At 60.2% G+C, this 115,343-nt stretch carries 95 protein-coding genes and 1 tRNA gene (2 of these 96 cut by a window edge); 43 read left to right on the top strand and 53 right to left on the bottom strand.

From position 1 onward, the window contains the following. The 3 genes from HDF16_RS06665 to HDF16_RS06655 all read left to right on the top strand — a co-directional run. A protein-coding gene (locus tag HDF16_RS06665) for an alpha-L-arabinofuranosidase C-terminal domain-containing protein (RefSeq protein WP_184214765.1) crosses the window boundary here: on the top strand, positions 1 to 924 show its 3' end. It extends 1,056 nt beyond the left edge of the window; only the last 924 of its 1,980 coding nucleotides appear in the window; the start codon falls outside the window, past its left edge; it ends in the stop codon at positions 922 to 924. A gap of 163 nt (positions 925 to 1,087) precedes the next feature. Then, on the top strand, positions 1,088 to 1,669 hold the full coding sequence (locus HDF16_RS06660; protein WP_184214763.1) for a TetR/AcrR family transcriptional regulator: 582 nt from the start codon (positions 1,088 to 1,090) through the stop codon (positions 1,667 to 1,669). Positions 1,670 to 1,739: 70 nt separating this feature from the next. Further along, positions 1,740 to 2,336, top strand: a complete 597-nt coding sequence (locus tag HDF16_RS06655) for a hypothetical protein (RefSeq protein ID WP_184214761.1) — start codon at positions 1,740 to 1,742, stop codon at positions 2,334 to 2,336. Between the two features lie 83 nt (positions 2,337 to 2,419). On the opposite strand, the gene HDF16_RS06650 is transcribed toward HDF16_RS06655, so the two are convergent. Then, on the bottom strand, positions 2,420 to 3,478 hold the full coding sequence (locus HDF16_RS06650) for a 3-deoxy-7-phosphoheptulonate synthase (protein WP_184214759.1): 1,059 nt from the start codon (positions 3,476 to 3,478) through the stop codon (positions 2,420 to 2,422). 91 nt (positions 3,479 to 3,569) lie between these two features. Between HDF16_RS06650 and HDF16_RS06645 the strand changes: the two genes are divergently transcribed. Beyond that, entirely contained in the window at positions 3,570 to 4,466 is an 897-nt protein-coding gene (locus HDF16_RS06645; protein ID WP_184214757.1) for a Dyp-type peroxidase, read from the top strand. A 130-nt stretch (positions 4,467 to 4,596) separates the two neighbouring features. On the opposite strand, the gene HDF16_RS30185 is transcribed toward HDF16_RS06645, so the two are convergent. Continuing rightward, on the bottom strand, positions 4,597 to 4,764 hold the full coding sequence (locus HDF16_RS30185) for a hypothetical protein (RefSeq protein WP_221312577.1): 168 nt from the start codon (positions 4,762 to 4,764) through the stop codon (positions 4,597 to 4,599). A 6-nt stretch (positions 4,765 to 4,770) separates the two neighbouring features. Further along, positions 4,771 to 5,946, bottom strand: coding sequence for a M24 family metallopeptidase (locus tag HDF16_RS06640; protein WP_221312576.1), 1,176 nt, complete (start codon positions 5,944 to 5,946; stop codon positions 4,771 to 4,773). A 547-nt stretch (positions 5,947 to 6,493) separates the two neighbouring features. On the opposite strand from HDF16_RS06640, the gene HDF16_RS06635 reads away from it, so the two are divergent. The 3 genes from HDF16_RS06635 (at position 6,494) to HDF16_RS06625 (ending at position 10,122) form a co-directional block, all read left to right on the top strand. Then, the gene (locus HDF16_RS06635) at positions 6,494 to 8,698 is read left to right on the top strand and encodes a hypothetical protein (protein WP_184214755.1); all 2,205 of its coding nucleotides are present in this window, start codon (positions 6,494 to 6,496) and stop codon (positions 8,696 to 8,698) included. A 150-nt stretch (positions 8,699 to 8,848) separates the two neighbouring features. Next, entirely contained in the window at positions 8,849 to 9,586 is a 738-nt protein-coding gene (cmk, locus tag HDF16_RS06630) for a (d)CMP kinase (RefSeq protein ID WP_184214753.1), read from the top strand. A 335-nt stretch (positions 9,587 to 9,921) separates the two neighbouring features. Continuing rightward, positions 9,922 to 10,122 (top strand): cold-shock protein, encoded by a 201-nt coding sequence (locus tag HDF16_RS06625; RefSeq protein ID WP_013581125.1) that lies wholly within the window; start codon positions 9,922 to 9,924, stop codon positions 10,120 to 10,122. Between the two features lie 374 nt (positions 10,123 to 10,496). Here HDF16_RS06625 and HDF16_RS06620 read toward each other — a convergent pair whose 3' ends face one another. Both HDF16_RS06620 and HDF16_RS06615 read right to left on the bottom strand, forming a co-directional pair. Next, positions 10,497 to 11,354 carry a hypothetical protein gene (locus HDF16_RS06620; protein WP_221312574.1) on the bottom strand — a complete coding sequence of 286 codons (858 nt, stop codon included), beginning with the start codon at positions 11,352 to 11,354 and terminating at the stop codon, positions 10,497 to 10,499. A gap of 39 nt (positions 11,355 to 11,393) precedes the next feature. Continuing rightward, positions 11,394 to 12,350 carry an MBL fold metallo-hydrolase gene (locus HDF16_RS06615; RefSeq protein ID WP_184214749.1) on the bottom strand — a complete coding sequence of 319 codons (957 nt, stop codon included), beginning with the start codon at positions 12,348 to 12,350 and terminating at the stop codon, positions 11,394 to 11,396. A gap of 384 nt (positions 12,351 to 12,734) precedes the next feature. Here HDF16_RS06615 and HDF16_RS06610 point away from each other — a divergent pair, with 384 nt between their 5' ends. From HDF16_RS06610 to HDF16_RS06595, 4 genes are all read left to right on the top strand, one after another. After that, positions 12,735 to 15,266, top strand: a complete 2,532-nt coding sequence (locus tag HDF16_RS06610) for a 2-oxoglutarate dehydrogenase E1 component (RefSeq protein ID WP_184214747.1) — start codon at positions 12,735 to 12,737, stop codon at positions 15,264 to 15,266. 490 nt (positions 15,267 to 15,756) lie between these two features. Further along, positions 15,757 to 17,115: an OmpP1/FadL family transporter gene (locus HDF16_RS06605; RefSeq protein WP_184214745.1), complete on the top strand. Its 1,359-nt coding sequence runs from the start codon at positions 15,757 to 15,759 to the stop codon at positions 17,113 to 17,115. 511 nt (positions 17,116 to 17,626) lie between these two features. After that, positions 17,627 to 18,073, top strand: coding sequence for a hypothetical protein (locus HDF16_RS06600; RefSeq protein ID WP_184214743.1), 447 nt, complete (start codon positions 17,627 to 17,629; stop codon positions 18,071 to 18,073). Between the two features lie 14 nt (positions 18,074 to 18,087). Continuing rightward, a complete protein-coding gene (locus HDF16_RS06595; RefSeq protein WP_184214741.1) occupies positions 18,088 to 18,567 on the top strand; it encodes a hypothetical protein in 480 nt (159 codons plus the stop codon). A 210-nt stretch (positions 18,568 to 18,777) separates the two neighbouring features. Here HDF16_RS06595 and HDF16_RS06590 read toward each other — a convergent pair whose 3' ends face one another. From HDF16_RS06590 to HDF16_RS06565, 6 genes are all read right to left on the bottom strand, one after another. Next, the gene (locus tag HDF16_RS06590) at positions 18,778 to 19,821 is read right to left on the bottom strand and encodes a DNA topoisomerase IB (RefSeq protein WP_184214739.1); all 1,044 of its coding nucleotides are present in this window, start codon (positions 19,819 to 19,821) and stop codon (positions 18,778 to 18,780) included. 259 nt (positions 19,822 to 20,080) lie between these two features. Next, on the bottom strand, positions 20,081 to 21,124 hold the full coding sequence (locus HDF16_RS06585; RefSeq protein ID WP_184214737.1) for an NAD(P)-dependent alcohol dehydrogenase: 1,044 nt from the start codon (positions 21,122 to 21,124) through the stop codon (positions 20,081 to 20,083). Between the two features lie 60 nt (positions 21,125 to 21,184). Next, positions 21,185 to 22,210, bottom strand: coding sequence for an energy transducer TonB (locus HDF16_RS06580; RefSeq protein WP_184214735.1), 1,026 nt, complete (start codon positions 22,208 to 22,210; stop codon positions 21,185 to 21,187). Positions 22,211 to 22,237: 27 nt separating this feature from the next. Then, a complete protein-coding gene (locus HDF16_RS06575) occupies positions 22,238 to 23,284 on the bottom strand; it encodes an energy transducer TonB (protein ID WP_184214733.1) in 1,047 nt (348 codons plus the stop codon). Between the two features lie 101 nt (positions 23,285 to 23,385). Further along, on the bottom strand, positions 23,386 to 23,931 hold the full coding sequence (locus HDF16_RS06570; RefSeq protein ID WP_184214731.1) for an adenine phosphoribosyltransferase: 546 nt from the start codon (positions 23,929 to 23,931) through the stop codon (positions 23,386 to 23,388). After that, entirely contained in the window at positions 23,932 to 24,213 is a 282-nt protein-coding gene (locus HDF16_RS06565) for an acylphosphatase (protein WP_184214729.1), read from the bottom strand. A gap of 156 nt (positions 24,214 to 24,369) precedes the next feature. On the opposite strand from HDF16_RS06565, the gene HDF16_RS06560 reads away from it, so the two are divergent. Then, positions 24,370 to 25,113 (top strand): SDR family NAD(P)-dependent oxidoreductase, encoded by a 744-nt coding sequence (locus tag HDF16_RS06560; protein ID WP_184214727.1) that lies wholly within the window; start codon positions 24,370 to 24,372, stop codon positions 25,111 to 25,113. A 61-nt stretch (positions 25,114 to 25,174) separates the two neighbouring features. On the opposite strand, the gene efp is transcribed toward HDF16_RS06560, so the two are convergent. The 4 genes from efp to HDF16_RS06540 form a co-directional block, all read right to left on the bottom strand. Beyond that, positions 25,175 to 25,732, bottom strand: a complete 558-nt coding sequence (gene efp, locus HDF16_RS06555) for an elongation factor P (protein WP_184214725.1) — start codon at positions 25,730 to 25,732, stop codon at positions 25,175 to 25,177. Positions 25,733 to 25,893: 161 nt separating this feature from the next. Further along, complete coding sequence (locus HDF16_RS06550; protein ID WP_184214724.1) at positions 25,894 to 26,892, bottom strand: hypothetical protein; 999 nt, start codon at positions 26,890 to 26,892, stop codon at positions 25,894 to 25,896. Between the two features lie 38 nt (positions 26,893 to 26,930). Next, positions 26,931 to 27,530, bottom strand: a complete 600-nt coding sequence (locus HDF16_RS06545; RefSeq protein ID WP_184214722.1) for an anthranilate synthase component II — start codon at positions 27,528 to 27,530, stop codon at positions 26,931 to 26,933. A 110-nt stretch (positions 27,531 to 27,640) separates the two neighbouring features. Further along, positions 27,641 to 27,958: a hypothetical protein gene (locus tag HDF16_RS06540; RefSeq protein ID WP_184214720.1), complete on the bottom strand. Its 318-nt coding sequence runs from the start codon at positions 27,956 to 27,958 to the stop codon at positions 27,641 to 27,643. A gap of 234 nt (positions 27,959 to 28,192) precedes the next feature. Between HDF16_RS06540 and HDF16_RS06535 the strand changes: the two genes are divergently transcribed. Continuing rightward, positions 28,193 to 28,606 carry a YybH family protein gene (locus tag HDF16_RS06535; protein WP_184214718.1) on the top strand — a complete coding sequence of 138 codons (414 nt, stop codon included), beginning with the start codon at positions 28,193 to 28,195 and terminating at the stop codon, positions 28,604 to 28,606. A gap of 32 nt (positions 28,607 to 28,638) precedes the next feature. Here the strand turns inward: HDF16_RS06535 and trpE are convergent, their stop codons facing one another. Next, positions 28,639 to 30,156, bottom strand: a complete 1,518-nt coding sequence (gene trpE, locus HDF16_RS06530) for an anthranilate synthase component I (protein WP_184214716.1) — start codon at positions 30,154 to 30,156, stop codon at positions 28,639 to 28,641. Between the two features lie 232 nt (positions 30,157 to 30,388). On the opposite strand from trpE, the gene HDF16_RS06525 reads away from it, so the two are divergent. Beyond that, positions 30,389 to 31,705, top strand: a complete 1,317-nt coding sequence (locus HDF16_RS06525) for a Glu/Leu/Phe/Val family dehydrogenase (protein WP_246408816.1) — start codon at positions 30,389 to 30,391, stop codon at positions 31,703 to 31,705. A 62-nt stretch (positions 31,706 to 31,767) separates the two neighbouring features. Here HDF16_RS06525 and HDF16_RS06520 read toward each other — a convergent pair whose 3' ends face one another. After that, on the bottom strand, positions 31,768 to 34,191 hold the full coding sequence (locus tag HDF16_RS06520; RefSeq protein ID WP_184214712.1) for an ABC transporter permease: 2,424 nt from the start codon (positions 34,189 to 34,191) through the stop codon (positions 31,768 to 31,770). Between the two features lie 303 nt (positions 34,192 to 34,494). Between HDF16_RS06520 and HDF16_RS06515 the strand changes: the two genes are divergently transcribed. Next, positions 34,495 to 35,901, top strand: coding sequence for an alginate export family protein (locus HDF16_RS06515; RefSeq protein ID WP_184214710.1), 1,407 nt, complete (start codon positions 34,495 to 34,497; stop codon positions 35,899 to 35,901). Between the two features lie 82 nt (positions 35,902 to 35,983). Here the strand turns inward: HDF16_RS06515 and HDF16_RS06510 are convergent, their stop codons facing one another. Then, positions 35,984 to 37,699: an Ig-like domain-containing protein gene (locus HDF16_RS06510; protein WP_184214707.1), complete on the bottom strand. Its 1,716-nt coding sequence runs from the start codon at positions 37,697 to 37,699 to the stop codon at positions 35,984 to 35,986. 218 nt (positions 37,700 to 37,917) lie between these two features. Here HDF16_RS06510 and pgsA point away from each other — a divergent pair, with 218 nt between their 5' ends. Together pgsA and HDF16_RS06500 are read left to right on the top strand one after the other, a co-directional pair. Beyond that, the gene (gene pgsA / locus HDF16_RS06505) at positions 37,918 to 38,637 is read left to right on the top strand and encodes a CDP-diacylglycerol--glycerol-3-phosphate 3-phosphatidyltransferase (protein ID WP_184214705.1); all 720 of its coding nucleotides are present in this window, start codon (positions 37,918 to 37,920) and stop codon (positions 38,635 to 38,637) included. Positions 38,638 to 38,721: 84 nt separating this feature from the next. Beyond that, entirely contained in the window at positions 38,722 to 38,895 is a 174-nt protein-coding gene (locus tag HDF16_RS06500) for a hypothetical protein (protein ID WP_184214703.1), read from the top strand. Here the strand turns inward: HDF16_RS06500 and HDF16_RS06495 are convergent. The 4 genes from HDF16_RS06495 to HDF16_RS06480 are packed head-to-tail and all read right to left on the bottom strand — an operon-like array spanning position 38,892 to position 42,143. Continuing rightward, positions 38,892 to 39,239 carry a hypothetical protein gene (locus HDF16_RS06495; protein ID WP_184214701.1) on the bottom strand — a complete coding sequence of 116 codons (348 nt, stop codon included), beginning with the start codon at positions 39,237 to 39,239 and terminating at the stop codon, positions 38,892 to 38,894. The genes HDF16_RS06500 and HDF16_RS06495 overlap by 4 nt on opposite strands. A gap of 21 nt (positions 39,240 to 39,260) precedes the next feature. Continuing rightward, positions 39,261 to 40,814: a fumarate hydratase gene (locus HDF16_RS06490; protein ID WP_184214699.1), complete on the bottom strand. Its 1,554-nt coding sequence runs from the start codon at positions 40,812 to 40,814 to the stop codon at positions 39,261 to 39,263. Positions 40,815 to 40,831: 17 nt separating this feature from the next. Beyond that, on the bottom strand, positions 40,832 to 41,368 hold the full coding sequence (locus HDF16_RS06485) for a Uma2 family endonuclease (RefSeq protein ID WP_184214697.1): 537 nt from the start codon (positions 41,366 to 41,368) through the stop codon (positions 40,832 to 40,834). Positions 41,369 to 41,405: 37 nt separating this feature from the next. Continuing rightward, a complete protein-coding gene (locus HDF16_RS06480; protein WP_184214695.1) occupies positions 41,406 to 42,143 on the bottom strand; it encodes a hypothetical protein in 738 nt (245 codons plus the stop codon). A 160-nt stretch (positions 42,144 to 42,303) separates the two neighbouring features. Here HDF16_RS06480 and HDF16_RS06475 point away from each other — a divergent pair, with 160 nt between their 5' ends. After that, on the top strand, positions 42,304 to 42,849 hold the full coding sequence (locus tag HDF16_RS06475; protein ID WP_184214693.1) for a c-type cytochrome: 546 nt from the start codon (positions 42,304 to 42,306) through the stop codon (positions 42,847 to 42,849). A gap of 68 nt (positions 42,850 to 42,917) precedes the next feature. Here HDF16_RS06475 and HDF16_RS06470 read toward each other — a convergent pair whose 3' ends face one another. Then, positions 42,918 to 44,123 carry a DUF481 domain-containing protein gene (locus HDF16_RS06470; RefSeq protein ID WP_184214691.1) on the bottom strand — a complete coding sequence of 402 codons (1,206 nt, stop codon included), beginning with the start codon at positions 44,121 to 44,123 and terminating at the stop codon, positions 42,918 to 42,920. An 88-nt stretch (positions 44,124 to 44,211) separates the two neighbouring features. Here HDF16_RS06470 and HDF16_RS30180 point away from each other — a divergent pair, with 88 nt between their 5' ends. Next, the gene (locus HDF16_RS30180) at positions 44,212 to 44,364 is read left to right on the top strand and encodes a hypothetical protein (protein WP_221312572.1); all 153 of its coding nucleotides are present in this window, start codon (positions 44,212 to 44,214) and stop codon (positions 44,362 to 44,364) included. Positions 44,365 to 44,373: 9 nt separating this feature from the next. Here HDF16_RS30180 and HDF16_RS06465 read toward each other — a convergent pair whose 3' ends face one another. From HDF16_RS06465 to HDF16_RS06450, 4 genes are all read right to left on the bottom strand, one after another. Further along, a complete protein-coding gene (locus tag HDF16_RS06465) occupies positions 44,374 to 45,012 on the bottom strand; it encodes a cupin domain-containing protein (RefSeq protein ID WP_184214689.1) in 639 nt (212 codons plus the stop codon). Between the two features lie 27 nt (positions 45,013 to 45,039). Beyond that, positions 45,040 to 46,794: a malto-oligosyltrehalose trehalohydrolase gene (gene treZ / locus HDF16_RS06460; protein ID WP_184214687.1), complete on the bottom strand. Its 1,755-nt coding sequence runs from the start codon at positions 46,792 to 46,794 to the stop codon at positions 45,040 to 45,042. A gap of 2 nt (positions 46,795 to 46,796) precedes the next feature. After that, positions 46,797 to 49,445, bottom strand: a complete 2,649-nt coding sequence (gene treY / locus HDF16_RS06455) for a malto-oligosyltrehalose synthase (RefSeq protein WP_184214685.1) — start codon at positions 49,443 to 49,445, stop codon at positions 46,797 to 46,799. Positions 49,446 to 49,614: 169 nt separating this feature from the next. Then, positions 49,615 to 51,489 (bottom strand): glycoside hydrolase family 15 protein, encoded by a 1,875-nt coding sequence (locus HDF16_RS06450; RefSeq protein WP_246408814.1) that lies wholly within the window; start codon positions 51,487 to 51,489, stop codon positions 49,615 to 49,617. A 148-nt stretch (positions 51,490 to 51,637) separates the two neighbouring features. On the opposite strand from HDF16_RS06450, the gene HDF16_RS06445 reads away from it, so the two are divergent. The 4 genes from HDF16_RS06445 (at position 51,638) to HDF16_RS06430 (ending at position 59,412) form a co-directional block, all read left to right on the top strand. Beyond that, positions 51,638 to 53,788, top strand: a complete 2,151-nt coding sequence (locus tag HDF16_RS06445) for an alpha-1,4-glucan--maltose-1-phosphate maltosyltransferase (RefSeq protein WP_246408812.1) — start codon at positions 51,638 to 51,640, stop codon at positions 53,786 to 53,788. Continuing rightward, a complete protein-coding gene (gene treS / locus HDF16_RS06440; protein ID WP_184214681.1) occupies positions 53,785 to 57,177 on the top strand; it encodes a maltose alpha-D-glucosyltransferase in 3,393 nt (1,130 codons plus the stop codon). Before HDF16_RS06445 ends, treS begins: the two co-directional genes overlap by 4 nt. 118 nt (positions 57,178 to 57,295) lie before the next feature. Then, positions 57,296 to 58,510, top strand: coding sequence for a hypothetical protein (locus HDF16_RS06435; protein WP_184214679.1), 1,215 nt, complete (start codon positions 57,296 to 57,298; stop codon positions 58,508 to 58,510). A gap of 71 nt (positions 58,511 to 58,581) precedes the next feature. Next, positions 58,582 to 59,412, top strand: a complete 831-nt coding sequence (locus HDF16_RS06430; protein WP_246408810.1) for a hypothetical protein — start codon at positions 58,582 to 58,584, stop codon at positions 59,410 to 59,412. A gap of 12 nt (positions 59,413 to 59,424) precedes the next feature. Here the strand turns inward: HDF16_RS06430 and HDF16_RS06425 are convergent, their stop codons facing one another. Next, positions 59,425 to 59,967: a GNAT family N-acetyltransferase gene (locus HDF16_RS06425; protein ID WP_221312570.1), complete on the bottom strand. Its 543-nt coding sequence runs from the start codon at positions 59,965 to 59,967 to the stop codon at positions 59,425 to 59,427. 145 nt (positions 59,968 to 60,112) lie between these two features. Between HDF16_RS06425 and HDF16_RS06420 the strand changes: the two genes are divergently transcribed. From HDF16_RS06420 to HDF16_RS06400, 5 genes are all read left to right on the top strand, one after another. Next, complete coding sequence (locus HDF16_RS06420) at positions 60,113 to 61,831, top strand: S53 family peptidase (RefSeq protein WP_184214677.1); 1,719 nt, start codon at positions 60,113 to 60,115, stop codon at positions 61,829 to 61,831. Between the two features lie 80 nt (positions 61,832 to 61,911). After that, a complete protein-coding gene (locus tag HDF16_RS06415; protein ID WP_184214675.1) occupies positions 61,912 to 64,218 on the top strand; it encodes a xanthine dehydrogenase family protein molybdopterin-binding subunit in 2,307 nt (768 codons plus the stop codon). Then, positions 64,215 to 64,682 carry a (2Fe-2S)-binding protein gene (locus HDF16_RS06410; RefSeq protein ID WP_184214673.1) on the top strand — a complete coding sequence of 156 codons (468 nt, stop codon included), beginning with the start codon at positions 64,215 to 64,217 and terminating at the stop codon, positions 64,680 to 64,682. Before HDF16_RS06415 ends, HDF16_RS06410 begins: the two co-directional genes overlap by 4 nt. Positions 64,683 to 64,693: 11 nt before the next feature. Beyond that, positions 64,694 to 64,891: a hypothetical protein gene (locus HDF16_RS06405; RefSeq protein ID WP_184214671.1), complete on the top strand. Its 198-nt coding sequence runs from the start codon at positions 64,694 to 64,696 to the stop codon at positions 64,889 to 64,891. A gap of 9 nt (positions 64,892 to 64,900) precedes the next feature. Beyond that, positions 64,901 to 65,767 carry an FAD binding domain-containing protein gene (locus HDF16_RS06400; RefSeq protein WP_184214669.1) on the top strand — a complete coding sequence of 289 codons (867 nt, stop codon included), beginning with the start codon at positions 64,901 to 64,903 and terminating at the stop codon, positions 65,765 to 65,767. A gap of 19 nt (positions 65,768 to 65,786) precedes the next feature. On the opposite strand, the gene HDF16_RS06395 is transcribed toward HDF16_RS06400, so the two are convergent. Further along, positions 65,787 to 66,356 carry a nucleotidyltransferase family protein gene (locus HDF16_RS06395; protein WP_184214667.1) on the bottom strand — a complete coding sequence of 190 codons (570 nt, stop codon included), beginning with the start codon at positions 66,354 to 66,356 and terminating at the stop codon, positions 65,787 to 65,789. Beyond that, on the bottom strand, positions 66,353 to 67,498 hold the full coding sequence (locus HDF16_RS06390; RefSeq protein WP_246408808.1) for an XdhC family protein: 1,146 nt from the start codon (positions 67,496 to 67,498) through the stop codon (positions 66,353 to 66,355). The genes HDF16_RS06395 and HDF16_RS06390 overlap by 4 nt, the downstream gene beginning before the upstream one ends. A 228-nt stretch (positions 67,499 to 67,726) precedes the next feature. Between HDF16_RS06390 and HDF16_RS06385 the strand changes: the two genes are divergently transcribed. From HDF16_RS06385 to HDF16_RS06365, 5 genes are all read left to right on the top strand, one after another. Then, positions 67,727 to 67,803 (top strand) — tRNA-Pro (locus HDF16_RS06385). Between the two features lie 1,014 nt (positions 67,804 to 68,817). Then, positions 68,818 to 70,533, top strand: coding sequence for a serine/threonine protein kinase (locus HDF16_RS06380; RefSeq protein ID WP_184214665.1), 1,716 nt, complete (start codon positions 68,818 to 68,820; stop codon positions 70,531 to 70,533). Between the two features lie 36 nt (positions 70,534 to 70,569). Further along, positions 70,570 to 71,598: a CsgG/HfaB family protein gene (locus HDF16_RS06375; RefSeq protein ID WP_184214663.1), complete on the top strand. Its 1,029-nt coding sequence runs from the start codon at positions 70,570 to 70,572 to the stop codon at positions 71,596 to 71,598. A gap of 80 nt (positions 71,599 to 71,678) precedes the next feature. Continuing rightward, positions 71,679 to 74,129 carry an ATP-binding cassette domain-containing protein gene (locus tag HDF16_RS06370; protein WP_184214661.1) on the top strand — a complete coding sequence of 817 codons (2,451 nt, stop codon included), beginning with the start codon at positions 71,679 to 71,681 and terminating at the stop codon, positions 74,127 to 74,129. A gap of 124 nt (positions 74,130 to 74,253) precedes the next feature. Next, positions 74,254 to 75,099, top strand: coding sequence for a protein phosphatase 2C domain-containing protein (locus HDF16_RS06365; RefSeq protein WP_184214659.1), 846 nt, complete (start codon positions 74,254 to 74,256; stop codon positions 75,097 to 75,099). Positions 75,100 to 75,102: 3 nt separating this feature from the next. On the opposite strand, the gene HDF16_RS06360 is transcribed toward HDF16_RS06365, so the two are convergent. The 8 genes from HDF16_RS06360 to HDF16_RS06325 form a co-directional block, all read right to left on the bottom strand. Beyond that, on the bottom strand, positions 75,103 to 76,866 hold the full coding sequence (locus HDF16_RS06360; protein ID WP_184214657.1) for an adenylate/guanylate cyclase domain-containing protein: 1,764 nt from the start codon (positions 76,864 to 76,866) through the stop codon (positions 75,103 to 75,105). Positions 76,867 to 78,048: 1,182 nt separating this feature from the next. Next, complete coding sequence (locus HDF16_RS06355; protein WP_246408804.1) at positions 78,049 to 79,887, bottom strand: ABC transporter ATP-binding protein; 1,839 nt, start codon at positions 79,885 to 79,887, stop codon at positions 78,049 to 78,051. A 295-nt stretch (positions 79,888 to 80,182) separates the two neighbouring features. Further along, on the bottom strand, positions 80,183 to 82,441 hold the full coding sequence (locus HDF16_RS06350) for a TonB-dependent receptor (protein WP_184214655.1): 2,259 nt from the start codon (positions 82,439 to 82,441) through the stop codon (positions 80,183 to 80,185). Positions 82,442 to 82,638: 197 nt separating this feature from the next. Then, positions 82,639 to 83,034 (bottom strand): hypothetical protein, encoded by a 396-nt coding sequence (locus HDF16_RS06345; protein WP_184214653.1) that lies wholly within the window; start codon positions 83,032 to 83,034, stop codon positions 82,639 to 82,641. Positions 83,035 to 83,057: 23 nt separating this feature from the next. Then, on the bottom strand, positions 83,058 to 84,083 hold the full coding sequence (locus HDF16_RS06340) for a flagellar motor protein MotB (RefSeq protein WP_184214651.1): 1,026 nt from the start codon (positions 84,081 to 84,083) through the stop codon (positions 83,058 to 83,060). A gap of 43 nt (positions 84,084 to 84,126) precedes the next feature. Then, positions 84,127 to 85,011: a flagellar motor stator protein MotA gene (motA, locus tag HDF16_RS06335; RefSeq protein ID WP_184214649.1), complete on the bottom strand. Its 885-nt coding sequence runs from the start codon at positions 85,009 to 85,011 to the stop codon at positions 84,127 to 84,129. Continuing rightward, positions 84,999 to 86,003, bottom strand: coding sequence for a diguanylate cyclase domain-containing protein (locus HDF16_RS06330; protein WP_184214647.1), 1,005 nt, complete (start codon positions 86,001 to 86,003; stop codon positions 84,999 to 85,001). Before HDF16_RS06330 ends, motA begins: the two co-directional genes overlap by 13 nt. A 110-nt stretch (positions 86,004 to 86,113) precedes the next feature. Further along, positions 86,114 to 88,093 carry a DUF2339 domain-containing protein gene (locus HDF16_RS06325; protein ID WP_184214639.1) on the bottom strand — a complete coding sequence of 660 codons (1,980 nt, stop codon included), beginning with the start codon at positions 88,091 to 88,093 and terminating at the stop codon, positions 86,114 to 86,116. Between the two features lie 120 nt (positions 88,094 to 88,213). On the opposite strand from HDF16_RS06325, the gene HDF16_RS06320 reads away from it, so the two are divergent. The 3 genes from HDF16_RS06320 (at position 88,214) to HDF16_RS06310 (ending at position 90,814) form a co-directional block, all read left to right on the top strand. After that, positions 88,214 to 88,984: a response regulator gene (locus tag HDF16_RS06320; protein WP_184214637.1), complete on the top strand. Its 771-nt coding sequence runs from the start codon at positions 88,214 to 88,216 to the stop codon at positions 88,982 to 88,984. A 69-nt stretch (positions 88,985 to 89,053) separates the two neighbouring features. After that, positions 89,054 to 89,752 (top strand): response regulator transcription factor, encoded by a 699-nt coding sequence (locus tag HDF16_RS06315; RefSeq protein WP_184214635.1) that lies wholly within the window; start codon positions 89,054 to 89,056, stop codon positions 89,750 to 89,752. Positions 89,753 to 89,785: 33 nt separating this feature from the next. After that, positions 89,786 to 90,814, top strand: a complete 1,029-nt coding sequence (locus HDF16_RS06310; RefSeq protein ID WP_184214633.1) for a YpdA family putative bacillithiol disulfide reductase — start codon at positions 89,786 to 89,788, stop codon at positions 90,812 to 90,814. Positions 90,815 to 90,818: 4 nt separating this feature from the next. On the opposite strand, the gene HDF16_RS06305 is transcribed toward HDF16_RS06310, so the two are convergent. Continuing rightward, positions 90,819 to 91,685: an ABC transporter permease gene (locus tag HDF16_RS06305; protein WP_184214631.1), complete on the bottom strand. Its 867-nt coding sequence runs from the start codon at positions 91,683 to 91,685 to the stop codon at positions 90,819 to 90,821. Between the two features lie 93 nt (positions 91,686 to 91,778). Next, positions 91,779 to 92,720 carry an ATP-binding cassette domain-containing protein gene (locus HDF16_RS06300; protein WP_184214629.1) on the bottom strand — a complete coding sequence of 314 codons (942 nt, stop codon included), beginning with the start codon at positions 92,718 to 92,720 and terminating at the stop codon, positions 91,779 to 91,781. A gap of 154 nt (positions 92,721 to 92,874) precedes the next feature. On the opposite strand from HDF16_RS06300, the gene HDF16_RS06295 reads away from it, so the two are divergent. Then, a complete protein-coding gene (locus tag HDF16_RS06295; protein WP_246408802.1) occupies positions 92,875 to 93,123 on the top strand; it encodes a hypothetical protein in 249 nt (82 codons plus the stop codon). An 8-nt stretch (positions 93,124 to 93,131) separates the two neighbouring features. On the opposite strand, the gene HDF16_RS06290 is transcribed toward HDF16_RS06295, so the two are convergent. The 3 genes from HDF16_RS06290 to HDF16_RS06280 form a co-directional block, all read right to left on the bottom strand. Then, the gene (locus HDF16_RS06290) at positions 93,132 to 93,905 is read right to left on the bottom strand and encodes an SDR family NAD(P)-dependent oxidoreductase (RefSeq protein WP_184214627.1); all 774 of its coding nucleotides are present in this window, start codon (positions 93,903 to 93,905) and stop codon (positions 93,132 to 93,134) included. 101 nt (positions 93,906 to 94,006) lie between these two features. Then, the gene (locus HDF16_RS06285; RefSeq protein WP_246408800.1) at positions 94,007 to 95,641 is read right to left on the bottom strand and encodes an OmpA family protein; all 1,635 of its coding nucleotides are present in this window, start codon (positions 95,639 to 95,641) and stop codon (positions 94,007 to 94,009) included. Between the two features lie 232 nt (positions 95,642 to 95,873). Continuing rightward, the gene (locus HDF16_RS06280; RefSeq protein WP_184214623.1) at positions 95,874 to 96,611 is read right to left on the bottom strand and encodes a GvpL/GvpF family gas vesicle protein; all 738 of its coding nucleotides are present in this window, start codon (positions 96,609 to 96,611) and stop codon (positions 95,874 to 95,876) included. A 445-nt stretch (positions 96,612 to 97,056) separates the two neighbouring features. On the opposite strand from HDF16_RS06280, the gene HDF16_RS06275 reads away from it, so the two are divergent. Both HDF16_RS06275 and HDF16_RS06270 read left to right on the top strand, forming a co-directional pair. Next, positions 97,057 to 98,343, top strand: coding sequence for a hypothetical protein (locus HDF16_RS06275; protein WP_246408798.1), 1,287 nt, complete (start codon positions 97,057 to 97,059; stop codon positions 98,341 to 98,343). 190 nt (positions 98,344 to 98,533) lie between these two features. Continuing rightward, positions 98,534 to 101,506 (top strand): TonB-dependent receptor, encoded by a 2,973-nt coding sequence (locus HDF16_RS06270; protein ID WP_184214621.1) that lies wholly within the window; start codon positions 98,534 to 98,536, stop codon positions 101,504 to 101,506. Positions 101,507 to 101,529: 23 nt separating this feature from the next. On the opposite strand, the gene HDF16_RS06265 is transcribed toward HDF16_RS06270, so the two are convergent. Genes HDF16_RS06265 through allB form a run of 8 tightly spaced genes read right to left on the bottom strand, consistent with a single transcriptional unit; the run spans position 101,530 to position 109,341 of the window. Next, the gene (locus HDF16_RS06265; protein WP_184214619.1) at positions 101,530 to 102,894 is read right to left on the bottom strand and encodes an NAD-dependent succinate-semialdehyde dehydrogenase; all 1,365 of its coding nucleotides are present in this window, start codon (positions 102,892 to 102,894) and stop codon (positions 101,530 to 101,532) included. A 2-nt stretch (positions 102,895 to 102,896) separates the two neighbouring features. Next, on the bottom strand, positions 102,897 to 104,174 hold the full coding sequence (locus HDF16_RS06260) for a M20 family metallo-hydrolase (RefSeq protein ID WP_184214617.1): 1,278 nt from the start codon (positions 104,172 to 104,174) through the stop codon (positions 102,897 to 102,899). A gap of 7 nt (positions 104,175 to 104,181) precedes the next feature. Further along, on the bottom strand, positions 104,182 to 104,916 hold the full coding sequence (allE, locus tag HDF16_RS06255; protein ID WP_184214615.1) for a (S)-ureidoglycine aminohydrolase: 735 nt from the start codon (positions 104,914 to 104,916) through the stop codon (positions 104,182 to 104,184). Continuing rightward, entirely contained in the window at positions 104,909 to 106,180 is a 1,272-nt protein-coding gene (locus tag HDF16_RS06250) for an allantoate amidohydrolase (RefSeq protein WP_184214613.1), read from the bottom strand. Before HDF16_RS06250 ends, allE begins: the two co-directional genes overlap by 8 nt. A 9-nt stretch (positions 106,181 to 106,189) precedes the next feature. After that, a complete protein-coding gene (gene pucL / locus HDF16_RS06245) occupies positions 106,190 to 107,047 on the bottom strand; it encodes a factor-independent urate hydroxylase (RefSeq protein WP_184214611.1) in 858 nt (285 codons plus the stop codon). Between the two features lie 48 nt (positions 107,048 to 107,095). Then, positions 107,096 to 107,434 carry a hydroxyisourate hydrolase gene (gene uraH / locus HDF16_RS06240; protein WP_184214609.1) on the bottom strand — a complete coding sequence of 113 codons (339 nt, stop codon included), beginning with the start codon at positions 107,432 to 107,434 and terminating at the stop codon, positions 107,096 to 107,098. After that, positions 107,435 to 107,947 (bottom strand): 2-oxo-4-hydroxy-4-carboxy-5-ureidoimidazoline decarboxylase, encoded by a 513-nt coding sequence (gene uraD / locus HDF16_RS06235; RefSeq protein ID WP_184214607.1) that lies wholly within the window; start codon positions 107,945 to 107,947, stop codon positions 107,435 to 107,437. It abuts the gene before it with no gap. A gap of 8 nt (positions 107,948 to 107,955) precedes the next feature. After that, positions 107,956 to 109,341 (bottom strand): allantoinase AllB, encoded by a 1,386-nt coding sequence (gene allB, locus HDF16_RS06230; protein WP_184214605.1) that lies wholly within the window; start codon positions 109,339 to 109,341, stop codon positions 107,956 to 107,958. A gap of 61 nt (positions 109,342 to 109,402) precedes the next feature. Between allB and HDF16_RS06225 the strand changes: the two genes are divergently transcribed. From HDF16_RS06225 to HDF16_RS06215, 3 genes are read left to right on the top strand one after another with little or no spacing between them, the layout of a single operon-like run. Beyond that, positions 109,403 to 109,876 (top strand): nucleoside deaminase, encoded by a 474-nt coding sequence (locus HDF16_RS06225; RefSeq protein WP_184214603.1) that lies wholly within the window; start codon positions 109,403 to 109,405, stop codon positions 109,874 to 109,876. Between the two features lies 1 nt (position 109,877). After that, positions 109,878 to 111,203, top strand: a complete 1,326-nt coding sequence (locus tag HDF16_RS06220; protein WP_184214601.1) for a homoserine dehydrogenase — start codon at positions 109,878 to 109,880, stop codon at positions 111,201 to 111,203. Positions 111,204 to 111,241: 38 nt separating this feature from the next. Beyond that, entirely contained in the window at positions 111,242 to 112,513 is a 1,272-nt protein-coding gene (locus HDF16_RS06215; RefSeq protein ID WP_184214599.1) for an ectonucleotide pyrophosphatase/phosphodiesterase, read from the top strand. Between the two features lie 2 nt (positions 112,514 to 112,515). On the opposite strand, the gene HDF16_RS06210 is transcribed toward HDF16_RS06215, so the two are convergent. Then, positions 112,516 to 113,553 (bottom strand): 6-phosphofructokinase, encoded by a 1,038-nt coding sequence (locus tag HDF16_RS06210; protein ID WP_184214597.1) that lies wholly within the window; start codon positions 113,551 to 113,553, stop codon positions 112,516 to 112,518. A 95-nt stretch (positions 113,554 to 113,648) separates the two neighbouring features. Between HDF16_RS06210 and HDF16_RS06205 the strand changes: the two genes are divergently transcribed. Further along, positions 113,649 to 114,701 (top strand): hypothetical protein, encoded by a 1,053-nt coding sequence (locus HDF16_RS06205; protein ID WP_246408796.1) that lies wholly within the window; start codon positions 113,649 to 113,651, stop codon positions 114,699 to 114,701. Between the two features lie 5 nt (positions 114,702 to 114,706). On the opposite strand, the gene HDF16_RS06200 is transcribed toward HDF16_RS06205, so the two are convergent. Then, a protein-coding gene (locus tag HDF16_RS06200) for a hypothetical protein (RefSeq protein ID WP_184214595.1) crosses the window boundary here: on the bottom strand, positions 114,707 to 115,343 show its 3' portion. Its footprint extends 1,169 nt past the window's final position; 637 of the gene's 1,806 nt are visible here — the last part of the coding sequence; its start codon lies off the right edge, out of view — the gene reads right to left on this strand; it ends in the stop codon at positions 114,707 to 114,709.

Below are 115,343 nucleotides of genomic sequence, written 5' to 3'. Positions count from 1 at the left end.
AACGGCCCCGTCACTTCGCCCTGGGGCAAGCTCCGCGCCCAGATGGGCCACCCCGCACCCTTCCACCTCGAGATGCTCGGCGTCGGCAACGAGCAGTGGGGCCCACGCTACGTCGAGCGCTACAAGATCTTCGCCGCCGCCCTCAAGTCTAAGCACCCCGAGATCAAGCTCGTCGTCGCCGCCGGCCCAGCACCTTCCGGTGAACCCTTCGAGAGCATGTGGAAGACCTGGCGAGAGCAGCACGCCGACCTCGTCGACGAGCACTACTACATGAGCCCCGACTGGTTCCTCACCAACACTCAACGCTACGACCACTACGACCGCAACGGCCCCAAGGTCTTCGCCGGCGAGTACGCCGCCCAAAGCGCCGGCCAGGCCAACCAGGACAATCACAACAACTGGCAGACAGCCATCGCCGAAGCCGCCTTCATGACCGGCCTCGAACGCAACGGCGACGTCGTCCGCATGGCCTCTTACGCGCCGCTGCTGGCGAACAAAAACGCCTGGCAATGGAAGCCCGACGCCATCTGGTTCGACAACCTCCACGCCTACGGAACGCCCGACTACTACGTCCAGAAGGTCTTCGCCAACAACACCGGCACGCGCGTCGTGCCCATCACCCCACTAGCATCCGACGGCCTCTTTACCAGCGCCGTCCTCGACGAACGCACCCACGAGTTGATCGTGAAGGCCATCAACAATACGGCCTCCGAAAGACCTGCGGAGATTCGCCTGCAGGGAATCGCGCCGTCGGGCAATGCCACCGTCACCACCCTCGCAAGCCCCGATCTAAAGCTCGAAAATACCTTCGAGCAACCGACTGCCCTAGCCCCTGAATCGTCCACACTCGACGTGAAGTCATCAACCGTAGAGGTGCATCTGCGCCCCTACTCTCTCACCGTCTACCGCATTGCCGTTCGATAAAACACCCGGAATTCTGGGTGCCCCACCCATGGCTAGCCTTTGGCCATGGGTGGGATCGTATGACGCCCGAAACTCCACCTTGGAATAGATCCTGCCTATCGCCGCCCGTCCCCCACCAAAACATTCTTTGCATCGTTATCTACTAGTAGGTAGTCTCATTACCATGCAAGGCGAAACCGCAGACCGCATCCTCCAAACCGCCAAGTCCCTGATCTCCGATCGCGGCTACTCCGCCTTCAGCTACGCCGATATCTCGGAAGCCGTCCACATCAGCAAGGCCAGCATCCATCATCACTTTCCCACGAAGGCGATCCTGGTCGTCTCAGTCCTCAAGGCCCATCGAGACGGGTTGGTGCAGGCCACACAATCGTTGACCCAGCAAGTCAAAGATCCTCTCTCGCGCCTCGAGGCCTACGTCAACCACTGGGAAGGCTGCATTCGCAACAATAACGAACCCTTCTGCATCGCCGCATTGCTCGCAGCCGAACTCCCAAGCCTTCCCGAAGAAGTCCGCCACGAAGTCCAACAACACTTCCTGGAGCTAAGCGGATGGATTCGCAGCACCCTCGAGGAGGGCGTCAGCAAAAAAAAGTTGAAGCTCCAGGGCACTCCTGAAGACGAGGCACAGACCTTCATGGCCTTAGTCCACGGCGCAATGTTATCTGCCCGAGCCCTCGGAAGCTGCGAGGTATTTCAAGCCGTCACCAACACCGCCCTGCAACGTATCTCCACGCGCAAATCCTAGCCCCTCAAGCGAAAGAGTTTTCGCTTACCCATTCAATCTACCAACTAGAAGATAGCTTCAAGGAGTTAACATGTCGACCACGGCCTCAAACGAACAGCTACAGACCCTTTCCTTACGCAACCTCTACTTCACCCGCACCGTAGTCCAGTTACTCTGGGCTGGCACCGTCCTCGCGGTAGCCGTCAGCAACCCCGCCCTGGCCGCCGGTCTTCTGATCCTCTATCCGCTCTGGGACGTCGCCTGCACCCTCTACGACCTGAGATCTTCCACTCGCACCATCGCCGGGCCGCCGACTGCCCAATACGTCAATCTGGCCCTGGGAGTTCTAGCCGCATTAGGAATCGCCCTGACGGTCTTCAAATCTCCGCAACAGGCAGTCGTAACCTTCGGAGCCTGGGCCGCCGCCGCCGGCCTCGCGCAACTCGCAGTCGGCATCTCTCGCAGGAAACAGCTAGGCGGTCAGTGGGCAATGATCCTGAGCGGCCTGCAATCCACCGCCGCAGGCGCGGCCTTCATCCTCGGCGGCCTCCACGACAAGACCCACATCAAAGATCTCGGCGGCTACGCAATCTTTGGCGGAGTCTACTTCCTCATCGCCGGCTTCTTCCTACACCGCAAGCTATCAAACGCCTCTCAAACTGGCGCAGCCGTGCCTACCGAACGCTAAGCGGGTGCCCCACATCTCGATTCTGAGATGTGGGACGTAGGCAGTCCACGACGCGATCAGTTCCCTCCGTGCGAAGTACGAGTTTACTCCCCGCGCCGAGCTCTGACCGCCCCCGCCAACTCCTTCAACAACTCCCCCGTCTCCGCCCAGTCGATACAAGCATCCGTAATGCTCTGCCCATAAACCAGCGACTTCCCATCCCCTAGCGCCTGGGCTCCCGCCACCAGGTTGCTCTCGATCATCACGCCCATAATCCGCTTGTCGCCACCCGCAATCTGCCCCGCGACATCCCTGCAAACCGGACCCTGCCTGCGATAGTCCTTCCCGCTGTTCGCATGGCTCGCGTCGATCATGATCCGAGGCTTCACCCCTGCCTTCACCATCTGTACGGCTGTAGCCTCAACGGATGTGGCATCGAAGTTCGTCGTCTGCCGTCCGCCCCGCAGAATCACATGGCAATCCGGATTCCCCGAGGTCAGCAGGATCGAAGCCTGGCCCGTCTCCGAAGTCCCCAGGAACGTATGCGGATGCTCCGCCGACAGGATCGCTTCCACCGCGATCTGCGTATTCCCCGAAGTCCCATTCTTGAAACCCACCGGGCACGATAGCCCGGAAGCAAGCTGCCGATGCACCTGGCTCTCCGTCGTCCTCGCCCCAATCGCTCCCCAGCTCACCAGGTCCGCCACATACTGCGGCGAGATCATATCCAGGTACTCGGTCCCCGCCGGCACGCCCATCTCCGCCAGATCCAGCAGCAGCCGCCGCGCAATCCTCAACCCATCGCTGATCCGGAACGATTCATCGAAGTAAGGGTCGTTGATCAGCCCCTTCCATCCCAGCGTCGTCCGCGGCTTCTCAAAGTAAACGCGCATCACGATCAGCAGTTCGCTCGAGAGCTCCGCAATCGCGCCCTTCAACAAGCCCGCATACTCCCGCGCCGCCGCCACATCGTGAATAGAGCAAGGCCCCACCACCACCACCAGCCGGTCATCCTCGCCATTCAGCACATCGACGATCTGCCGCCGCGCCTCGAACACTGTCAGAGAAGCATTCTCCGTAAGTGGCATCTCCTCCTCAAGAAAAATGGGCGGAAGAACAATGCGGCTCGACTTGATCCTGAGATTATTTGTTTGGTATGCCATGGTCGCTCATCAGGATACTAGGTATCGGTCGCCCCCGGTCGCCTCGCTCCTGATTCATCGACCTTCCCCACACCAGCCCTATAATCTCCGAATGTTCACACCTCAGGCTGGAATCTTCGCCCTCGGAACCTCCGCTCACGCATACCTTGAGTTCGACATCCTGGACGCCGCCCGCCGCAAAGAATTCGCCTCCACCATCTCCTCCATCCGCGAGCCCCGCACCACCACCGGTGGCGTCAACTTCGTCATCGGCTTCCGCCCCGAGCTCTGGCGCGCCCTCGCCCCTAACGACATCCCTGCCGGCGTCGAAGGCTTCAACCAGCCCGTCCGCGGCGTAGAAGACTTCGTGATGCCCGCCACCCAGCACGACGCCCTCGTATGGCTCTCCGGCAGCGCCTACGACGTCCTCTTCGACATGGCCCGCTCCGTCGTCCACGACATGCAAGGCCTCGCATCACTCGCCGATGAGACCTCCAGCTGGCCCTACCGCCACGACCGCGACCTCACCGGCTTCATCGATGGCTCCGAGAACCCAACCCTCCTCGACGCCCCCGAAGAAGCTCTCGTCCCCGAAGCAACTCCCGGAGCAGCCGGCTCCGTCCTGCTCCTGCAGAAGTGGAAGCACAAGACCACCCAGTGGGAAGCCCTGCCCGTCGATCAGCAGGAGCAAATCATGGGCCGCAACAAGCCCGACAGCATCGAACTCGAGAACAAACCCGAAGACTCCCACGTCGCCCGCACCGACCAGGACGAGTTCGGCCACATCTTTCGCCGCAACATGCCCTACGGCAACGTCGAAGACCACGGCACCGTCTTCGTCGGCTTCAGCGCCGAACAGCAGCGCCTCTCGAAGATGCTCGACAGCATGGCCGGCCTGGTCAACGGCACCCGCGACGCCCTAACGCGCTACACCCAACCACTCACCGGCTCCTACTACTTCGTCCCATCCGTAGAAAGCCTCCGCAGCTTCAGACAGGAAGAGCTATAAACCCGGGTGCCCCATCCATGGCTCGCCTTTGGCCATGGGTGGGACATTCGTGCGAAGCACGAACCGCTCCCGCCAATCTCCGGGTGCCCCACATCTCGCGTCTGAGATGTGGGACGTACGACTCAACCCGTTAAGGCCTCACCAGATAAAACTCCGTCTGCCGCGGCAAAAACGTCTTAAACCCATCATCCGTCAGATAAGCATCGTCCTCTTCCATCACATACACCTTCTGCCCAGCCCACTCCGGCACCGCCGTGGCCGAGTTCAACTCAATCGAGATATACGATCCCTTCCGCATCTGCTTCTACTCGCTCGCCGTGGCCTGAGCAGCCCTGTAATCCAGTCCCGCCCCCAGCCCATGCCCCTGGTCGCCGATCGGATGCGAATACACCTTCACCTCAATGTTGGCCGCCTTCATATCCGCCATGATGTCGTTGTACACATCGCCCGCAAACCGCCCCGGCCGCGACCGCGTCATCAAAGACTTCTGCAGCGCATTCGTATGTGCCAGCGCCACCTTCAAGCCCGCAGGAACGTCCTTCTCCCCCGGCAGCAAGACATAAGCCTCCTTCTGCCAGTCCGTGTTCAATCCCATGCACGTAATCCCGAAGTCCAGATGCAGCACATCTCCCGGCAGAATCACGGTCGACTCCGGCTCCACCCCCAGGAAACCCCGCGAAGTCTTCGGCACGCGCCCCTTCCGCTGCAGCCGAATATCCGGCTGAAACCACGTCGTGACATCGTGATATCCCATCTGGTCATAAAGCCACCGCCGCACGTCCCCAACAGTCGTCTTACCCGGCGTTATCACCTCATTCGAAAACGCCCGTTTCGTCAGCTGGTCCGTCAACTCCACCAGCGTCTTATACGTCTCAAACTCCTCCGGAATCCGCGTATCCGAATACTCCTCGATCAAATCCGCCGCCGGCACAAAGTGTCCCTCCGCATCCGCCCCCAGCGTCTTCGCCAGGAACAAATAGCTGTCATGCGTCAGCGACCTCTGCACCCCACGCTTCGCCCCAATCGACAGCCCGACATGCGCCGGCTTGTACTGCTCATACAACGCCGGCAGCACCTTATCCGCAGGCTTCGGATCATCCTCGGCCTCAAAGAACCGTTTCAGGTTGTCCTCCGCATATCCGGTCACCGCGATCTTCCGCAGCCCAGTCCCGGTGTCGATGAACACAAACATATCGCGGTTCCCCGTATAAGGCCGAGGCGGAGCGATGTACTCGGTCAGCGGATCGTTATGAAACTCCTCGTTCACCACAATCCACATCTCGATGTGGTGCCGCCGCATCATCTCGAGGATCATCCCCTGCCGCTTCTCGAGCCACCCCTCACGAATAGCAATCTGCTCCGACCACGAAGGCAGCTTCACCACCGGCCAATCCTTGCCGGATTTGGCCGGCATCTCGGCCGAAGCCACAGAAAGGACACCCAAAAGAGCGAGAAACGTGAAAACTGAAGAGGCGCGCATGATCGCCAGTGTAACTGTGGCGGCGCAAACCGGGCACCCCGGGTATCCCTCACTTCGGTAGTGCCTCAGTTTGAAATGACAAGAAATACGCCAACTAACCCACTACTTCCGGTAGACACCTGTGCCCTTTTGGTACACGCCTATACCTAGGATGTGCTCCAGCAACGGCAACAAGACCAATACTGAACCTAGATATAGGCAGGCGATAACCGCCAGCCACATAAAAATGCGCTTAATCATGCTGGCCATGCTTTCAGTCTTTGGGCGCATAGGGCAACAGAAAAGGCAACGCGAAGGCCGCCCATTGCTTCGGGTCCCCATCCATGCAGCTCCATCGCATGGGTGGGTCATTCGTGCAAAGCACGAACTGCTCCTCCCCGCCCGCACCCCCGCCAATACTGCGCTATCCTTGTAAAGGCACATCTGAAACATCCAGCGCATATAGCGCGTCATCTTGAAAATTGAAATTATCCTTTGCATCTGCCGGATCGCGGCAGCAAACGGATCGCTGGTGCGACGACCATCCGCACAGCAGGAAGGCACTACCTTGAGTTCCCCCGTTATCCCCTCTTTCGAACAGCTCGCCTCAGCCCGCCTCGCGCAGTGGCACCAGAACGGCGAAGCTCTTCTCACCTTTGAAAACCTCCGCAGTTGGATGAACGTCGCCGGCCTCGTCCTCTTCACCCCGCGCCCCGCGCAGCTTCCCGCGCCAGCGCCGTCCTTGGTCGAAGCCGTCCTCGGTGCTCCCTCACCCGAGCCCACGCTAGCCGACACCGAACAGGCCCGCACCCTCCTCGCACGCCTCATCTCCGAAGGCATCGCCGTCCCGCTCAACCTGCTCGGCACCCCAGGAGAAACGCCGGACTTCGTCGTCTCCGCCCCCGTCTTCTCCTACATCTTCACCCTCCGCGGCGACAAAGCCTGGAAGCAGGCCCCGGCCACCAGTGGCGCGGTCAAAGTCTCCCCGCTCGCCGCTGCGACGCATGAAATTCTGACCAAGCGCCCCGCGCTCTCCGCCTACGACCTCACAACCCAGCTAGGCAAGGAAGTCACCGAGTCCGCCGTCCTTCGTTCCCTCAACGAACTATGGGCCCACCTCCGCGTCATCCCCGTCCCCCAGCCCGACGGCCAGGCCACCCTCTGGGAGCTCACCAGCGCGCGGTTCACAAAACACATTAAAGCGGGCGCAAATGCCGGCCAGCCCTCCGCCCTCTCCGCGCTCATCTCTCTCTACCTCGGCTCCGCGATGCTAGCGTCGGAAGAAGAGATCGAAACCTTTCTCTCTCCGCTCGCCGCCCGCTCGCGCATCCGCGACGTCGTCCACGCCCTCATGGGTGCCCGCGAGATCGAAACTCTCGCGCTCGACGGTCGCACCGTCCTCCACGTCTCCGGCTCCCTCCCCGCATTCGCCGCCCCCGAGGACCTCGAGATTGACGTCCACGCCAAGCCGCTCGGAGAGATCGAAGTGGAAGGCGCAACCCCGAACCTGCAAGAGACCGATGCTCCACGCATCAAGAAGTTCGTCGCCAAGCCCCGCAAGCTAGGCACCGGCTTCCCCAGCGACTACGGCCGCAAGTTCAGCGGAGCTCCGCTCGGCGAAAATGACCGGCCCGCCCGCGCTCCTCGCAGCCCGAAGCCAGACGGCGAACGCCGCCCCTTCGCCCGCTCCGCCAAGCCTTTCGGCAGCAAACCAGCCTTCAACAAGCCATGGGACGAAGACAAGGCAGCCCGCCCCCGCGCTCCTCGCGCCGACGGCGACTCCGCCGCTCCCGCAGCCGACGGCACCTTCACCCCCCGCCCCCGCCGCACCTCAAGCGACCGGCCCGCCTTCGGCTCCAAGCCCGCGTTCGGCCGGAAGCCAGCCTTCGGCACCCGCGCCGGTTCCAGCGACCGTCCTCGCCCAAGCTTCGGCGACAAGCCCCGCTTCACCCCTCGCACCGGCGACGACGCCCGCCCGCCACGCCGCGAGTTCACCCCGCGCCCCGAAGGCGCGGAAGGCGACTCCCGCCCCCCGCGCAAGACCTTCTCCAAGCCCGGAACCTTCGGACGCAAGCGCGAAGGCGGCTTCGAGTCTCGTCCTCCGCGCCGCGACTTCAACGCCGGCCCATCCGATCGCCCGTCGCGTCCAGCCCGCACATTTGATAGCGGAGACCGCCCCGCCCGTCCGTCACGCTCATTCGATAGCGGCGATCGCCCATCGCGTCCCGCACGTTCCTTCGACGGATCCGACCGCCCTGCACGTCCCTCCGCACCCCGCACTCCCGGCTCCTTCAGCGCCCGTCCGCGCTCAGCATCCGGAACCGGCTTCGGCAGCAAGCCCAGCTTCTCCCGTCCTCGCGATAATGACCGCGACAGTTCCGCAGGCTCCGGCGACCGCCCAGCCCGCCCAACTTACCGCAAGTTCGACGCCCCACGCGACCGCCCGAGCGGCCCCCGCAGCACCGGCGACCGCCCAGCACGTCCCTTCAGCAAGCCCCGCGAAGAAGGCGGCTCCGACCGTCCCGCGCGCAGCTCCAGCTTCTCCGGCGAAAAGAAGCCCTACACCAAATCCACCAGCACCTTCGGAGCCAAGAAACCCGGCAGCTTCGGCCCCAAAAAACCGGGCAGCTTTTCCGCAAAACCCCCCGGGACCTTCGCCAAGTTTGCCGACGGCAACAATCCCTTCCGCAAGCCCGGCAAACCCGGCGGCAAGGCCAAGTCCTTCAAAGGCAAAGCCACCGAAAAGCCCCGTCGTCCCCGCTCCGGCGAGTAATCGCATCGCCAGGGCCGTGGCCTGAGAGCTCTCCTGCTCGAAGCCACGGTCCTCGCCGTTGCTGATACACTCCGTTTTGCTTAAGGGCATGGCTTCAGCCGTGTCGCAAGCCTTCATCGGAAGCGCGGCTTTAGCCGCTGAGGTACGTTTTTGACCGCAAACTCCTTCGCCCCAGCAGAAAAAGTTGAACTCAAACCGCGTCAGCGCCCCGTCATCGCCATCGACGGCCCCGCCGGCGCCGGCAAAAGCACCCTCGCCGCCCACCTGGCCCGCACCTTCGGTTTCCTCAACCTCGAGACCGGAGCCATGTACCGCGCCCTCGCCCTCAAAGCCATCGAAAACGACTTCGGCTTCGACGAAGAAGAGCCTCTCCTCGAACTCGCTGCCAAGACTCGCATCAAGCTCGAACCCCAGCTCGAAGGCAACATCGTCCTTCTCGACGGCACCAATGTCTCCCGCCGCATCCGCGACAAAGACGTCACCTCCGGAGCCTCGCAGATCTCCGTCCACCCCCGCCTCCGCGCCTGGATGGTCGCCGAACAGCGCATCCTCGGCCAGGCCGGCGGAGTCGTCATGGAAGGCCGCGACATCGGCACCGCCGTCTTCCCGGACGCGGAAGTAAAAATCTTTCTCGATGCCGACCCCGAAGTCCGCGGCAACCGCCGCTACCAACAGCTTCCAGGCACGCCCGAGGCCCCAAAGGTCACCGAGTCAGCCCTCATCGCCGAGATGCGCGAACGCGATCAGCGCGATCGCACCCGCACCGAATCGCCCCTTAAGCCCGCACCGGACGCTGTCATTCTCGACTCGACCAACCTCACCCTCGACCAGGTCCTCGTAGAAGCCGAGAAGATCGTCCGCAGCCACCTCCCCGCCGCACCGCAATAGCTCCCCGAAGAAATAACGCCGGGTGCTCCACATCTCGCCTCTGAGATTTGGGCTGGGGCGCCATCGCCTCGATGGCTCACCCGCATCACCAGTCACCCACCCCGGTGTCTTTCGTAACGTGCGCGTTTCTCCTGTAAATGCACAAAATTGACCCTTAATTGCACCTAAAACTGTGCAACGAAACGGGTTGCAAAAATATTTCCACACTTTTCTTGCAAGTGATGCTAACCTTCAGTCATCGTTTGAAACAGATTGGTTTTCTGCAACTGCTGTATGTGTACGAACCCCGATTTGGATCTTGCGGCAAATTCATCAGCAATAAGGAAATAACGAACATGGAACAGGGAACAGTGAAGTGGTTTAACGACGCCAAGGGGTTTGGCTTCATCAGCCGTCAGAACGGCGAGGATGTATTCGTACACTACTCGGCGATCAATTCGAACGGTTTCAAGAGCCTTCAAGAGGGCCAGGCAGTGCAGTTCAACGTGGTCAAGGGACCCAAGGGTTGGCAGGCGTCTGACGTTCAGCCTCTCTAGTCTTTTGCCAAAGCTGTAATTCCGGTTTCGAGGGAACTCGCAAGATCCCGATCGAAGCGCTCTGAATTATCGCTAGCGGCTGCATCTTGCTTCAAAAGTTTTGCGGGAGGGATGGCTTAGGCTATCCCTCTTCGCCGTTAAGCCCCTCCTGCCCTGTCTTCTCCCAAACCTTGTCATCCTTCGACGAAGTCGGAGGATCTGCTTTTGCCGGTTGCCCCATCCATCGCGCGGGTGCCCCATATCTCGCTTTTGAGATGTGGGACGTAAGACGTTCGCGTCGCTACCAACCACAAATCACCCCGTCACCACCCCACCCCCCGGGTGCCCCATCCAGCGCGCCTTTGCGATGGGTGGGACGTAAAATACCCGGAGACTCACTCCTTCACCACCCCAACCCCCACAATCGTCGAACTCGTCTTGAACTTCCGGTAGTCCGAATAAGACGCCGTTAGACTCCCATTGAACTTGAAGAACAGCAGCGCCCGCGCCTCTCCCTTCCCCTCGATCCGCGCCGGCAGCCAGACCTCGCCATTCACCTTCGTCATCTGCACGTTAAAGTTCGTCCCTTCGCGTATGCTCGCCATCAATCCGCCACCCACCTTGAACGAACTCACAAACCGCCCCTCAATCCGCGCGATCGCCTTATCCTGCTCGTCTACCCAGACCGTCCCAGCCATGTCCCGAATCACGCCCTCGAACCGGTTCTTCGTCTTCGCCTTCGGATCGCCGGTGTAGTCGACCGCAATCGTATCTCGCCCCGCCATCTGCACCCGCCGAGCGTTCGTGAAGCTCCCCAGCTCCAGCAGCCGAGACACCGTCACCTCGTCATTCCCGCGGGGATCGGTCTCTTTTCCTTTAGCGTCTTCCTTGGCCCTGCGCTCGCTAGCCTTCGCAGCCTCTTTATCGATCCGTTCAGACTCCTTCTTCGCCTCGTCTTCCGTCAGCGGACGACCATCCTTCTTCACCAGTCGCTCGACCGGAACTCCTTTGATCCAGAAGTCGTCATACTCCTTCACCTCGGTCTTCTTCGGGGAACCCTTCCCATCCACCTCCACCTCGGTCACCACGGCATGAAAGATATAGTCTTTCCGCGCCTCTTCCGCAGCCCGCTGCTTCGCCTCCACCTCATGCATCAGCGCCGGAACATCCGGCAGCGGTCGCTCCGGCTTACCTGTCTCCTGGGCGCCAGCCGTCACCGTCCCCGCCAGCACCAGCCATCCTGCCCACCTCAACGCCGCACCCATCATCCTTCAACTATAGCGATCGAGCTTCTACTTCTTCGCCACCGGCGGAAGCCGCTTCACCCCGCGCAACTCCTCATCGGTTCGCTGGATATCCGGCTCCATAAACTCCGGAAACGCCCAGTCTCCGTACTTCGCCTTGATCTCTGGCAGCACCGCCTTCACCACCGCGTCACCCTTCGCTCCACCCGCCTGCGCCTTCGCAATCGCATCCCGAAGAAACGCAAGATAGTCGCGAAATGCTTTCACATCTCCGGCGCCGCCCGCATGGTCGCCGTGCCCCGGCACGAACTTCGCCGTCGGATGATCCTGGACCAGCGTATCCAGTGTCTCAATCCACTCCTTGGTTGAAGCATCGATCAAATTCGGCAGCGTCTTGTTCCAGAAAAGGTCCCCGCAGAAGACCACGTTCGACTCCGCGTCATACACCACCGTGTCTCCGCCCGTATGCCCCGCCATGTACTTCAACTCCACGCCATGCTTCGCTCCGATGTAAGCCATCGCTTCCCGCTCATACGTCACATCCGGCAGATAAAGTCCCTCCACCATCGCCTTCTGTTCTGCGGTCGGCTTCTCCCCAAAGAACTTCAGGTTCTCCGTCCGCTCCCACTCACGGACATTTTCATGCGCCATAACCACCGCGCCTGCCCCTGCGAATACCGCATTCCCCGCCACATGGTCCAGGTGATAGTGCGTGTTCACGACATACTTCACCGGCAGCTTCGTCTTCTCGCGGATCGCTTCCAGCATCTTCTTCGCCGCCGCCGGATTCTCGAACGTATCGACCACCAGCACGCCATCCGCGCCAATCACAAAACCCGCATTTGATCCCGACTCATCCGCCTTGGCCGCAGCGTTATCGATCGCCGCCCAGGCCCCATTCGTCAACCCCTCGAGCGTGAACGCCGGCAACGCCTGCGTCCAGGCAGTCGTCGCCGTTCCCACGTACAACACCGCCGCAACACCCACCACCCAGCCTCTCGTCATGCCACCGATCTTACCGCCACCATTCTTATTTCTTTGTCATTCCCTCAGGGAACCCGCGTTTGCTTCACGTTTGCTCTTCTCTCACGCCACCCAAAAACTGTCATCCTGAGCGAAGCGCAAAGCGCGCAGTCGAAGGACTCGCCACACCGTTCCATCGCCCATACCGCCCAACCTCTTCTGCCTTGAGATCCACACACTTGGCAAACTCTCCACAATCGCTGACAGAGAAGCATCCCCGCAGAGTTGTACTTCCTCGGTACATTCGTGGCCCTTTTCTTGAGCGATTATCGAACTCGAGCGTTCACCACCCTTTGCAAAGGTCTAGCATTATTTACAGGGAAAGTTGTGTGTTCACCCGCCACAACACCCGCGAGAAAGGAAGTCATGGCGACCACCCCCGGCACCGAACCCCAAACCTCCCCAGAAATCTCCCGCCCCGAGCAGGAACGCGAGCAAAACAGAGAAGATATCTTCAACCTCTTCCGCACCTGGGGCCATCTCCAGGCCACGCTCGATCCCCTTGGTCAGTTCCTCCCGCCCGAGCCCTTCCCCATCGCTCCCCCAGAAGGCGAAGTCACCGCCGAGGCCCGCCGCTTCTACTGCGGCAACATCGGCGCCGAGTTCATGCACATCGGCAACATGGAGCGCCGCCAGTGGCTCCAGTCCCAGATGGAACAGGTCCCCACCGCTGATCCCGCTCGCCAGGCCCGCAACCTCACCCAGCTCATCAAGGCCGAACTCTTCGAGCAGGTCATCCAGTCCCGCTATCTCGGCACCAAGCGCTTCTCGCTCGAAGGCCTCACCGTCCTCATCCCCTTTCTCGACGCCATCTTCGAGTCCAGCGCTCCCCTCGGCGTCGAAAGCTCCGTCTTCGCCATGAGCCACCGTGGCCGCCTCAACGTCATGACCAACACCGTCGGCCGCTCCGCTTCCGATGTCTTCGCCAAGTTCGAAGACGTCAATCCGCGCTCTGTCCTCGGCGGCGGCGACGTCAAGTACCACGTGGGCGCAACCGGCACCTACACCTCGCCCGAAGGCCGCCAGATCAACCTGCACCTCGCCTCGAACCCTTCCCACCTCGAAGCTGTCGATCCAGTGGCTCTGGGAAGAGCCCGCGCCAAGCAGATGCGCCTCGACATCTACGCCGCCGACAACTCCTTCGGCAAAGATAAAGTCCTGCCCATGATCATCCACGGCGACGCCGCATTCGCCGGCCAGGGCATCTTCGCCGAACTCCTCGTCCTCGCCGCCCTTCCCGGCTACGAAGTCGGCGGCACCATCCACGTCATCGTCAACAACCTCCTCGGCTTCACCGCTCTGCCCGAAGAGTCGAACGCCTCCCGCTACGCCTCAGACCTCGCCAAGCGCCTGCCCATCCCCATCTTCCACGTCAACGCCGAAGACCCCGACGCCGTCATCCGCGTCGCCACCCTCGCCGCTGAGTATCGCCACAAGTTCCACTCCGACATCGTCATCGACCTCGTCGGCTACCGCCGCCACGGCCACTCCGAGGTCGACGACCCCACCGTCACTCAGCCCCGCCGCTACGCCGCCATCAAGGACCATCCCGTCCTTTACAACATCTACGCCAAACAGCTCGGCGTCGACCCGTCCGCCGAAGTCGCCGCCCTCCAGCAGCACTTCCTCGACGACCAGAAGACCGCCAGCCACGCCGAGCACAAGCCTCGCCTCGCCGAGCTACCCAAATACTGGGCCCCCTATCGCGGCGGCGACTTTGAAACGTCTTACGAAGTCACCACCGGCCTCCCCGCCGACCGCATCGCCGAACTCGTCCACCTCTCCACGCAAGCTCCCGAAGGCTTCCACGTCCACCCCAAGGTAAAGAAGCTCTTCGAGCAGCGCTTGGAGATGGGGGCAGGGAAGCGGCCTTTCGACTACGGCATGGCCGAGCTCGTCGCCTACGCCTCGCTCCTGCTCAAGGGCTTCCCCGTCCGCCTCAGTGGTCAGGACTCCCAGCGCGGAACCTTCAATCAGCGCCACGCTGTCATGATCGATATCGAGACTGAGCAGCGCTGGGCTCCGCTAGCCCACATGGCCCCCGACCAGGCTCGCTTCGAGGTCTACAACTCCATGCTCTCCGAGGCCGCCGTCCTCGGCTTCGACTACGGCTACTCCCGCGACTATCCCGAAGCCCTTGTCCTCTGGGAGGCCCAGTTCGGAGACTTCGCCAACGGCGCCCAGATCATCATCGACCAGTTCATCTCCGCCTCCGAGTCCAAATGGGGACTCCTCTCCGGCATCGTCATGCTTCTCCCCCACGGCTACGAGGGCCAAGGCCCCGAGCACTCCAGCGCACGCATCGAGCGCTTCCTCCAGCTCGCCGCCCACGACAACATCCAGATCAATCAACCCTCCACCGCCGCCCAGTACTTCCATCTGCTCCGCCGTCAGGTCATGCGTCTCTGGCGCAAGCCGCTCATCGTCTTCACCCCCAAGTCGATGCTCCGACACCCCGACGCATCGTCCACGCTCGCCGACTTCGCCGCTCCCCACTACCTCGAAGTCTTGCCCGACAACTCCGTCAAAGATCCGCGCCGCCTCCTGCTCTGCTCCGGCAAGATCGGCCACAACCTCCGCGTCGAGCGCGAGAAGCGCAAGGACATGTCCGTCGGCATCATTTTCATCGAGCAGCTCTACCCCTTCCCCGCAGCCGAGGTCCAGGAAGCCATCGACCAACACGCCTCCGCGCAGGAGATCGTCTGGGTTCAGGAAGAGCCCGCCAACATGGGCGCTCACACCTACATCATGCCGCTTCTGAAAACCCTCACCGGCAACCGAGCCTTGACCGCCGTCAAACGCTCCGCCTCAGCCAGCCCCGCTACCGGCTCCGCCAAAGCCCACGAACTCGAAGAGAAGACCCTCATCGATCTGGCCTTCGGCACGCTCCCCCGCTAACCGCAAGGTCTTTGCCGTCGCCTGTTCTTTCGTTTGTCATTCCCCAAGGGAATCTGCTTTGCCAGCCATGACTTCGTGCTCCATTTCATCGCAGCAGTGGGGCTGGTCACCAATGCAGGTGCGGGTGCCCCACATCTCGCTTCTGAGATGTGGGAAGGAGCGCCACCAACTTGGATGCCCCATCCATCGCGCCTCTGTCTTAGCGATGGGTGGGACATTCGTGCGAAGCACGAACCGCCTTCCTCCCAAAACCCGAACGCCCCGTCCTTCGAAAAGAAGCGCCATCTCGACCGAAGCCGCGCAGGCTCACCGCGCGGTGCAGTGGAGAGACCCCCGTATTAGCCTTGCCGTTGCCTGTTCTTCACCCCACCAAAGATCCCCGTCCCACTTCACTACAGCGCAAGAAGTGATACCTCCTTTGTGTCACTGACATAGACCAATGCCCCCCGTAGGCTTTTCCTAACGTCGCCAACCCGACATACGAAAAACTATGCCAACCCATCCCGCACGCCCGCTCTCGATCGCCGTCTTACTTACCCTTGTCCTCTCGACCTCGGCACTCCACGCCCAGTCCGCCGGAGCCCTCGGCAACGGCCTCTCTGCCGCCGCCGTCGCCCGCGGTGGCACCATGGTCACCGAGCACGGTTCTCCCCTCGACGCCGTCGAAGGCAATCCCGCAGGCTTAGCCGGGATCAATCACCGCGTCCTCGACCTCAGCGGCCTCGCCCTCGTCGCTCACGGCACCTTTACCAACTCGGTCGACAACCACGGCACCCTCCGCGCCTTCTCCGGAGCGCTCCCCTACGCCGCCTTCGCCATGCCTCTCGGCCACCGCTTCACCGCCGCCGCCGCCGTCACGCCCGAGTTCCTCATGCGTGCCGCCTGGCAGTACACCGACCCCGCAGGAACCGCCGGCGTCACCTACGGCGAGCAGAAGCAGGAGTCCCAATTCATCGCCGTCCGCGGCTCAGCATCCATCGCCTACTCCGCCAGCCCCAAGTGGTCCTTCGGCTCGAGCCTCGGCCTCGTCTACAACCAGAACCTCCTCCACGCCCCCTACATCTTCCAGCAGCAACCCGCCCTCGCCGGCCTCAAAGTCCTCCTCGACCTCCACACCAAGGGCTTCGGCTGGAACGGCAGCGCCGGCGCCCAGTACCAGCCCAACGACCGCCTACGGTTCGGTATCTCCTACAAGTCGCCCACCTTTATCCCCAGCCACGGCTACGCCCAAGGCTCTGCTTACGCTCTCTTCAACGCCTTAGGCGTCACCGCCGACCCCACCTTCCAATACCAGGCCGAGGTCGATAACCATCTCCCGCAAGCCGTCTCCGCAGGCGCTCGCTGGCAGATCAACCCCCGCGTTCGCCTCTCCGTCGAAGGCGGCTTCGCCAACTGGGCCACCGCCTTCCACACCCTACCGGTCAAGCTCAAAGAGGGCACCAACCCCGTCATCAACTCCGTAGCCGGGAGCTCTGCCATCCAGGATGAGATCGCCCTCCACTGGCGCAACCAGGCCATGTTCCGCACCGGCGTCGAGATCCCCGTCAAGCACCAATGGACCGCCCGAGCCGGCTACAGCTTCCTCTCGAACCCGGTCCCCAGCTCCACCATCACACCCCTGACGGCCGCCATCCTCTCGAACGGCCTCTCCACCGGCCTCGGCTACCAGCCCGAATCCAGCATCCCCCACAACTTCCTCTCGAAGCTCCAGTGGGACGCCGCCTATCAGCTCCAACTCCCCGCCAACCAGTCCGTAGGCACCAGCTCCCTCGAGGCTGGTGAGTACTCCAACTCCCACATCCACGTCCTTACCCAATCGGTCACCATCTCCACCCGCCTCAACTTCTAACCCACCCACAAACCCGGGTGCCGGGTGCCCCACCCATGGCTCGCTTTTGGCCATGGGTGGGTTCCTCCTCAACCTCGTCCATCCCCGCAGCCCCAAACCATCGCGCCTTAGTTCACGCGTGGGGTGAGACGCAAGCCGGGTGCCCCATATCTGGCAGTCTCATCGCCAGATTTGGCCCCACCCAAAAACCTTGTCAAGCCCCCACTCCTTCATAATCGCCCGCATCTACAACATTCAAAGCGACTTACCGCCCCAAGAAAAGTGCCCATTTACCCCACTCAACCTGATACGATTTAACTAGAGTCAAGCAAAAGCCCCGGCCAACGCCGGGGCTTTCTCCGTTAAATCCATAACTCCCATATTTTGACGACTTTAGGGGATAACTCCCATGCTTGCACCACTTTAGCCCTGCCAAGATCCGCTAACACGCTCATTCCAGGCCGTTTACTCCTCTCTAGCTCTAGTGTTTTTCCCCACCCATTTTTCCACAGCCTTCCACAGGAGCATTCACATGCCCTACGAACTCTGCCGCCACATAAAGTCCAATGGCCGTCGTTGCGAATCGCCCGCCCTCCGCGAAAAATCCTGGTGCTTCTACCACGAGCGCCTCCACACCCGTCACCGCTACATCCGCGAAGCCAAAGCCACCCTTCCCGACACCTCACTCCGCATCCCCTCCCTTGAAGACCCCGAGTCCATTCAAATCGGCCTCTCCCTCGTCGTCGAAGCCCTCGCCACCGGCCGACTCGACGACAAGCGCGCCTCCGTCCTCATCCGTGGTCTCCAGGCCGCCTCCCGCAACGTCGCCCACGTCATAAACTCCCCCTACTACAAGGAGGTCGTCCGCGAATTTACCCCCACCCTCGACGGCCTCGCCCTCGCTCCGGCCAAAAAGCGCGACGCCCCCATCACCGATACCATCGCCAACAACATTGCGGCGGCTCTCTTTCAAGAATGAGATAAGCTAAACCCATGTACGAAGACTTCACCGTCAAAGACCGCTGGACCGACGAAGACCTCCACTGCTCCTGGAAGGGAACCGTGGTCGCCATCGCCACTCGCCATGCCGACGCCACCGACATCCGCTTCTCCGTCAAGGCCGGTTCCTCGTCTCCCCGAGCCATCTGGATCGCCATGCCCAACATGGCCTGGGTCGAGCAGAAGCGTCGCACCGGCAAGGTCATCACCGACTACCTCGCCGCCCAGACCGCTGGCCGTTACCTCAAGTCCATCATCGAGACCGGCTACGATAACGGCCGCGAGATGTACACCATGACCGTCGAAGAGGTCCTCGACCACGCCAACGCTGTAGTCAAAGAGGCTGGCAGCACCGACAATCTCCCGTCGCTCCCGATCATCAACGAAGACATCTCTCCCGAGCGCGTCTTCGGCCGTCTCCCCGCCGACAACGCCGGCCCCGTAGTCATGCCCCCCGAACACACCGTCCTCTAGTCGCAGCCAACAGCCGATAAGCACTCACCCTTGTCATCCTCCGCCGTAGGCGGAGGATCTGCTGTTGCCTTTGCTAGTTTCCCGCCGTCATCCTAAGCGGAGCGAAGGACCCCGAGACCGCTCGCATCACCGCAATCGCCCGAACCTTTCAGCCACCAAACTGGGTGCCCATAACTGGCAGTTTCATCGCCAGATGTGGGTCTGCAGCCACTATCTCCTGGCACCTGCTTTCAGCATCTTTAGCAACCTTCCTTCATCCCCGAATCCCTTCACCCCACTCCTCCGCTCGACATCCCTCACCAAAGCTCCGCTCATATACGTGTCCAGCACTAGCGGATGCACATAGCACTTCCGGCAAACCGCCGGGGTATTCCCCAGCTTCGCCGCCACCTGCTTGATCGCCTGCACCACGTTCCGCTTCGCCTCCGTCTCCGATTCAAAGCTCTCGAACTCCCGCAGCATCTCGCAAGCCAGCACCGTCCCTGCCCACGTTCGAAAGTCCTTCGCCGTAAAGTGCTCCCCGCTGATCTCCCTCAGATACTCATTCACGTCACCCGAATCGACCGAGTGCGTCTCCCCCTCGCCATCCACATACTGAAATAGCTCATACCCCGGGAGTTCCTGGCACTGCCCCACGATTCGAGCCAGCCTTCGGTCCTTCAAATCAACCGAATGCTTCACCCCGCTCTTGCCCTGAAACGTAAACTTCACCGCAGTCCCGGTCACGTCCACATGCTTGTTCCGCATCGTCGTCAGCCCGTAAGACTTGTTCTCCCGCGCATACTCCTCGTTGCCCACCCGGATCAGCGTCATCTCCATCAGCCGCACGATCGTCGCCAGCACCTTCTCCCGCGGCAGACCCTGCTTCGCCAGATCATGCTCCACGCGCATGCGAATCCCCGGCAGCGCCTTGCCAAACGCCGCCATCCGCTCATACTTGTTCTCATCCCGAACCTCGCGCCATCGCGGATGATACCGGCTCTGCTTCCTTCCACGAGCATCTCTTCCGGTCGCCTGCAGATGCCCATTCGCGCTCGGACAAATCCACACCTCTGTCCACGCCGGCGGAATCACCAGCGACTTGATCCGCCCCAGCGTCTCCGCATCCTTCACCGGCCCATCCTTGCCCACATATCGAAACCGCTTCGCCGAACCCAACCGCGCAATCCCTGGCCTTGCATCCGACACATACCGCAGCCCCGCCACCTTAGCCGACTCCACTGGATCAACCGCAACCTCGACCCTCTTCTTCACTCCACGCACTCCTTAGCCTCTGCCTGAGACCCTTGGATGCAACATCTACGCCATCGTGAAGTAGCGAGATAACGTCATCTCGACGGAAGCGCAGCAGAGTGGAAAGATCCCCGCATTTTTCCCATCCCGCCACCCAACGACGGGTGCCCCACATCTCGCCTTTGAGATGTGGGACGTAAAACTCGTCCTCACTCAAACGAAAAGGCCGCACCCAAGGGGGAACGGCCTTTACGAACAACGGAGAACGTACAACCTACAACTATTTCCCCAGCGACTTCAAATCAATCACAAACCGATACTTCACGTCGCCCTTCACCACCCGCTCATAAGCCTCAGGCAGCTTGTCCACGGTCGTCAGTTCGATGTCGGAAACAATGCCATGCTCCGCACAGTAATCCAGCATCTCCTGCGTCTCTGCCATTCCGCCAATCATCGACCCCGACAGCGATCTCCGGTCCGTCACCATCGAGAACGCCGACACCTCCATCGGCACCTCTGGCAGACCCACCAGGCAAAGCGTCCCATTCAGTCTCAGCAGGTCGAGATAGACGTTTAGATCATGGGGTGCGGAAACACAGTCGATGATGAAGTCCAGCGAACGCGCATGAGCCTTCATCGCCTCCGCATCTTTCGTAATCACAACCTCATCGGCCCCCAGCTTCTTCGCGTCCTCCACCTTGCCCGCCGAAGTCGTGAACTGGACAACATGCGCTCCGAAGGAATGCGCAAACTTCAGCGCCATATGCCCCAGCCCGCCAAGGCCAACCACGCCGACCTTCGATCCCGGCCCCACCTTCCAGTGCTTCAGTGGCGAGTAAGTCGTAATCCCCGCGCAAAGCAGCGGCGCGACCGCCGCCAGATCCAGCTTGTCTGAGACCGTGAACGTGTAAGCCTCATCGCACACAATGTTGTTCGCATATCCGCCAAAGACGATCTCGCCCTCGAAGGTCTTGCCGTTGTACGTCGGCACCATGCCCTTGAAGCAGTACGGTTCCGCCCCGGCCTTGCAGTTCTCGCACACTCGGCATGAATCGACCATCACGCCGACAGCCGCAAGGTCGCCCACCTTGAACTTCGTTACTTCCGCGCCCACCGCCGTCACATGCCCGACGATCTCGTGCCCCGGAACCATCGGGTAGATCGACCCGCCCCACTCATCCCGCACCTGGTGGATGTCCGAGTGACATATCCCGCAGAAGTCGATTCCCACCACAACATCCTTCGGCCCCGGCTCCCGGCGCTCAAAGTCAAACGGCACCAATGCCGACTTCGGGTCATGCGCTGCATATCCATGCGACTTCATTGAACTCTTCTCCCATTCACTGGTACGTATACGGTTTAGTAGCGACAGAGTCTCAAACTCTCAATCGCCAAAGGCGTAGTTCACGGTGACTATTGTGTCAACAGAACATGGTAAGCCATTTACTAAATACGGCTTGTAGACCCAGGTTCGCACCGAGTCCAGGGCCGAGGCGGCAAGGGTCGGACTTGGTGCATCGATGAGCGATAACTGATGGATGTGTCCGTCAGTCCCGATCAAGACGTGAATATGTACGGCACCCGAGGTCCGGCTGTTCTTATCCTCGATCGGAAAGACGGGCACCTCGCCTGAGATCTTCGACTTGGCAATCACCTTTAACTCCACTTTGACTGGGTCGGTGCTCTTCGGCCCCATCGTGTTGTCTAAATCGAAGAAGTGTTCATCCTGAGGCGATGCCGCTAAGGTTGCAATGTGGCCCTTAGCCACCAAGCCCGTCTGTTCGGACACAGAGAGATCGACCGCGACCGCACGCCCCTGAAACATTCCGATGGCATTGCGTGCAACGTTCTCCGACCCGTTGCGAAGCGAGCCGCGAAGCCTGTCCGTGTCCTGACTGAGACAGTAAGTGGGAAACATCCCTAACGGAGGGTAGGCGAGGTTCCTGACCTGGCGATTGAGCATGATGCAGTCAAGCTTGACCTTGCCAAAGCCCTCAACATGCAGTTCCGGAACTGCATCATTCACCTCGGCGTCGTCGGCGACCGGATGGACGACCTCATCGCGAAGCAGTCCAAGCAGGTATGGAGTAGGAGATTGATCTTTGGTCCGGTAGACCTCGTTGTCACGCCTGATCTCGGTCGCGTTATAAGAAGGCGAAGTGTAGATTCGCTTATCGCTTTCACCGGACCACCACTCTTCGATAGTCCCTTCTTCCGTGGTCGGGCCTTTTTTTTCGAGCAGTTGAAAGGTCACCTTCAGATGCCAGGGCTTCAACGCCGGATCGTCGAGCGAACTCATCTCCGCCGCATGATGCAGCCGCTTCGCCAACTCCGCCGGGTCAGCTGCGCTAGCGGTACAAGAAGCGCCAAGAATGGCCACCAAAGGAAAATGTTTGAGTAGGGAAGTCATTGACGGGCTCGTGTGCTTGTGTGAAGTTTATTGACTGAACTCATAAGCCCGATTTGGTCCGGGGATGTAGTTCACAGTAACTGTTGTGTTGACTGAACAGGGGCGTCCATTTAATAGATAGGGCTTATAGACCCACTGTCTCACTGCGATCAGCGCCGAGATCGCAAGAGTTGAGCTCGGAGCGTCAATGACCGAGAGTTGACGTATACGGCCGTCCGCCCCAATCTCGGCGTTCAGGTGGACCTGACCCTGCGTGTGGCTTTGCTTGTCCACTTCGGGATACACCGGGTCAATCTTCGACACGATATTCCCCGCGATGACGCCGCCGGACACTGGCCTCGCCTTGGAGTCCTGCGTCTCAAGGCTGTCATCCGGCTCGAAGAAGTGCGCATCAGGAGCGAACACGGCCAATGTGTCGACGTGGGCTTTTGCCTCTATCACGCGATCCTGGGAGACAACGATCTCGACAGCGATACCCTTGCCTTGAAACGTGCCAATAGTATTTCGCGCCGAATTTTCCAGGCCGTATCTGTATGAATCGCGGAGCCGGTCCTTGTCCCGATCAAGGCAGAAGGTCGGAAACAGCCCTACTGGAGGATAGCCGACGTTTGTCATAGGGTGATCAAGCATGATGCAGTCCAGGTTCGTCTTGCCGAGAGTCAGCACCCGCAGATCAGGAACAGAGTCGTTTATCTCTGCATCGGCTGCGAGCGGATGGACTACTTCGTCGCGAAGACGGTCCAAGAGATAGGGAGCCGGGAGTTGGCTCTTGGTGCGGTAGACATCTTTATCGCGTCGGATATCAGTCGAGGAGTAGGACCTCGAAGTATAGATACGCTTGTCGTCCCCGGCGGACCACCACTCTTCGATCGTTCCCCCTTCGGCTGCCGCTCCCTTTTTATCGTAGAGCTGGAAAGTGAGCTTCAAATGCCAGGGCTTCAATGCCGGATCGTCAAGCGAGCTGCCCTGCGCCGCATTAAGTAGTCTCTGGGTCAGCGCCTTGTCCGCGCACCGTCCCAAAGGGCCACACACCAGAAGTGCCGCTACTGCCGCCCACGCCATCAATTTACTCATGCCAGCTCCGTATCAACTTCTCAACTAGTCCGGAAACTCTGCGCCCTATTCATTCGCAGCTGCTCCGCGAAGAAGCGGAGCAGCCACAGAGAAACCCACGCCTACTCGTCATAGTGCAGCAAGCTGAACACGTCATACTCCTTGAACTTCGCAGCACCCTGCAGGAAGTCCAGCTCAATCGCAAATCCGAGTCCCACAACCTCACCGCCCAACTGGCGCACCAGCTTCACGGTAGCCTCCATCGTGCCTCCGGTAGCCAGCAGGTCGTCGACGATCACCACGCGCTGCCCAGGCTCAATCGCATCCAGATGGATCTCCAGCGAGTCCGTCCCATACTCCAGGTCGTACGTCACCTTGGCCGTGGGAGCGGGCAGCTTTTTCGGCTTGCGAACCGGCACAAACCCAGCATTTAGCCGATACGCCAGCGCCGGCCCAAAGATGAACCCGCGTGCCTCGATGCCCAGCACCAGGTCGACTTCCTTCCCAATGTAGTAAGCCGCAAACGCATCGATCAGCTGCGCAAATCCGGTCTTGTCCTTCAGCAGTGTCGTAATGTCGTAGAACAGAATCCCCGGCTTGGGAAAGTCCGGCACGGTCCGTACGAGCTCCTTCAACGGCTCGCAATTAATCTTCTCTTTCGCTTGCATCTACCAGGCTCCTTCAATCTCAAATGGCCCCAGAGCATCGCCTTCGCTCTCGGCCAGTTCATGTTCCACAACAGCATCGACGCGGCTGCCGCGCGAGCCTTTCTTCACCGCCGCCCGCAACTCCGCAAGCTCAGCCTGTGTCCCTGCCGCAACAATCTCGACATGGCCCTCAGGGACGTTACGCACCCATCCGCGCAGCCCGATCTCGGCCGCCTCGCGATGCACGTACCAGCGGAAACCGACGCCCTGCACGCGGCCCCTGACAAGGAAGTGAAGAACCATTTCTTCAAGTGTCGCACCCCCGGCAGGGCAGATACAAGAAGCGTCAGAGCGAACCATTCAGGCTCCCAGGAACAATTCTCTGTAAAGTGGGCTTCCGGCGGAATCTGGACCTCTCTCCGGCGCATCCACTACAGGCAACACCGAGGAGACACACCGATGGGAACTCTCGCAGGCAAGGTAGCAATCGTTACAGGAGCATCAAAGGGCATCGGCGCAGGCATTGCTCTGCGGCTAGCCGCCGACGGCGCTTCCGTTGTCGTCAACTACTCACGCAGCGCCAAGGAAGCTGAAGCATTGGTCGCGAAGATCACCGCGGCGGGCGGCAAAGCCTTCGCCGTACAAGCCGATATCTCGCAGTCCGAACAGATCACCTCGCTCTTCGAAGCGACCATCAAGGAGTTCGCGAAGCTCGATATCCTGGTGAACAACGCCGGTATCTACGAGTTCGGCGGCCTCGATGCCGTCACGCCGGAACACATCGACCGGCAGTACGCCTTGAATGTGAAGGGTCTCATTCTCGCAACCCAGGCAGCCGCCCGTCTCTTCCCGGCGGAAGGCGGAGTAGTCATCAACATCAGCTCCGGCGTGGCCAAGACCCCCATGGTTGTCGCACAGGTCTATAGCTCCACCAAGGGCGCAGTCGACGTGCTCACACGTGGTCTGGCGCTCGAACTTGGCCCACGCAAGATTCGCGTAGTCGGCATCGCTCCCGGTCTGACAACCACCGAAGGCACCAGCGGAATGGATCAAGGCACGATCGACTTTGTCGTGAGCCGCACCCCGCTCGGCAGAATCGGCGAGTCTTCCGACATCGCCGCAGCCGTATCGTTTGTGGCGTCGGCAGATGGCAGCTGGATCACCGGCGAGACCATCCAGGTCGGCGGCGGATTAGCATTCTAGCTCGACGCAAAAGGACCGGCCGCTTTGGCCGGTCCTTTGCGTTTCTTCCAAGCTCGAACGCTTACGCCCGGCTCATATAAGACCCTTCTGCCGTGTCCACGCGGATCTTCTCGCCTTCATTGATAAACGGCGGCACCTGCACCACAAGGCCCGTCTCCATCGTCGCCGGCTTCGTCACGGAAGAAGCCGTCGCCGACCTGATCCCCGGCTCGGTCTGCATGACCGTCATCTCAACGTGGGTAGGCAGTTCGATACCGACGGCCTTGCCATCATGGAAGCTCACGCTGATCGAAAGGTTCGGCGTCAGGAACTCCACCGCGTCGCCCAGCGTCTCGCGCTTCAGCATCGTCTGCTCGAACGACTCGTCCATGAAGTAGTAGTCTTCGCCGTCGTTGTAGAGGAATTCCATCTTGATCTCATCGACGTACACGCGCTCAATGGGGTCGGGCGAGCGGAAGCGCTCCGTGAACATCGCCCCCGTGCGCACGTTCTTCAGCTTCGCCTGGATGAACGCCCGCAGGTTGCCCGGCGTCCGGTGCTCCACCGAAAAGACCATGTGCAGGTCTGCGTTGTACTTGATAATCATGCCCGGGCGCATCTGCGTTGCGGGAATCGACATGGTGAAGGTACTCCTGATCTTGTGTATTTGTGGCGGCGGGAAGGCACTCGAGAGCGCTCCAATTCATCGCGCAAGAACTCAACTTCAGTTCACAGACAGCGCTCCGGCAACAAGTCCGCAACCTTACGATTGTAGCTCAACAGGAAGGCACTTCCGCCGTCTCAGCTCCCGCCGAACATCCGCTTGAAGAACCGTCCCACCCCGCCAAAGAACCCCGTCCTTTGTGGCACGGTCGGCTTCGGTTTGGCAGCATCCTTCTTCTCAGGTTCCGTAGGCGCAGGCGGCGGGGTCGGGTTGTCCGCCTTATACACCAGCGTCGTCGCCACCTGCGTATGCACCACTCCGGGCTCAGCTTGCGGCGGTGGTGGCGGCGGTGCGAGCCCCTGGCTCACCGCGGCAGGGAAGGGATACTGAGCAGTCGGCGGCGGTGGCGTGGGAACCTTCGTCCCTGGCAGCAGCGAAATATCCGGCGTGGCTTCAACCGTCTTCACTGCCTGGTCCGGGCACCCGCAGGGAGAACTCTCGTTATCCACCACCTCATGCAGATTGCCGTGCTCGAACATCACATGTTGCCCTGGAAGCACCCTGTAGTTGTCGTTTCCGAACAGGCTGCCAATCTCGAGCGTCGGATGCTGCCCTAGTCCGGCAACGCGATTTTCGATACAGGTGTCCCCATTGTTCGCGACGCGTACCCTCAGATCCAGCGGCCCGCCCTCGGAGAAGCTCACCCGGAGATCCGGTGTCATCAACTCGTCGCTGGTCAGCACGCTCGCATGCAACTCAGCCGCTCCCCGGTCAAGCGAGACCATGAGAGGGAACTGCGCTGAACCAGCCGGCGCGGTTGAATCCGGCACCGGTTTACTGTCTCCCGATCCAGCAGGCCCAATCTCCTGCTTCGGCGGGGACGCGACCACGGGATTCCCTGCCGTCAGATGCACCCCGCTGGTCGAACACACCTTCACTGACCCACCCCGGAATAACTCCACATATGCCGGATGGTCCTTTGCCGTTACTGTCACGTTCCCGAGCAACACCGACCGCTGGTTGTCCGTCGACGTTGTTCCGGATACGACAGCGTCGACCGTCGCCACGCTGCCAATCGGCATCTGCGCCCCAGCCTGCGGAGCTCCAGCGGCAAGCGCGATCGCCCCCGCTGCCATCCCTGTTCCAAAAGCTCGCCGTGCCCCACGCCCAGCCCTCATTGCATCCTCAGGAAGTTCTCGATGATCTGCTTGCCGTGTACGGTCAACACGCTCTCAGGATGGAACTGCACTCCCTCAATCGGTAGCTCGCGATGCCTAAGCGCCATGATCGTTCCCGGCTCATCGGCATCCGTCGTCACCGCCCGCGCCGAAACCTCCAGCACGTCGGGAAACTCGCTATCCTCGACGATCAACGAGTGATACCGGGTGCAGGTCATCGCCGAAGGAATGCCCGCGAAGATGGTCTTGCCGTCGTGCTCCACTTCACTGGTCTTGCCATGCATCAGCTTCGCGGCCCGGATTACATTGCCGCCAAACGCCGCGCCAATCGCCTGATGTCCCAGGCACACACCGAGGATCGGCACCCGCCGCGGAGCATCCGGCCGGGCGAAGTGCTTGATCAGATCCATGCTGATCCCCGCATCCTGCGGTGTACATGGCCCCGGCGAGATGAGAATCCGCTCCGGCCGCATGGCCTCAACTTCGGCGGGCGTGAGTTCATCGTTGCGCCGGATCACCATCTCCGCGCCAAGCTCGCCCATGTACTGGACCAGGTTGTAGGTGAAGGAGTCGTAGTTGTCTAGAACGAAGACCATATCTGTCCCATTATCCTACGCTGGAGTGCTTCAGGCTTTGCCGCGCAGCTTGAAACGCAGCGAAGACGGAGACCTTTGCCTCCGCCTTCGCTCACCTCGACTCATCTCGGCTATGCCGCGCTTGAAAGCGCCTCGCCTAGCTCCTTGATGTGCCCCGCGCCCGCCGTCTTCTCATCTCCAGCGACCGCAACCGTCTCCTTGCCCATCTTGTGCAGAAGAGTCTTGATCGCTTCGCCATCAAGCTTATCGGCGTGTAGCAGCTTCTTCAACTTGCCTAAATCAGTAACGACGCGCTTCACTCCGTCATGGTCGTGCTTGGACAGGTAATCTTCCCAGCCTTCGATGTTGCTCACAGCCTTCTCCACGGTAAGCGCCTTGGCACCCTGCTTGATTGCGTTGATCGTGGTCTCGAAACGTGTTGGCGACATCTCTATTTCTCCTTGGAAACTTCAGCGGAGGGCGCGTCTCTCGTCCCGCCTCCCCGCTACGATGCCGGGAGATGGCACTCTCCTGCCTCGGCATTCACGCCGCTTCGGATACGCGCAAGAAGACTTTGAAGTTATCGATACGGTGAACGTCTCCGGTGGACCAACTCCTGGTCAAGTCACAATGGAGAAGCCAGTACGACCCTACAATCGGACGCAGAGAAGAGGAGAAGCCTTATGGATAACAAAGCATCGGGCGGCGACAGCAACGAGATCCAGCAGATTCTTGAACGCTGGGCGGAGACCACTCGCATAGGCCAACTTGACGAAGTTCTGAAGAATCACGCCAGTGATGCCCTCATCTACGACGTGCTGCCACCCATGAAGTATGAAGGAGCAGACACCTATCGCAGAAGCTGGGGCGACTGGCATCCCGACACTCCCAGCGATGGCCAGTTTGAACTGCAGGATCTCGCCATCACCGCCGGAAATGATGTGGCCTTCGCCCACGGCTTCATCCAGTGTGGAGGCACAGCGCCGAATGGGAAGGTCTTCTCCGATCTCGTTCGAGCGACGTTCTGCCTGCGAAAGTCCGGTGACGGTTGGAAGATCCAGCATCAACACATCTCGAAGCCGCTCAATCTCAAATAAGAGCGAGCGCACTCAAGCCTCAGCGAAAGCCGCTACGCCCCGCGAGCCCGCTCGATCGCCCGTACCACCGCGCGCGCCTTGTTCCCGCACTCCACATACTCGTTCTCGGCAATCGAGTCCGCGACGATCCCGGCACCCGCCTGGATGTGCCCCTGCTTGCCGTCCATGAAGAGCGTTCGGATGGCGATGCAGCTATCGAGATTGCCGTTGAAGTCCGCATAGAGAATGCTTCCGCCATAAACGCCGCGCCGTGCCGGCTCCAGCTCTTCGATGATCTCCATTGCGCGAATCTTCGGAGCGCCGCTGAGCGTCCCGGCAGGGAAGCACGCCTTGAACGCATCGATCGGCGCGAGTTCCGCCTTCAGCTTGCCCTCGACCGCGCTGACGAGGTGCATTACATGGCTGTACCGCTCCACGAACATCAGGTCCTTCACCTTCACCGTTCCGAACTCGCTCACGCGGCCAACGTCGTTGCGGCCAAGATCGACCAGCATGATGTGCTCGGCGACCTCTTTTTCGTCTGCCCGCAGGTCGGCCTCAAGCGCCCGGTCGGCTTCCTCATCCTCGCTCCGTGGCCGTGTCCCAGCAATCGGGCGATACTGCACATCGCGCTCATGCACACGTACCAGAAGCTCAGGCGACGCTCCCACGATATGCCCGACACTTGCCTTCTTCTTCGAGCCTGCAACCGGTTCCATGCCGAACCGAAGGAAGTACATGTAGGGAGAAGGGTTCACGATGCGCAGCGCACGGTAGACCTCAAACGCATCCACCCCCGGTTCGCAGTCGAACCGCTGCGACAGCACGCATTGAAAGACGTCGCCCGAAGCCACATACTCCTTCGTCTTCGCGACCGCCTTCAGGAACGCCGCCTTAGGCGTCCGAGCCGTGATCTTCAGCTTGCCCGCAATCTTCTTACGTGACAGCTTCGGCAGAGCCGAAGCTAATCGCTTCTCCAGCTTATTCAGCCTCCGCTCCGCCCGCTCATAAGCCCCTTCCTTCGCCTGCCGCGTCAGGTCGGCGGTCACCATCAGGTGGATCTCTTTCTTGACGTGGTCGAAGGCGATCACCTGGTCAAAGAACATCAGGCAGGCATCCGGCACTCCAAGCTCATCCTTCGCGAGCGAGGGCAGCTTCTCGATCTGGCGGACGACATCGTAGGAGAAGAAGCCCACTGCACCAGCCGTAAACGGAGGCAGCCCCGGCAGCCGTGCTGGCGTATGTCCGGAGAGCGCTGCCTTCAGCTCCTCGAAGATGTCGCCCTCGAAGCTCCTCCGCTTGCGCCCTTCCTCTGCAACGATCGAGGTGCCTCGCGACACCATCTTCTTGTAGGGCTCGATGCCGATAAACGTATAGCGGCCAACCCGTTCGCCGCCCTCGACGCTCTCGAGCAGGAACGCCTCGGGCGCCTCCGCCGCAATCCTCAAGAACGCCGAAACGGGAGTTTCGAGGTCAGCGGTCACAGTCCGGTAGACGGGAATGAGCGTATGTACTTTGGAGAGCGCCTTGAAATCACGCGCGGAAGGGACGGTCTGAAAGGAGCTCGGCATGGCCTGTTCATCATAAATTGCCACGCCGGTCCGATACTCCAGGCATCCAACTCAAGTGACGCAAATTAGCCATAGGCACCCGATTGTAAGTCGTCTCCGCCGAGGCCTATACTGCGAAGTCGTCTCGCACCCATGACGTTGCGAGACGCAACTGCCGCACTTGAGGTGGACCATTATGGCCACGGAATCATTGATACCCACCAACGAAGTCAAAAGGAAAAAGGAAACGACCATGTCTGCAACTGCAAGTACCGCTCAGCCCACGACGTCTGAGCAAAAGCCGCTTCAAACGATGACCCTGGAACAGGAAACAAACCCCTGGGAGGCGCAGGCCTTCCGCTTCGACCTCGCCGCAAAAAAGCTCAACCTCGACCCCGGCATCTGGAAGGTGCTCCGCTACCCGCAGCGCGAGATCATCGTCCACATCCCCGTAGCCATGGACGACGGCTCCATCGAAGTCTTCACCGGCTACCGCGTTCAACACTCCATCTCCCGCGGCCCGGCAAAGGGCGGCATACGCTACTCGCCCGACGTCTCGCTCGACGAAGTCCGCGCCCTCGCCTCATGGATGACCTGGAAGTGCGCCGTCGTCAACATCCCCTTCGGCGGAGCCAAGGGCGGCGTGATCTGCGACCCCAAGAAGATGTCCCAGGGCGAGCTGGAACGCATGACCCGCCGCTACACCGCTGAACTGATCGAGTTCATCGGCCCGGAAAAAGACGTTCCAGCGCCCGACATGGGAACAGATGAACAGACCATGGCGTGGATCATGGACACCTACTCGATGCACATGCGCCAGACCGTCACCTCGGTCGTAACGGGTAAGCCAGTAAGCATTGGAGGTTCGAGAGGCCGTCGCGAAGCCACGGGACGTGGTATTTCCGTCGTCTGCGACTCCGCGCTGAAGTACCTCAACATGCCCGTCGAAGGCTGCCGCGTCATCGTCCAGGGCTTCGGCAACGTTGGCTCGAATGCCGCCAAGCTGCTGCACGAGAAGGGCTACACCATCATCGGCATCACGGAGTTCGATGGCGCTCTCTACAACGCTAACGGCATCGACATCCCCTCGCTCACCTCGCACCGCAAGCGCGCCGGCACAATTAACGGATTCTCCGGAGGAGAAGCCGTGGATAAAGACGAACTCATCACGCGCGAGTGCGAGATCCTCATCCCCGCCGCGACCGAGAACGTCATCACCAGCAAGAACGCAGCTCAGTTGAAGTGCCGCATCCTGTGCGAAGGCGCAAACGGCCCCACCACGGTCGTCGCGGACGACATCCTCGCCGAAAAGGGCATCTTCGTCATCCCCGACATCCTCGCGAACGCCGGTGGCGTGACCACCAGCTACTTCGAGTGGGTGCAGGACCGCATGGGCTACTTCTGGACCGAGAAGGAAGTGAACGACCGCCTCGACACGATCATGACGGCAAGCTTCGACGACGTTGTTGCGTATGCCACCGCTCACTCGGTCAACAACCGCATCGCGGCGTATATGCTCGCCATCGACCGCGTGGCTTATACAACCAAGCAGCGCGGCATCTACGCTTAAACTGTCTTGAGGCAATGGAAAGGGCGATCTCCAAGAGTTCGCCCTTTCCGTTGCTGCTCCTCTCACTCCGCCCGTAGAGCCCGCATCGGCTGCACCGAAGCCGCTCGCTGTGCCGGAATCACGCAGGCCACGAGCGCCGAAGCCACCAGCACCAACGCGACCGACGCGAAGACGGACACGTCAAACTTGCCCACACCGTAGAGCGTGCTCTGCATGCTTCGCCCGACGAAGACCGCGCCGATCAATCCCAGCGCCAGCCCAATCCCCGCCAGGATCAGTCCCTCGCGAACGATGAGTCCCACGACACGGGTTCGGTCCGCACCCAGCGCCATGCGAAGCGCGATCTCGTGCGACCTCTGTGCCACCGAGAACGACATCACGCCATAGACGCCCAGCCCGGCCAGCAGCAGCGCGACTACCGAGAAGCAGACAAAGAGCGTCAGCGTAAACCGGTCGTTCGACATCAGACGGTCGCGCACCTCTTCCATCGAGCGCGGTTCCGCCAGCGCGATCTCCGGATCGACCGAGTGCACCGCATCGGCGATGCTCTTGGTCATCGACGCCGGGTCATTCGCCGTCCTCACCGCGATGCCTGCCCCCGGCCATGGGGTCTGCCAGAACGGTATGCGCATCTCGGGGCTGTCTTCGCGCAGGTCGCCGCGCCGGATGTTGTGATACACACCAACAATCTGCCAGTCCTGCGGCGGCCCCAGCTTGGTCACGCCAGGGATCAGTTGCTCGACAGAGATACGCTGCTGCAATGGATCGGTGTCGGATAGATATTTCTTTACAAACTCCTCGCTCACCACGGCGACCTTCACGCTCGATGCGGTGTCCTGTTCGGTGAAACCGCGGCCCTTCACGATCTTGATCCCGAAGGTATCGAAGAACGCCGGGGTCGCCATGCCGAAGCCGGTATTGGGCCGCATGGAAGGATCGTTGAAGGCAGGCTTGCCAACGATAGTAAACGGCATCCCAAAGCCCGCGCCGTAGACTGGCAGTCCCGTCATTGCCGTGGACGATGTGACACCCGGAACCGCGTTGATGCGTTCGAGCATCTGGCGGTAGTAGGCGATGATCTTCTCCGGCTCCTTGGGCCGCGAGTCCGGCACGGGCAGGAAGAACGTCAGGATATGGTCGGTGCGCAGCCCGAGGTCGACGCGCAGAAGGTTCAGGAAGCTATGAATCGCCAGTCCCGCTCCAGCTAAAAGCGTGAGGGCCAGCGCGAACTCGCCAATCACGAGACCCTGCCGTAGCCGATGCCGTCCCGCACCCATGCCGGTGCGACCACCTTCTTTCAGCGTCTCCGCCGGATCGATGCGCGAGGCGTACCAGGCTGGCGCGCTGCCGAAGAGCACGCCAGCGATCGTCGTCGCGAGAAGCGTAAAGGCCAGCACCGGAACGTTCAGGTGCAGGTCCGCCTCGGTAGGCAACGTCCCCTCCGGCATGATGGCGACGAGAGTCTGAAGCATCCCATACCCAACGCCGATGCCCAGCAGCCCTCCGGCAAAGGAAAGCAACAAGCTCTCGGTCAGCAACTGCTCGAAGATGGTCCGGCGTGAGGCACCCATGGCGCTCCGCACTGCAAGCTCCTTCTGCCGGGCCATGCCGCGTGCCAGCAGCAGGTTCGCAACGTTTACGCAGGCAATCAGCAGGATGAATACAACGGCTCCTAGCAGTAGCCAAAGCGTCTGCTTACGCTCGCTGGGCATGAAATCGTTCTTCAGGGGTTCGACAAACGATCCCCAGCCCTTGTTGCTTTTGGGGTTATCCTGAGCGATTTGCAAGGACACGGCATCCATATCTGCCTGCGCCTGCTTCACAGAGATCCCCGGTTTCAGTCGCGCGTACGAGAGAAGCCAATGGAAGTCGTGGTTCAGCTGTTCCGGCTTGAAGGCCAGTGGCACGGTCACCTGCGCCTGACCGCGATCGAGGACCCCCGGTGCCAGCACCCCCACAACGGTGTAGGGTTCGCCATTGATGCGCATGGATTGCCCCACCAGCTTCGGGTCCGCTCCGAGGTGCGACCAAAGCTTGTGCGTCAGGATCACCTCGTGATCCTTCCCTACCTTGCCCTCCTCAGGCAGGAAGTCGCGGCCCAGAAAAAAGGGTATTCCCAGCATGTTGTAATAGCCCGGCGTAACCTGCTCGCCGTCGATGTTCTCCGGTTGCTCCTTGCTGGCGATGTTGAAGGCTCCACCGGTGAAGGCGTTGATGTCCGTGAAGCTGCGGTTCATCCGCTTCCAGTCGGTAAAGTCGCCTGCCGAAATACCGTTGTGAAAGGTCTGGATCTTCGACCAGACCACCACCAACTGATCCGGATTAGGGTAGGGAAGCGGCGCCAGCAGTGTGGCGTAATCGACAGTAAAGATCGCGGTGTTGGCGCCAATCCCCAGCGCCAGCGTAAGCAGAACCGTGATCGTCAGGCCCGGGCTCTTCCATAGCAGCCGGACGGTGAACTGCAGGTTGCGGATCAACTTTGCCATCAAACGGCCTCGGGGGTGGTCCGGGTCTGGAGCAATTTAGGAGTGCTTTGTTGGGTGGACTTTCCGCCAGTGAGAACGATATCCGCCAGAGCCTATTTATTTCAAGTGAGCGTGCAGAGCGCCAGATCCGAGGCTTTCGCGACGCACGAAGGAATCCCCTGCCCGCTTTGGGCCATGACTACTAAGTGCTACCCCGTTCCCTGCAAATTACCCCTGTTTTGGCCGATAAGGAAGAGCTCGAAAACCATGCCCGCACGTTGGCGAATCGATAGCTGCCATGTCGCAGCAACGGGAGACTCAATCATGACGCGTACATTTCTGTCTGCACTCCCTACTTCAAGGAGACGGTTCGCGACCATAGCGTTCCTCCTTGCCCTCTTCGTTCTTTCCTGTGTTCGGGCCGGGGCGCAGACCTCCTATGCCGACTATCCGCAGAAGCGCGGCAAGACCGAAGGATTCGCCTGGAGTGAGTTGCCAAAATGGATGACCGTTTCACTTGAGACGCGCAGCCGCACCGAAGGCCAGACCTCCTTCAGCTACGTGCAGAATGCCGATCGTACCTACGATCTGACGCGCGCCCTCGGCAGCGTAGAAGTTCGCCCGACCAGCCACATCACCGGCTATATGCAGTTCATCGACACCCACGCGCTGGGGCTTCCGTTGCATACGGTCTCTTCCAACATGCGCGATGTCTTTGATCTTCACCAGGGCTGGTTGAACGTTCATGGCACCGCAGGCCGCGTGCCCATCAGCGTTATCTCTGGACGGCAGGAGCTTCGGTTCGGCAGCGAACGCATCATCGGCGTAAGCGACTGGAGCAATAACAGTCGCACATGGGACGGCTTCGATCTCCGCATCGGTGATCGCAACCGTGTCGATCTCTTTAGCACCTCTGTCGTAACGGTGCACCCGTCATCGCTGGACACCCACGGAGCGGGCCTCACATTCCACGGCGCTTATGCGCAGCTCACGCACTTCATTCCCCGCGTTCACCTGTCTCCGTACGTCCTGTTTCACGACGTCCGCGGCGTGACCAGCCTGCAGGGAATCAAGGGCAACGAAGTGGAGACGACCTTCGGGTCAGAGATCCAGGGCAAACTTCCGGCGCGCTTCTGCTACCTGGCAAATGGATCGCTGCAACGTGGAAGCTACGCGAACGACTCGATTCACGCGGGTCAGGCACTGGCTAAGGTCTACTACAGCGCGCCCGCATCGATCTTCTGGCAGCCGCGTCTCGGCGTGGAGTACAACTACGCCACGGGCAACGACCACAGCAACCCGCTGCGTTACGCCACCTATGACCAGCAGTATCCGTCGAACCACAACGCCTTCGGCAACGTGGACCTCTTCGGCTACCAGAACATGCGCCAGGAGCGGATCAACCTCGACATCGCCCCGGCACCCAGCTTCACCATCCTTGTGCAGGGCGGCTTTCTGAACGTGGCGGAGCGGAAGGACAGCGTCTACTCCAGCTCGGGCAGCGCGACCATCAAAGCGCCGACGGCAGGATTTGCCTCGAACGTCATCGGGCAGGAGCTCGACGTCACCGGCAAGTATGTCTTCCACGATTATCTCGTCGCCAACGTCGGCGTCGGACACCTTTTCCCCGGAGCTCTGCTGCTGCAAAACAAGCACGGCGCAGCAGAGACGATTGGATACTTCGGACTTACGTACCGCCTTCGAGTAGATCAGGTGAAGGCGGATCGCTAGCCCGTAAAGGGTATTTGGGCTGGGAGACGCAAACATGCGCTCCCGGCCCCTTTTTTGCTTATCCGGGTGGAGATCGCCAGACTTATAGCTTTACAGAGATTGCTACGCTGGTAGTTACGTTTACTGCGGTTGGATCGGTTGCGGAAGACGCTCCGGTCCCGGTCCCGTTTGCCGACGACGTTCCATTCACCTTTAGCGTATAGCCGCCGGGCGGCGTTCCGAAGTCCGTACAGTTGCCTCCGCAGCCATTCAGCGTGAGCAGACCACAGGCGAATACGAGCGCCAGCAGCGGCCGCATCCATCTCGTGATGCGACACCGTCGCGGTAGTACCAGAACGAGCAGCCCCGCCAGCAATGGACCCGCATAGCGCACTGCGGACGACGAACCATGCAGCGCAGCGTGTCCGGTGAAGTACGGTATGCTCGAGCCGCAATCGTGCGGTGCCATGGTGCTGAAGGCGAGCGTCGTTGAACCTCCGCCGGCAGGGATGACCATCTCGCCGAAGGTGCAGGCGGACTCCGTGGGGAGATCGCCGCAACTGAGCGTCACCGGCTGCGAGAAGCCGCTGATCGCGGTGACGGTCACCGCCAGAGCGGCCGTCTGGCCCACGCCCATCGCAACGGGCGAGGGAGTTACCGTGATCCGATATCCCGGCGGCGCCTCCGTCAGAGGATGGTTCACCTGCTGCACGAAGGTTGGCGAGACGCTTGCAGCGTTCGAGCCATCCCCCGAATACGCCGCCGTGATGCTGTGCGATCCAAAGCCCAGCGTCGAGATCGTCGCCTGAGCCACGTACTGGCTGCCCTTCTGGACGATGGGCTGCGTGGCGAAGATCACATTGCCGTCGCGGAAGGTGACCGTTCCCGAGATGTTGCCGCTCAATCCTGAGGCGCTGGTGATACTGGCGGTAAACGTTATGTTGTCACCGGTAGCGGAGGGATTAAGGCTCGAAGTGATAGCAGCGATCGTCGGTGGCGGCACGATCTGCTGCTTGAACACGGGCGAATCGGCTGCGGGGTAGAAGTCCAGACCGCCCGCATAGGCAGCGGTGATGTTGTGTGTTCCCAGAGCAAGTGTTGACGTGGTGAAGTTGGCGGTGCCGGTGGCGCTTAGAGCGATGGGAGTAAGCTGCGCGCCGTCCAGGCTGAAGACGACCTGCCCGGTAGGAATCGCGCCGTAGCCGCCGGTCGCGGTCGCGGTCAGCGTCACCAGCGAGCCCAGCGTCGCTATCTGCTGCGAACTGCTCACCGCAACCTCAGAAGTGTCCTTTGACACCGAGACCATGACATCACAAGTCGGGCCGGTAGTGCATGGCCCCACATTGGTGTCGAAGTTCGGAAGAGACGACCCGGCGGGGAAGGTCAAAGTCGCCGAGAGCGTATAGGTGTCGACATCGAAGATGGTGCTGTTCGCCGGGCAGGCGAGGTCAATGCCAATCTGCACGACGCAGATGGGGAGTCGCCCGGTGCCACTGTCCTTGTAGATGGTGATCGTGCCGGAGGTGAGATCGCCCGGGCTGTAGGCGATGACGCCATCAAGGATCTGCCCATAGGTCAGCGCGATCGAGGGAACGTAGATGTTGTCCGAGAGGATGTTTGCCGGGCAAGGATAAGTGGTCGATCCATCCACGCAGAGGTTCAGACTCAAACTGGGACTGTCGGGCGAGCCTGGTGAATCTTTCGCCGACGAGGCTGCGGGGCGGGCCTTAATATGCCCGGGAGCGCCCTGCGCCAGCCCGAAGACTGTGCAGAGCAGCAGACCGAGAATCAGCGCGAGATGGGGAGCTCGGAAGGGCAAGGAGATCGTACCTTTCAGGCGCTCCTGCGAGGCAGGGCGAATGCGATCAGCACCACGGTATCACGCAGAGTGACGCCCGATTCCCGGTACAGATCGTGCCGTGCGGAGGAAATCGAACGTCCCGCGCCGCGATGTGACAGAATGCTCTTATCTGCCTCCGCGCTTCCCGGTCATTTACTTCGGGAAAAGCGAAGGCGGGGCCGGACTCTGATGACGCCATGAACCTCCCCAACTCCATCACGATGAGCCGGGTCGCCAGCGTTCCTCTGCTGATCTGGATTCTGTCGCGCGGCTTCCCGTTCCAGGGGCACGGGCACTCCGGCCTGCTCGGCGGGGAGCAGGAACTGATTGCGTCGATCGTCTTCATCCTGGCCAGCATCACGGACGGCCTGGACGGTTACCTCGCCCGTAAGCGCAAGCAAATCACAACCATGGGCATTCTGCTGGACCCGCTGGCAGACAAGCTGATGGTCTCGACCGCATTTATCATCCTGGTCGCCTACACACCCGGACTGGTGCCGCCGTGGATCGCGGTGCTGGTGATCGGTCGCGAGTTTCTCGTCTCCGGGCTGCGATCGATCGCGGCCGCAGAAGGCTTCACAATTGAGGCGTCAGAGATTGGAAAACTGAAGACGGTCATCCAGATCGTCTCGGTCGTTGCCTCCATCCTGGCGCACCGCTGGGACTACTGGCTCTGGTTCCCGAACTTCCATGGCGGATATGTCGTCGGCGTACGCTTCATCGCGCTCACGGCGATCTACTGGATGTGCATCGTCTCGATCATCTCGGCGGTGGACTACTTTGTAGGCTTCTGGAAGAAGATCGACCACGCTTCGGACGACCGCCGTGCTCAGAAGAGCTTCGTGCTCTCGCGCAAGGCCAAGCCTGCGGCGCCGGTGGTGCCCTCGGGTCCGGAACGGACCTCGCACATCAGCTGACTTTCAACTTCAGGCGGATTCTCGAGCGTGGAGTGAAACGGTTCGCATCCTCCGGCCACAATGAAAGCGAATCGGAGAACTCTTATGTCTGAACCCTTGCACTCCTTTGTCGTGTCGGTAAGCTGCATCGTTGGCGTCGCTATTCTCATCCCCGTGCTTGAGTCGTTAGTACGGATGATTCGCCGTAGCTCGACGAACCTGGACCAGCCCGAAGTCGTTCAACTTACCCCCGTCCGTCCGCGCCGCCGCGGATTCTAGGCGCTCTGCGAAGAGGCCTCAGTCGAACCGGATGAGTCTATTCCCGGTGAGGCATCGTTGAAGAACGACTGGAGCCAGGGTCCGCAGGAATAGAGCCATCTCGCTGCAGCCAGCCACAATACGGTCCGCAGGACGTACTCGCCAAGATAGGTGAGTTCGAGACGAAGGTAGTGACCAGTTGCCACGCTCTTGCCAATATCGTTGCCTTCCAACTTCAGTTCATACATGTAGTGGCGGATCGAGACGATCATGTGGGGGAGCGAAAGTACGTCACTTACCGCCCACACAAAGAGATAGATGGCTAAAGCGCGGGCCGCTATCTGAACGCATTGGTCCCTGGTCATAGTCTGCCTTGGAATTGCCGATTACTGACCGAGTATAGCGACACCACCCAGATCGCTGGTGTGGTTTGCGGCAATTCGTGCCTTCCACTCCGCTGGCCCGGTGTTGTGGACGCTGGTGCCTTTGGAGTCGACGGCGACGGTCACCGGCATATCGACCACCTCAAACTCATAGATAGCTTCCATGCCCAGGTCTTCGAAGGCCAGAACGCGCGAGTGCTTGATCGCCTTCGAGACCAGGTAAGCCGCTCCGCCAACGGCCATCAGGTAGACGGCTTCGTAGTCCTTGATCGCTGCGATTGCTTCAGGCCCGCGCTCAGCCTTACCAATCATGCCGAGGAGACCAGTGGCTTCGAGCATCTGCCGGGTGAACTTGTCCATGCGGGTCGCGGTGGTAGGGCCGGCTGGGCCGACGGCCTCGTCGCGGACGGCATCGACCGGGCCGACGTAGTAGATGAAGCGGCCCTTGAAGTCGACGGGCAGCTTTTCGCCGCGGTTCAGCATGTCGGTCATGCGTTTGTGGGCCGCGTCGCGGCCAGTCAGCAGCTTTCCAGAGAGCAGGACGACCTCTCCGGGCTTCCATGTCTTCACGTCGTCATGCGTGACTGTATCCAGGTTCACGCGTCGCGCGGTGTGGACGTCGTAGACCAGCTTCGGCCATGCTTCGAGCGGCGGCGGATCGGCCATCACCGGACCTGAGCCATCGAGCCGAATATGGAGGTGTCGGGTTGCGGCGCAGTTTGGAATCATCGCCACGGGAAGGTTCGCCGCGTGGGTGGGGTAGTCCATGATCTTGACATCGAGCACGGTGGTGAGGCCGCCGAGCCCCTGCGCTCCGATGCCAAGAGCGTTCACCTTTTCGTACAACTCGATGCGAAGAGCTTCGATCTTGTTCTTAGGGCCGCGTGCGACTAGCTCCTGCATGTCGATGGGATCCATCAGCGACTCCTTCGCCATGACCATCGCCTTCTCCGCCGTGCCTCCGATGCCGATGCCCAGCATTCCCGGAGGGCACCAGCCCGCACCCATTCCGGGGAGCGTTTTGAGCACCCAATCCACGACCGAGTCCGAGGGGTTGAGCATGGCGAAGCGGGACTTGGCTTCAGAGCCGCCGCCCTTGGCTGCGACCGTCACGTCCACCGCGTCGCCTTCGATGAGTTCGACAACGACCATCGCGGGGGTGTTGTCGCCGGTGTTCTTGCGGGTGAAAGCGGGATCGGCGAGCAGGCTGGGACGCAGCGTGTTGTCGGGGTCTTTCCACGCCTGACGGACGCCCGCGTCGACCATCTGCTGCATGGTCATCATCCCGTGCTTGGACGAAGGCTCCCACTGGACGGTCATGCCGACCTTGACGAATGCAGTGACGATGCCGGTGTCCTGGCAGATGGGCCGGTGGCCCTCGAAGCACATGCGGGAGTTGATGAGGATCTGCGCGATGGCGTCCTTCGCTGCGTGCGACTGTTCTAGCTCATAGGCGCGTGCGAGGTTCGCGATGTAGTCGACGGGGTGGTAGAAGCTGATGTACTGGAGCGCGTCCGCGACGCTCTGGATGAAGTCGTCCTGCTTGATGAGTGCCATGGAGATGAGGTTACTGCTTAGGCATCGAGCGTGGCAAAGACCTCGGTGACAGACAACTCGACCTGCGTGCCCGGCAACTTCAGAATCCCATCCGTGTGCCCAGTCATCCTGCTGGACGTGCAGATATGGGCCGTGCGGGTCGACGGATCGAAGATCCAGATTTGTGGGACGCCCATGTCGAGGTAATCCTGCGAACGCTTCCGCATGGCCTTCAAACTATCTCGTGGCGAGAGCACTTCGATGCAGAGCAAAGGCGGATGAAGGATGACGGGTTCGCGCTTGCGGCCAGCTTCAATAACGCACACATCGGGTATGCGGACGCGAGTTGGAGAGACGCGCATCCGGGTCTCGGTGACCACGCGGATCGCCCATTCCTTCTGCCGGATGCGCAGGAGGGTTCCTATCTCCAGTTGCAGGTCGCCATGGTCGAATTCGCCCAAGTTCCGCTCCTCGATGTATCCGTCAACGTAATCGACATCGGGCCGGTAATCGGTGTTGAGGTATTGCTCGATCGAGATGAGACTAGAGACTGCGGTTGTGCTGGCTGCGGCCATGCTGCACCTCGCTGCGCCTTATTATGCTCCCAACTGCTTACTTGAGCCGGCCAAACCTGTAGACAACGCCCACGTTGAACCCAATGTTGGTCTGGAAGGTTCCAATATCGTGTCCGCCGGTGGCGAGCGGGCCAATCGCTGTCGTCCCGACGAAGGTCGTTCCGGCAAAGGTTGGCGTGAAGCGGAAGGCCAGGTTGGGATAGAAGTTGTAATCGAAGTTCACGCCTGCGGTGATGACGGGCCGGTTGGTGGACTTCCACATACCCACCGTCTCCGAGGCCGTGCCCTTGTTGCCGCCGCTGAAGTTGCCGATGGCGAGGCCGCCGGTGACGACGGCGCTGACGGCGTACTTCTCTCGCATGTAGAGGCGATAGGTGGGACCGCCCGAGAACATGTACTCGTTGATGAGCGGACGGAACTGGCCGTTGAGCGCGAAGGCGTTGGGGATGTTGGCGTTGCCGTAGGAGCCGCGCACGTCGGCGGTGATGCCGAGCTTCGGGTTCAGGAAGTAGGTTCCGCTGGTCGCCCAGGTGACTTCATTGTTGCGCTTCAGGTATTCGCCGGAGCGAAACCGAAGGAAGCCACCGCCGCCGGCTACTTCATAGCGGTGGGTGTAGGTGTCCTTGATGGTGCGGTTGACGCGCGCCTGCCGGTTCACGTTGGTCTCGCGCCGCTGCCGTTTGGACTGTGCCTGTGTCGTGATGCTTCCTGTTGCCATGGCCGCGACGGCTAACACTGCGGCAAACCACTTCGTTCTGCTTCCGAAAACAAACATCAAGAATGTACCCCTGCAAAGACCTTCGTTTTAAAGCGGCATTTTATAGCCAGCTTCTTTTGATACGTTTGAGCGAGTGCCACACTCCGGAGACAGATCTCCAGTGGGCCTGAACGCACAACTTCATTAGAACATCCCATGGCGGAAGGGCGGTAATCGAATGGCACGCAAAAAAGGCAGTTCCGGCGGCTTTGGCTGGGGATTTCTGCTGGGGCTGGTGGTCACTGCTGCCGGGGCGTTCGCGTATTTCAAGTTCGGCATGGCCCCGGCGCGCGTGCCGGAGAAGCCGATCCCGTTTGAAAGGGCCGCCGCGCCCGCGGCTCTCCCTCCGACTGCGCATACCGATGTCGCGATCAGAACGGCGCCGTTCGGCACCAGTGAAGATGTCTTCGAGGCGGGCGCACACATCTACAAACTGCGCTGCGCGAGCTGTCATGGCACGCCGGGTCATGATGCTGCTCCTGCAAGATCCACGAGCCCTGCTGCACGGCAGTTATGGAAGCGCCACGGCGGCGCGGTCGGTGTCAGCGGACAAGAGCCGGGCTTGATCTACGCGAAGATCGCTGATGGCGTTCCCCACAGCGGCATGCCGGCTTACGCAAGTCAGCTCTCCGAGACGCAGATATGGCAGGTGAGCCTGCTGCTGAAGAGCGCCGGGCAGCAACTGCCGGACCCGGTGATCGGGATTTTGAAAGGATCGAAATAGTTAGAGGCTTCTAAACGAAAAAGGCGGCTCAGAGCAGCACTCTGAGCCGCCTTTCCTGTTCTGTGCGCTTACGGCAGGGTGTATGTCACACCCAGGACGAACTGGAAGCTGTTCTTTTTGAATCCCGGAGCGGGATTGTTGAGGAAGTTGTCGGTCGTGGTGAAGTTTGCTCCCAGGCGCTTGTAGACGGGAAGAACGATGCCGGCGGTCGCGTCGGCCGAGTACGCGTTTGAGTTGTTGAAGGCCGGAAGTGCGTCGGCGCTCTCGTTGAAGACAATGCCCTTGGGCAGGTTGCGGTGGTAGAGCTCCGAGATGGTCGAGCCGATCAAATTCTGGTCCGGCGTCGCTGGGGTTGTCGTCGGGTCGGCGGGTTGCGCAAAGTGCTGCTTCTCGTAATGAACATCGGCCTTCAGGTCGAGTTCCTGCTTCGGCTGCTGGAACACCGTCCATCCAATACCGCCACCGTAGACCTGCTGCAGATCGAGGCCTTGCGAGTAGTCGTGGTTGAAGTTGACGTGGCCGAGGCCGTAGAAGCGGGGTGAGAAGTATTGGTCCTGTTCGAAGCCGGCGGCGAAGATGTTGGTCTTGATGACGGTGTCGGGAAGCGGGTGAGCGGGATCAGGCTGAGGAAAGACCGGCTGGGTCAGCTTGCCATAGGTCTCGGTGAAGTTGAGGATGCTCTTGCTCTTTGGAGGAAGATACGTGACGAGCGGGATAGCGCGAATCAGCGCTGCGCTTGCGGTAAATGTAGAGCCGTTCTGCGTGGAGCGCACGAAGGTTGCGCCACCGGTGACGTTGCCGTGCCATCCGCCCCATAACGGAACGTGGCCGAGTACCTGCTTGTCGTATGTGGGCTGGTCGATGATGAAGTCGACGTTCTTCGGCTCAACGCTTTCGAGCGTACCTGCGGAGCTGCTAAGGGTCACCTTGCTGTCGGCGTAGCCAACGGTACCTTCCTGAACGTTGGTCGTCGGTGTCTTGGTGTCCTTGCGCAGCAGGGCGAACTGCCCGTGGGCGCGGAGTTCTTTGATCTTAGAGAAGGGGACAGTGATCTCACCAGCCATGTCGCTTTTGAAGACGACCGAGTCGCCGGCGCCGCGCTCGACCGTGCCGGTAAGCTGGTCGCCGTTGCTGAAAACGATCACATCGGGCTCTGGCTTCTTCGCAGCGTCCTGCGCTAGGGCGGTGGTGGCAAGGGCCAGGAATATGACCAGCGAAGTAAAAGCGCGGGAAAGAAGCAGCGATTGGATCGGATGTGGCGAAGTTGTCGTCATATGGGGTCCTTTCAAAGGTACAGGGCTGGCCGAGGTGGAGTGCCTGGGTTGCGGTGAAAGAGAGTAACCTGAGGCAGCGAGGGACAGCGTGCATCCAGTGATAAGAAGCTTCGGAAAAGTGTTGCGGCTGGTCGGGATATCGAGCCCCGAAGACGCCGAGGCCAAGAAGACCTCTGCGGCTGATCCTCCTTCATGGAAGACCGCGAAGCCGTCTGCTGTAGAGACGAAGCCGGGCGAGTGATGGCCGCCACTATTTGCCCGTCCAGTTTGGGCCGATGAAGGTCCGCAGTGTCTCGCGCGTGGCCCACGTAGCAGATCCCGCGTACTTGCTGATCCAGTCTTCATCAGCGCCAATCTTTACGCGGTCCGGTGTGAACTCCGGCGAGAGAACGTTCGCCATCAGTGCGTAGCTTGCACCATCATGCAACCGGAGCGCTTTCCAGCATCCACCGGGCACGGCCACCAGCGGGCGTTCCCCAGCGGCGTAGTTGCGACCGAGTGTGACCTTCTCCGTATGGCCATCGGGGTGGAAGATGAAGTAGTCGACCGGGCCGCCTTCGATCAGGATGTGAGTATCATCGCCAGCCAGCCAGTGCAGATAGTTGATGGGCCGCTCGCGTGTGAGCATGTAGTAAACCTGACTCTGTACTGCGACCTGTTTGCCATCGACAGACGTCTTGATCGCAGAGTTCCCAATGAGGCCGAGGTAGCCGGACTCCTTTGGCAGGACGCTTAGGTTCAAAGTGCGAATAATCTCTTTCCCCCGTGCATCGCCCGCACTCTTTGCCAGCGGTGCTGCGGCGAAAGATGGAGCAACAGACGACGCCACGATGAGTGTAGCGAGCGCGAAGACTTTTGCCGTCGGCAATGTGCGGGGAAATCTCTTCATAGCATCAAGGGTATAGCGCCTTCGTATCTATTCCGGTGCTTCTTCCGATGAAAGGATGGCGAATGTGTTGGGCGGTAGCTTTGCCTTCTCCCCTTCGATAGTGACCTCAGGCCTCGACTGGGCGATCAGGCGATAGCCGCTTGGCACGTCAAACTCTGCGGGCTTTGAACCGAGATTCGTGAGCACCTTTACCTGACCGCGCTCCATGACGAGCCACTTATCCTCCGGCTCGAAGATGATCTGCGTGTGCGCGGTATCGCCATCGTTGAGCGAAGGCGAAGCGCGACGGATGTGGATGAGCTTCGTAAACCAGTCGAGCATGTCGGCGTGGTAGTCCTGATGCACCTCATCCCAGTTGAGCTTTGAACGTAGGAACGTCTCGCGGTCTTCGGGATCGGGGATGAGACCGTCGTCCCAGCCGAAGGCGGCAAACTCTTTCTTGCGACCGGCGGAGACGAGCTTCGCCATCTCTTCATCTTCATGGTCCGCGAAGTATTGGAAGGGTGTGGAGGCGGCAAACTCCTCGCCTTGAAAGATCATCGGCGTGAAGGGAGAGGTGAGGACGATGCCCGCCGCGACCTTGGCCTTGTCGAGCCCGATGATGTGTTCGAGGCGGTCGCCCGTTGCGCGATTGCCGACTTGATCATGATTCTGGATGAAGCCGATGAAGTGATGAGCCGAGAGGCCGATGACAGGCCTGCCGTGGCGGCGCTTGCGGTACTTCGAGTAGACGCCGTCGTAGACAAAGATGTCCTTGAGCGACTTTACGAGTTTGTCCAGCGAGCCGAAGTCGTCGTAGTAGCCCTTGCCGCCTTCGTCGCAGTGCAGGATGGTGAAGAGCGCGTGATGGAAGTCGTCGCTCCACTGCGCGTCCATGCCGTAGCCACGAGCTTCACGTGGAGTGACGATGCGAGGATCGTTCAGGTCGCTCTCCGCGATCAGGACGAGGCGACGGCCTAATGTGGCGCTGGCAACGTCGACTTCAGCAGACAACTGCTCCATGAAGTGCAGCGCCGAACGGTCCATGAATTCATGCACCGCGTCGAGGCGCAGGCCGTCGAAGTGGAAGTCGCGCATCCACATGAGGGCGTTATCGCAGAAGAAGCGCCGGACTTCGTCGCTGCCCGCCTCTTCGAAGTTAATGGCATCGCCCCACGGCGTGATGTGGCGATTCGTGACGTAAGGTCCGTACTTGCCGGTGTAGTTCCCCACCGGACCGAAGTGGTTATAGACCACATCAAGCAGCACGGCGAGACCTGTGTCATGGCAAGCATCGACGAAGCGCTTGAGAGCTTCGGGGCCGCCGTAGTTTTCGGTCACGGCGAAGAGAGCGACACCATCGTAGCCCCAGCCGCGGTCGCCGGCGTAGGCGGCAACGGGCATTACTTCAATGTGGGTCACGCCCAGTGCCTGCAGCTCATGCAGCTTGGTGATGGCTGAGTCGAAGGTGCCATCTTTCGTGAAGGTGCCGATGTGCATCTCGTAGATGATGGCGCCCGTCAGGGGCGGACCCTGCCAGAACTGGTCGCGCCAGTGGAAGGCCTTCTGGTCGTAGATGCGCGATAGTCCGTGGACACCGTTGGGCTGCCATTTGCTGCGGGGATCGGGCCATGCCTGGGGATCATCATCGAGGACGAAGCCGTAGTCGTCACCAGGGCCGCAGGTCTCCACCAGGGCATGCCACATGCCGTGTTCGTCGGGGCCTTCCATGGGATGAAGCTGATTGCAGATCTGAACGGAGACCTTGTTTGGGCGCGGTGCCCAGAGCTTGAACTCGTGCATGCTTATTCTTCCTCTTTGGTGAGCAGGGCAACGGGGAACTCGGCAAGAAGCTGGGAGAGAAGATGCGTACCGCCAAGCAGCGGCTCATCGGTAAGGTGATTGTGCCAGCGGCCTTCGGGAATCACGATCTTCGTGTCCGCCCAATCGTTGTTGAGGCTCATCGTCCAGCGCGGAACGATGGTCGCAACGGAGTCACCACGAAGGAAGGCGACAGCGTGCTCGGCCTTCCTTCCGGTCGCGATGATGGGCGTGTAGGCGGCGGTCTCGCCGAAGCGCTCGGGATGACGGCGGCGCAGGGTGAGTCCGCGATGGATGGTCCAAAGCTTGGGCAGGCCTTCGTCGATGCGCTGCATGATTTGTTCGAGACTCGCTACGTGAACTTCTTTGAGGAGTCGGCGGCGCAGGTCGTAGTCGACGGGGCGGCGGTTGTCGGGGTCGACGAGGCTTAAGTCCCATAGCTCGGTGCCCTGGTACTGGTCGGGCACGCCCGGGCCAGTTAGCTTCAATAGCGTCTGCGAAAGTGAGTTCATCCATCCGGCGCGCTTGATGCCTACTACGAAGGTCTCTACTTCGGCGAGGAAGGCCTTGTCTGAAAACGTGCCGTCGATGAAGTTGTTGACGGCGTCTTCGTAGTCCTTGTTGTTCGCGACCCAGGTGGTCTGTTCCTTGGCCTCGCGCATCGCCTTCTGCATGTAGGCCTTCATGCGATCAGGTGTGATGGGCCACGCGGCGATCAACGTCTGGTAGTAGAAGTATTGTGTGCCCTTATCGAGGAAGCTGGCGCGATGCTGCGTTGTATTCTCCGACCAGCGATAGATGGCGTGGGCGAAGACCTCCGGTATCTCTGACAACACGGCCATGCGGGCGCGGACATCTTCGCTGCGCTTGGTGTCGTGGGTCGAGAGCGTGGTCATGGTCAACGGATGGGTCGCCTGCATCTTCGCGTTGTAGGCGTGGAACTCTTCGATGGTCGAGCCCTGACGTGACGGGTCCGCGCCAACCTCGTTCATCGCGGTCAGCCGGTTGTAGCAGTAGAAGGCAGTGTCCTCCACGCCCTTTGCCATCACCGGGCCGGTGAACTGCTGGAAGCGGAGCACGAACTCGCTCTCTTCCTTGCCCGTCACCTGCATGGTCAGCACATCGCGCAGAAAGTCGAAGAGTCCACCGTCGATGTCGCTTCGATTGGCCTTGGCGCATTCGGTCGCCGCAGTGATGACCTCGCGGTCTTCGGAGGTGATCTCATTTCGCGAAGGCACGACGTAGGTGCGATAGACCGTAAAGCAGGAAGCAACTTCGCGGATGGCGCGGCGAATCTCCGCGCGGGTATAGTCACGCTGATTGCGATTCGTCTCGCAGATGTTGACGAAGATCGAGGTGAGGCGGTTGACGTCACTGCCCAGGGCCTCTTGTGTGACAGCCAACTTCTTGTCGTGGGCGATGGCGTGGAAGTCAGTCGAGCGGTCGGTGAACTCGGCGTAAATGCGATCGAGTTCGGCGACTCCCTCGGGCTTCACAAGAATATTCAGTGCGACGTTGAGAAAGTCGTAACCACTGGTACCTTCAATGGGCCACTCCTGGCGCAGAAACTCTCCGGGTTCGAGGATCTTCTCTCCGACGATCCATGCCTCGGGCGCGGCGGCGCGCAGGCGACGGAAGTATTCGAGTGGATCGCGAAGGCCATCCGGGTGGTCGATACGAATGCCATCGAGAACGCCTTCCTTCAGCCAGCCGAGAATCAGTTCATGCGTCTCCTCGAAGACGTGTTCGCGCTCAATACGCAGGCCGATCAGCGTGTTGACATCGAAGAAGCGGCGATAGCCTAGCTGCTGATCGGCGGTCTTCCAATACGAGAGCCGGTAGTTTTGCTGGCTCAGGAAATCGTCGAGAGCATCCTGGTTCGCGTTCAACTCAGCGACTGCGCGGTCAATTGCCTCGCACGCCGCCGGCTCTTCCGCACAGAGGCGGCCCAGCATCTTGTTCAGCACGGTCTTATCGCGATGGCGCGTCAAGATGAGGCGGCGGTCCCAATATTCGGGCACAGGAAGGCGGCCATAGGAGGCGGCGAGAAAGCTGAGCGTGTCGGACTTGGCGTACTCCGCTGCGCGGGGCAGGATCGCGGTGAGCGAGAGCGGCGAGGTGGGAAACTGTTGTTCCGATGCGCAGACGAGGAACCGGTTGCCGCTGCGCTTCACCTCGATTCCGCCTGCCTGTAGAACACGCCCATACTGGTCAGCAAGGACGGGAACAAGGACCTTATCGCGCAGACGCTCTTCCTGTGGCTGCCAGTCGATGTCGAAGAAGGAGGCGTAGCGGCTCGACGGGCCATTCTCTAACACGTCCCACCAGTAGTGATTTTCGCGGCCGAGCGACATGTGGTTCGGAACGATGTCAAGGACCTGCCCCAGCCTGGTCTCGCCTAGCTTTTCGCAGAAGCGTTTGTGTGCGGCAACCCCGCCTAGCTCTTCGTTCACGCGGCGATGGTCGACGACGTCGTAGCCATGCGTGCTTCCCGGAGCAGCTTGCAGATATGGAGAGCTGTAAACGTGCGAGACGCCAAGCTCGCGCAGGTAGTTCGCGATGGCGGCCGCATCGTCGAAGGTAAAGTCTTTATGCAACTGAAGACGGTATGTCGATTGGGGAGTACGGGGCATAAACTCTCGCCTGAAGAGCAGCAAATGTTGATATTGCCTGCATTTGCAAGCAGGATGAACGTTTAGACCGACAACAGACGCACATCTGGCCCAGAATTAAAGTAAGAAGCTAAAACGTCCCACGAGGTTGCATTGCACGGCGGTATGCGGCTTCTTATATCCGGCAGGCCTACGCTCGCTCAATCGGACTGTTGATCATCGCTGGAGTCCATTGGTTCGATAGGGTAAACGCAGCGTGGATCTGTGCGATGTGCGACAACGCCTGTGGAAAGTTACCTACCATCCTCTTCGCCCGCGGGTCGTACTCTTCGGCCAGCAAGCCGACATCGTTGTTGAGTTTGAGAAGGCGTTCGAAGAGTCTTCGCGCCTGGTCTTTGCGGCCAATGAGATACAGGCTCGTGACCATCCAGTAGCTGCAGGCGAGGAACGATCCCTCTGTGCCTGGAAGGCCATCCACCGACTTCTCCGTCTTATACCGGAGAACGAAACCGTCTTCCGTCAATCCCTCATGGATCGCATTGACGGTACCAATGATTCTTGGGTCGTCCTGCGGTAGAAACCCGACCATGCCGATGCGCAGGCAGGAGGCATCAAGCTGCGTCGAGCCATAGTACTGGACGAAGCTGTTCAGCTTTTTATTGAAGCCCTTTTTCATGACTTCGGCGTGAATCTCGGCGCGGACCTTCTTCCATCGTGGCAGATCGGCGGCGTGGCCGTAACGGTCCACGGTTCGGATCGCGCGATCCACTGCGACCCATGCCATCACCTTGGAATGAACGAAGTGACGGCGCGGTCCGCGTACCTCCCAGATGCCTTCATCGGGCTTCTGCCAGACATCGCAGAGGTGGTTGACGAGCGCGGCTTGCAGGGCGCTCGAGGAGACGCGAAGATCGTCGTCTGCTTGCGGCGTGCGGGCAAGTGCGGCAGCGACTTCGCCGAAGACATCGAGCTGAAACTGGCCGACAGCTCCGTTGCCAATGTTTACGGGCTTCGAGTTCTCGTAACCTGGCAGCCAGCCGGCCTGCCACTCCTTTAACTCGCGTTCGCCGCAGATGCCGTAGATGGTCTGCACCTGCGCGGGATCGCCAGCGACCGCCCGCAGCAGCCATTTGCGCCACTCGACAGCCTCGTCGCGATAGCCGGCGAGCATCAGCACTAACAGCGTGAAGGAGGTATCGCGTAGCCAGCAGTAGCGATAGTCCCAGTTGCGAACGCCGCCGATGCTCTCAGGCAGCGATGTCGTCACTGCTGCCACGATGCCGCCGGATGGGCGGTACGTCATCGCCTTCAGAGTCATCAATGACCTCTTGACGGCGACGCCATATTCGCCTTTGTAGGTGCACCCGGACATCCACTTCTTCCAATAGCGCAGCGTGCTGGCGAGGCTCTTCTCTACATTCAGAGGACTGGGGACATTCAGAAGAGAGGACCTGTAGGTCAGCGTGAAGGAGACGGTCTCTCCCTCTCTTATAGTGAATTCGCTGACGGTAGAGAGACCCTTTCCTCTCATGTGGATCTCGCCGTCACCTTCATGGTGGCCGCGGACCACGACCATATCCGGGCCGGCGACAGCGCGCAGTTCGTGATCCTTGCGGGTCACCCAGGGCACGGTGCGGCCGTAGTCGAACCGAAGTGCGAGCGAGGTCTCCATCTTTACTTTGCCACGCAGACCGCGAACGATTCGAATGATGTTGGAATCTTCGCCGCGCGCCGGCATGAAGTCGATAAGTTTGACGGCGCCGGAGCGGGTCTCAAAGGTGGTCTCGAGCACCATCGTCGGCCCGGCATAGGTCCGATGAGTTGAGAGGACCGTGGCTGAGGGTGCAATCTTCCAGTGGCCGTGGTCGGCGGTACCCAGCAGGGCCGCGAAGCAAGCCGCCGACGAGAAGGTCGGCAGGCAGAGCCAGTCGATTGACCCGGAGAGTGAGACCAGAGCGGCTGTCTCGCAGTCGCCGATGATGGCGTAGTCTTCAATCCGGGACCCATGCAGGGGCAGTTTTGCTTTGGAGGGGGAGCTTTGGGGCGTGCGCCGTGCTTTCGACAAGATTTCCTCGTTCAGAATTCGTTCGGGCGGTAATCGGGACGAGCTTTTCCACTCAGCAACCGGTTGACACGCATATGGCATCTCTACAAGGAGATGGCTGTTCTTCCACGGTTGGATGCCAACGGAAGGGCAGCCATGAAAACGGACTTTGAACTCACTGAAAAGTAAGCCGCTTGCTCGTTACGAAGAGATAAAGACGCTCATAAACCAGCTTCACGCCCCAGGCAGCAAGGCATATCTGATGAAACCAGTAGAGGGCCGCAAGCGAGTCGTCATCGAGGCAATTCAACCGGTCGTGGAGTGTGGACGATATCCGGTGCGGCGCTTCCTGGGTGATCGCGTGAAGGTGTCTGCCGCGATGTTTGGCGACGGGCACGATCATGTTGGGGGACAGCTGCTCTATCGGATGAAGGGTGAGCGCAGGTGGCACAGCATCCCGCTTGAGGCAGAGGGCAACGATATCTGGTCTGCAAGCTTCGTCATCGACCAGATTGGAGCATGGCAGTATGCGGTGCAGGGCTGGATCGATCACTTCGATACCTGGCAGGCGGACTTGCGCAAGCGTCTTGAGGCGCAGCCCGACCCTGCTAATTCAGATTCAACTGCCTCCGAACAGGACATTCCGCTGGCGTTGAGGTCGGGGGCGCTCCTTCTGGAGCGCGCGGCAAGCTTTGCGAAAGGCAGGGATTCTATCGCCATCCGCGAGGTCCAGTTGTCGCTCGAATGGATGGCCGAGCAGAAGGCGGTCTTCTACGAGGATCCGATTACCCCCGGCATCTGTGAGCTTGCGGCGAAGTACTTCGACCCGGCTTTGGCGACGCGCAGCGAAGACTTCGATCTGTGGGTGGATCGGGAACGGGCAAGATTCTCGACCTGGTATGAGCTCTTTCCACGCTCCGCGGCTGCCCTTGAAGAGGGGGAGAAGCAACGGCATGGAACCTTTGCGGATGTACGCGAACGTTTGGCTGCAATTCAGGCGATGGGATTCGACGTTCTGTACATGCCGCCCATTAGCCCCATCGGGGTGGCTTATCGCAAGGGCAAGAACAACAGCGTAACCGCGGAAAAAGGTGATGAGGGTAGTCCCTGGGCCATTGGGTCAATCGATGGCGGCCATAAGGCGATCCACAAGAAGCTGGGCACGATGGACGAGTTTGAGGGCCTGGTCGCTGCGGCGCACGATCGTGGGATGGAGATCGCGCTGGACATTGCGTTTCAATGCTCGCCAGACCATCCCTGGGTGAAAGAGCACCCTGATTGGTTCATCATCCGTCCCGATGGAACGATTCAATACGCGGAGAATCCGCCCAAGAAGTACCAGGACATCTACCCACTGAACTTCGAGTCGAATGACTGGCGCAATCTCTGGGAGAATCTGCACGAGGTCTTCGAGCACTGGGTACGGCATGGAGTGAAGATCTTCCGCGTGGACAATCCGCACACCAAGGCGTTGCCATTCTGGGAGTGGGTGATCGCGGAGATTCACGCGAAGCATCCCGAGGTGATCTTCCTTGCAGAAGCGTTTACTCGGCCGCACGTGATGTATTCGCTCGCGAAGGCGGGATTCACGCAGTCGTATACGTACTTCACCTGGCGGAACACGAAGGCTGATCTACAGCAGTACTTTGAGGAGATCACCAAGCCGCCGGTCAGCGATTTCTTCACCCCGAACCTGTGGCCGAACACCCCGGACATCCTTCATGCAGCCTTGCAGGAGGGCGGACGTCCGGCCTTCATGCAACGGCTGATCCTTGCGGCCACGCTCGGCGCGAGTTATGGCATCTATGGGCCTGCGTATGAACTGGGTGAGAATGCTCCGGCGAAGAAGGTCAGCGAAGAGTACCTGAACAGCGAGAAGTATGAAGTTCGGCAATGGAAGCTGGACGCGCCGTACTCCATTGCACCGCTGATCACGCGGGTCAACGAGATACGCCGCGAAAATGTCGCACTGCAAAGCGATCTCTCGCTGGAGTTCCACGCCGTCGATAATCCGATGGTGATGTGCTATCACAAGCGAGACGACGACAACATCATCCTGGTTGCGATCAACCTTGATCCAAAGAATGAGCAGGCGGGTTGGATCGACGTGAATCTGAAGTCTCTGGGCATCGCGCACGATGAGACCTTTGACGTGGAAGATCTACTCACGGGCGTGCATTACAAGTGGCATGATCGCAGCAACTATGTGGCGCTAAGACCGGATGTGATGCCTGCTCACATTTTCCGCGTGACACACACACAACAGCTAATTCAAGACGCCCCAACCGATGAGAACGAGAAAGCCGAGATATCCGAGTGAAGAAAGCCGGAAGCGCTACTGATCCACTTTGGTACAAAGATGCCGTCATCTACGAGATTCACGTTCGTGCGTTTCAGGACTCGAACGGCGACGGTATCGGCGACTTTCCAGGGCTGATGTCGCGGCTCGATTATCTGCAGGACCTGGGCGTGACGTGCCTTTGGCTGCTGCCGTTCTTCCCATCGCCACTGCGCGACGATGGATACGACATCGCGAATTATGTTGATGTAAATCCTTCGTATGGGACACTCGACGACTTCAAACAGTTCATCGATGCGGCCCACCTGCGCGGGATGCAGGTGATGATCGAGCTGGTCATTAATCACACTTCGGATCAGCACCCTTGGTTTCAGGCGGCGCGGCACGCTCTGCCCGGCTCGCCGGAGCGTGAGATGTATGTGTGGTCGGAGACGGACCGCATGTACGAAGGCGTCCGCATCATCTTCACCGACACCGAAAAATCCAACTGGACGTGGGACGATACGGCGAAGGCCTTTTACTGGCACCGGTTCTTTTCGCATCAGCCCGACCTGAACTTCGACAATCCGCGTGTGATGGATGAGGTGCTGAAGGCGATGCGCTTTTGGCTCGACATGGGCGTGGATGCCCTGCGGCTTGATGCGATTCCATATCTCGTCGAACGCGACGGGACGAACTGCGAGAACGTTCCTGAGACGCACGTCAAGATCAAAGAGATTCGCGCTGCCCTGGACGCGGAGTACAGCAACCGGCTGATCCTTGCCGAGGCGAACATGTGGCCGGCGGATGTGCGGCCTTACTTCGGCGATGGCGACGAGTGCCACATGGCCTTCCACTTCCCTCTGATGCCGCGCATTTACATGGCGCTTCGGCAGGAAGACCGCCTGCCCATCACGGACATCATGGCGCAGACGCCGGAGATTCCGGAGTCGTGCCAGTGGGGTTTGTTCCTGCGCAATCACGATGAACTGACGCTGGAGATGGTGACCGATGATGAGCGGGACTATATGTATCTCGCTTACTCGGCCGACCCTCGAATGCGCATCAACGTTGGCATTCGTCGCAGGCTTGCTCCTCTGGTCGACAATAATCGCCGCCGCATTGAACTGCTGAACTCGCTGCTGCTGAGCTTTCCTGGCACGCCGATTATGTACTACGGCGACGAGATCGGGATGGGCGACAACATCTATCTCGGCGACCGCAACGGCGTGCGCACGCCGATGCAGTGGAACTCCGATCGCAATGCGGGCTTCTCGAAGGCGGTGCCCGCGAAGCTTTACTTCCCGGTCATCATGGATCCGATCTGGGGCTACCAGGCGATCAATGTCGAGGCGCAGCAGTCGGATCCCTCTTCGCTGCTGTACTGGACGAAGAACATGATCGCGCTGCGCAAGCTCTTCCGCGTCTTCGGGCGCGGCACGCTTGAGTTCCTCGATCCGGAGAACCGCAAGATCCTTGCCTATGTGCGGCATCTGAAGGCAGATGACAGCGCTCCTTCGGAGACGGTTCTCTGTGTCGCCAATCTCTCGCGTTTTGCTCAACCGGTATCGCTGGACTTGCGAAAGTTCGAAGGAATGATGCCGGTTGAGATGCTGGGCTACGTTTCGTTCCCGCAGATCGGCAATACGCCTTACGCGATCACGCTTTCACCGTACTCGTTCTTCTGGCTGGAGTTGCAGCCGGCTCCGGAGTTCATTGAGACGCCGGTGGTGAAGAGTGACGAAGCTTCACTGGCGAACTTGAATTTAATAGGAAAGAGTGAAGGGATCAATGCGATCCTCACCGGCCCCGGATTGGCCCTATTGCAGGAGCTTCTGCCGAATTACCTGATTCGGCAGCGATGGTTTGGGGCGAAGTCCCGAACGCTTGAGAGCGTGCGCGTGGCGGACTCGGTTCCTCTGCCTCGCGCGTCGGGTGCACCTGCGGCTTCTACCTGTGCGATTGTCTTTCTCGAGATCACTTACGGAGATGGAGTGGTTGATACCTACCAACTGCCGCTGTGCATCAGCAGCGGCGCGGACGTCGAGCGCGTCCGGGAGAGTTCGGCGTCCGCGATCATTGCGACGCTCGATACCTCGTCCGGGCCCGCGATCCTGCATGACGGCGCGGCCGATGAGGGCTTCCGGCAGCGGTTGTTGACGCTGATCGAGCGGAATGGCGATCTGCCGTCGGCTTTGGGAAGAGTCAAGGGGCACAAGAGCGCGGCCTTCGACGCGGCGCGGGGAGAGGGAGCTTTGCCTGCGCGGACGGGGTCAGCGGAGCAGTCGAACACCTCGATTCTCTACGAGGGCAAGCTGATCATGAAGCTGTTTCGTCGTCTCCAGCCGGGTGAGAACCCGGATACCGAGATTGGCCGCTTTCTGACCGAGGTCGCCCACTTCACTCCGATTGCCCCGTTTCTCGGAGACATCACGAGCAGCGGTGGACCCGACGATGAGCCGACCACGCTGGCCATGCTGCAAGGCTTGGTGCAAAACGAGGGCGACGGTTGGCAGTGGACGCTCGATGAGTTGTCGCGGTACTTCGATAGTTGCGCGACGTGTCCCATACCGCACGATGCGGGAACCTTCCCGGCGTTCGACCGCGATTCGGACGTGCCTGCCGAAGCTGACGAACATGCGGGCCTGTATCTGAAGAACGCGGCGCACCTGGGGCGGCGCACTGCGGAGATGCATCTTGCGCTGGCGACACCGACCGAGGATCCGGCCTTTCGCGCCGAGCCGTTCACCCCTGAGGACCTGTCGCGCGACGCGGCGAGGATAGAGACTCAGATCACCAGCAGCCTAGAGGCCCTGCGCCGGGGCATGGTCGGGCTCCCTTCCACGCCGAGCGAGTCCAGTGATAGCGAGAGTCTGTCAGATCTGGCGGCGTTGGCCTTGAGCCAGCGACGACAGTTGCTTACGCGGGCACGGCGGCTGACGGCGGTCGACGCTAACCTGGCGGGGAAGAGAATTCGTATCCACGGCGACTATCACCTTGGGCAGACGCTTCGGTCGAAAGCTGACTTTGTGATCCTCGACTTCGAGGGCGAGCCTGCGCGGTCGCTCGAGGAGCGACGGATGAAGCAGTCGCCGCTGAAGGACGTCGCAGGGATGCTGCGGTCGTTCAGCTACGCGGCGTACGCGGGTCTGGGAGCCTTCACGCAGCGTCGTCCACCTGCTTCCGCGCAGGAGTCCCGGCCGTTGGAGCAGTGGACGAAGCTGTGGATAAACGCCGTGTCGACGGAGTTCCTGAACGCCTATAAGGCGACGATCGTGAGCGATGCCGGCCTTTTTGAGGACCCCGCGCAGGCGCAGGCGATGTTGAATGCCTATCTGCTGGAGAAGGCGCTCTACGAGCTACTTTATGAACTGAATAATCGGCCCGCGTGGGTGCGTATTCCTCTGCTGGGTATTCTCGCGCTGCCGTAGATACCGGCTGCAGGCTGCATGACCACCGGTGCGGCCAACTGCGCTCCGCTGGATGACATCCATATTAGGATTAGCCAAAGTCCGTTGAACAACACACGGCCGATTGCGGGAACGTTTAATGGCAGCGATATCGTCCGAAGTCAATACGTCCAGCGCGGCGACAGCAGCGCCCACCAGTAAGCTGCTGGTGGTTTTGACTCCGCTGCCGTCTGAGGCTCTCGAAGCAACGCTTGGACGGCTGAGTCTCGCTTTTATCGGCAACAACATCACCGTGTCGACGCCGGACCTGGGCGCCGAGGCAGCGAAGAGCCTGGGACAGGACTTCGCCAATCTTGAAATTGTGTCCGATGACTTGACGGCTCCTCCACCGAGCGGTTGGCTGCTGAGCGCGGCGGATTTTGTCAGCCTGTATAAGACTTTGCAGGAACACGATGCCGCAGCCTGCCTGCTACTGGGGCCGGAGGCCCAGACGCTTCGGGTAGAGGCGATGCGAGCGCTGGCTAGCGCGATCTCGAGCGGTGGCGATCTTGCCGTGCCGCGTTATGCGACAGGGTCGCGTGAGGGCCTGGTCAACTCGGCACTGCTCTATCCGGTCAGTCGGGCGATCTTCGGCGGCCAGCCCAGATTCCCGCTCGCGGTCGATCTTGGGCTTTCTCGGCGCATGGCGGAGAAGCTGGCAACCGTGGCGCAGCGTTTCACGGCAGCCAATCAAAACGATGCGTTGATCTGGCCGATTGCTGAGGCATGTGCCTCGGGATATAGCGTCACAGAGGTTGACGCGGGAGCTCGCACCCTGCCGCAGCCTGCTGGCGGTGATCTAAACGCTGTGCTCGCGCAGGTGGGAGCGTCCTTGTTCGCGATGATCGAGACCAACGCCGCGTTCTGGCAGAGGTCGCGGGTAGGCGGAGGACGCCAGGTGACGAAGTCTCTGGCGGCCCCGGGCGATCTGCCTGATGTCGAGCCGATGATTGACTCTTTCCGCGTGGCTTATAAGAATTTGCAGGAGATCTGGTCGCTGGTGCTGCCGCCGAATTCATTGCTGGCGTTGAAGCGGCTCTCGCAGGCTCCCGCCGATGGGTTCAGGATGGGAGATTCGCTCTGGGCGCGGATTGTGTACGACTTCATCCTTGCCTATAGGTTGCGGACCATCAACCGAGGTCACCTGTTGGGCGCGCTGACTCCGCTCTATCTCGCATGGGTGGCGTCTCATTTTCTGCTGGCACGGACCGGAGTCGATCCCGAGGTGCATATCGAAGAGATGGCGCGTATCTTCGAGTCGGACAAGGCTTATCTTGTATCGCGCTGGCGCTGGCCGGACAGATTCAATCCGTAGAGAGGCTGCATGCTGCGATGAAGGTTTTATGGCGCAGATCGTGGAGCGGTTTCAATCAAGGAGTTCGCACAATGGCAAATATCGCGCTGTTTCTGCAGCAGACCTACCAGGAGCCCGCGTCCGACCCGACGGCGGGGTATGTACCGTCGAGTGGGCAGTCCATCTGGCAGCACATGGGTGTGGCCCTGCACGACTCCATGTACCGGATGCTGTCGTTCTTCAGCCGTCTCCTGCCTTCGCTATTGGCGTTGATCCTGGCGATTGCGATTCTGACTGCCATCGGCGCGCTGCTGGCGTTTGTGTTAAAGCGCATCCTGGTCGCGCTGAAGTTCGATGAGCGGCTGGCGAAGAATCGGTCGGCCGATATCACTTCGTCCATCCAGGACTGGGCTCCGTCTCACAGTCCCACGGTGCTGGTGGTTCGGACCGCGTTCTGGCTCTGCGTGGTGCTGGGGTTTGTGGTGGGCATCTCGGCCTTCGATGCTTCGTATTCAAGTGCTTCGCGGATGTCGTCCTTCCTTCTGCCCTACCTGACGCACTCGGTGGGCGCGATCATCCTGCTACTGGTGGGCAATATCGTCGCTCGTTTCCTGGCGCGATCGGTGCTGATCGGCGCGGTGAATGCGAAGCTGGCCTATGCGCGGTTTCTGTCGTTAGGCGTGAAGTGGATGGTGCTGGTGCTGACGGCGGCGATGGTGCTCGACCATCTCGGCGTGGGTGGCAACATCGTGGAACTAGCCTTTGGAATACTCTTCGGGGGAATTGTATTGACGTTGTCGCTGGCGGTTGGGCTGGGTTCGAAAGAGATTGTTACGCGCTCGCTGGAGCGGAGCGGGGACAAGCTGCCGCCGAGACCGATGGATATCCCGGTGAAACCGTCGGAGCAGTTGCGCCACTTTTAGGGCAGGATAGGTTCAGGGTGTTGAATGGCCTCTGCCAAGAAGGATTGCGGGTTTCCCGTGAAATTCGGTGCGGGCCTCTTCCGCGTAGCCAAGTTTGGCGGCGAGCCTAAGTGACGAGGCATTTTCGGGAGCGATGATGCAGACGCTGCGGAGACTGCCGAAATGAGTTTCGCCCCAGGCGAGGAAAGCGCTGGCGGCTTCGAAGCCGTAGCCTTTGCCATGAGCGGCGGGGGAGAAGACCCATCCTGCCTCCGGGGTACCGACGATGGAAGGCTTGATCCCGCGGTGGAACTCGGCTATTCCGGCTTCGCCGAGAAAGACGCCGGTGGACTTCTCCTCAATGATCCAATAGCCATAGCCTTTCAGGACCCAGTGGCCGACGTGCCGAATCATGCGCATCCAGATCTCTTCTTCGGTAAGCTGCCGACCGACGGTGAAGCGTGTGACGGCCTCCTCCGACCACATGGCAACGCAGTTTGCGAGATCGTCCTCGCGATGGCCACGTAGGCGAAGGCGCTCAGTTTCAATGACGGGGGCAGGACTTTCTTTGAGCAAAACGATCTCTCCAGAGTCTAAAAAAATAATTTACGAAACCGTCTACACGAGTGATGCGCTTCGGGGCTAACATTCACAGTTGTTCAGAAGGTTACAAATATTTTGCCGCAAGCAGACGACTTATAGAGACAGGTGAGGGAATTCGATGGCAAAGTTGCCGCGTTTAGCTGAGCATCCCCGCAGCGTTTTACCCGGGAGCGAGAAGTCTCCCGTCGTCTCCATCTCAACCGATGGCGCTCCCGCGGCCAAGCCGGCTTCCTCGTCGGCGAAGGTCACGGTCTCGGTCATCGTAAAGCGGAAGCAACCCCTCAAGACAAAGAAGCTGGGCAAAGAACGATTTACACGGGCTGAGTTCGGTAAGTTGCATGCCGCCGACCCTGATTCGGTGAAGCTGGTGAAGCAGTTTGCCAAGGAATTCAACCTTAAGGTTGAAGCCGATCCGAAGCAGGTCGCGCGGCGGACGGTCCAACTGACTGGAACGAACGCAGACATGCAGAAGGCCTTCGGCGTGCAGCTGATGCAGACGGTCATCAACGGCCAGAAGTATCGCGTGCGCGAAGGATCGATCACGCTGCCGGCGGGTTTGATCGGCTCGGTGACGGCGGTGCTCGGCCTCGATAATCGTCCGCAAGCGGTGCCGCATTTTCGTATTCGCAAAGCCATTGCCGCAGCAACCCCCGGCGCCGGCGGTATCCAGCCCCATGCCGGATCCGCAGGCGTCTCCTACACTCCAGTCCAGGTCGCGCAGGCGTACGGCTTCCCCAGCGGAGCCAGCGGCACCGGGCAAACAATCGGCATCATCGAGCTCGGCGGAGGCTACCGTACCGCCGACATCACGGCCTACTTCAAGAGCATCGGGCAAACGCCTCCCAGCGTCACCGCCGTCTCGGTCGACGGCGGCAAAAACGCGCCCTCCAACGCCAACTCCGCCGACGGCGAAGTGATGCTGGATATCGAAGTGGCGGCGGCCGTTGCACCGGGAGCGAAGATCGTCGTTTACTTCACGCCGAACACGGACAAGGGCTTCATCGACGCGATTACCACGGCAGTACATGACACGACGAACAAGCCGAGCGTGATCTCGATCAGCTGGGGCGGTCCTGAGTCTAGCTGGACGACGCAGTCTATGAATGCACTCGATGCGGCCTGCCAGACGGCGGCTGCGTTGGGCGTGACGATCACGGTGGCCTCGGGCGATAACGGATCGACAGACGGCGTCAGCGATGGGGCCAACCACGCCGACTTTCCGGCTTCGAGTCCGCACGTGCTGGCCTGCGGTGGCACCATGCTTGACGCGACCGGGTCCACGATCAACTCCGAAGTGGTGTGGAACGAGCAGGCCTCGGGTGAGGGCGCAACCGGCGGCGGCGTCAGCAACGTCTTCCCACTGCCAAGCTGGCAGTCGAGCGCGAAGGTTCCGGCTCCCACAGTTAGCGGCGGCGGGCGAGGAGTTCCGGATGTTTCGGGCGACGCAGACCCCAATACGGGTTACATCATCCGGGTGGACGGCCAGACGTCGGTCATCGGGGGCACGAGTGCGGTTGCCCCCTTGTGGGCAGGATTGATCGCCGTCGCCAACCAGATGAGCGGCAAGTCGGCGGGCTTCATCAATCCGGCGATCTATGCGGCGAAGGCGGCGTCGAGCTTCAACGACATCACCTCTGGCAATAACGGCGGGTTCACGGCCGGCCCGGGCTGGGATGCCTGCACGGGTTTGGGATCGCCCAATGCTCCGGCGCTGATCAAGCTGCTGGGCGGGGTCTCGACAACGCCGGTGACTCCCACCAAACCGCCGAAGAAGCCGAAGCCACCAAAGAAGCCGAAGCCACCGAAAAAGCCCAAGCCGAAGGCTCCGAAGAAGTAGTCTGGTTGGGTTCGGCGAGATTGGTTACGGTGTCGCGTTGGCGAAAGGCAAGTTTCGGTCTATGCTAACCAACAACCTCCATGACTCCAGCACCCGGCCAGATCGTTGGAACCTCCCCTATCCGTAAAGAGGGCCGCGCCAAGGTGGTTGGGGCGGCCCGCTATGTTGACGACATCGCGCTACCCGGCATGTGGTACGGAGCGACCGTCCGCAGCACGATTGCGCGTGGGCGAATTCTGTCGATTAGCTTTCCTCCGGGAGTTCCGTGGGACGAGTTCACAATTGTTACGGCGGCGGATATTCCCGGCGAGAACTGTATCGTGCATCTGGCGAAGGATCATCTCTGCCTCGCCGATACCTTCGTCAATCATCCTGATGAGCCGATTCTTCTGTTAGCGCACCCCAACAAGGCTGTGCTGCCTGCGGCGGTCGCAGCGGTGAAGATTATTTACGAAGAACTGTCGGGAGTTTTCACGATCGATGAGAGTGAGGCACCGGGCGCCCCCGCCATCTGGGGTGAAGACAACGTCTTCAAGACTTACCTGATGAACGCCGGAGATGCGGGCGACGCGGCTGTGATGGAAGAGATCTTCCGGACAGCTGACTTTGTCGTCGAAGGCGAGTACCGGACCGGAGCGCAGGAGCAGCTTTACATCGAGAACAATGGCGTCATCGGTGAGTACTCCGAGAGCGACGGCGTGACGGTGTCGGGATCGATGCAGTGCCCGTTTTATGTCGTTCATGCGCTGGAGCTGGTCTTCAATTTGCCAGCGGAAAAGTGCCGCGTGATCCAGACGGAGACCGGTGGAGCGTTCGGCGGTAAGGAGGATTTTCCTTCGGTCATTGGATCGCATGCGGCGCTGCTGGCGATGAAGTGCGGGCATCCGGTGAAGATCTGCTACGACCGCGGCGAGGACATGGCCGGAACGACGAAGCGGCACCCAAGCCGGACCCGTCATCGGACGGCGGTCTCGAAGGACGGGAAGTTGCTGGCGGGAGAGATCGATTTTGCGCTCGATGGCGGGGCGTACATGACGCTGTCGCCGGTGGTGCTGTCGCGCGGAACGATTCATGCGTCGGGGCCGTATCACTGGCCGCACCTGACTGTCCGGGCGAAGGCGATGGCTACGAACCTGCCGCCGCACGGGGCGTTTCGTGGCTTTGGAGCTCCGCAGAGCCTGTTCGCGATTGAGCGGCACATGGATAAGATCGCGAAGGTCGTCGGTCTGACGCCGGAGGAGATTCGGCGAAGGAACTTCCTTGAGACGGGCGGACATACGGCGACCGGCCAGCACCTTGCAGACAAGGTCGACATGCAGGGGCTGCTGACGCGGGCGCTAGAGGTCTCCGGCTATCACGAGAAGCGGGAGCGCTTTGACCGCGAAAATCCGACCGCGACGATCAAGCGCGGGATGGGCTTTGCGGCCTTCATGCACGGTGCGGGATTTACCGGATCGGGCGAGCGGCGGCTGAACTCGCTGGTGGAGATTGAGCTAACAGCTGAGGGCCAGCCGAGGATCCTGGTCTCCTCGACGGAGTTCGGGCAGGGGACGAACACGATTCTTTGCCAGGTGTGCGCGCAGACGCTGGGGATTGCGTACGAGGATGTGCTGATCGCGCAGCCGGACACGCACAGGGTGCCGAACTCCGGGCCGACGGTTGCGAGCCGGACGGCCATGATTGTCGGCAAGCTGGTGGAGCGGGCTTCGCAGCAGATGTGCGCAACCTTGGTCTCTGCCGGGCTCACGCCCGAAGACGGTTTTCGCGCGGCGGCGATTGGGTATCTCGCCGAGCATGGGGCGCTGAAGGCGAGTGCGCGGTACGAGTCGCCCGGAGACATCTTCTGGGATGACGACAAGTATCGCGGTGAGGCGTATCCCACCTACGCGTGGGCGGTTTATGTGGCGGAGGTTGCAGTCGATATGACGACCTACTTCCCCAGCGTGACCGAGTTCCACGCGCTGCAGGAGGTGGGCAAGGTGCTGCATCCCATACTCGCGGCAGGGCAGATTGAGGGCGGAGTTGCGCAGGGAATCGGCTATGCGATCTACGAAAAGTGCGTTTGGCAGAAGGGCCACATGGCGAATAGCCAGATGACAAACTACATCATGGCGACGAGCGCGGACATCCCGCCGATCCATGTGCACTTCGAAGAGATGCCGACGATTCACGGAGCGTTTGGTGCCAAGGGCATTGGTGAGTTGCCGATGGACGGGCCCGCACCGGCGATCCTGAACGCGATTGAACATGCGACGGGAGTTTCGTTTACCGAGATACCGCTACTGCCGGAAGATATCTTCGAACGCATGACGCAGACACCGGCGGGTGGGACGGAAGATCTGGAACCTGCGATTGCCGGACCATACTTCAGTGAGGTGGGGGCTTGAGCGCGATCACTCTCACCATCAACGGCGAATCGAAGACCATCACCGCGCCTCCGATGAAGCGTCTCCTCGATGTGCTCCGTGAAGACCTGCACCTGACCGGCACTAAGGAGGGTTGCGGCGAGGGCGAGTGTGGATCGTGCTCCGTGCTGATGAACGGCGAACTGGTGAACAGCTGCCTGGTGCCGGTGCTGCAGGCGGCTGGCGCGAATGTCTGCACGATTGAAGGCGTCGCAGTCGAAGGACGGCTCGATGCGGTGCAGCAGTGCTTTCTTGAGGAGGGTGGAGCGCAGTGCGGTATCTGTACGCCGGGGATGATCCTGGCGACGCATCATCTGCTCGACAAGTATCCGCAGCCGACGATGGCGCAGATCCAGGAGGGCCTCGCGGGAAATTTGTGCCGATGCACTGGTTACAAACGCATCTTCAACGCTGTAGAATCCTGCGCAAAGAAGTCTCATGCGTAGGAGGCGGCACTATGCATATCAATTTTCTCCGCGACATCCCACTGGCTCTCGGCGTAATCGTTCTGTTGGTCGGGTTCTACCGCAACGGTTTTGAGATTAAGGCCTGTTCCGGGCCGGACAGCCCGCAGTGGTTGTGCCGGCTGGTCTTCGTTTTCACGGGTACGGTTCTGGTCTGTTTTGGGGTGCTGGGGAACTACGCTCCGCACTAGAATGACTTCATGCGCTCGAATGTATCGCAGTATGACCTGATTGCGCCGGGTTCTCTGGCCGCCGTGCTGAACGCTCTGGCCGATTCGCCGGGAGAGTTCACGCCGATTGCGGGTGGCACGGAATTGATGGTCGCGCTGGGCGCGGGACGCCTGGAAGCGAAGAAGCTGGTCTCGCTGTGGGGTATCCCGGAGCTTCGGTTCATCGAGGTCTCGGAGGATGCGGTGACGATCGGCGCGGGGACCACGTTCACCGATTTGCGCAGACATCCGGTGATCGCCAGCGATTTCACACTGCTGGCGCAGGCAGCGAGTTGGACAGGATCCATCGCAAATCAGAATCGCGGGACTTTGGGTGGGAACTGCGTGAATGCTTCGCCGGCTGCGGACTCGCCCCCAGCGCTGCTGGTGTATGAGGCGGAGCTGACGTTGATCTCGGCCAGTGGCGCGCGGAAGGTTCCTTATGGCAAGTTCCATCTTGGCTACAAGAAGACGATGCTGCGGCCGGATGAGCTGCTGTACAGCATCCAGTTGAAACGTAACTTCAGCGGTTACGTTTCGTATGCGCGCAAGGTGGGGACGCGGAATGCGCAGGCGATCTCGAAGGTGGCGATCGCGGCGCTGGCGCGGGTGCACGGTGGTGTCATTGAAGAGATCCGGTTGGGAGCGGCGAGCCTGAGGGAGACTCCCGCGCGGCTGGTGGCGACAGAGCTGGCATTGACCAGAAGAAGTGTGGATGCTGAGCTAGGGCCGACGATTGCAGCTGCGCGGACGGCACTCGCCGGGGAATGCAGGCCCATCGATGACATTCGCAGCACGGCGAAGTATAGGGCGGCCGTGGCGGGGAACTTGGTTGAGGAGTTTCTGCGCGGACTGTAGCGGGGAACGGATCGGGCGTTCAGCCTTCGCATGTTTGAAACAGAATTTGAGCGCGGGCGAGCTCCTCGGCGGTGTCAATGTCGAGTTCGCCGTTCGCTAGGAGGATAGCGTGTGCTGAGGCGAGGAGGTCGCGGGCGCCTATGTCTCCTCGGAGCTCGAGCAGGCCTGGGAATGCGGAGGAAGGGAAGTAGGCGGGAACGCCCCTGCGCGAACCGTAGTTGGAGGCAGAAATCCGCGTTCCACCGTCGCTGTTCGCGATGATTGCGTGTAGATGTTCGGGAGTAACCGCGGGCTGGTCGCAGGCGAGGATGATGATGCCCTCGCATTGATTATGCGCAGCTGCGAGAACGCCCGTGCGGATAGATGCGGCCATGCCCTCCGCAGCGTCGGGATTGGTGAGAATCGTGACACCTGGAATGTGAGAGCTCTGTCGTTCCGGAGCGACGATGACGTACACGGGATCGAGAGCGGCCTGAATCGCGATGCGGACGGTGCGTTCGAGCAGCGTCTCGCCGCCAAGCACGACATCTTGCTTCGGTCGGCCGAGCCGCCGCGAGGCTCCAGCAGCCAGAATGACGGCGGCTTTCATCCGAGTGATGCTGCGTCGGTGGAGATCCGGGAGAGAGAATCGTCGACGGCGCATTGTGCCTGCAGATAGCGCGAGGGGCCGCCCTTGTTGACCTGAGCGGCGACGTCGTCCGCAGAGAGGCGGCGCGAGGCTCCGAGTCGACCCATGCAGCGCGCTTGGGCCTCGGCGAGGACGGCGAGGGCAATCGCCTCGGGACCGTCACCGCCTAAGTCAAGTCCGACTGGAGCGAAGATGCGCTCGCAACAGGTGGCAAGCGGGAGCCCGCACAGCACCGCGGCTTCGCTGACGAGAAGACTGCTGCGATGGCGTGCTCCAAGTACGCCGAAGTAGCGTGGAGCGACCGGGAGCAAAGCGGCAAGCCACTCGCGATCTTGCTCGTAGCTATGGGTCATCAGGACGACGGCGTCGCTGGATGAGACGCTTAGTGAGTCGAGGTCCGCAGTCGTGACGGCGAAGACTTGCGCGGCTGCGGGGAATCGCTCCGGCTTGGCGAGTTGCGAACGGCCGTCGGCGACGAGGACCGTCCATCCGAGCAAAGCTGCCAGGTTGACGAGAGGTTTGGCATCGTCGCCCGCTCCGAAGACGAGCAGTCTCTGGGGCGGAGTGAGTTGCTCTCTGAAGACGCCCAGGAGTTCCGGCTGCTCGGCCTCTAGAGACTGCTCGATCTCGTTGAGCGAAAGACCATCGCTGGCGAAGAGAACCTCTTTCGTGGCGGAGAGGACAGCCCGCGCGAAGGAAACACCGGTCGACGGGAGGCGGGTGAGGATGGTGAAAGATTCACCTTGCAGCGCTTCAGCCAGCGCACGGAGGAGGGCCTCGAACTCTGGGGTTCCAGCGGGTTCGAAGAGGAGATCGACAGTGCCACCGCAGCCGAGACCGTAGGGGACCTCCGCGGTATCGTCGAAGAGGGTCGAGTAGCGTTCGACGACGGGGCCGCTGCGGACCTTCCAGAGTGCCTTGGTGACCACTTCGGTCTCCAGGCACCCGCCGCTTATGGTTCCGGCATAGGTTCCAGGCGTGTTGGAGGAGAGCAGCAGCCTTGCGCCGGCCTGGCGGTACGAAGAGCCTTCGATGCGAACGAGGGTTACCATGGGGCCGGTTTGGCCCTGGGCTGCCATTCCCACGATTTGGCGGCGTTCCATTATCATCGGTGCGCGCTCCCACTGCGAACTCTTAAACGATATCAGCCCCGGAATCAAGGGACTGCCGGATATTTTGCTTGGGTTTGTGTAACCGGTCCTACGTAGCGTTTATCCCGCGGCGCAATCTCTGCTAAACTAAGATGTCGGTTGGCGAGGCCAGCAGGGAGATTCCGAGTCTTCCTGAGCAAGGCGGCGGCGCTCCTATCATCGGCACATTCCATCCATAGTCGGGGCGTAGCGCAGCCTGGTAGCGCACCTGCTTCGGGAGCAGGGGGTCGGAGGTTCGAATCCTCTCGCCCCGACCATTCTTACAATTTGGCCGTTTGGAAGATGAGATTGAATGGATACCTATATGCGCGCGTTATACCTACGGCATTCAGGGAATAGTTCAAACACATCATTCTGAGCAGTCTGGGCCGCTCCGTCGAGTCCTGGCTTGTGCTCCAAGGGAGAACCTTCTTGCTGCTGTTCTCGGCTGGATACACGGGTGTAGTAGGTTGCTGGTTTCATTGGTCACTTCATTCGTTTTAGGACCTCTCGTCAGCGCAGCCGGGAGATGCCAAACTATCCCATTCCTTCAGAAGCAGGAAGAAGCGGACGAGTGAGGATAGGTGGGCTCTGTCCAGCACCCGGAAGGGCTGCTGCTCGGTGGGTGTAAGAGTCGGACGAAGTAATGCAAGCTTGGGGACTTGGGGCGTCGGTTTTGTTTGAGAACTTCTCACCAAGAGCGATAGCTCTGTGGAGGCGTTTCACCGTGTTTCCCGCTTCACTTTTTGTCCGAGTCGCCTGCGGTCCAGAGAAACCGCGCGAAAATCAGACACGCACACCGATAGCTCTCGAGGATGGTCGACAGTGGATCTCGCCCTGAGTGCCTCCCCTCATCCTCGTACCTGTCGAGTCCTGAACCCAGGCTCACGGGACCGGGGTAAGTTGGATTATGTTTACCAACCACTTAAATTCCCCACCTTTGCGTCCGGCCGGTAAGGTCGTGAAGGAAAGACTCTTCGCCAGAATCCGGGTCACTCTTGCCTGTTCGGTTGTCCGTTTACACCCGAGAAAGGTATCTCTGAAAATCCGCTGCGCGTGGCCGGATGTTTTGACAAAACATCGGCTTTCGCCTGCGGGTGTAGAAGAATTCTCGCAAATAGATTGTTGCCGGTTCCGGTTCCTGATACAAAGTAGGGCATCGATTACTTGGCAATAATCTCCGTCGAAATTGCGGCTCCTGTTTTTACAGGTTAGCTAGCAGTGCCGACATCCATCTGAATTGCCGACTGCTGCGTAATCTTGGGCAGACAATTTAATGCGTGAGGCCCAGTATGCAAGGCGAAGTAAATCAACGCGTCGGGGATTACGAGATTCTAGGCATCCTTGGTGCCGGCGGAATGGGGCGCGTCTATCGCGTTCGCAACGTCATCTCGGACCGAATCGAGGCGATGAAGATATTGCTCCCCGACCTTGCCGGGCGCTCCGACCTCGCTGACCGTTTCCTGCGCGAGATCAAGCTCGTCGCAAGCCTGCACCATCCCAACATCGCCAGCCTCTGCACCGCGCTCACCATCAATAACCAACTCATCATGGTGATGGAGTTCGTCGACGGTGTCACCCTTACCCAACTGCTAGAACGCGGCCCCATCCGCGTTCCGGACGCCCTTAACTATCTCGACCAGGCTCTCGCGGCCCTCGGATACGCGCATGGCAAGGGCATCATCCACCGCGATATCAAGCCCGCCAACATGATGCTGACCCCCACTGGCGAGATCAAGCTGATGGACTTCGGGATCGCCCGTGCCGATACCCAGCGGCAACTGACTCAGACCGGCACCACGCTCGGCTCGATCGACTATATGTCCCCTGAGCAGATTATGGGTCAGGCCACGGACGCTCGTTCGGATCTCTACTCTATCGGCGTTTCGCTCTACGAGATGGTGACCGGGCAGCGGCCATTCAAGGCGACCAGCGACTTTGAGCTCATGGCGGCTCACGTGAAGGAGATGCCCAAGAGTCCGCTGGAGATGCAGCCCTGGATGCCGGCCCGCCTCAGCGAGATCATCATGAAGACGATTGCAAAGGCCCCCGAGGACCGCTTCCAGCGTGCCGAAGACCTCCGCCAGGCGTTGCGCGACCTTCCCGCAGCCTTGCCGAACGGCTTCGGCGCCGGCCAGTCTCCGGTACTCACCATGGTCGAGCAGTCGACGACGGTCCCCAAGACCTTCCTCGAAAGCCGTCCCGCTACCATCGTCGAGAACAACTGGCCTGCCGCATTTGCCGAGAACAGCCGTCCGGCGACCATGGTCGAAGCTTTCCCATCCGCTCGGCCACAGACCGCACTCCTCAATAATGCCTTCGACGATCGCCGCATGACGGAGGTCGCCGGAACGCCTGCCTACAACCCGCAGTCGGTCGCACTCGCTCTCCCGAAAAAGTCGAACAACAAACTGCTCTATGCGGTGGGAGGGACAGCTCTTGCATTGGCCGCCGCTGCCGTTCCGGTGGTCCGTTCCATGCACCTCTCCGATAGCCAAAAACAGGTGGAGACGAGTGGGGCGACAACGCCCACGCCTGTGCCACTGCAACAGCCGCAGCCGACGGCGCCTTCGCCAGTAGCACCCAGCAAGCTGACGAAGCCTCCGGCCACGGTCGGGCCGCAGCCGAGAGGTACAGCTCCGGCGGTTGCTCCACGCGAGCAGGCATCGATTCGCGGAACGGTAGTTATTCAGCCCGGACCTCAACAGCCAGCCAGACCCCAGTTGTCCCAGGAGGAGAAAGACAAGCTGGACGCGGTGGAGACGCAGATTGACGGACTGAAGGCGCGGGCAGCTTCTGTAAACGCAAGTCTCATCACCATGCAGCGATCCATGCAACAGAGTGGAATGAGTCTGCGCGGTGACATGGCCTCTAAGCAGGCCAGCATGAACCTCAACCTCCGCAAGGCCGAGGAGGCATTCAACGCACAGGATCCCGACCGCGCAACGCGCTTCGCCAATCTGACCGAGCCTGATTTGAAGGCGTTGGAGACTTTTCTAGGCCGGTAAGAATGCATAGCGAACTTTCCATTGAGGTGAATCCAAATGTTTGTCTCTGCCGTTTGCAAGACTCGTAATGTCTGCCTTTCCGCCGGGCTACTGGGCCTGGTTACTCTCTCCTCCGTCTGTCTTGCACAGTCGACGCAAGCACCCAAGCGCCGCATCGCGGTGATGAGCCTGGATGTGAGTCAGGATGCAAGGTTTAAGGCGGCCCAGCTTGGCGTGCAGAACGACCTGGGCGTCTCGATGGGCGACCTGATCATCAACAAGTTAAACGCTGATGGAAAGTTCATCCTGATCGAACGCTCGGCGCTGGACAAGATCATTAAGGAGCAGAACCTCTCCAACAGTGACCGTTCCGATCAGAACACTGCGGTGAAGCTGGGCAAGATCGCCGGAGTGGACGGCATCATCATCGGTTCGGTGAGTCAATATAGCGGCGAGACGCAGACTACGACCACTCCCGGCGGGCACATTGGCCTGGTTCCGATACCAGGAACCAAGAATTCGATATACACCGTCACCGTCGGTGTAACGGCGCGTTTGATCGACACAACTACTGGCACCATCGTTGGCACCGCGCTGGGCAACGGTGTGTCAACGAAGAAAGTGGGCGGCCTAAGCGCCATCCAGACCTCTGGAAACGGAATTAGTGCGGCCATGGTGACGGACGCCACCACGCAGGCGATCAACCAGATCGCGACCCAGATTGAGTCTTCTCCACTGCCGACTATAGCTGCCGAAGCCAAAGCCCCTCCTTCGGTTGTGGCTCCTACTGTCGCCGTCGTTTCGACTACTCCGAAGACCCCTTACAAAGGCGTTGTTGCGGATGTCTCCGGCACGACGCTCGTCATTACGGTCGGCACCAAGGCAGGTTTGAAGGTGAACGACGTAGTCGACGTGCAACGGTTCAATCATGTCGTCAAGGATCCAACAACAGGCAAGATAATTCGGACGGTCTACGACAAGCTGGGAGAGGCCAAGATCACGGAGGCCGACGCTACCTCCGCAGTTGCGACCTATACCGGGACCGCTGAGGTCAAAGTAAAGGACCAGGTAAGCAGCCAGCCCTAGCGTCGGTGCGATGGACGGCCGCGCGTGAGTTCGGTTGGATAACGTTTGGCAGGTAGCCTTGCACTGTAGGGGAATAAGATATGCCGGTTTCGACGATACCCTCGACGCGAACCAGACGCATCGGTCGCGCGCCGGACTCAGACGTTGTCATCGACCTTCCGATGATCTCGTGGGAGCACGCCCGGATCGTCGAAGAGAATGGTGAGTTTTTCATAGAGGACCTGCAATCGCGCAACGGCACCGCGCTGAATCAACTCAATAACCGCATTACACGTAGTCGCATCACGGCCAGCGACAGCGTCTACCTCGGCTCTTTGAAAGTCCCCGCAACGCGCCTGCTCGGGATATCGAATACCGCAATTGGGGCCGCGACCGCACAGCCAGTCGACCTGCAGGAGCAAAGCGTCATCATCGGACGCGATCCAGAGTGCGGGGAGCCGCTCGACGACCCGCTGGCCTCCTGGAACCACGCGAAGATTACGCGATCAGGCAATGCAGTCTTCATCGAGGATCTATCTTCGCGCAACGGCACATTCGTCGACGGAGTCCGCATCACCAGCAAGACGGAACTAAGGCTGGGGGAGGAGGTCGGGATCGGCGGCTTCCAGTTCCGCCTCGTCGAAAACGGGAAGCTAGAGCGTCGCGAATACCACGGGAATGTCTCTATCTCCGCTGTCGGGGTGTGCGTAGCCGTAGGCGGCAAACGTCTCCTCGATCCCATCTCGCTCACGGTCTATCCCTCCGAATTGGTCGCGCTCATGGGACCCGCCGGTGCCGGAAAGACCACCTTCCTCAAGGCGCTCAATGGCTACACGCCGCCAGAGGCGGGCAACGTTCTCTTCAACGGTACGGACCTCTACCAGTCGTACGATCTCTTTCGTCAGCAGATGGGGTACGTTCCCCAGGACGACATCGTCCATTCGCAGCTTACGGTGCGAGAGGCGCTCTATTTCTCGACCAAGCTGCGGACCGATCTGAATGACAAGGAGATTGACGCCCGTATCGACAAGATCCTCGATGATCTGGGCATCCTCGACAAGAAAGACACATTGATTGGATCGCCCGAAAAGAAGGTGCTCAGCGGTGGACAGCGCAAACGCGTCAACATTGCGATGGAGCTGATCACCGACACTCCGGTGCTCTTCCTCGACGAACCCACGTCGGGACTTTCATCCTATGACGCTGAGGGCGTCGTCGACTTGCTGAAGCGTCTTGCCGGCGGTGGCAAGACGATCATTACCACCATCCATCAGCCAAGTATCGACGTCTACCGTAAGTTCGATAACCTCATCATGATCTCGCGCGACCGTGGCGGCTGCGGTTCGCTTGCCTACTACGGTCCCACATTCCCCGATTCCATTGAGTTTTTCCACCCGCCCGCGCAGCAGCAAACGGACAAGAGCACACTCAACCCAGAGATGCTGCTGACTGGACTCGCCAAGCAGCCGACCGCCGAGTGGGTGAAGCGTTATGGGCAGTCGAAGTATCGCAAGCTCTTCGTCGAAGACCGTTCGGGAAAGGTGAAGGGCGAAGGCAGCCAGAAAGAGGTCTCCGCCACGCGCAGCTTTGGCATCGCGCAGTGGTGGACGCTCTTCCGGCGCAATATCGTTCTGCGCACACGCGATCGGGCCCAGCTCATCATCACGCTGCTGCAGGCACCCCTCTTCGCCGTCCTTATCGCGTTGGTCTTCGGCACGGTCAAAGAACCCGACAACCTGTCGAAGGTTCTGAGTGCGCCCGCCCAGCAGGCTGCCGTCTCGCTCGCCCAGGCGCAGCGGGACTTCAGCGAACTGAGCGGCAACCTCGCCGGAATCCAGTTCCTGCTGGTCGTCGCGGCAATCTGGTTCGGCTGCAACAATGCAGCACGCGACGTGGTTGGCGAGTGGTCCATCTACCAGCGCGAGCGCATGGTGAACCTCAAGCTTCCGTCGTATGTTTTTTCGAAGTTCGCAGTGCTGATGGGCCTGTGTATCTTTCAGTGTCTTACTTTGCTGACGGTCGTTTACTTCGGGTGCGATCTTCACGGCAGCTACCTGCGCGAAGCCGGAATCCTTGTCATCTCGTCGCTGGTCGGGGCTGCGCTTGGTCTTGCGATCTCCGCGCGTAGCGCAACAACAGAGACCGCGATCGCTTTGCTTCCTGTCGTTCTTCTTCCTGTCATCACGCTTGGAGGCGGCATCCGCGCCATCTACAAGATGCCCGCTCCAGCGCGCGTCATGAGTTACGTTGCACCATCGCGATGGGCCTTCGAGCGCAACATGATCGAGGAGGCGAAGGACCATGTCTGCGGCTATCTTCCCGGGCCGCAGCGGTGGGACGCATGTCCCGGCGGCGGCAAGGGCGTGGACGCCGCCACGCTCCAAGTGCCGGAAGCGACATCCGAGAGCAACGATATTCGTCAGCCGGCGCAGCTAACCAATGGAGCCGGCCTGCGTTATACCTACGGCGAATCGATCGGCGTTCTGGGCGGAATGCTTGTGGTCTTGCTCGGGTCGGTGCTCCTTTTTCTGCGTATGCGGGATATCCTCTAGGGACAGGCTCAGTCAGTGATTCATGGGGAAAATAGAGAACGAGTTCGACGACGCAAGCCAAGTCACCAGTGTCGATCATTCTGGCAAAGCTTCTGGTAGATCAAAATCGAGATCTCGTTCGAGCGTGGCCGAAAGCAGCCTGCGCTCCCATCCCGGCCTCGTTCGCGAAGAGAATCAGGACCGCGTCGATTGCTTTGGTGTTCCGCTGGGTGAGCTATTCTTCGTCTTCGATGGTGTAGGCGGCCACACCGGAGGCTCGCGGGCGGCATCGCTGGGACGCGACGAATACCGCCGCTTTCTCGCCAAAGTCCGTGCCGGGAGCGACCCCGCCGACAGTTTGCAGCAGGCAACCATGTGGGTGAATGCGCGACTCGCCGACGCCCGCCTGGCCGGGCCGGCGGGGATGCAGGAGATGGCCTCAACCGTTGCCCTGGTGCTGTTGGCCGAGCACAAGGCATACGTCGGACACATCGGAGACTCCCGGGTCTACCGCGCGCGCCGTGGTGTCTGCGAGATCCTGACGGAAGACCACTCGGTCGTGCAGCGCATGATCAACCAGGGAATTCTGTCGAGCGAGCAGGCACGCTCTCACCCCAATGCCAGCATCCTGACGCGCAGCCTGGGCCAGCCCAAGGGACAGATGGATGTCTCAGCCCATGGGATCGAAACAGACGACCTGCTGCTGATCTGTTCCGACGGACTCTGGGGATACACTTCGCCAGAGCAACTCGAAGAGATACTTTCCAGAGGAGGGAGCACGGCGTCGATCGCAGACCGTCTGTTGGAGTTGGCGCTGGCCGGAGGCGGTGGAGACAACATCAGCATCGCGCTGGTGAAGATCGGCGAAGCTCCAGCTAAGGGAGGTGGATTTCTGAAGCGCTTCGGTCGAGGCAGACTCTACACCTTGCTTGCGGTCACGGCGCTTCTCGCCGGAGCAGCCGTTTGCGTCGCCGTTTGGGGGCCGTGGTAGGTCTCAGCTGCTCTTGAGGCCAAGGAGCTTGTAGGCGTTGAGGTTGCCTTCGTGTTTTGTAGCCACTTCTATGGCTTTCACCTGAATGGAGTGCCAGATCTTCTCATAGACCTGCGGACTGATGATGATGTCGCCCGGGCCGGCAGAGGAACAATAACGCGAGGTAAGATTGACGGCGTCCCCGATGATAGTGAACTCCATCCGTTCAGCGGATCCGATAAAGCCATGGATGACCTCGCCGGTATGCACCCCGATGCCGATCTCGCAGGCCCGGAGGCGACTGATGCGCCGCCGCTCGCTGACGCCCTGAGCTGCTACCTGTAGCGCTAAAGCCGTTTTTGCGGCCTGCTCAATATGATGCTCCAAGGGTTCCGGACTGTTGAAGACAACGAGCAGGGCATCGCCGATGAACTTGTCGATCGTGCCTCCATGAGCGAAGACGCACTCGACCATGGCGGCGAAGTAATCGTTGAGAAGCGCGATGAGGTCCCCGGTCTCCATCTCGGCGGCCATGACCGTGAAGCCGCGGATGTCGGCAGACAGGATGGTGACATCTGAAAGCTGTCCGCCCAGCTTAAGTTCGCCGGCCTTTGCACGGTCGACGAGGTGCTTGCTCACCTTTGGAGAAAAGTTGGGCATCAGGCGTTCGAGGATTTTTACGTTTTGAGTGAGTTCCGTCTTGAGATCGCGGTTTGAGAAGACCAGCCCGATCTGGTGGCCAAGCGTGACCGCCAAGGAGAGATCTTCGTCTGTCAGGCGATGTCCGCCGCTCTTGCTGTTCAGGCAGATCACCCCGAAGCATCTGTCGTCCGCGATGATCGGGGCATATATGCCGGACTCGAGATGGCTATCGAACTGCGTCTTGGTCATATCTCGATGAGATTGCCAGACAAACGCCTGCTTGGTATCGATGGCCTGGCGGGCCGAGGTCATGCTCAACGAAGGCTCCCCTCGAGGGGCCTGCGCCATCAGGTCTAACGATCCATTTTTTCGGTCCAGAATCAAGATCGCGCCATGTGTCGCGCGCGGAATGAACTCAAGCATCTTTTCGATAACCGACTGAAGCAGCGGGCCGACCTTGCCGCAGGCACCAACCTTCCAGGCCATCTCGCAGAGTTCCTGGTACTTTGGGCCGACGACACTCCAATCGATCTTCAGATTGAGGATGGAGTTAGCGTCGACCGCGCGCAACACGTCCGCTGTGCTATCGGTCTTCTGGAAGTGCGGTACGGCAAATTCGCTCGATAGCTTAGGGTAGCTCCGGTTGATGGAGAGATCGGTTGCCAGCTCTGCACGCTGCACCGGATCGATGCCTAGCACCGCGCAGAGTTCGCGGTCGTGCTCGAGAATGCCCGCGACCAAGTGGCGAAGCCGGGCCTTGTCCATCGACTCCTGTGCTGCGGCCGAAACGGCAAACTCGAATGCCCTCTTGGTAACCGCCGACCTCGACACAGGGTCACGACCGGAAAGCTGAGACGGTGGTAGAGATGTCAAAGGGGTGCGGGTGCCGGGCGGCTGCAACCGTTGCAGCATCTCGTTACAGTAGAGGCCGTGGGTGTCGAATACCTTCGCTACTTCATCCAATTCAGTCTTGATGTTGGGCTCGCCCAGGTTTGCAATGTCCGCATGGGAGATTTGCGAGCAAATACACGATAGGAACTGAACCGGCTGGATCTGTGTATGGTCCTGCTCCGCGATGACTGCAGCCATCTTCCAGACCGTCCATATGGCCGCCGAGTAGTTCGTGGACTGTTCGCTCTTTACCATGCGGGGAAACCTTCAATCAAAGTACGCAGATCCTGTGATTCAGGACGTAGTGGTTGGGAAGCATCGAGCGGGCGGCGGGGATCGACTGGCGACTTACAGTTCAGGAAGCCTGCTGTAGATTGAGAATAGAGAACATAGAAGCTCCGGACTTCTCTTTCGGGTGATGTGATTTTCGGCGCTTTCGCGAGTTAAGCCTCGCGGCTCCTCAACGGTGTCATTAAACGCTAATGATGGGACGCGCCAGAATCTGAGGCGGTAGAATACCACGACTGCTACAGCTCGGCGGCATCCCGAGCTCGTCCGATGGTTCTTTACCCGTTGATTTACCGGCTCTAAACGGTTTTCAAGATTCACGCTTATCAAGTTTCTCTCGTGGCACCATATCAGCTGCTTCATTATGTTGTAGGTACCGCAGCTCGCAGGTGTGCGTGCCTAAAACGTGCTCAAGCCTGATTGGGTAAGTTATTCCGGGGCCAAACTCTCAGTAGAAATCTCATTCAGCCTGCAGCCCTTCAAAGGCGCGCGGAGCGACCCACTTCCGACCGACAAGTTAGCCAGCGTGATCACTAAGCATTATTATCTCTAGGTGAATAACTTGAATGAGCACGTGTCAATTTCTCTTCCTAATGGCCAGATCCTGCTCTTCGCAGAAACTACGCTTGCCTAAGTTCTGTGATGAAAAGCTCTGACATCGCCAGATTGATTGTGGTGCTGCTTAGCGATACCGAGGGCCTCTGGCTAGAACTTGAACTATTGGCCCAACAGAGACTCTTCACGAAAGTCATATTTGTAATGCGCCCAATCACCCATAGAACCGTTGCGTCATACCTACTCGAGGTATCTTCGAGGGAGAAGCGACGATACTTTGTGGCAAGTTGCCCAAGTTCGGGCTCAATCCGACGCTGCCAAGCCTCTCATTCCAAATTATGTTCTTTGGGTAGTTCCGTTTTCAGAGCTGAGAGCATTTGCCGATCCGGGCAAAGGAAGCTCCTCAATGAGGAGTTTCGTGGTCAGACCAATTAGGGGGCAGTTCCCAGTTTCCCGGCTCACTCCGTTGACCAAATTCTGATGGTTCAAGAAGGCCCGTAGTCGATCTTGTCCAGGCTTCACCTCCATTCTGCGACCGCCGAGAAGAGAACGACGGTCCATCCAGGCTGAAGCTGCTTCTGCTCTCGAGACTCTTCAAGATGCAAGCTCACTGTCCAGAAAATCTGGCTCATCAAGTTCGCTCTCGTTGTCAATGAGGAGGCCGAGTGCCTGTCGCTCAAAGAGTCTCCTGTAGGTGCCTCCTTCGAGCTGTACCAGTTCCTCGTGCGTTCCCTCCTCGGCCACGCTTCCGTGTTCAAAGACGAGAATCCTGTCGAGCACGCGAACGGTTGAAAGCCGATGCGCAATCACGATGGAGGTTCGGCCTGCCATCAGGCGCTCCATCGCCTGCTGAATCAACGCCTCTGACTCCGAGTCGAGACTCGAGGTAGCTTCATCGAGCACTAGCACCGGTGTATTGGCCAGAAACGCCCGCGCTAGCGCCACGCGCTGCCGTTCGCCCCCAGAGAGCTTCACGCCGCGCTCACCGACCTGCGTGTGATATCCCTTCGGCTGACGCTGTATGAACTCGTGCGCATTAGCAAGCCGTGCTGCGTGCTCGATCTCGTCCATCGCAGCATCTGGTCTGGCATAGGCGATGTTCTCCGCAAGCGTGCGATGAAAGAGGATGGGCTCCTGTGGCACCAGCGCCAACTGCTCGCGCAACGAGGCCTGTGTCACATGTGAGGTGTCCTGTCCGTCGATGACGATCCTTCCGCTCCCCACGTCATACAGCCGGTGCAGCAGCTTTACGAAGGTCGTCTTGCCTGATCCTGAATGACCCACCAGCCCTACGCGTTCACCGGAACGAATCCGCAAGGAGAAGTCCTTGAACAGAGGCTCGGTTTGTCCCCCGTAACAGAAGGTCACGTGGTCATAGACGATTTCGCCAGTCGTCACACGGATCGGCTTCGCATCGGCGCGATCAGACACGCCGAGTGGCTGCGAGTGGAAGTGGACCATCTCCTCCATCTCGTTGGCGGAGCGCTGCAGGTTGCGCACATGCTGTCCTACGTCACGCAAGTAGCCATGCACGATGAAGTAGCTGGTCAACACGAACGTCATGTCACCGGCAGTCGCGCGGCCTTGCCACCACAGCCATACCGTGTAGGCGAGCACCAGGGTGCGCAAGCCCTGCAAGAGAAGCATCTGCAGACTGCCGTTAGCGGTTGCCTTCACCCATGTCCGAGATGTTCGGCTGTTCCACTTACCGAGGATCTTCGACAGTCGGTGATCTTCGCGGCTCTCCGCGCCAAACGACTTGACCACCGGGTTGCAGGTGATCGCATCTGCGATTGCCGCTCCGATGCGCGTGTCCTGAGCATTGGACAGCCGAGCCGCAGGAGCGACGTAATAGAGCGACAGCGAGACTGATATCGCGATGTACGCCACAGCACCTACCGCGACCATGACGCCCATCCCCGGCCAGCGTAGACCCAGCAGCAGCGAAGCGCCGACAAGCACGAGCAGAGCGGGCAACATCTCGAGCAGCAGGATGTCGTCCATCGTGTCGACAGCCCACATGCCGCGCGTGATGCGGCGCACGATTGCACCTGCGAAGTTGTTCGCGTGCCAGTCAGTTGAAAACCGCTGCACACGCCAGAAGGAGTCGCCGGCAAAACGGAACATCAGGCGCAAGGTCAGGCGGATGATGCCCATCATTCCCGCGTAGCGCAGGGCCGTCATTGCCGCGCCTAAGATTGCCATCATCACAATGGCGCGCAGAGCATCGTGTAGCGCCAACGTACTCGTTGCTGAGTGAACTGCGATTGCGTCGACGAGTTTGCCAGAATAAACCGGCAGCAGCAAGTCGGAAACTGTGGCCGCGATCATGCATGTTGACACCCACACGACCAGAAGCTTTTCGCGTCGCCAGTGACGGAACAGAAAGGCTAGCACTTCGCGCATTGCGCCTTTGTTGGAGATTTTGCTCATAGAAGCTCGCCAGAGAACAGAGTGTGGAGGACACGAGGTCCACGGAGGAATCCAAATTGAATAGGGAATGGGCGTGCCGGAAGCCGTCGTTAGACTGTGCTGGAGACCTTCAGATGGAATCTGAGAATTGGTCTAGATGCGCGAGACGGCGGGAAGGAACGCAGCCGATGCTTTGGGGTCGCCGGGCATTTTGAATGTCTTCATGGTTCCTTCCTTTCGTCGAATAGATAGCGATAGCTTATCAGAGTTCAGATCGTCGCAAAGGGCCACTGGCTGTGGCCCTTTGCTTCGGAGACTAGAAGTGAAACCTGTAGCGCAACTCAGCGTAGAGCTGACGTGGGTCGTTGTAGTGGAAGCCGCCGAAGGTGAGGCTATTGTCGAGCAGGAGGCGGCGGTTAGCGGCATTGAGAGCCGTGACGGAGGCGGTGATGTTTTCGCCAAAGCTCTTACCCACGGAGAGATCGAAGGTGGTGTGCGGGGACAAGTAAGGGTTTGGGTAGCGTGGATCGTCTGTGCTTCCGTTCACGAAGCCGGAGCCATAGTACACATTCGTGGAGGCGGTGATGCGTAGCGGCAGCGTCGCGTTGAAGCCGACATTGAGGGTGTTGCGTTGGTCGTGGTCGACGGGTGTGTAGTCGAAGCCGGCATCGCAGGCTGGGTCGCCGACGGGCGTGCAGATGAGGCCGCCGGTGATGTTGCCGCGTTGCTCAGCGATCTGGTTGGAGTAGGCGAGGTGGGCCTGGCCGAGCTTCCATAAGCGTGGACTGCGAAGTGACAGCTCCCAGGCGCGAACGAGCGCACCATCGACGGTGACGGGGTAGTAGATGCTGGAGTCGCCGATGTTGGAGTGGTCGAGGAAGTTGTTGATGCGAGTCTTGAAGGTGTCCGCGTCGAGCAGCCAGCCTTTGTAGGGGATTTGCACGCCAAACTGGTGCTCTTCGTCGCGCTCACCGTGGAGTGGGGTGAAGGCGGTGTTATTGTCTGCGGCGAATTGAACGATCGGACCCTGCGCGGTGAGCAGCGGTGGCGGCTGGTAGAAGCGGCCGTAGAAGCCGCGGAAGACCCAGTTCAGGCGTGGGATACGGACGGCAGCGCCGACGCGCGGATCGGTGGACGTCTCGGTGAAGGCACCGCGGAACTCGGTCGAGCGGAACCCGCCGAGGAGAGTGAGCCAGCCTGTGGGCTTGTAGGTGTCGGAGAGATAGGTTTCGATGACGCCGCCGGAGGCCGCGTCGGGAACCCCACCGTTCGCGAAAGATGCGTTGAAGAAGTAGCTATCGTGTTGACCGAAGCTGTAGAGGCCCATCTGCAGCGTGTTGTGGGCGATTTCGGTGGTGATGGAAGCCTGGGCGCCGGCGTAGTTAGAGGTGCGGTCCGAGGTTGTCGCGACCGGTGTATCGGTAAGAGGGGATTCGTAGTTCGACTGGTTGTAGTGGAAGAAGGGAGAGACTTGCAGGACAGTCGTCGGGTCAAAGGTGTGGATGTAGGAGAAGGCGACGACACCGTCGGTCTCGTGCTGGCCGTCGCGGAGGCCGCTGGAGTCGAAGTCCTTGTTGGCGATGCTGTTGGGGTCGGGGTCGTAAGGGATCTGGAAGTAGTCCTGACGAAGTTGAGTGACGAGGCGGAACTGGTCTGCCGGGGTGCGGTTGTAGATAAACGAGGCGAAGCCACCATAGCCGTTGGCGGCATCATGCAAGACTTGGCCCACGGGCGGGGCCAAGCCGTAGTTACTGCGGTTGCCATTGAGGCTGGCGTAGTACGCGAACTTCTCGGTGTGGTCGCCGAAGTTGATCTGGTCGTTGGTCTGGTAGAAGTTGCCGGCGCTGAGGACGAGCTCGGCTTGGCGGTCGCGCTCGAAGCCGGTGCGGGGAACGACGTTGAAGACGCCATAGGTGCGGTCGCCGGTATCGGCCGTGTAGCTGCCGCGCTGGACCTCGATGTAGTCGATGTCCTTGGGGTCGATCTGTGCGCCGACGTTGCTGGCGATGTTGGTATTGGGGATCTCGACGCCGTCGATCTGCCAGCTGATCTGGTGGCCGCCGCGCATGTGCAGCATGTCGTGGGTCATGTAGGCACCAGGGACGAAGTCCGTGATCATGGCCATGCTGTTGGTATGATCCGCGCCCGGGGTGAGCGCGATGTCGGTGCGGTCGACGAGCGTGGTGGGGGTGACGGTGTTGATATTCGAGGCTGTGGTTTCGGTGGTGATCGACTGCGTGACGCTGCCGACGGCAAGCTCGAAGTGCAGCAGCGGCGAGGTGCCAGAGGCGAGGGTGATTGCTTGAGCCTGCGTTCCGAAGCCTGATTCGGAGATGGTGACGACGTAGTCGCCGAGAGCAAGGGCAGGGAAGGCAAAGGCACCGTCGGGGCCGCTGATTACTACTTGAGTGAAGTCGGAGTTAGCGGATTTGAGTCTGACGGACGCCCCGGAGATGGGGCGGTGCTGGGGATCGTGGACGATACCGCGAATCTGGCCGAAGACGTTGGCTCGGGATGGAGTTGAGGGGAGCAGGAGAACGAGCAGGAGAAGCAGAGATGCTGGGAGCTTGCGCATGGGCGATCCTTCGTCATAGGGATGACGGAGCTGACGTACAGGTATGGCGGGCTGCGCTCGGTGTCCGGAGGAATTCGGTCCCACCTATGACGATGAAGCTGTCGTGGATGGGGCACCCGGCCTCTGTGGCGGCCCCATTCATCGCGATGGGGCTGCGATGAATGGGGCACAGAGTGTTTGGAGCGGGGCCAGATGAGTCAGGCGAGGAGCGATGCGGGTGGACCGCGTTTTTGGCGGGAGCGGTCGGCGGAGATGCGGCGCTTCGATTCGGTCTGCGGGGCGACTGCGGGATGCGCAACGACGCCCGCGAAGACGGCCCGCGCTGTGTCGAGCGACCAGTCCGGATGCGATGTCGACGGAACGGACTTTGCGCCGTAAGGGCAGCGCTCCGAAATGCTGGGCGCATTGAAGCCGGAGCGGTCAGAGGAGGCTGTGCCGCTCACGTCCATGTCCGCCAACATGCAGTGATGCTTGCCATCGCGGCGGCAGCATGCCGGGCGGCTGAGATCGTCAGCCGTCGAGAGCGCGAAGAGCGGCGAGACCGTGGGCAAGCCCACGAGGATCGCGATCAAGATGGCGAGGAGACGTCGCACGAGTCGATTGTAGCAACGCGGCCTTATTTCGGCTTGGGTGGGTCGGCCTTCTTCATCTCGCGTAGCTGATTGAGCTCGTCGCCGAGTTTGGCGGGTGATGCTGCGCTGGGTTTAGCACCGGGCTTTCCGGTAGGGATCGCCGGCAGTTCGATCTTGCCTGCCGTGGGTGCAACGTCGACGGGCCTGGGCTTTTCAACTGGGGCCGGGACGGGGCCTGCTTCCTTGCCTTTTTCGGCGCCCTTCTCGGCACCTTCTCCCTCTTTTCCTTCAGGTTTCTTCCCTCCTTCCATATCCAGAGTCTCCGGACCTTTGGTGCCTGCGGGAGCTTCGAGGAACTGGACAAGCAGCGAGATACGGCGGTTCGACGGGTCAAGCGGATCGTTGGGGACGCGCAGCAACTCGTCGGCGTAACCACGCACCTGATTGATCTGGTGCGGCCCTACGCCATCCTGCTGCAGCAGGCGACGAGCGGCGTTTGCGCGGTCAGACGAGAGCTCCCAGTTGGAGTAGGTGGCGGTAGCGTTGCCCATCGGCTTGGCGTCGGTGTGCCCTTCGATCTGAAGGTGGTTCGGTAGCGGAGCCAACTGCTTGGCGAGCAACCCGAGCAGCTCTTCGCCAGCGGGGCTGAGCTTGGGGCTGCCGCTCTGGTAGAAAGTACCGTTCTTGCCTTCGATCAACTCGATGCGCAGGCCTTCGTTGGTCATCTTCAGCTCAACCTGGTCCTTCAGCTTGTCGAGTTCTTTCTGCTGAACGATGGCTTTCCTGATCTGCTCCTGTAACTTCTCGACGGTCGTCTTATCGATGACTACGGAGGGGCCGCTGCCCAGGATGTCGGTTCCCATCTGGCGCGAGGTTCCGCGGGGATCGTTGAAGTATCCGGCGATGGCCTTCTTGACCTGTGGCGTGGAGTTCATAAGCCAAAGCACGATGAAGAGCGACATCATGGCGGTCACGAAGTCGGCGTAGGCGACCTTCCATGCGCCTCCGTGGTGGCCGCCGTGGGCGCCCTTCTTCTTGATGACGATGATGGGTTGTACTGTCTCGCTCATGGGGATGTATCGTCTCCGCGCTCAGGTGACGCTGGTTGAGGATTTACTCGCCGCCACCGCCGCCACTACTGCTGTCGGCGGCTCCCTTACAGGCGGTCTCCATCTCGTTGAAGGTGGGCCGGACGTGCGCAGGAATGGCGCGGCGGGCCATCTCGATGGCGATGATGGGAGCGTTGCCCTTGAGGAAGGAGAGCATCAGCACGCGCATCACGTGGAGGTACTCGTTGTGTGCGTCGGCGTTCTTGGTCATGTTCGCGGCCAGAGGACCCACGACCCCGTAGCAGAGCAGGATGCCGAGGAAAGTTCCTACGAGGGCGGCTGCAACCTTCTTGCCGATCTCCTCCGGCGGGCCGCCGAGTGCGCCCATCGTGATGACGACGCCAAGCACGGCGGCCACGATGCCGAGACCGGGAAGCGCGTCGGCGACAGTGCTGAGCGCGGCGATGGGAGCTATGGCTTCGTGGTGGTGGACCTCCATGTCGAGCTCCATCATCTGATCCATGTCGAAGGGTTCGACGCCGCCGCTGATGGCCATGCGCAGGGTGTCGCAGACGAAGGCCTCGATGTGATGGTCCTTGAGGAACTCGGGATATTTTTTGAAGATCTCGCTTTCGCTGGGCTTTTCGATGTCGGCTTCAACCTCGATCAACCCTTGTCTGCGGACCTTGTTCAGGAACTCAAACATCATCTTCAGAGCGTCGAGATAGCGCTTTTTGCCGAAGGCTGATCCCTTGAGGACGCCAAGGACCGACGCGATCATGGCCTTGATGATGTGCAGGGGATTGGCGACGAGCAGGGTGCCGAGCGCGGCACCGATGATGGTCACGAACTCAGCTGGCTGGATCAGGACGGGGATCGGCCCATGTTCCATCAGAAAGCCGCCGAGCACTGCACCAAAGACCACTACGAGGCCGATTATCGCGAACATGGATCTCCTTTTGCGGGAACGGAATGGCCGCTTCCATGGGTGACATGATTGCCGCCGGCGTAGACGCTGGCGTGCATGGCCTGCTGGGCTTCGAGCATGAGTCTTGAGAGCGTGTCGCCGGATGCAGCCTGAATCGCTCCGATGCTGGCGGTCAGGCTGATGCGGTCGCCCCACCAGCGGAAGTCGGCGGTACGGGTCATGCCGGCGAGGTGGTGCGCGTGTTCCATCAGCATGTCGAGGGTGCGCTCGTGAGAGAGGACTAGAAATTCATCGTTGCCCCAGCGGCCGATGATTTCGGATGGCCGCAGCGCCTGGGCGAGGCGGTGTTCGACGATCTTCAACATCGCTTCGCAGGCATCGCGGCCATGGGTGCGGCGCATCTGGGCCGCTTGATCGACGGTGATCCAGAGCAGGCCAAATTTGGTGCCATTGGTCTTCCACTCGTGGAAGGCTCCTTCAAGGCGTTCCTCGGTCTCCGGCTGGCTGCGATGAAGGACGGCTGCCTCGCCGGTCTCGCCATGAGGAATCTCGTCGATCTCCTCCGCAGGGCGGAAGATGAGAACGGTCCCAAGGCGTTTGCCAAAGGAGTCGCGCAGCGGCAGCTTGCGCAGCATGGCGGGGAAGGAGTGGCCGAGGTGGTGCTTCATCTGGACCAGAATGGGCTTGGCGGCTTCGTCTTCGGCGGAGTCTTCGGGGCGGCCGTTGACCAGGTGTTTCTGGGTGTAAAGCTGGCCGGAGTACTTCGGGCCTGTGTACTCCTCTTTGGGCGGGGTCGCTCCTAAAACCGGTTCGGTTCCGTGGCTTTCAGCGATCTCGTAGAGGTCGGCGGGGCAGACGCGCGAGAGGAGATTCATGCGGCGATGGCCGGTGAGGGCGGCGGCCGCGTCGTTCCAATAGACGACGAGCGAGTGGGCGTCGAGCAGCGCAACGCCCTCGTCGAGGAGATCGAGCGTGGCCCCCAGCATCTCTATTCGTGTCGCAGAATCGACCATCACGGAAGTCCTCTCCCAGAGGCCTTATCGACCGGGCGGGAGATGAACTTGACGTGGAAGAGTTCGGTGCTGGGAAGCCGGGGCGCGGATGTTCTGTTTCGGCGGGAGCTTTACTGCCGGTCCGGCGGCGATGCTTTTGCATCTCTTCGAACGTAAGCAAAGCTGACCGCCATCAGCAGAGCTCCGAGACCGAGGAAACTGGCGACGCGGTATCCCTGGCTGAGGCTGCGGACGTCGTAGAGAAAGGTCTTGAGGATGGCAATGACCAGGAGGCCTAGCCCCTGCCAACGAAGGAAGGCGCTGTGCTTCCAGAAACCTGCGGCAAGAAGGCCTGCGCCGTAGACCATCAGGAATGCGGAGATGGAGAGTGCGGTCTGAAGGGCGATCTCCCCGCAGTAGTAGCAGGTAGTGCCGCGAGTCCAGAAGGTTTGAATCTCTATGACTCCGGCTTGCAGCGCGATGAGATTGAGAGCGACGACAGAGGTGCCGGCCAATTGCAGCCAACTGGGGAAGACGGAAGTCTGATCCTTCTGAGCGACATTCTCAGAAGGTCCATTTGCCCTCAGGGCAAGCCATGAGATCCATGCTGCTACAGCAAAGGCCAGAATTCCTGCTGCCTCGGTGACGAACCGCCGGTTGAAGACCGCGGTTTGGATCGAGGAGTCCAGCCAGAAAGGAGTGATCAGCAGACCGAAGAAGCCAAGCGCCAGAGCAAGAGAGGCGAGACGGCGAAGCATACGGTGGACGGCCGCTCCGGATTTGTCCTCAGCCGTTTCCGTCTGTGACAGCCGAGCCGAGACCCAGAGAAGAGCGACTCCCTCGGCGAGCCAGCCGATGGTGATCCAGCGTCCGCTCGCCTTCAGCGGAATCGCAATCGTGAGGAACAGCACGGCGAGCGAGAGATGCACGGCGCGCGCGGCGGCGGTCTGCATTCGGCTGAGAGCGGGGAGACGCATCGCGACGAGGTAGATGGCGGCAAAGAGCAGTGATACCCACGGAAGCGATGCGTGATTGCCGGAGTCTTCAAGGACGGAGTAGAAGGCGAGCGACGCGAAGACCGCGTTCATGAGCGGCAGAAGTACGTCCTGGATCGGCTCCGCCTCGACCGCGGGCACGGGTTCCCGGGAGCCGAGCCGGAAGGGAAGCGTGAGGAAAGCGATGAAGAAGATTGCGATGAAGACGCTGGTGGAAGCGAGCTCGGCAGGGGCGTAGAAGCGGACGTACCAGCCGATGAAGTACACGATGGTTCCGGGAAGGGCTGCCATCAGGAGCCGGGACCAGGATTTCGATCGCAGAGCGGACAGCCTGACTAAGGCGATCGTTGCTATATCGAGCGTGAGCAGGTAGCTGAAGAGGAAGATCTCGTGATTGCCGCCGGTCGAGAGCAGGATGGGCGTGGCGAAGCCGCCGGCGATGGCGTAGGCAGCGAGGAGTTCGGACTGCTGTGCCCACGCCATCCACGCGTTCCAGAGAGTCACCAGGAGCATCAACGCGAAGGCTGCCTCTGGCGGAAGCAGGTGGTAAAGCTGGAAGCTGGCCCACAGCGAGAGATAGAGCACTCCCGTGCCGACGGCCTTCAACGAGTAGGAGAAGGCGGCGAACTCGCGGCGGCGGAAGCGTTCTGACCACACGACAATTCCCGCACCAGCGATGAGGCCGATGAGGACGCGGCCCAAAGCCCCGATCCAGTGGTTGTCCATCGCCAGCTTCAGAAACCATGTTGCGCCGATGAGGAGGGCGATAATACCGACGCGGTTGAAGATCTGCGAACCCAGGCGATCTTCGAGGGAGCGAGGCGGCTTTCTCGGAGTGGTCTCGCTCGCACCCGAAGCTTCGCTGCCGGCATTAGGGACGGTGCGGCTTACGAATCTCGCACGAGATACTGCGGGCAACGGCGGCGGAGGAGGCACCATGATCGCAGGCTTAGAGCCGCCCATGTCGGATATAGCCTGCTCAAGCGCAAAGACGCGCTCTGTGAGTGATTTGACCTGCGACCCAAGGTACTCAATCTCCTTTACAGAGACATCCGATCCTGCATCTGATGTTGAGTCGGACGGGTTTTCGGTCGGGGAGAGGTCTTCCGGAGCCATGGCTTCACTGTACTTTGGGCGGTGAAGAGGATGCACCTGAAATCGCTAAAATACGGGGATTCGAGCTTGCCGATGATAGCCTTTGGGGAAAGTCTGCCGGAAAGACGGAGCGAACGATCTTTGCTGATCCTGGTTATCGACGACGATGAAGTGAGCCGCGAGTTGCTGACGATGTTGCTCGAGGTAGAAGGATTTACGGTTGTGTCTGCGTCTTCAGGCGATGAGGGCCTTTTGCTGCTCGGTGGAATAGATTCGCATCCCGAGATCGTGCTGACCGATCTGCAGATGCCTGGCACTTCGGGGACGGAGCTTGCTCGGGCGCTGAGTGCTGCGCTGCCAGCGGGTGTGCCGGTGATCGCCATGAGCGGCAGCGACTCGCGGCCGCCTGGAACCCCGGCTTTTGCGCCCGCCGGATTCGACGGATTTCTGCTGAAGCCGTTTTCTGTCGCTGACCTTCGAGACGCGATTGCTGGCGTGGTTCAAGACCAGGTATGGGAGGTCGCCGCCACATCGACGCAAGCTGACCCTTCCGGCGAGCAGGATGTTCCTGCGATCAACGAGGATGTCTTCGGAAAGATGCAGGAGCTGATGCCGTCTTCCCAGCTTGGTCAGATGTACGAGCTTTGTATCGCCGATGCGCGGGTCCGCCTGGCCACTATGCGCACGCTTCAGGAAGAGGACGACGATGCTGGCTACCGGCGCGAGGCCCACGCGATTAAGGGTGGGGCAGGTATGATCGGGGCGGCTGAGATATATGATCTGGCGGCAGCGGCCGAACGCGCCGGATTGAGCGCAAGTGCGGGAACCAGCGGGGTTACGGCGTTGCTCGATCAATTAGCACGCGCATCGGAGCGGCTAGAGCGTATTCTTGTGGAACGATTGCGCGGGTAGCGGACGCCTGCGCGAAAGAAGTGCTTTTACTTTTCTTGTCTTTGACATCCCCGGGAGAACGAATCCATCATGAAATCGATCGACCAGAACGGCGCAGCCTCCACGATCCGGATTGTCGTTGCCGACGACCACCCGGTTGTCCGTTTCGGGGTGAAGAACATTCTTACCAGCGGTGCTGGCTTTACCGTAGTCGGCGAAGCCGAAGATGGTGATGTCGCGATCACCGAGACGCTGGACAAGGAACCGGACATCCTTCTGCTCGACCTGCAGATGCCTCGGCTCCCAGGTCTTGAGGCGATGCGGGCGATCATGAGCCGTTCGCCGCGCGTGAAGATTGTGCTGCTCACCAGCCTCATTACGACGCAGCAGGTCATCGAAGCGCTCCAGATTGGTGCCCGCGGTATCGTTCTGAAGGACGCCGTCTCGGGAGAGCTCTCGGAGGCGCTGCGCGCCGTCATCTCGGGCGACTACTGGATCAATGGACAGCGCGTCGTGAATCTGCTGAAAGCGTTGCATGAGCTGATGCAGAAGGCCGCAGCGGTTCCTGAGCGCAAGACCTACGGTCTGACTCCGCGCGAGCTTGAAGTTGTGACCTGCATCGTCGAAGGCTGTAGCAACAAGGACATCGCGAAGCAGTTCAATATCTCGGAAGAGACAGTAAAGCGCCATCTATCGAATGTCTTCGACAAGACGGGCGTCTCAACGAGGCTTGAACTTGCGCTGTTCGCGATTGCTCACAAGCTTGTCGAGATGGACCTCCAACCTTAGATTCGCGATGATTCCGATTCGATAGAATGGGATATGAGCGAGTTTTCGGCGAAGAACGACGAAGTGTACGACATGCTGGTGATCGGCGCGGGACCTACCGGGCTTGCCTGCGCGATCGAGGCGAAGCGGGCCGGGTTCAAGGCCGTGCTGATCGATAAGGGCTGCTTGTGCAACTCGCTCTTTCACTATCCCGCGCACATGACGTTCTTCACAACGCCGGAGCTGCTTGAGATCGGGGACATCCCCTTTTCCAGTCCAAACCAGAAGCCGAACCGGATGGAGGCCCTGGAGTACTACCGCAAGGTGGCCGAGCACTACGCGCTCGATGTGCGGCAGTATGAGACGGTGGTATCGGTCGCAGGATCGGACGGTGACTTCATCATCCATACGACCGATCGGTTTGAGCGCAGAACGAAGCATCGCGCGCGTAAGCTGGTCATCGCGACGGGCTACTACGATCTTCCGAACTATCTGAATATCGCGGGAGAAGAGCTAAGCAAGGTTCGCCATTACTACCATGAGCCGCACCCGTTCTTCGGGCTGGATGTGGTCGTCATCGGCGGTAAGAACTCAGCTGCCATCGCCGCCCTTGATCTTTGGCGACATGGCGCGAAGGTGACGCTGGTGCATCGCGGGCCGGTGATGCACGCCCATGTGAAGTATTGGATTCTGCCGGACATCAACAATCGAGTGAAAAACGGCGAGATTACTGCTTACTTCAATAGCTCGGTGATCGAGGTGCGGGAGGACGATCTTACAATCGTCACGCCGGAGGGACCTGTCACGATTCCGAATCACTTTGTCTTTGCTCTAACTGGCTATCATCCTGACTTCAGCTTCATCGAGCGGCTCGGCGTGAAACTGGACGCCGACAACGACCGCTGCCCGGTGTGCGATCCGGCGACGCTGGAGAGCAATGTGCCTGGGATCTATTTAGCGGGTGTGATCGTGGCTGGAGAGCGGACGAACGAGATCTTCATTGAAAACGGACGCTTCCACGGCAAACAGATTGCCGACGACTTGAAGGTGAAGCTAGGCTCTCCTTCGCCCGCTTTCGCCTGATCGCCTACCCGATCACCCGCCGAAGGAAGCCCCGCATTCCGAGCCAGGTGAGCGTGGTAAGGGCGACGCAGAGCATCAATACGATTACGGCCGGGTCCATGTGATCGAGCGTTGGCGTTAGCGCCGCTCGCAGTCCCTCGCTCATATAGACGATGGGGTTGATTAGGACGCCATACTGTAGCCACTTGATGTGGCTAAGCAGTGCCCAGGGATAGTAGACGCAGCCGAGGAAGGTGATTGGGATGACGACCACGCCGAAGATCAGGCCGATCTGAGAAGGCTTGACGCTGGTGCCAATGGTGAGGCCCAGGGCTCCTGCGGTAAGGCTGGCGAGCACGACGACAACGATGAGGAACGGCCAACTCGCGACGTGCGTTGTGGGGTGCACGGCGGGAACGTAGAAGGCGAGCGGATAGACGATACAGGCGGCGAAGACTGACTGCATGGCGGAGAAGATAATCTTTTCGATTGCCACGAAGGCGACCGGCAGTGGGCACATAACGCGATCGTCGATCTCGCGAGTTGAACCGAACTCGACCGCAAGCGGAAGCGCGACGGCTGCGATGCCGGAGAACATGATGCCGACGGCCATCAGTCCGGGCAGAAGCACGGTGGAGTAGGAGATCCCCGAATTGGCCAGAGCTGCAGAGGGGTTCATCGCGGCGGTCCCGCCATGGCTACTCATTCCTGGGATCACGTAGGTGAAGACGAAGAGAAAAAGCAACGGATTCATGCAGACGCGGATGGCGAAGGGGAAGAGTTCGCGACGCAGCACGTAGAGGTCGCGCAGATAGAGGCCAAGGAAAGCGCGGGTATAGAGCGAGGCCTTCGAGATCTTTGCCTGGGGCGGAATGGCGATGGCTGTGGTCATTTGGGTTCCGTGGGGCTTCGGGTTGGGAACAACAGCAACGGCAGAGAGAGGAAGCAGATCCTCCGCTACGCGAAGGATGACAAAGGAAGAGAGTTATTCGCGAAGGTCTCTGCCGGTGAGCTTGATAAAGACGGTTTCCAGGCTCGTCTCGGTAATGCGGAGGTCGCGCAGGCCGTAGGGATTGGCGGTATTGACGATCCCGGCGAGTAGGCCGTCTGCGCTGTCTGCGAAGATTCGTAGGCCACTGGGTAAACTTTCGACCGAGGTGACGCCGGCAAGCTGCTCTAGCAATGCGGTGAGAGCGGCGTGGTCTCCTTCGCTGCGAAGGTCTAGATCGTAAAGACGCTGTGCGCCGATCGATTGCTTGAGTGCAGCGGGCGTGTCTTCGACGAGGATCTTCCCATGGTCGATTATGGCGACGCGGTCGCAGAGTTCGTCGGCCTCCTCCATGTAGTGGGTCGTCAGGACGACGGTGATGCCTTCCTTGCGAAGCCCGGAAACGGCCTCCCACATGGCGATGCGCGACTGCGGATCAAGGCCTGCGCTCGGCTCATCGAGAAAGAGCACCTTGGGGCGGTGGGCGATGGCGCGGGCGATCTGTACGCGCTGAGCAAGACCGCCGGAGAGCTGAGACGGATAGGCGCCGGCACGCTCGGAGAGGTGGAACTGTTCGAGGAGTTGTTCCGTTCGCTGCTTCGCGTCGGCCCTCGAAAATCCAAAGTATCGGCAATGAAAATTGATGTTCTCGAAGATGGTGCAGGCGCGGTCGAGTGTGTTGTATTGGGGGACCACGCCGATGCAGGTTCTTGCGACGGCGGCAGATTTGACGACGTCGATTCCGTTGATGCGGACGACTCCTTCAGAGGGCAGCGCGCGGGTTGTGCAGACGCTGATGGTGGTGGTCTTGCCGGCACCGTTGGGTCCAAGGAGGCCGTAGATCTCACCTTCGCGCACGCCAAGATCGATACCATCGACGGCCACGACACGCTGCTTGCCTTCGTAAATCTTCCTGAGCCCTGTTATCTCTACAATCACGCTGATTTCATCTCCGGAGATCTTCCGATGCAGGCTCGATTATAGGTATAGCCGCGAAGTCTCTCACGTTGTGCGGCATAGGAAAAGAAGTCCATCTGCGGTTTTCGTCTGACCATACGAGAACCGAATTCAACGAAGAGCGTAGAATTTGATTATGTCGAAGGGTTGGGAGAGCAAATCCGTCGAGGAGCAGCAAAACGTCGCTGCTATGCCTAAGCCAGTTATCAAAGGAAATGTTTCTGACGACGCCGAAAAGAAGCGGCGAGTCCAGGCGCTGGCGATGCAGCGGGAGCGCATTCTCTCCGAGCGCACAGCAAGTCCTCACCGACGCTCCGCACTCTCTGCTGCCTTGATCGACATCGAAGAGAAACTCTCTGAACTGGGCTGGACGCTACACCTCTAAACGATGTACTAGCCGCGGCGATTCAGCACCATGGAATTTCCCTGGTCGATGCTGGTGATCAATATGCTGTGGACGTTAACGTGTGCTGGCCGACTGGCCACCCAGACGATCGCATCGGCAACGTCCGAGGGCTGAAGCGGAGTGATGTTGGCGTAAACCTTCGCCGCCTTTTCTTCGTCGCCGCGAAAGCGGACCTTTGAGAAATCTGTTTCGACCATCCCCGGATCCACTGTCGTGACGCGCACCGGCGTTCCCATCAGATCAAGTTTCAGTCCTTCAGTGATTGCCATCTCGGCGGCCTTGCTGGCGCAGTAGACGGTGCCGTTGGCGTAGGTCATGTGTCCTGCGGTTGAGCCGAGATTGATGACGTGGCCAACGCTGCGCTCGACCATGCGGGGGACGATGGCACGAGTGACGTGCAGCAGGCCGAGTACGTTGGTGTCGATCATCTCCTGCCAGTCTTCAGGGTCCTGTTCGTAGACCTTGTTGAGACCGCGGCTGAGACCGGCGTTGTTGACGAGAATGTCAATATCGCGCCACTCCGTGGGGAGATTACAGAGAGTGCGCTCGACGGCGATGCGGTCGGAGACGTCGAGAGCGAAAGCATAGGCGCTATCCGCACCAGAGGCTGTGAGCTCACGCACCGTCTCTTCCAGCGGAGCGAGGCGGCGGCTGCAGATAAGGATTCTTGCGCCTTCCTGCGCGAATGCGATTGCGGTTGCCTTGCCAATGCCGGAGCTTGCGCCGGTGATGAGAACTGTTTTGCCGCGAAGGGTAGCCATGGTGCTATGTTTTCACGATCTCAGCTTTCCATGAGGTTGCCCAAAGAGAAAGGGAGAGGCAATCGCCTCTCCCTTGTCACTCTGTCCAAACAACGTGGAGGTTACTGTTGAGGTGCTGCCGTATCGGGACCACTTTGCTGCACGCCGATGGCATCACCCGAGACAACTAGCTGTACACGGCGGTTCTGCGCACGTCCTGCTGCGGTGCCATTGTCCGCGACGGGGTTGGCCTTACCGTAGCCTGCCGCAGTGATGTTGTTGATGGAGACGCCCTGAGAGACTAGGAAGTCCTTGACGGCTCCCGCGCGATTCTCAGAGAGCTTCTGGTTGTACGCGTCGCCACCCACTATGTCGGTGTACCCCTCAACCTGAAGCTTGAGTGAAGGATAGGCGGCGAGAATGCCTGACACCTTGGCGAGAGCAACCTGAGTACCGGGCTTCAGGGTGTACTTGCCGGTATCAAAGAGCACATCCGACATGTTCACGATGAGACCGCGTGCGGTTTCGTTGGTCTGGAGGACGCTGTTGAGCTGCGCCTTCAGTCTTTCGCGAATGGCGTTGGCATCTGCAACGCTCTGGTTGGCTGCCTTGGTCGCTTCTGCTGCCCGGGCACGAGCATCGGCGGCGTCAGCTTCAGCACGAGCACGCTCTGCGTCAGCCTTTTCCTTTGCAGCCTGTGCCTGTGCGGCTGCCAGTTGCGACTGTTGAGCATCGGCGGCGGATTGAGCTGCTTCCTTTTGAGCCTGCTGCTGCGCAAGGTCAGCGTTGCGCTGGCGCTCGGCTGCCTGCTTGCGCAGAGTGTCGATGCGAGCATCCTCCGACCGCTGGACTACCTGGCGGGCGAAGGTGATCTCCATCTTGCGATCGCCATGTTTGTTGGAGTCCATGTCATCGGCGTTCTTCAGATCTTCCGCCGCTTCGCGCATGATGTCGGGCGAGTACTTATCCGCTCCGACTGACTGGGCAATGCGGAAGGCATTGTGCGCCTCGTAGATCTCAAGCGGCGACTTCATATCGCGAGTGATCGGGTTAGCGTTGGACTTGGCTCCGTCTGTCTCTGCATAGAGTCCACGCGGAAGGAGCGTGTAGTGAGCATTGACCTTCTCAAGTACGCCAGTGGTCTTGTCCTGCTTGATGACATTCTGCATCACCACCACGTCGCTGGGCTGACTGACGGAGTAATAAGGTTCAGCCGTTACGATCAAGCCAAAGGACTGGAAGGCGGTCGTGACGTGGATCGTGTTCTTGTTGCCGGAGGGAAGGACTTCGCCGAGATTTGCAGGGCGACCGTCTGGCGTGATGGCCCAGAGAACGTAGGTCAGGTATTCGGGACCGAAGCCATTGGCAGGCGTGAGGCCCTTGAAGCTCGCGTCGATGGTGATGCCGCCGCGCTGGCTCTCAACCTTCGCTTCTCCCTTTGCTAGGGGTAGCAGCGCTGTTCCCTCGAAGCCGATAGTGGTTGACCCGCTCCGATGCAAGTAGTTCACAGCATCAAGATCGCGTTGGACGACTTTTACGCGATAGATGTAGATGCCATTCTGCTGCGTAATCTGGTTGTCCTGAGGACGGGGCTCGTTGTTGGCCGTGGGATTCTGTTCCTGCGCGGCCGCGAAAGGAGTCGATGTGATAGGGAGAAGAGAAACAGCGGCCAGTGCCAGAGGTGTAAAGGTAGACATGGCGAGAGAGTTAAGGCTAAATCCAGAGAACTTGAAATTTTTCGAGCTGTCGTGCATCATCAGCGTAATCTCCTTACATCTTGCCGGGCTGCTTGCATGAAGCAATTTCTTCGCAGCAGCTAAGACCGGCACAATCCCGCGTGCGCATAGGACCGATGACAGATACGATGCCCGGGTATCTGCAAAGGTAGTCCCGTGCGTTCACGCAGAGTCGATGATTCGGTTGATCGCCAAATGCAAAAACCTCCCAGTGGTTGGGAGGTTTTTGCTTGCTTCAGATGTATTTTGTGGGCTAAGCGTTGTGTGTCGGAGCGGAGTTGCTCTTATGAACGAAGTGATAGGGAGGCCAGGGGCCGGACAGCTGCATGCGGCACTCTTTCAATTGCTGAGTCGCTGAAGAATACTTATTCTGATACCGCTCGATGGTCTTGTTATCGATCAAGTGCGCGATATCGAGAAGCATCTTGCCGGAGTCGATCCGTTTGCAGGTGATCTCCTCGGCGAGGGGTAGGAACATGCGGTGCATCTGCAGTGATAAGGCGCGCGCCTTGGACTGACGCTCGCGTTGACGGCTGGCGCTCTCGCGAAGGCTGGTGAGGTATTGTTGCCCAACCGTCATGTCGCGGGCAGAGGTTCCGGGGCAGATGTCGTCAACAAGCACCTTGAGGTGCATCTCGGCCTTGCCGCGAAGCCGCTCCACGTTGGCTAGGAAGTGTCTCTGGTTCGAACGGACGGAACGGCGCAGGCAGTCGTCATCGGCGAAGGTGGTGTTGAAGCGGAAGGGCAGGACGGTGGAGAGCTTGAAGCACTCACTAATGACGCGGGCGTGGTCCTTTGCGACCTGCTGATCGGTGCGGGCGGAGTCTTCGGCGCTGTGTTCGGAGACGATGACCGCCAGATCGCCTGCCGGGAAGAGGAAGGTCTGATTGCCGAAGAGTCCAGTGACTCCGGCAAGAGGAATGGGGCGGCGATGCCGTCCGAGCTCGGGAAAGACTTTACGTTCTGCGATGCAGTAGGCGTACCAAGACATTTTTCTTCGCTCCAGAGAACACTGAAGGGCTAACCCTGTCAGGAGTGATTTTGTGGAAATGCGGCACTGTACGGGGGAACGTGTAAATCGTTGTACTTTGATTTGATACGGCTTGCGGGTCCCAAAACTGTATCGAGCCGAGACGGATACTATGCCTACGAAACGACAATTGGCAACAAATCTTTCTTGGGAAAACGCATTTAAATCACGTTAGCGATAACTGCTTTGAGGGCTGTCCGTTGAAACCCTCAAATGTCCCCAGACCTTAATCGATTATTCGGGCCACCGCCTGCTGCGGTAAGGCTCATCCTTCAGAGGCCGGGGCCAGCAATATATGGTTGTGGGCGGGAAACTTTCACCCCCACTTTTCGTCTCCTAAATAATTGAGAGTTAAACTTAATTCGGCAAAACTTCACGAGCCCGACCTTCCAAAGAAGAAAAAGAGATGATCCAGTTGATGACTCAAAACGAGATGCAGGGCGAAATCCGAAGGAAATTCAGCGGTAGAACGACCCAGAGCGCAGCACCCCGGGCCGTTGTCCGCAAGGCGTTCTACGCTTCGCGAAGCGTGACGATGCAGGTATGCCTGAGTCTTGCACCGCTAGCTGTTCTGGTCCTACCTGGGACCTCCATTCGGGCGTATGCGCAGGCGACCGCGCCCTCCAAGCTGATCGGTGTCGTCAAGCAGGTCACACCTAATAAGCTGATCATCGCCAATGACGCGGGCCAGACCGTCTCCGTAAGTGTCGTCGATGGAGCGAAGGTGCTCCAAGTCGCGCCCGGAAGCACCGACCTGAAGACGGCCCAGACAATTGCCCTGAGCGATATTGAGACGGGTGACCGCGTCCTTGTTACCGGCCATCAGGATGCTCCAGACGCCATGACTGTCTCGCGGGTCATCCTGATGAAATCGATCGACATTGCGCAGAAGAACGAAGCCGAGCAGGCTGACTGGCAGAAGCGCGGCCTGGGTGGCTTGGTAGGTGGCGTCGATCCGGCCAGCGGTACGATCACGATCAACTCACGCGGCAAGAAGATCGCGGTGGAGACCCTGTCCTCGACCGTCTACCGGCGCTATGCCAATGGCTCGGTCAAGTTCGCGGACGCAGTGGTGGGCACTCGGGACCAGATTCAGGTGGGCGACCAGCTTCGCGCCCGAGGGGACAAGGCTCCAGACGGGAGTTCCATCAAAGCTGACGAGATCGTAACCGGGGCATTCGAAAACCTGGCAGGCACAGTGACGGCGATCGACGCCGCTTCGCAGACCTTCACGCTGACAGATATTTCCAGCAAGAAGTCGTATTCCATTACAGTGACCGCCAACTCCAGCCTCCGCGCCCTGCCACCAGAGGCCGCCGCCCGTTTCGCTGCCCGTGCGAAGGGTAGCGATCAAGCGGCCGCCTCTGGCGGAGTCGATAAGCCGAAGCTGCCTCCAGCCGCGGCGGTTGCGGTTGGCGACCCACACTCCGAACAAAGGGGTTCCGGAACCGGGTCAGCGGGCGGAGACCTCTCGCAGCTCGTAACCCGGCTTCCGCAGGGTTCACTGAGCGATCTCCATATCGGCCAGACCCTGATGATCGTCGCGGAGAAGACCCCGGGTAGCGCTGGGCTGACGGCGATCACGGTGCTTTCGGGAGTCGAGCCGATTTTGACGGCCACACCGAAGGGAACTGCTTCGATGACACTGTCGCCATGGAACTTCGGTGGCGGGCAAGACGGCGGGGGCGCTTAGGCGATAGCCTGTCTTTGTGGGTGGAATTGGTTCGTGAGTCCCCGCGCTCCAATATCGCGGGCCGTCGTAGAGTGAGCCGCTGCCGCAAGGGGTCGTCGCGCGGAGAGATGAGCCGGTGGCAAATGTCGCCGGACAATGCAACCGGGTTGGGGTGTATGCCCGGAAGGAAAATGAGTTTTAAGGAGTTTTGATGTCGGTTCGTTTCAGCACCTCCCCTATATCGCCCCTCGTACTCGCATGCGCTCTGCTCGTGGTACCTCTGGCAAACGCGCAAGGGCCGAATCCTGCGCCGGCAGTTTCGGCAGGTGCCGCACAGAATGGGACATCGTCTGTGGCGGCAACGACCGTGAAAGGGACGATTGCCGACCCTGATGGCGCCGTGATCCCAGGTGCCACGGTCACCTTCACCTTGGCATCCGGCAAAGCAACGGTCATCACATCGGGCAGCGATGGAAGTTACCAGGCGACGGGTCTGCGCCCAGGTCTCTACTCCTTCACGGTGACCATGCAGGGCTTTGCCTCTTTTGTGAAGCAGGGAGTTCGTGTCGCGGCCGGTCAGGGGATGACGCTCGACGCGAAGATGATCGTTCAAGCGGCGAACCAGCAAGTCAATGTGACGACAGAGGGCGCGACGGTCAGCGTGGACTCCGACAGCAACGCCAGTGCAACGGTGATCAAGGGCAAGGATCTTGATGCGCTATCGGACGATCCGGACGAGCTTTCCTCAGAGCTATCCGCACTGGCCGGACCGTCAGCGGGGCCGAACGGCGGCCAGATCTATGTGGATGGCTTTACTGGAGGCCAACTTCCTCCAAAATCGTCGATCCGAGAGATCCGCGTTAATCAGAATCCCTTCTCAGCCCAGTACGACCGTGTGGGATATGGCCGCGTCGAGGTCTTCACCAAGCCGGGCGCGGATAAATTTCACGGCTTCTTCCAGGCCAACGGCAATGCGGACTTTTTCAATACGAAGAGCCCATTTCTCGGCACCACCGAGCAGCAGCCGTACCACACCATCTTTGTGCTCGGAAATCTGACCGGCCCGGTCACGTCCAAGTCGTCCTTCAACCTCGGAGGATCGCACCGTGTGATCCAGGACAATACTGTGTACTTCGGTTCACTTTATGCATTGCCTGGTTCGACGGCGCTTTGCGCGCCCGGCGAGGCGGGATGCACGCAACAGACCCAGGTTTCCATACCGACGCTCTTTCCGCAGGTGCGGACCGACCTCACGCCGCGTCTCGATTATCAACTGGCTGCGAAGAACACGCTTACCCTGCGCTATCAGTACGAGACGAATTCTCAGCAGAACAACGGGACCGGCGGCCTGGACCTGCCTTCCGCTGGCTATAACCTCGATTCGACTGAAAACGAGATACAGATTGTCGACAGCCAGATCTTTAGCGACAAGCTGATCAACGAGACACGGTTCGAGTATGGCCGCGATAAGAGCTCACAAACACCTGTGTCAGCGGCGCCGAGCGTAACCGTGCAGGCGAGCTTCACCGGCGGAGGATCGAGTGCGCTGGTGGTCAATGATCACCAGGACCACTTCGAGGTTCAGAACTATACCTCGCTGGCACTTGCGCACCACTTCATACGGATGGGCGGAAGGCTGCGGACGACGCGTGACGCCAACTTCAGCGATGCGCAGGCGTTGGGAGTCTTCACCTACAGCAGTCTTGACGACTATGCGAACGGCCGGGCTCCGTCGCAGTACAAGGTGGCGAACTACGTCCAGCCTTCCGTACATGCGACGCTCGCGGACTTGGGCATTTACGCGGAAGACGACTGGAAGATCAAGCCAAACCTCACCTTCAGCTACGGCCTGCGTTACGAGACGCAGAACCACATTAAAGACCATCACGACTTCGCTCCGCGCATCTCCTTCGCCTACGGAGTTGGGAGCAACAAGAACAATCCCCAGACTGTGATCCGGGGCGGCTTCGGTATCTTCTACGATCGCTTCACGCTGACCAATACCATCACGACGATTCAGCAGAACGGAACCAACGAGCAACTGTTTACGATCAGGTCTCCTAGTGCTACCTGCACCCCCGCGAATCAGAGCGCGTGCCTGGCCTCCTCATCAAGTCCTTCGGCACAGACCACCTACTCGATTGCGCCTACGCTTCGTAGTCCCTACCTGATGCAGTTCGCCATCGGCGCAGATCGTCAGTTGGGCAAGATTGGAACGGTATCAGTCAACTACCTGCACATGCGTGGCGTGCACCAGTTCAACAGTCAGAACGTTGACGTTCCGGAGTTCGACAGCGCGACGGGCACATACATCTCGACGGGCCAGGACTATCAATTCGCTTCCGGCGGAGTCTTCACCCAGAACCAGCTTTCCATCAGCCCGCGCATCAGCTATGGGCGTTCGATCTCGCTATGGGGTTACTACAGCCTAAACTTCGCGAACGCTGACAGTTCCGGCTCAGGCAGCTTTCCATCGGTGGTGGGAAACCTGAAGGCGGACTATGGCCGCGCTAGCTTCGACACCCGCCATCGCCTGTTCATGGGTGGAAACTTCTCCCTACCGCACCGTGTCAGCTTCTCGCCCTTCATGGTGGCGACCTCCGGCTCCCCCTTCAACATCATCACCGGAACTGACCTGAACGGTGACTCGATCCTGACCAATGACCGGCCCGGCATTGTGACTTCGTCTCCGACGGCCACCATTATTAACACCGCGCACGGCAGCTTTGACATCACCCCTACCGCGAACGTGCCACGAATTCCCATCAACTCCGGCACTGGACCAGCCGCATTTACGCTGAACCTCCGAATGACGAAGACGATCGGATTTGGACCGGAGACGGGGACGCCCAAGAGCCAGTCACAGGGTCCGAATGGACCACCTCCCGGCGGAGGCCCAGGTGGCGGCGGTCGCGGCGGCGGACGCGGTGGTCCGGGAGGCGGCGGTCCAGGCGGATTCGGAGGCGGAGCCAGCTCCGGCAGGCGCTACTCTATGAGCTTCGGAGTTCTGGCGGCAAACGTCTTCAATGATGTGGATCGTGGAACACCGTCCGGAGTAGTGCCTCAGACGCAAGACAAAGTTTCGGCCTCGAACTTTTACGAGTCGACTGGACTTGCGGGAAGTATCTTCTCGAGCAACTCCGCGGTCCGCCGTATCACCCTGCTTGCGACTTTCAGCTTCTAACGAGGGGTGGGCGATGTGGGAGTTTATGCGATGACTACGGTCTTCGCGTTCATGAACTCCCGCATGCCCGCGGCCGAAAGCTCTCGCCCATAGCCAGAATGCTTGATCCCGCCGAAAGGGAGCCGGGGATCACTGGCAACCATCTTGTTCACGAATACTGACCCGGCTTGAATCTCGGCGACTAGCCGCTGCTGCTCATCGGGATCGCGCGTCCAGGCCGAGGCGGCCAGGCCAAACGGCGTATCGTTTGCTGTTCGGATTGCTTCGTCGAGATGGTTCACCTTGAAGAGTAGCGCGACTGGACCGAAGATCTCATCGCGATAGACAGGGGCGGTGCGCGGCAGGCCGGAAAGCACGGTCGGCTCAAAGTAGTAGCCGGGACCGAGGATGCGGCGGCCTCCGGTTAGCAACCTGGCTCCCGCAGTGATGGCTGCGTTAACTTGCTGATCGAGATTCTCCAACTGACGCCGTGTAGCCAACGGGCCAATCTGCGTCTCGTCGAGCATCGGGTCACCGACTCGCATAGAGGCCATGGCGGAGACAAAGAGCCTCTCGAACTCCTCGTAGATCCCGGCATGGATGACAAAGCGCTTTGCTGCGATACATGACTGTCCGCTGTTGATGCAGCGGGATTGGACGGCGTTCTCGACCGCAAGATCGAGATCCGCGGAACTCATGACGATAAAGGGATCGCTGCCGCCGAGCTCCAATAGAGACTTCTTGATGAGCCAGCCGGCCTGGGCTCCCACGGCGCGGCCCGCGGTCTCCGAGCCGGTGAGCGTGACAGCGACGATGCGCTCGTCGGCGAGCACGCCATCCACCTGGCTAGTCTCAATCAACAGCGTCTGGAAGGTGCCACGGGGGAAACCGGCGCGACGCACGAGCGATTCGATGGCGAGCGCACACTGGGGCACATTCGGGGCGTGCTTTAGCAGGCCGACATTTCCGGCCATCAGGGCTGGCGCTAGAAAGCGGAAGACCTGCCAGAAGGGGAAGTTCCATGGCATGACGGCGAGGACGACGCCGAGCGGGTCCCAGCGAACGAAGCTGCGGGAGGCTTCGGTGGTGATGCTCTCTGGCGCGAGCATACGGACGGCGTTCTCCGCATAGTACCGGCAGGCCGCGGCGCACTTGGTTAGCTCCGCATGGGAGGCCTTGATTGGCTTTCCCATCTCCATCGTAATCATCTCAGCGAGCTCGACCGCGTCTTCTTCGAGCAGGTTCGCAAGCTTCCGCATGCAGAGTGCCCGATGACCCATGGGCACGGCGGCATAGCTCTTGAAGGCCTCGGAGGCGAGGGCGAGCTTCTGATGGATCGCATCTTCGGTGAGAGGATCGAAGCGCCGGATGAGTTCGCCGGTTGCGGGATTCATCGATTCGATGGCCATAGCTACTCCGCCGCCAGTCTGGCCAGTGCGTGAGCGAGGACAAGCGTTCCACGCGCGATGTCTTCGGGGGAAGAGTGTTCATCGGGGCGATGGCTCACGCCACCACGACATGGAATGAAGATCATCGCGATAGGAGCGATGCGGGCCATGAAGAGCGAGTCGTGATAGGCGCGGCTGACCATCTTCTTCGGTGAGATGCCAAGTTCCGCGCAGACGGCGTCGAGCGTTTCGACGATATGTGGGGCGGATTGCGCGGGAGCGTCGGCGTTGACCAGCTCTTCTTCGATCTGCACACGGCGGCGGCCTGCGATCTCAGTGTAATCGCAGCGCACAGATTGCATCACGGACTCGCGTCGTGCGGGATCGGTGTCGCGGATGTCGAGTTGAAGCACTACGCGGCTGGGTACACTGTTGACCGCTCCGGGAAAGACGCCGCAGGTGCCCACAGTGGCGACGGTATCGCTGGTGTCGGATGCCGCGTTGGCGGCGAGAGCGTGGCGTTCGATGGAAAGGATGAGCTCTGAGGCGGCGCAGAGCGCGTCGCGGCGATCAGGCATCAGCAGCGCGCCTGCGTGGCCGCCGAAGCCGCTGATCGTAAAGCGATATCCGGCTGGCGCAGCGATGCTGGTAACGATGCCGATGGGAAGGCCTTCTCGTTCAAGCAGCGCGCCTTGCTCGATGTGGAGCTCAAGCCATGCATGGTAGAAGCGTGGCTCGAGACGGACCGAGGCAAGGTCGCCTGTGAATCCAGCGGCATTGCGGACGTCGCTCAAGGTGCCTTGCGATTCTGCATCGACTGTGTCGTTCATGGAGTCCGCGCGTTGGGGATCGAGAGTGCCCGAGAGCAGGCGGCTGCCTAGGCATCCGATTCCGAAGCGCGTCGGCTCTTCCGAGGTGAGGAGAAGGAGTTCAATGCTGCGGCGAAATCTCTGCCCGCTGCGCTTGAGCGCCCGCATCGCTTCGAGGCCGCCAAGGACGCCGACTGTACCGTCGTACATGCCGGCGTGGGGAATCGCGTCGATGTGCGATCCGGTACCGACGGCGGGAAGATCGGGCTCGATGCCAACCCAGCGAATGAAGGTGTTACCAACCGCGTCCTCGCGTATGGCGAAGCCTTCCTCCGCAGCAAGTCCCCTAAGCCATGCACGGGCACGCAGATCATCCTCTGTGAAGACGACCCGAGTAACGGCAGTACCTTCGGGGCTGGGTTCGGCATGAGTGAAGCGGGCCAGCTCCGCTAGTTCTTCGCTGAGGCGCGCTGCATCGATATCGATCTTCATAAGCACCTCAGCCGATGGGATGGCGGTTCCAGTCTTTGTAGATAAGGTACTTTGCGGGTTTCTTGCCCAGCGCTCCGAACCACTGCGGGCAGAATGGCGCCATCCAGATGAAGTCGCCCGCTGTGACCGGGTACCACGCATCGCCGAGACGGTAGATTCCGCCGCCTTCGAGCATCAGCAGGCCGTGCTCCATGACGTGGATTTCGACTAACGCGAGCGCCGCGCCGGGCTGATAGGTCATGGTGTTTACCGCGAAGTCGAAGCTGGGATTATCGGGGATCAGAGCGCGTACTTGCAGGTCTTCGTCGCCCATCAGCGCCGTGGGGATGGCGTCGTCTTCGTGACCGATGAGCAGCGAGGGAGCGCATACCCCTGCCAGCGGCTCGTACGGTTTTTCGATCACGGCGAGGACGGTCTTCTCCTGTGCCGTCAGCGTGTGGGCGAGACCGGCTGGGATGTAGGCGAACGATCCTGTGGTGAGCGTTTTGAAGCTGGTGTCTGTTGCTAGATCTGCCACTCCTTCAGTTACAAATACGAAACGCTGTAGACAAGTCGCACCGAGCGTGCCCTGCGACTCGAGCTCTGCTGTGTACTGCGTGAACGCTGCACCAGCGGCGGGCGCAACGTGGACGATCGCCGTGGCGTCGGTCATGCCAGGAAGCACGGTGCGGATGAAGGTGTCCGGCGTCTGCAGGATGTGGTCGCGCTTGACGCTGCTGCGCGTGCGGCCGAGGTTATGCATGGGCCTCCGTTGCAGGTTGAGGTGTCGCTTGAATTGTGTGGTTGGCCTTCAGCAGTGTGACGAAGGCAAGCGTGGTAGCGAGCGCAGCTTCGACATCCTCAGGTCGTACGCTCTCGTCAGGATGATGGCTCAGGCCGCCAGGGCTGCGGAGAAAGAGCATCGAGATGGGCATGCGTTCCGCCACAATGCGGGCATCGTGCCCAGCGCCGCTAGGCATAACGCGGGCCGGAGTGCCGGCGGCTTCGGATGCTTCAAGCAGCAGCTTCGAGAGCGCAACATCGGTGGGAACGGCGTCTTCATGCGATGAAGCCAGCACGCTAACCTGAACGCCCCGGGCTCCCCCGGAGTTTGTTGCAGCCGTGAGAAGCGCGTTCGCTGCGTTGCGTCGAATTTCATCGTTGGCGTGGCGGACATCAAGCGTGGCGAACACCTCGCCCGCGATGACATTGCCTGCTCCGGGCCGCGTCTGTACCTTGCCCACCGTCGCAGCGAGGCCGGGTGTAACCTTCGCGTGACGCTCTACTTCGGAGATCCACTCCGCGGCTGCGGCCATTGCGTCGTGGCGAAGATGCATCGGAGTTGTTCCGGCGTGATTGGCCTGACCGCTGAAGCGAAGCTGCAGGCGCGTCTGACCGACGATTGCGGAGACGACGCCAAGTTGAAGATTTTCGCTCTCGAGCAGCGGCCCCTGCTCGATGTGGACTTCGAGATAAGCGAACGCATCGCTACTTATCGCGGCTGCTGGAATCCGAGCCGGATCGAGTCCGAACTCACGAATGACGGCCTCAACGCTGATCCCTTGAGTGTCCTTGCGTTGCAACACCTCGTCATCGAGCGAGCCTGTCAGCGCCATGCTGCCTAGATATGGCTTGCCAAAGCGAACGCCCTCTTCTTCGGAGAAACCAACGATCTCAATCGCGAAAGGGAGATGCTCTCCATGCAACTCTTCGATAAGCGCAACGCCAAGAGCAACGCCGAGGATGCCATCAAAGGCGCCGGCATTCGGTACGGTGTCGAGGTGCGATCCGATGACGAGGCGATCTCCGCGATCGCTACCGGGATAGATGCCGCGAAGATTGCCGATGGCATCGATCGACACTGTCATGCCTACGGCTACCATCCAGTCGCGGAGTAGCGCATGCACCTTGTGCATCGAGGGCGCCAGGAAGGTGCGCGTTGTCTCGCCGGGGACTTCGGTGCAGGCGGCAATCTCGCGGCATCGGGCGATGATCTTTTCAGCGCGTTTTGTGGCGGGTAGCGGCATCGATCTCGCTTATGCGGTCCGCTTGACGGTAGCCTGGATGAAGCCCGAAGGCTCGTCGGTGGGCACAAAGATCTCGTTCGGATTCTCCTGGCCGAAGCGTGCGAGATCGATCAGGATGCAATGTTTGTTTGGCATCGTCAGCTCAATCTCACTTACGCTCGGTACGGCCTCGAGCGCGCTCTCCGCCATCGCGTAGAGTGTCTGCTGGACGGAGAGACTAGTGTGCCCGGCGAAGGTCTTCAGCATGGCTTCGCGCAGCTTCGTCCGCTCGGCGTTGAAGTTGAAATCGTCCGACATATAGCTCCAGCTAGCGGAGAGAGAGGTTGCGAAGAGCCGGTCGGTCGTCTCTTTCAGTGAGGTCAGCGACTCCTTGATATAGCCGGTGAAGGCGGAGTTCGCTGTCTTCATGATGACGAGATCGGCGAGGCCCGATGTCACCGCGAATTCGCCGTTCTGCGCGCGTTCGACGGTCGTCGTCTGGTGCTCGTCGCTGCCGCGCATGAAGCTGTCGGGATGCGGCTTGCCGTCGACGGTGAGTCGCTTCCATAGAACAGACTCGATGTGGACTTCGACCGAGGATACCTGCGGATTGCGGCTCAACAGGAAGTCGATCAGCTCCTTCGCGTAGCCTTCCATCGATGTCGCCTTCGAGCGGCCCGCAATGTAATAGACGGTATTCTTCATCGTGTCGGTGGCGAGGATCTTGCTGTTGTCGCCTTCGGTGTGAGCGGTCTCGAAGTCGCCTCTCAGAAGCACGCGAACGTTCCACTCGAACATGTCGTTACCGTGCGCGTGGCGCGTCACTTTCACCAGCCGCACACGCGTCTTGCCGTATCGGTTCTCCGCAAGTTGAAACCTCGAACTCATCGTTCAGACTCCTGTGTCGTCGTGGTGGATTTGTTCATAGCATATCGGCTAACTGCCACGATAGGTGGAGTAGCCGTTTGCCGTCAGCAGCAACGGGATGTGAAAGTGCTGTTCGGCGTCGCGGACCTCGAAGACGATCTCGACGAAGGGGTAAAGGCCCTGGAGTCCCTTGGCCTCGTAGTAAACGGCAGTCTCGAAGCGCACGCGGTAAAGGCCTTCCGTAAGCGGTTCGCCAGCAGGCAATAGGTACTTCGAGCGGCCATCGGCGTCGGTTACTACGCTATTCAAGAGCACCCATTCGGCAGATTGCCAAATGGCAAGCGATACAGGAACATCGGCGGCGGGGCGTCCCAGCGCAGTGTCGAGAATGTGTGTCGAGATGCCCATCTACTTTTCCCCCAGCCAGCGTTGCAGGCGAAGCTGCGTGATCTGGCGTTGTTGCTCCGCCGCTTCATGTAGCTCCGCGACGGCGTCGTTCTTCATGCGCTCTTCAAGAATGGCGAGGATCTCGCTCGCCGATCTTCCACTGGCGCAGACGATAAAGATGCGGCCAAACTTTTCTTCGTACAGCTTGTTGCCTTCGGCAAGCGCAAGCTTTGCGGCATCGTCAGCGCTCATGGCTGCGCTTTGCTCGGTCGCCGACCATGTCAGCGATGTTTCGGTTGCGGCCTTGGCCTTTTGCTGGCCAATGCGGGGATGGCTGTCGAAGGCCTCTCGCCACGCGGCTTCGGGGAGGCTGACCCAGACGGCGTCGGAGGAGATGACCAGGTGGTCTTCGTCCGCGATGGGGCGGCGCGCCGCGAGTTCAGCCGCCCAGGCACGCGAGCCGCAGCAGGGAAGTATCTGCTCGGCGGCTAAGGTCGGGTCGATCGAGTTCCAGCGGGCAAGAACAGGATTCATGGGAGATGTCAGGATAACGTGAGTTCGCGGCCTTGGGGTGTGTCCGTTATGACGCCGTCTTGAAAAACGAGATAGCCGCGAAGGTAGGTCGCATGGACGACTCCGTAAAGCTGTTCGCCGAGGTAGGGCGATACGGGATGGCGATAGTGAAGCGCGTCCGTAGTCACGGTGAACGATGCGTCGGGATCGAAGACGGTGAAGTTGGCGTCGCGACCGGGGAGGATTGCTCCGGCCTGGTCGCCAATGCCAGCAAGGGAAGCGGGTGCCGAGCTCATCCATCGGGCGAGATCATCGAGCGAAAAGCCTCGTTTCTGACATTCCGTCCAGATGACCGGCAGAGCTACTGAGAGGCTGGCAATGCCGCCCCACGCCAGATCTAAGCGGCCTTCGTCCTCAGGTTTCTGCACGGCGGGTCGTTTCATCTCTGGCGGGCAGGGCGAGTGGTCCGTGACGATCATATCGATCACGCCGTCGCTCAGGCCCTGCCACAGCTGGTCGCAATTCGCGCCGCTGCGTATCGGCGGAGCGCATTTGAAGAGCGTCGCCCCATCACCAATCTCTTCCGCTGCAAAGTGAAGATAGTGCGGGCAGCTCTCGACTGTGATCGGCAGGCCCTCGGCGCGCGCGGCAGCGATATCATCGAGCGCCTGCGATGTGGCGAGATGCACGATATGCAGGCGGAACTTGTACTCGCGGCAGAGACGGATCATGAGGCGGATTGCGTCAATCTCCGCTTCGTCGGGACGCGATGCAAGATAGGTCGCATACTTGCGCCAGTCGGCGTTGGCACTTCGTAAAGCAGCGGTGGCCTCGTCGATTGGCCCGGCGAGCTCTGCGTGTACTAGGAGGGGCAGACCAGACTCGGCGATGGCCGGTAGCGAGGCCTCGAGTTGCTGCTGGTCGATCATGGTGAAGCCGTCGCAGCCGGGGTAGATGAGGAAGCACTTGAAGCCAGGTACTCCGGCCATCGCGAGCGGGAGGATGTGCTGCTGGTTATCGGCGACGGCGCCACCCCAGCTCATCCAGTCGACGAACGTCTGGCCCCTGGCGGCGGCCCGCTTTACTTCGAGCGCGGCGACGGTCGTGGTCTCAGGCAGGCAGTTCAACGGCATGTCGATCAGCGTCGTATAGCCTCCGGCGGCGGCGGCACGGGTAGCGGTGTAGAAGCCCTCCCACTCCGTCCGTCCGGGCTCATTGATGTGAACGTGAGTGTCGACCAGCCCCGGGAGGATGGCCCGATCGCCGAAGGCCATCGTCCGATCAATCGGAGTTGCGAGCCCGGCTAGCTCGTCCTTCGCGCAGACTGCAACGATCTTTCCCGCTTCGACCACGACGGCGGCGGCCACGGTGCCCGTCGGCGTCACTACCCGATTCGAAAGATATGCCTGTGCCATAATTTCAGTATCTCGCAGGTTGTTCTAAGCACGCGCGTTTATGCGACGAAGGGATTGCACGATGCAGCCAAATCCGGTCTTTATGCAGAAGGCGATTGATCTGGCGACCGAAAACGTCACCAGTGGCGCGGGTGGCCCGTTTGGAGCTGTGGTCGTTCGCAATGGCGAGGTACTCGCAACGGGCGTGAACTGCGTTACAGCGAACAATGATCCGACGGCGCACGCCGAGGTCATGGCGATCCGAAAGGCTTGCGAGATTCTGGGCACCTTCCAGCTCACCGGTTGCGAGGTTTACACCAGCTGCGAGCCTTGCCCGATGTGCCTGGCGGCGCTCTACTGGTCCCGTTGCTCAGCGATCTACTTTGGCAATTCAGCTCTGGACGCGGCCGATGTTGGCTTCGACGATTCCTTCCTCTACCACGAGGTGGTGAAGCCGCATGCTCAGCGCAGCATCCCTACCTCGCGCATGATGCCCGAAGAGGCGATCGTGACCTTCAATACCTGGCGAGACCAGACGGAAAGAGTCGACTACTAGCATGACCGCAAAAAAGACGAAACAGACCGCAGCGAAAGCTCTATCGAAGACGAAGTTGACTGCCCCGACCGTGAAGGTCGCGCTGCTTGGATTTGGCACGGTAGGTAGTTCCGTCGCGAAGTTGCTTTCGGTGCAGAAATTTCCCGGCATTGAGCTGACGCACGTCTACAACCGCAATGTTGCGCGCAAGCGGGAGTCCGAGGCGGCGAAGTTTGTGCCGAAGACGGCGGTCTGGACAGAGGACGTCAACGTCGTCCTCAATTCTGACGTCGATGTTGTGATCGAGCTGATGGGCGGCATGATTCCCGCGGAAGGCTGGCTGCGCAAGGCGATTGCATCCGGCAAGTCAGTGGTCACGGCCAACAAGCAGTTGATCGCCTACAAGGGCGCGGCGCTGGCAAAGCTGGCTGCAGTGAACGGCGTACAACTCGTCTACGGCGCAGCGGTTGCGGGCGGAGTGCCTGTGATTCCCGGTCTCGCGCAGGGGCTTGGCGGCGACCAGATCACGCGCATCAGCGGCATCGTGAACGGGACCTGCAACTACATCCTCACCCGCATGGAGACTGGCGCAGACTACTCTACGGTTCTTGCGGACGCGCAGGCACTGGGCTATGCGGAGAGCGATCCTTCCGCCGACGTCGACGGCTACGACGCGCGTGCGAAGCTCTGCATCCTCTCGCGCATTGCGATGCATGCGGAGCTGAATCCTGACGATGTGACGACGCAGAGCATCGCCGATGTTGACGCCATCGACTTCGCCTACGCGAAGGAGCTGAACTGCACCATCCGGCAGGTCTCGAGCGCGCGGGTGGCGGGCAGTCTTATCCAGGCCCGGGTTGCTCCGATGCTGGTGCCGCTGGCCTCGCCCATGGCGTGGTCGCATGGAACGCAGAACATGGTCGTCGCCAGTGGACGCTTCGGTGGAGATGTCGTCTTCTCCGGCCACGGTGCGGGCGGTGAGCCGACAGCCGTCGCAGTCGTCTCCGATCTTCTGGCGGTCGCGCAGGGTTCACATGCGGTGCAGTTGCCGGTGCGCAAGCGGAACGTCACGGGCGAGTTCATGGCCTCGCACTATGTGCGTGTGGTGGTCGACGACAAGCCGGGCATCGTCTCGGCGATCTCAGGCGCGCTGGCCAAAGTAGGAGCGAACATCGACTCCATCCTGCAACGGCCCGGATACCCGAAGCATCGACTGCCCTTCGTCGTGACGACCGAGCCGTGCCTTACCTCCACAATTCACAAGGCGTTGGCCTCCATCGCGAAGATGGATTGTATGCTGGAGCCTCCGCTGTGCCTGCAGATGGTCGACATCGAAGATAAGGGCTAGTCTCCTCAAACGCAGTCACAAGAGAAAAGGATTGACCTATGATGCGCGACCTCAGAGTGCTGCTGCTTGCGGCGATCTTCACCGCGTCGTGCGCGGCTGCGCAGGAGATCACCCCGGTCATCCGGGTGGACAATCCGCCCAACACTGCGGAGCAGCAGGCGAAGCACTACGTCATCCTGGTATCGCTCGATGGATTTCGCTATGACTATCCCGCGAAGTACGGCGCGCCGCATCTTCAGAGCATGGCCGTTGATGGCGCGAGCGCTCCGCAAGGCATGCTGCCGTCGTTCCCTTCGCTGACGTTCCCGAACCACCTCACGCTGGTGACCGGGCTTTACCCCGAGCATCACGGCATCGTCGCGAACAGCTTCTACGATCCGTCGCGGACGCCGGATGAAGGCCAGACCTACGTCTACAAATCGAAGACGAACACTGAGGGAAGCTGGTACAGCGGTGTCCCGCTCTGGTCGCTGGCGGAGCAGCAGGGCATGCGCGCGGCGTGCTTTTTTTGGCCTGGCTCCGAAGCGGAGATCGCAGGCAAGCGACCCTCTTACTACGAGAAGTTTGACGACAAGCTGGACGACGCGAAACGTGTCGATCAGGTCATTGCGTGGTTGAGTCTTCCTCCAGAGCAGCGGCCGCACTTCATCACGATGTACTTCTCGAACGTGGACCATGCAGGACACACCTACGGCCCGGACTCCGAAGAGGTGCGTGCCGCGGTGCATCATGTAGATGACACGATTGGCGACCTGCAGGCGAAGCTCGCTGCGTTGAAGCTGCCAGTGGACCTGATCGTCGTTGCGGACCACGGCATGGTGAAGGTGCAGGGCGATCCGATCGACCTGTCCACTTTTGCCGACCTCTCCGAAGCGCACACCGAAGGCTCGCTGATCTACGCGAAGGATGAAGTTGCCGCGGAGAAGATCTACGAGCAGTTCAAGGCGCATCCCGATCCGCGATTTAGCGTGTACCGTCGGGCGAATCTTCCGAAGGACCTGCACTACGACAGCAACCCGCGCGAGGGCGATCCGGTCGTGGTCCCCAACGGGCCTTACGAGTTGCGCACCAAGCCGCCAGCGGCGAACTGGGTGAATAACAAGGGCGAGCACGGGTACGATCCGGTGAAGATGCCCGAGATGAAGGCAATCTTCTTCGCGGAAGGACCGGACATCAAGCCGGGCACGAAGGTCGCGACCTTTCGCAATGTTGCGGTCTATCCCTTCCTCGCGAGAATTCTAGGGTTGACTCCGCCAGAAACAGACGGCCAGATGGGCACGCTGGTGCCAGCGCTCAAAGCTCACAAATAGGGCTAAGGCTTGGGCTGTAGTCCCTTCACTACAGCGAGCAGATCGTCACTCACCGTGCGCGTCTTTGCGATGGCGTCTTCGAGCGGTATGTCTGAGATAACCGTTCCTTTCAAAACGACAAGGCGGCCAAACTTACCGGCGTGCGCTAAGTCGATTGCAGCGATCCCGTAACGCGTCGCCAGCATGCGGTCATAGGCGGTAGGTGTGCCTCCGCGCTGGGTGTGGCCAAGATTGACGCTGCGCGTCTCGTATCCGGTGCGTTTCTCAATTTCTTCCGCCAGCGCCTGCCCGATGCCGCTCAGCCTCGCGTGGCCGAAGGAGTCGAGCTTGGTCCCGACCGAGGTCTGGCCGGTGTGTTCCGGCAGTTTTGCGCCCTCGGCGACAACGACGATGGCGAAGCGTTTGCCGCTCTCCCAGCGAGCCTTTAGAAGCCGGACGACCTCGTCCATGTCGATAGGCACTTCCGGCACGAGGGTCACGTCCGCACCGCCCGCTATGCCCGTCGTGACGGCGATCCAGCCGGCGTCGCGGCCCATGACCTCCACGACCTGCACACGACTGTGCGCCTCTGTCGTCGAGTGCAGCCGGTCGACGGCCTCGGTGGCGATGGTCACGGCTGTGTCGAAGCCGAAGCAGGCGTCGGTGCCGCTCAGATCGTTATCAATGGTCTTCGGCACGCCGACACAGTTCACGCCGCGCTTCGACAGTTCGACCGAGATCGACTGCGTATCGTCGCCTCCGAGGGCGATCAGGGCGTCGAGATGGTGGCTTTGGATGACCTTCAGACACTGCTCGAAGCCGCCCTCGATCTTTTTCACGTTGGTGCGCGACGACCGCAGAATCGTCCCGCCGCGATGCAGGATTCCACTGGTGGTGTTCAGATCGAGCGGCATGGTGCGGTCGTCGAGAACGCCACGCCAGCCCTCCATGAAGCCGATGAACTCGTCCCCGTAGTGCTGGATCCCCTTGCGTACGACCGCTCGAATGACCGCGTTAAGCCCAGGGCAGTCGCCGCCGCCCGTCAACATCCCAATCCGCATCGCTGATCTCCTTTTACGACGGGAGAATCATACCGCTGTTCGAGGAAGATCATCGGCACAAACGGCAAGCGAGTAAAGTGTGGAAAGGAGTTGCGATGAGTCTGGCCCGAAGTGGAGTCTGCGCGGTCGTTTTTACGTTGTTGTCCGGTTCGATCGCGTTGCGGTCCCAAACGGTGATCCCTCAGCCTGAGAGCTCTCAGACGCAGCGGCGCATACACCTGATCTTGAAGGATGGCAGCTACCAGGTCGTTACCAGCTACAGCGTCGTCGGCAAGGTCGTGAAGTACGTCAGCGCGGAGCGGGGCGGGGAGCACGAGGAGATTCCTGCTGAACTGGTCGATCTCGACGCGACGCGGCGCTGGGAGAAGGCTCATACCCCGGTCGCCGAAGGTGGCGACAAGGGCCGCGCTCCGGTGCTCGACCCCGAGTTGATGAAAGAGGAGCAGGAGCGGCAGTCGCTTACGCCGATGATCGAGCCTGACCTTCGTCTGCCGGAAGAGGACAGCGTCCTCGCGCTCGACGAGTTCCAAGGTAAGCCCGAGTTGGTGCCTCTCACGCAGTCGGAAGGCGACCTGAACCATACGACCGCCCACAGCGTGTTGAAGAAGGCGCTGAATCCGAAGGCCGCCGCACATCAGGTGCTGACGCTGAAGGGGGAGAGATCCTTTGTGCAACTTCATGTGGATACGCCGGCGATCTACCTTCGCGTGGGGGAGGCTACGGCACCATCGACTGGTGGCGCTCCGCTCACGGTCGATACACACGGCGCTTCGAGCGCGAAGAGTGACAACGACGTGCGGCCCGACAACAGCCAGTACGTCGTCGTACGAACCGATGTCCGTGTGGATGCGCGGGTGGTCGCCAGCTTCAGTCTCGAAGCGCTCGATTCGGGAAAGCACATCGACGATGTCGTCGAGATGAACCAGGAGACGCTGACCGGCGGCCACTGGATGAAGCTCTCACCGAAACGTCCACTGGAGTTTGGAGAGTATGTGCTGATGGAGGTGATCTCGGAGAAGGAGATCAACCTCGGCGTGTGGGACTTCGGGGTTCACCCACAAACTCCGGAAAATCGCGATGTCATCAAGCCTGAGCCAAAGCGCCGGATCGATCTGGAGCGCCGCAGAGCCCACACCGATCCGGAGTAGGCGTACTAACGCGCCGAGGCTACCGTGGTCTGCATGGCGATGAACTCCCTTGCGTGCATCATCTCGGGCGCGGCCGGATCGGCATCCTTCCAGGCCTCGGAAAACTTCTGGTACTCGGCTGTAGCCTTGGCGTTGTCGTGCGCTGCCTCACTGCTGCGAGCCATGCCGTAGAGGCTGAAGCCAGAGTTGGGCCGCTCCGCTAGCGCGCTGACATAGGCTTGATGCGCTCCCGCTGGATCTCCGGCAGCCAGCAGGGCAAATCCCTCCGTCTCGCCCACGGGGCGGATGTAGGTAGGCGGCTCGCGGTAGCCCAGGGCCTTCTCTTCATGTGCGGCCTGTTCAAAGAGCGCTTTCCCGGCAGGAAGCTGCTTCTGCGCCGCGAGGATCGAAGCACGCAGCTCCAGCGACATGATGGAGAGGCTGGCCAGCACGGGAGCGGGAAGAGCGTCGGGCATCACGGCAGCCACTATGGGTGCCTTTGGATCTTCTTTGTCGCTCTTCTTTGGGGCGTCTTTCACCTTCTGCGAGAGATGAAAGAGTTCCGCGTCGAGCGCGGTCGAAGCCGCTTGCGCAGCGGCCAGATTGCCGGTATTCACAGCCTGCATTCCAGTAGCGAATTGCGTCAGTTGTCCAGCAAGGAAG

This window comes from Granulicella aggregans (assembly GCF_014203275.1).
Taxonomy (GTDB): domain Bacteria; phylum Acidobacteriota; class Terriglobia; order Terriglobales; family Acidobacteriaceae; genus Edaphobacter.
Note: the sequence above shows the minus strand (reverse complement) of the source record. Positions and strands in the feature narration are given on the sequence as shown.

What these genes read in the sequence shown, in the direction of transcription:
- HDF16_RS06660 (WP_184214763.1), top strand. Translation starts at nt 1,088, where the DNA reads ATGCAAGGCGAAACCGCAGACCGCATCCTCCAAACCGCCAAGTCCCTG.
- HDF16_RS06655 (WP_184214761.1), top strand. Translation starts at nt 1,740, where the DNA reads ATGTCGACCACGGCCTCAAACGAACAGCTACAGACCCTTTCCTTACGC.
- HDF16_RS06650 (WP_184214759.1), bottom strand. Translation starts at nt 3,478, where the DNA reads ATGGCATACCAAACAAATAATCTCAGGATCAAGTCGAGCCGCATTGTT.
- HDF16_RS06645 (WP_184214757.1), top strand. Translation starts at nt 3,570, where the DNA reads ATGTTCACACCTCAGGCTGGAATCTTCGCCCTCGGAACCTCCGCTCAC.
- HDF16_RS30185 (WP_221312577.1), bottom strand. Translation starts at nt 4,764, where the DNA reads ATGCGGAAGGGATCGTATATCTCGATTGAGTTGAACTCGGCCACGGCG.
- HDF16_RS06640 (WP_221312576.1), bottom strand. Translation starts at nt 5,946, where the DNA reads ATGCGCGCCTCTTCAGTTTTCACGTTTCTCGCTCTTTTGGGTGTCCTT.
- HDF16_RS06625 (WP_013581125.1), top strand. Translation starts at nt 9,922, where the DNA reads ATGGAACAGGGAACAGTGAAGTGGTTTAACGACGCCAAGGGGTTTGGC.
- HDF16_RS06615 (WP_184214749.1), bottom strand. Translation starts at nt 12,350, where the DNA reads ATGACGAGAGGCTGGGTGGTGGGTGTTGCGGCGGTGTTGTACGTGGGA.
- HDF16_RS06610 (WP_184214747.1), top strand. Translation starts at nt 12,735, where the DNA reads ATGGCGACCACCCCCGGCACCGAACCCCAAACCTCCCCAGAAATCTCC.
- HDF16_RS06605 (WP_184214745.1), top strand. Translation starts at nt 15,757, where the DNA reads ATGCCAACCCATCCCGCACGCCCGCTCTCGATCGCCGTCTTACTTACC.
- HDF16_RS06600 (WP_184214743.1), top strand. Translation starts at nt 17,627, where the DNA reads ATGCCCTACGAACTCTGCCGCCACATAAAGTCCAATGGCCGTCGTTGC.
- HDF16_RS06595 (WP_184214741.1), top strand. Translation starts at nt 18,088, where the DNA reads ATGTACGAAGACTTCACCGTCAAAGACCGCTGGACCGACGAAGACCTC.
- HDF16_RS06585 (WP_184214737.1), bottom strand. Translation starts at nt 21,124, where the DNA reads ATGAAGTCGCATGGATATGCAGCGCATGACCCGAAGTCGGCATTGGTG.
- HDF16_RS06580 (WP_184214735.1), bottom strand. Translation starts at nt 22,210, where the DNA reads ATGACTTCCCTACTCAAACATTTTCCTTTGGTGGCCATTCTTGGCGCT.
- HDF16_RS06575 (WP_184214733.1), bottom strand. Translation starts at nt 23,284, where the DNA reads ATGAGTAAATTGATGGCGTGGGCGGCAGTAGCGGCACTTCTGGTGTGT.
- HDF16_RS06570 (WP_184214731.1), bottom strand. Translation starts at nt 23,931, where the DNA reads ATGCAAGCGAAAGAGAAGATTAATTGCGAGCCGTTGAAGGAGCTCGTA.
- HDF16_RS06565 (WP_184214729.1), bottom strand. Translation starts at nt 24,213, where the DNA reads ATGGTTCTTCACTTCCTTGTCAGGGGCCGCGTGCAGGGCGTCGGTTTC.
- HDF16_RS06560 (WP_184214727.1), top strand. Translation starts at nt 24,370, where the DNA reads ATGGGAACTCTCGCAGGCAAGGTAGCAATCGTTACAGGAGCATCAAAG.
- efp (WP_184214725.1), bottom strand. Translation starts at nt 25,732, where the DNA reads ATGTCGATTCCCGCAACGCAGATGCGCCCGGGCATGATTATCAAGTAC.
- HDF16_RS06550 (WP_184214724.1), bottom strand. Translation starts at nt 26,892, where the DNA reads ATGGCAGCGGGGGCGATCGCGCTTGCCGCTGGAGCTCCGCAGGCTGGG.
- HDF16_RS06545 (WP_184214722.1), bottom strand. Translation starts at nt 27,530, where the DNA reads ATGGTCTTCGTTCTAGACAACTACGACTCCTTCACCTACAACCTGGTC.
- HDF16_RS06540 (WP_184214720.1), bottom strand. Translation starts at nt 27,958, where the DNA reads ATGTCGCCAACACGTTTCGAGACCACGATCAACGCAATCAAGCAGGGT.
- HDF16_RS06535 (WP_184214718.1), top strand. Translation starts at nt 28,193, where the DNA reads ATGGATAACAAAGCATCGGGCGGCGACAGCAACGAGATCCAGCAGATT.
- trpE (WP_184214716.1), bottom strand. Translation starts at nt 30,156, where the DNA reads ATGCCGAGCTCCTTTCAGACCGTCCCTTCCGCGCGTGATTTCAAGGCG.
- HDF16_RS06525 (WP_246408816.1), top strand. Translation starts at nt 30,389, where the DNA reads ATGTCTGCAACTGCAAGTACCGCTCAGCCCACGACGTCTGAGCAAAAG.
- HDF16_RS06520 (WP_184214712.1), bottom strand. Translation starts at nt 34,191, where the DNA reads ATGGCAAAGTTGATCCGCAACCTGCAGTTCACCGTCCGGCTGCTATGG.
- HDF16_RS06515 (WP_184214710.1), top strand. Translation starts at nt 34,495, where the DNA reads ATGACGCGTACATTTCTGTCTGCACTCCCTACTTCAAGGAGACGGTTC.
- pgsA (WP_184214705.1), top strand. Translation starts at nt 37,918, where the DNA reads ATGAACCTCCCCAACTCCATCACGATGAGCCGGGTCGCCAGCGTTCCT.
- HDF16_RS06500 (WP_184214703.1), top strand. Translation starts at nt 38,722, where the DNA reads ATGTCTGAACCCTTGCACTCCTTTGTCGTGTCGGTAAGCTGCATCGTT.
- HDF16_RS06495 (WP_184214701.1), bottom strand. Translation starts at nt 39,239, where the DNA reads ATGACCAGGGACCAATGCGTTCAGATAGCGGCCCGCGCTTTAGCCATC.
- HDF16_RS06490 (WP_184214699.1), bottom strand. Translation starts at nt 40,814, where the DNA reads ATGGCACTCATCAAGCAGGACGACTTCATCCAGAGCGTCGCGGACGCG.
- HDF16_RS06485 (WP_184214697.1), bottom strand. Translation starts at nt 41,368, where the DNA reads ATGGCCGCAGCCAGCACAACCGCAGTCTCTAGTCTCATCTCGATCGAG.
- HDF16_RS06480 (WP_184214695.1), bottom strand. Translation starts at nt 42,143, where the DNA reads ATGTTTGTTTTCGGAAGCAGAACGAAGTGGTTTGCCGCAGTGTTAGCC.
- HDF16_RS06475 (WP_184214693.1), top strand. Translation starts at nt 42,304, where the DNA reads ATGGCACGCAAAAAAGGCAGTTCCGGCGGCTTTGGCTGGGGATTTCTG.
- HDF16_RS06470 (WP_184214691.1), bottom strand. Translation starts at nt 44,123, where the DNA reads ATGACGACAACTTCGCCACATCCGATCCAATCGCTGCTTCTTTCCCGC.
- HDF16_RS06465 (WP_184214689.1), bottom strand. Translation starts at nt 45,012, where the DNA reads ATGAAGAGATTTCCCCGCACATTGCCGACGGCAAAAGTCTTCGCGCTC.
- treZ (WP_184214687.1), bottom strand. Translation starts at nt 46,794, where the DNA reads ATGCACGAGTTCAAGCTCTGGGCACCGCGCCCAAACAAGGTCTCCGTT.
- treY (WP_184214685.1), bottom strand. Translation starts at nt 49,445, where the DNA reads ATGCCCCGTACTCCCCAATCGACATACCGTCTTCAGTTGCATAAAGAC.
- HDF16_RS06435 (WP_184214679.1), top strand. Translation starts at nt 57,296, where the DNA reads ATGGCAGCGATATCGTCCGAAGTCAATACGTCCAGCGCGGCGACAGCA.
- HDF16_RS06430 (WP_246408810.1), top strand. Translation starts at nt 58,582, where the DNA reads ATGGCAAATATCGCGCTGTTTCTGCAGCAGACCTACCAGGAGCCCGCG.
- HDF16_RS06420 (WP_184214677.1), top strand. Translation starts at nt 60,113, where the DNA reads ATGGCAAAGTTGCCGCGTTTAGCTGAGCATCCCCGCAGCGTTTTACCC.
- HDF16_RS06415 (WP_184214675.1), top strand. Translation starts at nt 61,912, where the DNA reads ATGACTCCAGCACCCGGCCAGATCGTTGGAACCTCCCCTATCCGTAAA.
- HDF16_RS06405 (WP_184214671.1), top strand. Translation starts at nt 64,694, where the DNA reads ATGCATATCAATTTTCTCCGCGACATCCCACTGGCTCTCGGCGTAATC.
- HDF16_RS06400 (WP_184214669.1), top strand. Translation starts at nt 64,901, where the DNA reads ATGCGCTCGAATGTATCGCAGTATGACCTGATTGCGCCGGGTTCTCTG.
- HDF16_RS06395 (WP_184214667.1), bottom strand. Translation starts at nt 66,356, where the DNA reads ATGAAAGCCGCCGTCATTCTGGCTGCTGGAGCCTCGCGGCGGCTCGGC.
- HDF16_RS06390 (WP_246408808.1), bottom strand. Translation starts at nt 67,498, where the DNA reads ATGGAACGCCGCCAAATCGTGGGAATGGCAGCCCAGGGCCAAACCGGC.
- HDF16_RS06380 (WP_184214665.1), top strand. Translation starts at nt 68,818, where the DNA reads ATGCAAGGCGAAGTAAATCAACGCGTCGGGGATTACGAGATTCTAGGC.
- HDF16_RS06375 (WP_184214663.1), top strand. Translation starts at nt 70,570, where the DNA reads ATGTTTGTCTCTGCCGTTTGCAAGACTCGTAATGTCTGCCTTTCCGCC.
- HDF16_RS06370 (WP_184214661.1), top strand. Translation starts at nt 71,679, where the DNA reads ATGCCGGTTTCGACGATACCCTCGACGCGAACCAGACGCATCGGTCGC.
- HDF16_RS06360 (WP_184214657.1), bottom strand. Translation starts at nt 76,866, where the DNA reads ATGGTAAAGAGCGAACAGTCCACGAACTACTCGGCGGCCATATGGACG.
- HDF16_RS06355 (WP_246408804.1), bottom strand. Translation starts at nt 79,887, where the DNA reads ATGAGCAAAATCTCCAACAAAGGCGCAATGCGCGAAGTGCTAGCCTTT.
- HDF16_RS06350 (WP_184214655.1), bottom strand. Translation starts at nt 82,441, where the DNA reads ATGCGCAAGCTCCCAGCATCTCTGCTTCTCCTGCTCGTTCTCCTGCTC.
- HDF16_RS06340 (WP_184214651.1), bottom strand. Translation starts at nt 84,083, where the DNA reads ATGAGCGAGACAGTACAACCCATCATCGTCATCAAGAAGAAGGGCGCC.
- motA (WP_184214649.1), bottom strand. Translation starts at nt 85,011, where the DNA reads ATGTTCGCGATAATCGGCCTCGTAGTGGTCTTTGGTGCAGTGCTCGGC.
- HDF16_RS06330 (WP_184214647.1), bottom strand. Translation starts at nt 86,003, where the DNA reads ATGGTCGATTCTGCGACACGAATAGAGATGCTGGGGGCCACGCTCGAT.
- HDF16_RS06325 (WP_184214639.1), bottom strand. Translation starts at nt 88,093, where the DNA reads ATGGCTCCGGAAGACCTCTCCCCGACCGAAAACCCGTCCGACTCAACA.
- HDF16_RS06315 (WP_184214635.1), top strand. Translation starts at nt 89,054, where the DNA reads ATGAAATCGATCGACCAGAACGGCGCAGCCTCCACGATCCGGATTGTC.
- HDF16_RS06310 (WP_184214633.1), top strand. Translation starts at nt 89,786, where the DNA reads ATGAGCGAGTTTTCGGCGAAGAACGACGAAGTGTACGACATGCTGGTG.
- HDF16_RS06305 (WP_184214631.1), bottom strand. Translation starts at nt 91,685, where the DNA reads ATGACCACAGCCATCGCCATTCCGCCCCAGGCAAAGATCTCGAAGGCC.
- HDF16_RS06295 (WP_246408802.1), top strand. Translation starts at nt 92,875, where the DNA reads ATGTCGAAGGGTTGGGAGAGCAAATCCGTCGAGGAGCAGCAAAACGTC.
- HDF16_RS06290 (WP_184214627.1), bottom strand. Translation starts at nt 93,905, where the DNA reads ATGGCTACCCTTCGCGGCAAAACAGTTCTCATCACCGGCGCAAGCTCC.
- HDF16_RS06285 (WP_246408800.1), bottom strand. Translation starts at nt 95,641, where the DNA reads ATGATGCACGACAGCTCGAAAAATTTCAAGTTCTCTGGATTTAGCCTT.
- HDF16_RS06280 (WP_184214623.1), bottom strand. Translation starts at nt 96,611, where the DNA reads ATGTCTTGGTACGCCTACTGCATCGCAGAACGTAAAGTCTTTCCCGAG.
- HDF16_RS06275 (WP_246408798.1), top strand. Translation starts at nt 97,057, where the DNA reads ATGATCCAGTTGATGACTCAAAACGAGATGCAGGGCGAAATCCGAAGG.
- HDF16_RS06270 (WP_184214621.1), top strand. Translation starts at nt 98,534, where the DNA reads ATGTCGGTTCGTTTCAGCACCTCCCCTATATCGCCCCTCGTACTCGCA.
- HDF16_RS06265 (WP_184214619.1), bottom strand. Translation starts at nt 102,894, where the DNA reads ATGGCCATCGAATCGATGAATCCCGCAACCGGCGAACTCATCCGGCGC.
- HDF16_RS06260 (WP_184214617.1), bottom strand. Translation starts at nt 104,174, where the DNA reads ATGAAGATCGATATCGATGCAGCGCGCCTCAGCGAAGAACTAGCGGAG.
- allE (WP_184214615.1), bottom strand. Translation starts at nt 104,916, where the DNA reads ATGCATAACCTCGGCCGCACGCGCAGCAGCGTCAAGCGCGACCACATC.
- HDF16_RS06250 (WP_184214613.1), bottom strand. Translation starts at nt 106,180, where the DNA reads ATGCCGCTACCCGCCACAAAACGCGCTGAAAAGATCATCGCCCGATGC.
- pucL (WP_184214611.1), bottom strand. Translation starts at nt 107,047, where the DNA reads ATGAGTTCGAGGTTTCAACTTGCGGAGAACCGATACGGCAAGACGCGT.
- uraH (WP_184214609.1), bottom strand. Translation starts at nt 107,434, where the DNA reads ATGGGCATCTCGACACACATTCTCGACACTGCGCTGGGACGCCCCGCC.
- uraD (WP_184214607.1), bottom strand. Translation starts at nt 107,947, where the DNA reads ATGAATCCTGTTCTTGCCCGCTGGAACTCGATCGACCCGACCTTAGCC.
- allB (WP_184214605.1), bottom strand. Translation starts at nt 109,341, where the DNA reads ATGGCACAGGCATATCTTTCGAATCGGGTAGTGACGCCGACGGGCACC.
- HDF16_RS06225 (WP_184214603.1), top strand. Translation starts at nt 109,403, where the DNA reads ATGCAGCCAAATCCGGTCTTTATGCAGAAGGCGATTGATCTGGCGACC.
- HDF16_RS06220 (WP_184214601.1), top strand. Translation starts at nt 109,878, where the DNA reads ATGACCGCAAAAAAGACGAAACAGACCGCAGCGAAAGCTCTATCGAAG.
- HDF16_RS06215 (WP_184214599.1), top strand. Translation starts at nt 111,242, where the DNA reads ATGATGCGCGACCTCAGAGTGCTGCTGCTTGCGGCGATCTTCACCGCG.
- HDF16_RS06210 (WP_184214597.1), bottom strand. Translation starts at nt 113,553, where the DNA reads ATGCGGATTGGGATGTTGACGGGCGGCGGCGACTGCCCTGGGCTTAAC.
- HDF16_RS06205 (WP_246408796.1), top strand. Translation starts at nt 113,649, where the DNA reads ATGAGTCTGGCCCGAAGTGGAGTCTGCGCGGTCGTTTTTACGTTGTTG.